Source organism: Kitasatospora sp. NPDC096147 (assembly GCF_044763225.1).
Taxonomy (GTDB): Bacteria; Actinomycetota; Actinomycetes; order Streptomycetales; family Streptomycetaceae; genus Kitasatospora.
The window spans coordinates 515,329-596,695 of sequence record NZ_JBIWFX010000004.1; the positions used below are offsets into that span (position 1 = coordinate 515,329).

Genomic DNA, 81,367 nt, shown 5'->3' on the forward strand with positions numbered 1-81,367 from the left:
TCGGCTTCCACGGTGGCGGGTTCGAGGGCGGGGGTGGTGGTCATCGGGTCTCCTCGGGGAGCAGCGCGGCGGTCAGGGTGGGCCGGATCGCGGCGAGCGGCTCCGGACGGGTCATCAGGGCGTGGGCGGTGTCGATCGCGTGGACGGTGAGCCGGCCGCCGAGGTGCGGCAGCCAGAGCGCCGGGTCGGCCGAGTCCGCGGTGCGGTCGGCGGTGGCGAGGTAGAACAGCAGGTCGCCGTCGAAGTGGCCGGGGGTGTGCCCGGCCAGCAGGTTGAGGTTGGCGGCGAACACCCGGGGCAGTGCCTCGGTCAGCTCGCGCTCCAGCCCGGCCAGCGGGCCGTCCGGCTCCCGGACGGCGGCCCGGTACTCGGCCGGTGTCGGCCGGCCGTCCCGGTACCCGTCCAGCGGGTAGCCGAGGGTGGCGAGCAGGGCGGCCAGCGTGGAGCCGTCCTCGGGTGACCACGCGCGCAGCTGCGCGGGGATCGGCGGGTAGCCGTCCAGCATCGCCAGCAGGGCCACCTCCTCGCCCGCCGAGCGGAGTTGGCAGGCCATCTCGTGGGCCACCGCGCCGCCGTAGGACCAGCCGAGCAGGTGGTACGGGCCCTCGGGCTGCACCCGGCGGAGCTGCTCCAGGTAGTCCTTGGCCATCTGCTCGATCGAGACGGGTGCGGCCGAGGGCTCGGCGAAGGCCCGGGACTGCAGCCCGTAGACCGGCTGCTCGGGGTCGAGGGTGCGGAGCAGACCGGAGAACACCCAGCTGATCCCGGCGGCCGGGTGGACGCAGAACAGCGGGGGCCGGGAGCCGCGCGGCCGGAGCGGCAGCAGCACCGCCAGGGCGTCCGACTCGGCTCCGGAGTCCAGCAGTTCGGCCAGCGCGGCCACGGTCGGCGCCTCGAACAGCGAGCGCAGGTTCAGCCGGACGCCGAGCGCGGTGCGGATCCGGCTGACCAGCCGGGTGGCCAGCAGGGAGTGGCCGCCGAGGGCGAAGAAGTCGTCGTCGACGGTCAGGTCGGGCTGGGTCAGGGCCTCGGCGAACAGGGTGCGGAGCAGCTCTTCGCGCGGGGTCCGGGGGGCGCGTCCTTCGGCGCGGGTGGGGAGCTCGGGGGCGGGCAGGGCGCGGCGGTCGAGCTTGCCGTTCGGGGTGAGCGGCAGGGCGTCCAGCTGGACGTAGGCGGCGGGCACCATGTACTCGGGCAGCTGCCCGGCGGCGTGCCGGCGCAGCTCGGCCCCGTCCACCGGTCCGGTCGCGGTGAGGTAGGCGACCAGTCGGCCGTCCCGGACGTCCAGGGCGGCCTGGAGCACCGCCGGGTGGCGGGTCAACTGGGCTTCGATCTCGCCGAGTTCGATGCGCAGGCCGCGGATCTTGACCTGTTGGTCGGCGCGGCCGGCGAAGGCGAGCCGGCCGTCGGGGCGGCGGCGGACGAGGTCGCCGGTGCGGTACATCCGGGCGCCGTCGGTGCTGTGCGGGTCGGCGACGAAGCGTTCGGCGGTGAGGCCGGGGCGGTTCAGGTAGCCGCGGGTGATGCCGGTGCCGGAGAGGTAGAGCTCGCCGGTGGCGCCGACCGGGACGGGGCGCAGGTGCTGGTCGAGGACGTAGGCGCGGGTGTTGTCGACGGCGGTGCCGATCGGCGGCAGCGCGCCGGGGGAGGGCTCGGGGCCGAGGTCGGCGGCGGTGGCCGCGACGGTGTACTCGGTGGGCCCGTACATGTTGACCATCCGGAACGGCACGCCCGGCTCGGGCCAGCGGCGCAGGGTGTCGCCGCCGAGGTACAGCAGGCGGAGCGCGCCCGGACGGGCCGTCAGGTCGTCGAGGGAGGCCTCCAGACGGGGGGTGGGCATGAAGCAGGCGGTGATCCGGGCCTCGGCGACCCACTCGGTGAGCGCCTCGGCGTCCTCCAGCAGGGCCGGGTCGGGCAGGCAGGCGGTGCCCCCGGCGGTGAGCACCGGCCAGAGCTCCATCACCGAGGCGTCGAAGCCGGGGGTGGCGATCTGGCTGGCCCGGTCGGTGGCGGCCACGCCGTAGGCGCGGCGCATCCAGGCGCACAGGTCGCTCAGCCCGCCGTGCTCGACCACCACGCCCTTGGGACGCCCGGTGGAGCCCGAGGTGTAGATCACGTAGGCGGCGTCCCGCTGACCGACCGTCACCGCCGGGGCGGTGGCCGGAGCGCCGGTCTGCTCGCCGTAGTGCACCAGCTCGGTGCCGGTCAGGCGGTCGGCCAGGGCGGGTTCGGTGACCACCAGGCGGAGCCCGGCGTCCTCGGCCAGGAAGGCGAGGCGGTCGGCGGGATAGGAGGCGTCCAGCGGGACGTAGGCGGCACCGGCCTTGAGGACGGCCAGCAGGGTGACCACCAGCTCCGGGCCCCGGCCCAGGCAGACCCCGACCGGATCGCCCCGGCGGACTCCCCGGGCGGTCAGGTGCTGCGCCAACTCGTTCGCAGCGGTGTCCAGTTGACGGTAGGAGAGGACGCGCTCGCCGCACTCCAGAGCGGGTGCGTCCGGAGTCACCCGGGCGTGCTCGGCGATCAGCTCGTGCACCGGTACGGTGGCCGGCCCGGTGACGGTGCCGGGGGCGAGGGCGGCGGCCTCCTCGGCGGCGGTGAGCAGCGGCAGGGTGCCGATCGGCCGGTCCGGGTCGGCCAGCGCCGCGTCCAGCAGCCGGAGCAGCTGGGCCAGCAGGCGGCTCACCGACGCGCCGTCCAGCAGGTCGGTGGCGTAGTCGGCGGTGAGTCGCAGGCCCTCCTCGGTCTCGGCCACCGCCAGGGTCAGGTCGAACTTGGCGGAGCCGGTGCCGATCGCCACCGGGGTGCTGGTCAGGCCGGGGTAGCCGGCGCCGTGGCCGGAGCCGGGCGGCTGGGTGAGCAGCATGATCTGGAACAGCGGGTGCCGGGAGAGGCTGCGGGCCGGGTTGGCCTCCTCCACCAGGCGCTCGAACGGCACGTCCTGGTGGGCGTAGGCGGCGAGCGCCGTCTCCCGGGCCCGGTGCAGCAGTTGACGGAAGCTCGGGTCGCCGGAGGCGTCGGTGCGCAGTACCAGGGTGTTGACGAAGAAGCCGACCAGGTCGTCGAGGGCTTCGTCGGTGCGGCCGGCCGTGGCGGTGCCGATCGGGACGTCGGTGCCCACCCCGAGCCGGGCCAGCAGGGCGGCCAGCGCGGCCTGCACCACCATGTAGGTGGTGGCCTGCTGGGCCCGGGCGAAGCCGGTCAGCCGGGCCTGGAGCGCGGTGCTGCCGGTGGTGGAGACGGCGGCGCCCCGGAAGGTCGGGCGGGCCGGGCGGGGCCGGTCCAGCGGGACGGTGACCTCGTCCGGCAGGGCGGCCAGCTCGCCGCGCCAGTGGGCGAGTTGGGCGGAGAGCAGGCTCTCCGGGTCCTGGTCGGAGCCGAGCAGCTCCTGCTGCCAGAGGGTGTAGTCGGCGTACTGCACCGGCAGGGGCTGCCAGGCCGGAGCCAGGCCGCCGGCCCGGGCCGCGTAGGCGGCGGCCAGGTCGCGCAGCAGCGGGCCGAGCGACCAGCCGTCGGTGGCGATGTGGTGGGTGACCAGCAGCAGCACGTGGGCGTCCGGCGCGAGCCGGTGCAGCACGGCGCGCAGCGGGAGTTCGGTGGTGAGGTCGAAGACGTGGCCGCAGCCCGCCGCCAGGGCGGTGTCGAGATCGGCCTCGGGGGTGTCGTGCTCCACCCACTCGGGGGTGGTCCCGGTCGGCAGCACCCGCTGGAGCGGCCCGTCCGGGCCCTCCAGGTAGGTGGTGCGCAGGATCTCGTGACGGTCGGTCAGGTCGGTGAGCGCCCGCCGCAGTGCCGCCGTGTCCAACTCCCCGTCCAGGCGCAGCGCGTACGGGAGGTTGTAGGCCGCGCTCGGCCCCTGCACCTGCTCGTGGAACCAGAGCCGGGCCTGTGCCGGGGAGAGCGGCGCGGTGGCGCCGCGCTCGGCCGGGCGGAGGGCGAGCCGGAGCCCGGCGCCGAGTGCCCCGTCGGCGGCCAGCCGCTCGGCCAGGCCGGCCACGGTGGGGGCCTCGAAGACCGCCCGGACGGTGAGTTCGGCGCCCAGCGCGGTGCGGACCCGGCTGATCAGCCGGGTGACCAGCAGGGAGTGGCCGCCGAGGTCGAAGAAGGAGTCGTCGATGGTGACGGCGTCCGCACCGAGCAGCTCGGCGTAGACGCCGCAGAGCAGCTCCTCGGTGCCGGTGCGCGGGGCCCGGCCGGTGCCACGCTCGGGCAGCTCGGGGGCGGGCAGGGCGCGGCGGTCCAGCTTGCCGTTCGGGGTGAGCGGCAGGGCGTCCAGCTGCACGAAGGCGGCGGGCACCATGTAGGCGGGCAGCCAGTGGGCCGCGTAGGCGGCCAACTCGGCCGCCTCCAGCGGGCGGTGGCCGGTCAGGTAGGCCACCAGGCGCCTGTCGCCGGGGCGGTCCTCGCGGACCAGCAGGGCGGTCTGGGCGACGTCGGGGTGCCTGGTCAGCAGGGCCTCGATCTCGCCGAGCTCGATCCGCAGGCCGCGGATCTTCACCTGCTGGTCGGCCCGGCCGAGGAAGGCCAGCTGCCCGTCCGGCCGGAGCCGGACCAGGTCGCCGGTGCGGTACATCCGCTCGCCGTCCGTCCCGTACGGGCAGGCCGGGAAGCGCTCGGCGGTCAGGCCCGGGCGGCCCAGGTAGCCGCGGGTGATGCCGGCGCCGGCCAGGTAGAGCTCGCCGGTGGCGCCGACCGGGACGGGCCGCAGGTACGCGTCCAGCACGTAGGCGCGGTTGTTGGCGGCCGGGCGGCCGATCGGCGGCAGCGCGCCGGGGGTCGGCTCGGGGCCGAGGTCGGCCGAGGTGGTGGTGACGGAGAACTCGGTCGGGCCGTACTGGTTGGACATCCGGAACGGCACGCCCGGCTCGGGCCAGCGGCGCAGGGTGTCGCCGCCCAGGTAGAGCAGGCGCAGGGCGCCCGGACGGGCCGTCAGCTCGTCGAGGGCGGCCTCCATCCGGGGCGTCGGCATGTAGCAGGCGGTGATCCCGGCCTCGGCCACCCAGCGGGTCAGCGCCTCGGCGTCGTCCAGCAGTCGGGGCGTCGGCAGGCAGGCGGTGCCGCCGGCCACCAGGATCGACCAGAGCTCCATCACCGAGGAGTCGAAGCCGGGGGTGGCGATCTGGCTGGCCCGGTCGGTGCTGCTCAGCCCGTACTCGTGCACCATCCACTCGGTCAGGTTGGTCAGCCCGGCGTGCTCGCAGACCACGCCCTTGGGGCGGCCGGTGGAGCCGGAGGTGTAGATCACGTAGGCGGCGTCGCGCGGGTGCACCGGCACCGCCGGGTCGGCCGTCGGGGCGCCCGACTGCTCGCCGTAGTGCACCAGCTCGGTGCCGGTCAGGCGGTCGGCCAGGGCCGGCTCGGTGACCACCAGGCGCAGCCCGGCGTCCTCGGCGATGTAGGCGAGGCGGTCGGCGGGGTAGGAGGCGTCCAGCGGGACGTAGGCGGCACCGGCCTTGAGGACGGCCAGCAGGGTGACCACCTGCTCGGTGCCCCGGCCCAGGCAGACTCCGAGCAGGTCGCCCCGGCGGACTCCCCGGGCGATCAGGTGCTGCGCCAACTCGTTCGCAGCGGTGTCCAGTTGACGGTAGGAGAGGACGCGCTCGCCGCACTCCACGGCGGGTGCGTCCGGGGTCAGCCGGGCGTGCTCGGCGATCACCTCGGGGACCCGGCGGTCGGTGCGGAACGGCACGGCGGTGTCGTTCCAGCCCTCCAGCACGTCGTGCCGCTCCTGCTCGCCGAGCAGCTCCAGCCGGCCGACCGGCAGCGCGGGGTCGTCGAGGGCGGCCTCCAGCAGGCGCAGGAAGCGCTCCAGCAGCCGGGTGACGGTCTGCTCGTCCAGCAGCTCGGCGGCGTAGTCGGCGTTCAGCCGCAGACCCTCCGGGGTCTCGGTGACGGCCAGCGTGAGGTCGAACTTCACCGTGCTGGTGCCGACCGGCACCGGGCCGGCCGTCAGCTCGCCGAAGCCCTCGCCGCCGCCGGTCGCGGAGACCGGGGGCTGGGCGAGCAGCATGATCTGGAACAGCGGGTGCCGGGAGAGGCTGCGGGCCGGGTTGAGCTCCTCGACCAGGCGCTCGAACGGCACGTCCTGGTGGGCGAAGGCGGCCAGGTCGGCCTCCCGGACCCGGGCCACCAGCTCGGCGAAGCCGGGCTCGCCGGACACGTCGGTGCGCAGCACCAGGGTGTTGACGAAGAAGCCGACCAGCTCGTCCAGCGCCTCGTCGGTGCGCCCGGCGGTGGCGGTGCCGATCGGGATGTCGGTGCCCGCGCCGAGCCGGGAGAGCAGCGCGGCCAGCACGGCCTGGGCGGCCATGTAGAGGGTGACGTGCCGCTCCCGGGTGAAGGCGAGCAGCCGGGCCTGGAGCTCGGGCGAGCTGGTCAGGCTGACCGCCGCGCCCTGCTGGGTGGGCACCGCCGGGCGGGGCCGGTCCAGCGGGAGGGTGACCTCGTCCGGCAGCCCGGCCAGCGTCTCGCGCCAGTGCGCGAGTTGACGGCTGAGCAGGCTCTCCGGGTCCTGGTCGGTGCCCAGCAGCTCGCGCTGCCAGCGGGTGTAGTCGGTGTACTGCACCGGCAGCGGCTTCCAGCTCGGCGCCGCGCCGTCCCGGCGGGCCCGGTAGGCGGTGGCCAGGTCCCGGGTGAACGGGCCGAGCGACCAGCCGTCGGTGGCGATGTGGTGCAGCACCAGCAGCAGCACGTGCTCCTGCTCGCCGGTCCGGTAGAGGTGGGGGCGGATCGGCAGGTCGGTGGCCAGGTCGAACGGCAGGTCACCGACCCGGGCCAGCTCGGCCCGCAGCTGCTCGCCGGTCAGCTCGGCGAACGACCATTCCGGCAGCGCGAGTTCGGCCGCCCGGACCACCTGCTGCGGCTCGCCGTCGACCTCCCGGTACCCGGTGCGCAGCACCTCGTGCCGGGCGACCACGTCGGCCAGGGCCGACTCCAGCGCGGCCCGGTCCAGCTCGCCGGCCAGCCGGATCGCGTACGGGAAGTTGTAGGCGGTGCTCCCGGTGCCCTGGGCCTGCTGGTGGAACCAGAGCCGGGCCTGCGCCGGGGAGAGCGGCGCGCTCGGGCCCGGCTCGGGCGAGCGGCGCAGGACCGGGCGGGAGGTGTCGGTGGTGGAGAGGTGGTGCACCAGCTCGGCCACCGTGGGGGCCTCGAAGACCGCCTTGACGGTGAGTTCGGCGCCGAGTGCGGTGCGGACCCGGCTGATCAGGCGGGTGACCAGCAGGGAGTGGCCGCCGAGGTCGAAGAAGGAGTCGTCGATGGTGACGGCGTCCTCGCCGAGCAGCTCGGCGTAGATGCCGCAGAGCAGCTCCTCGGTGGTGCTGCGGGGTGCCCGCCCGCCCTCCCGGCCGGGGAGTTCGGCGACGGGCAGGGCACGGCGGTCGAGCTTGCCGTTCGGGGTGAGCGGCAGGGCGTCCAGCTGGACGTAGGCGGCGGGCACCATGTAGTCCGGCAGCCACTGCGCGGCGTGCCGGCGCAGCTCGGCCGGGTCCAGCGGCTCGCTGCCGGTCAGGTAGGCCACCAGTCGGTCCTGCTGGACGTCCAGCGCGGTCTGCAGCACCGCCGGGTGCCTGGTCAGCAGGGCTTCGATCTCGCCGAGTTCGATGCGCAGGCCGCGGATCTTGACCTGCTGGTCGGCGCGGCCGGCGAAGGCGAGCTGGCCGTCGGGGCGGCGGCGCACCAGGTCGCCGGTGCGGTACATCCGGGAGCCGTCGGCGCTGTGCGGGTCGGCGACGAAGCGTTCGGCGGTGAGGCCGGGGCGGTTCAGGTAGCCCCGGGTGATGCCCGTGCCGGAGAGGTAGAGCTCGCCGGTGGCACCGGTCGGGACGGGCCGCAGGTGCGAATCGAGCACGTAGGCGCGGGTGTTGTCGACGGCGATGCCGATCGGCGGCAGCGCGCCCGGGGAGGGCTCCGGCCCCAGCTCGGCGGCGGTGGCCGCGACGGTGAACTCGGTCGGGCCGTACTGGTTGGACATCCGGAACGGCACGCCCGGCTCGGGCCAGCGGCGCAGGGTGTCGCCGCCCAGGTAGACCAGCCGCAGCGCGCCCGGACGGGCCGTCAGGTCGTCGAGGGAGGCCTCCAGCCGGGGGGTGGGCATGAAGCAGACGGTGATGCCCTGCTCGGCGATCCAGCCGGTCAGCGCCTCGGCGTCCTCCAGCAGCCGCTCGTCCGGCAGGCAGGCGGTGCCGCCGGCCACCAGGACCGGCCAGAGCTCGATCACCGAGGAGTCGAAGCCGGGGGTGGAGACCTGGCTGGCCCGGTCGGCGGGGGAGTGGCCGAACTCGCGCAGCATCCAGGCGCACAGGTCGCTCAGCCCGCCGTGCTCGACCACCACGCCCTTGGGACGCCCGGTGGAGCCCGAGGTGTAGATCACGTAGGCGGCCTCGTGCGGACGGACCGTCACCACCGGGGCGGCGAGCGAGCCGCCGGCCTGCTCGCCGTACAGCACCGCGACGGCGGCGCTCTCCGGCAGGCGCTCCAGCAGCCGGGCGTCGGTCACCACCAGCGGCAGCGCGGCGTCCTCGGCGATGTAGGCCAGCCGGTCGGCCGGGTAGGAGGCGTCCAGCGTGACGTAGGCGGCGCCGGTCTTCAGGATCGCCAGCAGGGTGACGATCCGCTCGACCGAACGCTCCAGGCAGATGCCGACCAGCCGGCCGGGCGCGGCGCCCAGCGGAATCAGGTGGTTGGCCAACTCGTTGGCCCGGGAGTCGAGTTCGGCGTAGCTGAGGCGCTCGCCGGAGCTCTCGACGGCCACCGCGTCCGGCGCGGTGCGAGCCCGCTCGGCGATCAGCTCGTGCACCGGCACGGTGGCCGGGGCGGTGACCAGGGCGGGGGCCAGGGCGGCCCGCTCCTCCTCCTCGGTGAGCAGGGGGAGCCGGCTGACCGGCAGTGCCGGGTCGGCCAGCGCCGCGTCCAGCAGCCGGAGCAGCTGGGCCAGCAGGCGGCGGACGCTGTCGGCGTCCAGCACCTCGGTGGCGAAGTCGGCGTTCAGTTTCAGGCCCTCGGCCGACTCGCCGACCGCCAGGGTCAGGTCGAACTTCACCGCGTCGGTGCCGACCGGCACGACCGTGGTCTCCAGCGGGCCGAACTCCGGTCCTCCGCCGCCCCCTTCGCCCACCGACTGGGCCAGCAGCATCAGCTGGAACAGCGGGTGCCGGGAGAGGCTGCGGGCCGGGTTGAGCTCCTCGACCAGGCGCTCGAACGGCACGTCCTGGTGGGCGAAGGCGGTCAGGTCCGCCTCCTTGACCCGGGCCACCAGCTCGGCGAAGCCCGGGTCGCCGGAGGCGTCGGTGCGCAGCACCAGGGTGTTGACGAAGAAGCCGACCAGGTCGTCCAGCGCCTCGTCCCCGCGCCCGGCGGTGGCGGTGCCGATCGGGATGTCCGTCCCGGCGCCGAGCCGGGTCATCAGCGAGACCAGCGCGGCCTGCACCACCATGAAGACGGTCGCGCCGTGCTCCCGGGCGAAGGCGGTCAGCCGGGAGTGCAGCTCGGGCGAGCCGACCGCCGAGACCGCCGTGCCCTTGTGGGCCGGGACGGCCGGCCGGGGCCGGTCCAGCGGCAGCGCCACCTCGTCCGGCAGACCGGCCAGGGTCTCGCGCCAGTGGGCGAGTTGGGCCGAGATCAGGCTCTCCGGGTCGTCCTCCTCGCCGAGCAGCTCCTGCTGCCAGAGGGTGTAGTCGGCGTACTGCACCGGCAGCGGCTCCCAGACCGGGGCCGCCCCGCCGAGGCGGGCGGTGTAGGCGGCGGCCAGGTCCCGCACCAGCGGGCCGAGCGACCAGCCGTCGGTGGCGATGTGGTGCATCACCAGCAGCAGCACGTGCTCCCGGCCGCCGGGCAGGCGGTGCAGGAAGGGGCGGATCGGCAGCTCGGCGGTCAGGTCGAAGGACAGGTTGCAGGCCCGGTCCAGCTCGGCGGGCAGCTGCTCCTCGGTGGTCTCGGTCACCGTCCAGACCGGCTGGGCGAGTTCGGGGTCCAGCACCCGCTGGTACGGGCGGCCGTCGGCCTCGCCGTAGACGGTGCGCAGCGCCTCGTGCCGGGCCAGTACGTCGGTGAGCGCGAGCTCCAGTGCCGAGGTGTCCAACGCGCCGCGCAGGCGCAGCGCGTGCGGCAGGTTGTAGGCCGAGCTGGTGCCGGTGATCTGCTCGTAGAACCAGAGTCTGGCCTGGGCGTAGGAGAGCGGGATCACGAGCTGACCTCCTTGGACCGGGCCCGCAGGGCCGGACGAGCGCGGACGGCGGTGGTCAGGCGGCCGGTCAGGTCGGCCACCGTCGGCGCCTCGAAGACGGCCTTGATGGTGAGTTCGGCCCCGAGCACCGAGCGGACCCGGCTGATCAGACGGGTGACCAGCAGGGAGTGGCCGCCGAGCTCGAAGAAGTTGTCGTCGATGCCGACCGTCTCCAGGCAGAGGATCTCGGCGAACAGGCCGCAGAGCTTCTCCTCCTTCTCGTCCCGGGGGGCCCGGCCGGCCGGACGCTGGGTCAGGTCGGGCGCCGGCAGGGCGCGGCGGTCGAGCTTGCCGGTGGGCGTCATCGGGAGCACGTCGAGCTGGACGAAGGCGGACGGCACCATGTACTCGGGCAGCCGCTCGGCCACGTGGGCCCGCAGGGCGGCGGTGTCCACCGGGTGATCGGCCGTCAGGTAGGCCACCAGACGCTTGTCACCGGGCTGGTCCTCGCGGACCACCACGGCCGTCTGGCCGATCTCCCCGGCCGCCCCGTACGAGGCGACCGCGGCGCGGACCTCGCCGGGTTCGACCCGGAAGCCGCGGATCTTGACCTGGTCGTCGGCCCGGCCGAGGAACTCCAGCGAGCCGTCGGGGAGCCAGCGCACGAGGTCGCCGGTGCGGTACATCCGGCTCCCGGGGGCGCCGTGGGGGTTGGCGACGAAGCGTTCGGCGGTCAGGCCGGGCTGGCCGGTGTAGCCGTGGGCCAGGCCCAGGCCCGCCATGTGCAGCTCGCCGACGACGCCGGGGGCGACCAGGGCGAGGTGCTGGTCCAGCACCCAGAGCTTCTTGCCGTTCAGGGCCCGGCCGACCGGGATCGAGGGGCGGGCGGCGTCGTCCGGGGTGATGTGGTGGGCGACGGTGAAGATCATCGACTCGGCGGGCGAGTAGCCGTTCACCAGCCGGATCTGCGGGAAGTCGGTCACCAGCCGCATCACGTGCGGGATGGAGGCGGCCTCGCCGCCGGTCATCACCTGGCGCAGACCGGTGAAGGTGCCCGGGTACTCGTCCAGCAGGAAGTTCAGCAGGCTGGCCGAGACGTGCAGGGTGGTCACCGCGTGCTCGGCGGTGAGCTGCGCGATCACGGTCGGCTCCGGGCGCTGGCCGGGCTGGAGCACGCAGGTGCCGCCGGAGAGCAGGGGGGAGAAGAGTTCGAGGGCGAAGGCGTCCCAGGAGACCGGGGAGCACTGGAGCCAGACCTGCTCGGGGTCGAGGGCGGCGAAGTCCTGGCCGAGCAGGGTGCCGACGATGGCCCGGTGCGGGGAGATCACGCCCTTGGGGGTGCCGGTGGAGCCGGAGGTGAACATCACGCAGGCGGCGTCCAGTGGGCCGGCCTGCTCGGGCAGGGCGGTGGTGGGCTGCCCCGCCGCGCCCTCGACCAGCAGCTCGGGGGTGGTGATCCGGCCGCTGCGGGCCGCGTCGGTCAGCGTCCAACGGGTGGTCCGCGCCAGGGCGTTGAGCCGTTCGACGGGGAACTCCGGGTCCAGCACGGTGTAGGCGGCGCCGGCCTTGAGGACGGCGAGCACGGCGGTGACCAGGTCGGGGGTGCGCTCCAGGTGGATGCCGACCACCTCGCCGCGCCGTACGCCGCCGGCCAGCAGGTGGTGTGCCAGGCGGTTCGATGCTTCGTCCAGCTCGCGGTAGCTGACGGTGCGTCCGCCGAAGACCAGGGCGGTGGCGTCGGGCTGCTCGGCGGCCTGGCCGGCGAACACGCCGTGCACGGTGCGCTCCGGGTCCACCGTGGAGGGGCCACCGCTCAGCCGCTCGGTCAGCAGCTCCCGCTCGGCCGGGGCGAGCACGTCCACCCGGCCCACCGGCAGCTCCGGCGCGGCCAGCGCGCCCTCCAGCAGCCGGACCAGACGGTGTGCCAGCTCCTCGACGGTGGCGTGGTCGTAGAGGTCGGAGGCGTAGTCGATGTTGATCTTCAGCCCGGCCGGGGCACCGGCCTCGCGGCGCTCGGTGACGGCCACCGTCAGGTCGAACTTCACGGTGTCCACCCCGGCCGGGACGACGGACGCCTCCAGGCCCGGCACGCGCAGCTCGGCCGAGCTGTTGTTCTGCACCACCAGCATGATCTGGAACAGCGGGTGGCGGGAGAGCGTGCGGACCGGGTTGAGCTCCTCCACCAGGCGCTCGAACGGCACGTCCTGGTGGGCGTAGGCGTCCAGGTCGGACTCCCGGACCCGCTCGACCAGCTGACGGAAGCTCGGGTCACCGGAGAGGTCGGTGCGCAGCAGCAGGGTGTTGACGAAGAAGCCGACCAGGTCGTCGGCCGCCTCGTCCACCCGGCCGGCCACCGGGGTGCCGAGCGGGATGTCGGTGCCGCCGCCGAGCCGGGAGAGCAGGGCGGCCAGGCCGGCCTGGAGCACCATGAACAGCGTCGCCTGGTGCTCCCGGGCGAAGGTCAGCAGCCGGGCGTGCAGCTCGGCGTCGGTGGTCACCCAGACCGCGTCGCCGAGGTGGCTCGGCGCGGCCGGCCGGGGCCGGTCGGTCGGGAGGTTCAGCTCCTCCGGCAGATCGGCCAACGCGCCGCGCCAGTAGGCGAGTTGCTGGGAGAGCAGACTGGCCGGGTCGTCGTCCGCGCCGAGCAGCTCCTGCTGCCAGAGGGTGTAGTCGGCGTACTGCACCGGGAGCGGGGCCCAGTCGGGGGCCGCGCCCGCCGTCGAGCGGGCCGCGTAGGCGGCGCCCAGGTCGCGGATCAGCGGGCCCATCGACCAGCCGTCGCTGGCGATGTGGTGCATCACCAGCATCAGCACGTGCTCCTGGGGGCCGAGGACGAACAGGTGCACCCGCAGCGGCGGGCTGGTGGCCAGGTCGAAGCCCTGGTTGGCGGCCCGGGCGATCGCCCCGGCCAGCCCCTGCTCCGTCACCGGCGCCTCGTCCCACGGGACGTCGGCCTGCTCGGGGGCCAGCACCCGCTGGTACGGGCGGCCGGCGAACTCCTCGAAGACGGTCCGCAGCACCTCGTGCCGGGCGACCACGTCGTCCACCGCGGCGCGCAGCGCACGGGTGTCCAGGGTGCCGCGCAGCCGCACCGTCACCGGCACGTTGTAGGCCGAGCCCTGCTCCTCCATCTGCCCGAGGAACCACAGGCGTTGCTGGGCGAAGGAGAGCGGCAGCCGCTCCGGCCGGGGCAGCGCGCGCAGGGCCGGGCGGGCGTGTTGGGCGCGGTCCACCCGCTGGCCGAGCCGGGCCACCGTCGGGGCCTGGAAGAGGTCGCGGATGCCGATCTCCACGCCGAGCACCGAGCGCAGCCGGCTGACCAGCCGGGTGACCAGCAGCGAGTGGCCGCCCAGGTCGAAGAAGTCGTCGTCGATGCCGACCGTCTCCAGGCCGAGGATCTCGGCGAACAGGCCGCAGAGCAGCTCCTCCCGGGCGTTGCGCGGCTCGCGGCCGAGCTCGCCCCGGTGGTGGTCGGGGGCGGGCAGCGCCCGGCGGTCCAGCTTGCCGGTCGGGGTGATCGGCAGCGCCTCCAGGAAGACCACCGCCGAGGGCACCATGTACTCCGGCAGCAGCGCGGCCACGTGGCCGCGCAGCGCTGCGGCGTCCACCCCGCCGGCCTCCGGCGAGCCGTCGGTGACCACGTAGGCCACCAGGCGCCTGTCACCCGGGCGGTCCTCGCGGACCACCACGGCGGCCTGGCCGACCCCGGGGAAGGCGGCCAGTGCGGACCGGATCTCGCCCGGCTCGACCCGGAAGCCGCGGATCTTCACCTGGTCGTCGGCCCGGCCGAGGAACTCCAGCACCCCGTCGCCGCGCCACCGCACCAGGTCGCCGGTGCGGTACATCCGGGCGCCCGGCTCGCCGAACGGGCAGGCGACGAAGCGCTCCGCGGTCAGCCCGGCCTGGCCGGCGTAGCCGTGCGCCAGGCCGACGCCGGTCATGTAGAGCTCGCCGGTGACGCCGGGGGCGACCAGGCCGAGGGCGTCGTCGAGCACGTAGAGCCGCTTGTTGCCGAGCGGGCGGCCGACCGGGATGGACGGGCGGGAGCCGTCCTCGGCGGTGATCTCGTGCGAGACGGTGAAGATCATCGACTCGGCGGGGGAGTAGCCGTTCACCAGCCGGATCTGCGGGAAGCCGTGCACCAGCTTCATCACGTGCGGGATGGAGGCGGCCTCGCCGCCGGTCATCACCTGCCGGAGGTGGGTGAAGGTGTCCGGGTACTCGTCCAGCAGGAAGTTCAGCAGGCTGGCCGAGACGTGCAGGGTGGTCACCCGGTGACGGGTCACCAGCTCGGCGATGACGGCCGGCTCGGGGCGCTGGCCGGGCTGGAGCACGCAGGTGCCGCCGGAGAGCAGCGGGCCGAACAGCTCCAGTGCGAAGGCGTCCCAGGAGACCGGCGCGCACTGCAGCCAGACCTGGGCCCGGTCGAAGTCCACGAAGCCCTGGCCGACCAGGGTGCCGACGATCGCCCGGTGCGGGGAGACCACGCCCTTGGGCACGCCGGTGGAGCCGGAGGTGAACATCACGCAGGCCGCGTCGCCCGGGTCGACCGGCAGGTCGAGCACGGTGGCCGGGTACTGCGCGACCTGCCCGGCGTCGGTGTCGAGGTACAGCTCGCGCGGGCCGCCGGGCAGCCGGCCGCCGAGGTCGGAGACGGTCAGCAGCAGCGCGGCGTCGGTGTGGCCGAGCACGGCGGCGATCCGGTCGGCCGGGAAGTCCGGGTCCAGCATGGTGTAGGTGGCACCGGCCTTGAGCACCGCCAGCACGGCGGTGATCAGCTCGGTGGTGCGCTCCAGGTAGATGCCGGCCACGTCGCCCCGGCGCAGGCCGCTCGCCACCAGGTGGCGGGCCAGCCGGTTCGCGCGCTCGTCCAACTCCCGGTAGCTGATCGTCCGTTCGCCGAAGACCAGGGCGGTGTCGGCCGGGCGGCGGGCGGCCTGCTGCTCGAACAGCTGGTGCACGCAGGCGTCGGCCGGGTAGTCGGTGGTGGTGTCGTTCCAGTCCACCAGCAGCGCGCGGCGCTCCTCGCCGGAGAGGATCTCCAGTCGGCCCACCGGCACGTCCGGCTCGGCCAGCTGACCCTCCAGCAGCCGGACCAGGCGGTCCAGGATGACCTCCACCGAGGCCCGGTCGAACAGGTCGGTGGCGTACTCGGCCATCGCCCGGATGCCGGCCGGCTCGCGGTCGGTGCCGAAGGTCTCGGTGAAGCCCAGGGTCAGGTCGAACTTGGCGGTGTCGGTGGTGACGGGCGCCATCTCGGTGTCCAGGCCGGGCAGCCGGAGCTTGGCCTCGGCGTTGTTCTGCACCACCAGCATCACCTGGAACAGCGGGTGGCGGGAGAGCGTGCGGACCGGGTTGAGCTCCTCCACCAGGCGCTCGAACGGCACGTCCTGGTGGGCGTAGGCGTCCAGGTCGGCCTCCTTGACCCGGGCCACCAGCTGACGGAAGCTCGGGTCACCGGAGAGGTCGGTGCGCAGCACCAGGGTGTTGACGAAGAACCCGACCAGGTCCTCCAACGCGTCGTCGGTGCGCCCGGCGGTGGGCGTGCCGAGCGGGATGTCGGTGCCGGCGCCCAGCCTGGTCAGCAGCCCGGCCAGGGCGGCCTGCATCACCATGAAGAGGGTGGCGTTGTTCTCCCGGGCGAAGGCCAGCAGGCGGCGGTGCAGGTCCTGGTCCAGGTGGGCGGTGGTCACCTGCCCCTGGTTCGACGGCAGCGCCGGGCGGGAGCGGTCGGCGGGCAGCGCGATCTCCTCCGGGAGATCGGCCAGCGCCTCGCGCCAGAAGGCGAGTTGCTGGGAGAGCAGGCTCTCCGGGTCGTCGGCCGAGCCGAGCAGGTCCTGCTGCCAGAGGGTGTAGTCCACGTACTGCACCGGCAGCGGCTCCCAGTGCGGGGCGGATCCGTCGCAGCGCGCGCCGTAGGCGGTGGCCAGGTCGCGCATCACCGGGCCGAGCGACCAGCCGTCGCTGGCGATGTGGTGCATCACCAGCAGCAGCACGTGCTCCTGCGGTCCGACCGCGAAGATGTGGGCCCGGATGGGGAGTTCGACCATCAGGTCGAAGGCGTGCCGGGAGGCGAAGTCCAGCTCCAGCGGCAGCTCCTCGGCGTCGGTGTCCAGCACCGTCACCATCGGCCGGGCCACGCCCGGGGCCACCACCCGCTGGTAGGGCTCGCCGTCCACCTCCAGGAAGACGGTGCGCAGCGCCTCGTGCCGGCCGACCACGTCGGAGACGGCGGTGTGCAGCGCGTCCACGTCCAGCTCGCCGCGCAGCCGGATGGTGTGCGCCACGTTGTAGGTGCTGTTCGGCCCCTCCAGCTTGTTGAGGAACCAGAGGCGGCGCTGCGCGTACGACAGCGGGATCTCCTCGGGACGCTCTTCCATGACGTAGGACCCCTTTCGCGCCCCTCGGGCGCCACGGATTCGCTCGGCGAGGCGCAGCACGGTGGGCGCCTCGAACAGGTCTCGGACGGTCAGCTCGACGCCTGCGGCGGAGCGGATACGGGCGATCAGCTTGGCGGCCAGCAGGGAGTGGCCGCCGAGTTCGAAGAAGTCGTCGTCGATCCCGGCCCGGTCGTGGCCGAGCAGCTCGGCGTAGAGGTCGCAGAGCACGGCCTCCTGCCGGCTGCGCGGCGGGCGGGACTCCTGACGGGGCGTGAGGTCGGGTGCCGGCAGGGCCCGGTGGTCGAGCTTGCCGGTCGGGGTGAGCGGCAGCGCGTCCAGCGGGACCAGTGCGGCCGGCACCAGGTGCTCGGGCAGCACCGTGGCCAGGTGGGCCCGGAGCGCCGTGGTGTCCACCGGCCGGTCGGTCGTCAGGTAGCCGACCAGGCGCTTGCCGCCCGGCTGGTCCTCGCGGACCACCACGGCCGTCTGCACCACGCCGGGGAAGCCGGCCATCGCGGCGCGGACCTCGCCGGGTTCGACCCGGAAGCCGCGGATCTTGACCTGGTCGTCGGCCCGGCCGAGGAACTCCAGGGAGCCGTCGGGGAGCCAGCGGACCAGGTCGCCGGTGCGGTACATCCGGCTCCCGGGGGCGCCGTGGGGGTTGGCGACGAAGCGTTCGGCGGTCAGGCCGGGCTGGCCGGTGTAGCCGTGGGCCAGGCCCAGGCCCGCCATGTAGAGCTCGCCGGGGGTGCCGGGTGGCAGCAGGGCCAAGTGCGCGTCCAGCACGTGGAGTTGCTTGCCGTTGAGGGCCCGGCCGACCGGGATCGAGGGGCGGGTGGCGTCGTCCGGGGTGATGTGGTGGGCGACGGTGAAGATCATCGACTCGGCGGGGGAGTAGCCGTTCACCAGTCTGATCTGCGGGTGGTCACGGACCAGGCGCATCACGTGCGGGACGGAGGCGGCCTCGCCGCCGGTCATCACCTGGCGCAGACCGGTGAAGGCACCGGGGTGCTCGTCGAGCAGGAAGTTCAGCAGGCTGGCGGAGGCGTGCAGGCTGGTGACGTGGTGACGGGTCACCAGGTCGGCGATCAGGGCCGGTTCGGGGCGTTGGCCGGGCTGGAGCACGCAGGTGCCGCCGGAGAGCAGGGGGGAGAAGAGTTCGAGGGCGAAGGCGTCCCAGGAGACCGGGGAGCACTGGAGCCAGGTCTGCTCGGGGTCGAGGGCGGCGAAGTCCTGGCCGAGCAGGGTGCCGACGATGGCCCGGTGCGGGGAGATCACGCCCTTGGGGGTGCCGGTGGAGCCGGAGGTGAACATCACGCAGGCGGCGTCCAGCGGGCCCGCCTGCTCGGGCAGGGCGGTGGCGGGCTGCCCGGCGGCGCCCTCGACCAGTAGTTGCGGGGCGTCGATCCGGTCGGCCAGTGCGGCCCGGGTGAGGATCCGGTTGGTGCTGCCGGCCAGGGCGTTGAGCCGTTCGACGGGGAACTCCGGGTCCAGCACGGTGTAGGCGGCGCCGGCTTTGAGGACGGCCAGGACGGCGGTGACCAGGTCGGGGGTGCGCTCCAGGTGGATGCCGACCACCTCGCCGCGCCGTACTCCGCCGGCCAGCAGGTGGTGTGCCAGGCGGTTCGATTCCTCGTCCAGCTCGCGGTAGCTGACGGTGCGTCCGCCGAAGACCAGGGCGGTGGCGTCGGGCCGCTCGGCGGCCCGGTCGGCGAAGACTCCGTGCACGGTGCGCTCCGGGTCCACCGTGGACGGGCCACCGCTCCACCCCGTGGTGAGGGTGACGCGCTCCTCGGCCGAGAGCAGGTCCAGCTGCCCGACCGGGAGTTCGGGGTCGCTCAGGGCCGCCTCGACCAGCCGCAGCAGCCGCTCGCCCAGGGTCTCGACGGTGGCGCGGTCCAGCAGGTCGGTGGCGTACTTGAGCAGCACGCCGATGCCCTCGGCGTCCTCGGCCAGCTCCACGATCAGGTCGAACTTGGCCACGTCCAGGTCGATGACCTCGGCCTCGGCGGTCAGACCGGCGAAGTCCGGGCGGGCGTCCGGGCTGTTCTGCAGCACCAGCATGACCTGGAAGAGCGGGTGGCGGGCCAGGCTGCGGGCCGGGTTCAGCTCCTCCACCAGCCGCTCGAACGGGAGGTCCTGGTGGGCGTAGGCGTCCAGGTCGGCGTCCCGGACCCGGGCCAGCAGCTCGCGGAAGCCCGGTTCGCCGGAGAGGTCGGTGCGCAGCACCAGGGTGTTGACGAAGAAGCCGACCAGCTCCTCCAGCTCGCTGTCGGTCCGGCCGGCCACCGGGGTGCCGAGCGGCACGTCGGTGGCACCGGTGAGCCGGGAGAGCAAGGTGGCCAGCGCGGCCTGCACCACCATGAACAGGGTGGCGTCGTGGCGCCGGGCGAAGTCCTTCAGCCGGTCCCGGAGCGCACCGTCGATCCGGGTGGTCAGCACCTGGCCGTGGTGGGACGGCGAGGCCGGGCGGGGCCGGTCGGCCGGGACGGTGAGCTCCTCCGGCAGATCGGCCAGCGCCTCGCGCCAGTGAGCGAGTTGCCGGGAGAGCAGGCTCTCCGGGTCGTCGGCCTCGCCGAGCAGGTCCTGCTGCCAGAGGGTGTAGTCCGCGTACTGCACCGGCAGTGGCTCGAACTCCGGTGCGGCGCCGGCGGTACGGGCCCGGTAGGCGGTGGCCAGGTCCCGCAGCAGCGGGGCCAGTGACCAGCCGTCGGCGGCGATGTGGTGCAGGGTCAGCAGCAGGGTGTGCCGTTCCGGCGCGTGCTGCTCCGGCTGGTCCTGCTCCGCGCCGTGCTCGAACAGGTCGGCGCGGACCGGGAGTTCGGTGGCGAGGTCGAAGCCGTGCGCCGCGGCGGCGCGGACGGCCCCGACCAGCTCGCCGTCGGCGGGGCGGGAGAGCGACCAGGGGATCTCGGGCCGCTCCAGCACCTGCTGGTACGGGATGCCGTCCTGCTCGGTGAAGACCGTGCGCAGGGCCTCGTGGCGCTCGGCCAGATCGGTGACCGCCGCCCGCAGGGCCGCCCGGTCGAGCGGGCCGGTGAGGCGGACGGTCAGGGGGACGTTGTAGGTGGGGCTGGGACCCTCGACCTGGTTGAGGAACCAGAGGCGGGCCTGTGCGAAGGACAGCGGAGTCATCGGGCCTCCCGGAGCCAGGGCATTCGACCTCACGTGGGCCCGCCCCAATGGATGGTGGTCAGGAGGTCTGGGCGACCAGGCTGGCGGGGCGCAGGTCGGTCCAGTGCTCCTCGATGTAGGCGAGGGCGTCGGCCCGGGTGGCACCGGACTTGACGGTCTCCCAGCCGGCCGGGACGTCGATGGTGGCCGGCCAGAGCGAGTGCTGGTTCTCGTGGTTCACCAGCACCAGGAAGGTGCCGTCCTCGTTCTCGAAGGGGTTGCTCATCGGGTCCTCCAGGGGAGTCGTTGTGAGGCTTACGCTAGGCGTCCGTGCGAGACGAACTGGGCAGTCCTGCACGGCAGTTGACCGGCAGTTGAGGTTCTGCCGTCAGGGCCGCAGGGCGGGCGCGCGGTGCACGGCGCAGGCGTCGGCCACCCGCAGCGCGACCGGCAGCAGCCCGGCCAGCGTGGGCGGGCCGAAGACCGAGAGCCCGAGCGGGAGTTCACGGAACTGCCCGACCGGCAGCGAGACGTTCGGGTACCCGGCCAGCGCCGCCGGGGTGGAGCTGCCGGGCGTGCCGGGATCGCCCAGCTCGTAGTCCAGCACCGGGGCCGGCTCGTTGGTCGGCGCCAGCAGGGCCTGCACGCCGTACCGCCGCAGGGTGCGGTCCAGCAGCCTGCGGGCCGCCTCCCGGGAGCGCTGCCGGGCGGGCGCCGCCCGCTCGCGCTCCTCGGGGCCGATCAGCTGGGCCTGCTCGAACAGGTCCTGGTCGAAGAGCGAGAGCTCCACCGGATCGCTCCGGTTCCCCTCGATCAGCTCGGCCAGGGTGCGCGGGCCGCCGGGTCGGCCGGCCAGGTACTCCTCCAGGGCCGGGCGGAATTCGGCGTACATCGCCAGCAGGCCGTCCTCGACGGTCTGCTGGTCCAGCGCCAGGTCCACCGGCACCACCGCGATCCCGGCCGAGCGCAGCGCCTGGGCGGCGGTGTCCAGCATGGCGTCCACCACCCCGGGCATCCGGGGCACCCGCCAGACCCCGACCCGGAGCATCCCCCGGTCGGGCTCGGCCGGTGTCTGCCCGCCGAGCACCGACAGGGCGAGCGCCGCGTCGGAGAGCCGGGCGGCCAGCACGCCGACGCTGTCCAGCTCCGGGGTGATCGGCACCACCCCGTCCAGCGGGAGCAGCCCGGTCTCCGGCTTCACCCCGACCACGCCGCACAGACCGGCCGGGCCGACGATCGAGCCGTCGGTCTCGGTGCCCAGGGCCAGCGGGGCCATCCCGGTGGCCACCGCCACCGCCGAGCCGGCCGAGGAGCCGCCCGGGCTGCGGTCCAGCCGGTGCGGGTTGCGGGTCTGCCCGCCGACCCCGGACCAGCCCTCGGTGGCCTGGGTGGAGCGGAAGTTGGACCACTCGGAGAGGTTGGTCTTGCCGAGCACCACCGCCCCCGCCGCGCGCAGCCCGGCCACCACCCGGGCGTCCCGGGCCGGCGGGTGGCCGGCCAGCAGCCGGGAGCCGGCCGTGCCGGCCAGTCCGGCGGTGTCGATGTTGTCCTTCAGCAGCACCGGGATGCCGTCCAGCGGCCCCCGTTCGGCACCCGCCGCGTACCGGCGGTCGGCCTGGGCGGCCTGCTCCAGCGCAGACTCGTCCACCGCGAGCACCGCGTGCACCAGCGGGTCGACCAGCTCGATCCGCTCCAGGCAGCGCCGGGTGAGCGACACGCTGGTCAGCCGGCCGTCGCGCAACTGCGCCTGGAGTTCCGGGAGTTCCGGGAAGCCCGCCGAGCTGTGGCCCAGCTCGGCGGAGCCCAGGTGAGAGGTGTCAGTCAAGACGCACCCCGCGCATGCCGGGGGTGGCCAGCGTGACCAGGGCGGCGGCCACCGCGAAGACCGCGAACACGGCCATCGCGGCGGTGAAGCCGAGCAGGCTCACCATGGTGCCGACCGCCAGGTTGGCCAGCGGCGCGGCGGCGAAGATCACCAGCGAGAGCACCGACATCACCCGGCCGCGCATCGGTGCCTCGGTCCAGCGCTGGAGCATCGAGACCAGCACCAGGCCGGACTGACCGGTCACCAGGCCGAGCACCGCGTAGCAGCCCAGCGCCAGCGGCAGCGAGTTGCTGAAGGCCAGCCCGGTCAGCGCCAGCGCCGCCGCCCAGACGGTGCCGACCAGCACCCGGCCGCCGTGCTTGCCGGGCGGCCAGGCCATCGTCACCAGCGAGCTGGCCACCGCGCCCACCGTGTAGGCGGTGAGCAGCAGACCGGCGCCGGTGGCACCCGTGCCGAGCCGCTCGGAGAGCAGCACCAGACCGAGGTTGACCGGCGGGGCGCAGGCCAGCTCGGTCAGACCGATCACCAGCAGCACCAGCATGATCCGGCGCTGGCCGCCGACGTAGCGCAGCCCGTCCACCAGCATCTGCTTGAACGGCGGCTTGGGGGGCGCCGGTTGGTCGCTCGGCGCGGGCTCGGCGGGGGCCCGGGTGTAGCGCACCCGGCCGGAGGCGAAGGCGGAGAGCAGGAAGCTGCCCGCGTTGGCCAGTGCCACCAGCGGGACGCCGCCGGCCGCCACCAGCCAGGCGCCGAACGGGCCGCCGGCCGCCTGGCCGCCCCGGATGCCGAAGACGAACAGTGCATTGCCCCGGACCAGGTCCTTGTCCTCCAGGATCAGCGGCTTGACCGCGCCGGAGGCCGGGATGAAGAAGGCGCTGATCAGCGCGAGCAGCAGGGCCGCCCCGAGCAGGATCGGCACCGAGGGGCTGCTCACCGCGATCAGGCCGGCCGCGGCCAGCATCACCGCGCCGCGCAGCAGGTCGGTGACCACCATCACCCGGCGCGGGCCGCTGCGGTCGGCGATCACGCCGCCTCCGAGCAGGCCGATCAGCCGGGGCAGGCTGGCCGCGGTGAGCACCGCACCGGCGGTGGCCGGGCTGAAGTCCCGCACCAGGGTCCAGGTGAGCGCCACGTACCAGGCGGAGTCGCCGAGTTGGGACAGGCTCATGGCCCCGGTGAAGGACAGGTAGTTGAGGCCGAGCGGGCCGTCCCGGCGCGATGACGGCGCCGGGGCGTCCTGCTCGGTCCGGGGCAGGGTGTCAGCCATGGTGCAGCACCTCCGGGACGCGCGGGTCGAAGCCGGGGACGGCGGGCGGCGCGGGGAGCGGCCAGACGTCCTCGAGGGAGAGGGCGGCGGGCGTGTACTTGCCCACCGCGCTGATCAGCAGCCGCAGTTCGAGCGCGAGCGCCTCGACCAGCCTGGTCAGGCCGGCCTCCGGGTCCTCGTCGGTGGCGACCAGTGCGGCCCGGCCGAGCCCGGCTGCGGTGGCACCGAGCGCCAGGCTCTTCACCACCCGGCTGCCCTCCCACATCCGGCCGGAGACCAGCAGGCAGTCCGTGCGCGGCCCGGGGCGGGCGGCCAGCCGGGCCAGGCACTCGCCGAGCGGCAGCCCGACGTGCGCGATCGAGGCCACCGGCGCCCAGCCGGTGCCGCCCTCGGCCCCGTCCACCGTCACCGAATCGGCCCCGGCGGCCCAGGCGGTGGCGGCGGCGTGCGCCACGTCCCGGCCGGGGTGGAGCTTCACCCAGACCTTCGCCCGGGGATAGTTGTTGCGCATCAGCCGGATCTGCTGACGGAGGATCTCCTCGGTGAAGGTGCCCGGGCTGCTGCACCGCAGCACCCGGTCGGCGTCCGGGCCGAACACCTCGTCCAGGGCGAACTGTTCGTCCACCTTCGCCGCCGCCGCCCGGTCCAGCACGGTCATCCCGCCCAGACCCGGCTTGGCGCCCTGACCCACCTTCAGCTCGAAGGCCAGCCGCCCGCTCTCCAGCAGCTCCCGGGTGCCCGGGTCGCTGTAGACCAGGTTCCACACCTCGGCGTCGGCGTCCTCGGTGGACTGCTGGACCACCACCCCGCCCAGCCCGTAGGGGAGTTCCTCCAGGTAGGCGGCGATCCGGGCCAGCGCGGTGCGTCGGGTCTGCTCCCCGGCCCGGCCGTAGCCGGCCATCGGCACGATGTTCTCGCCGATCACCATCGGGATGCCGAGCCGGCCGGCCTGCCGGCTCGCGGCGAACACCTGGTCGGTGCCGGCCGCCTTGGTGGAGCCGAAGGCGGAGAGGTAGAGCGGCAGGGTCGAGCGCAGCCCGCCGACCACGGTGTCGAGCACCACGTCGGTGTGCAGCGGCTCCCGGCCGAGCTCGATCAGCTTCTCCAGCCGCTGCGGCATGAAGACCGGCGGGGTGATCCGGAGCTGCTCCAACGGGTCGGTGGAGAGCGCCTGTTCGGCACCGAACAGGGTGTGGCCGTAGTGCGCCTCGCTGGGGAACGCGGCGGCGGCCCCGAGCCGGGCCCGCTCCCGGACGGCCTGCTCGGGCAGGCCCCGGGCGTGCAGACCGGGTGCGTCCGTCCCGGTCACGGCGAGACCACCCCCGGCAGCTTCGGGAAGGCGTTCGCCTGCCAGGCCGAGTTCAGGCCGGTCACGTAGCGGGTGAAGCGCTCCACCCCGATGCCGAAGCCGGCCGAGGCCGGGATGCCCTCGCGGACCAGCGCGAGGTACCAGCCGTACTTGGCCGGGTTCTCGCCGGTCTCCCGCATCCGGGTGACGATCCGGGCGTAGTCGAACTCCCGCTCGCTGCCGCTGCACAGCTCGCCGTAGCCCTCCGGGGCCAGCAGGTCGAAGTTGCGCAGCACCCCGGCGGTCTCGGCGCTCTCCCGGTCGTAGAAGCCGCGCGAGCCCTTGGGGTAGTCGGTGACGAAGAACGGCTTCGAGGCCCGCTCGGAGATCAGCGCCTCACCGGTCCAGTCGATCTCGGCGTCCGGGCTCTGCGGGTGGCCGCCGTCGCGCAGCTCGGCGACCGCCTCGGCGTGGGTGATCCGGCCGAACGCCTCGCCGAGCAGCGCGGTGAAGGCGCTCACGTCCCGGCCCAGCTCCTCGAACTCGCCCGGCAGCCGGGTGACCGCGCGGGAGACCATGTGCCGCACCAGGCCCTCGACCACGGCGGTGATCTCGTCCCGGGAGGCGCCCGCCATCTCCACGTCGATCTGGTGGAACTCGGCCAGGTGGCGGCTGGTGTTGCAGGTCTCCAGCGGCTCCAGCCGGACGTTCGGCGCGATGCAGAAGATCTTCGGGAAGGCCAGCAGCGAGGCCTGCTTGTAGAGGATCGCACTGGTCATCAGCTTGTACTGGTGGCCGTAGTAGTCCACGTCCACCTGCTTGGCGCCGCGCGCGCCCGGGTCGGTGACCGGCCCGATCACCGGCGGCAGCATCTCGTGGAAGCCCAGCCCGGTCAGGTACTCGCGGGCCCCGGCCAGCAGCTCCTGCTGGATCCGCAGCACCGTGCGGGTGGTGGCGGAGGTCAGGTGGGCGCGCGGGTCGGCGGGCGGAAGCAGCGGCTCCCGGGTGAGCACGGTGGGCTCGACGGTGCTGGTCATCGGACGGACTCCTTGGTCTTGGTGCCCACGGACGGGCGGCGGGAGGGGAGTTGGCGGGTGTGGTCGAGTTCGACGGCCAGCCGGTCGAAGCGCTGCTGGACGTAGGAGAGCGAGCTGATCAGGGTGCCGGAGGTCATCCGGCCGGCCGAGCGGGCGCTGCCGCGCACCGGCATCGCCCCGGTGTCGGACCAGTGCAGGCGGCCGGCCGAGTCCAGGTAGCTGCGGGCCCGCCCGGCGTTGTCCGGGTGCAGGCAGTACGGGACGTCCAGCACCCCGCGCGCGAACGCCCGGGTGAGGGCCCGGCCGAGGTCGGGGTCGAGGTCGAGCACGGCGTGCACCAGGGCCAGCGCCTCGGCGTGGATGCCGCTGTCGCCCGCCTCGGGCGGCGGTCCGGCCGTCTCGGAGGCCCGGGCGGCGGCCTCCAGCGCGGTGACGTTCTCCTCGACGGTGGGGATCCGGTGCGCCTCGGCGGTGGTCTTGACGATCAGCCGGGCCGCGCCGGTGTGCACGGCGAGCCGGGCCGCCTCCTCCAGCAGCAGGGTGGCACCGCCGGGGGTGCGCGGGTAGACGCCCATGTAGGCGTAGATGACGATGTGCCAGTCGGTGTCGCCGAGCAGCTCGCCGGCGATCCGGCCGAGCGCGGTGACCGCCTCGACGTCCTGGCCGGGATGGGTCTGCTGGGCGTAGCTGAGCGAGACGCTGCGCAGCCCGTGCGCGCGGAAGAACAGCGCCTCCAGCACGCTGATCGCCACCAGCAGGCTGGGCGGGGCGAGTTGGCCCATCATGCAGCCGCCGAAGGTCTCCAGGTGCGGCTCCAGGCCCTGGTCCCGAAGCCGGGCCAGCACGGCGACGCTGGCCTCCCAGTTGGCCACCGACTGCTCGATCGGGGTCCGGCTGTAGGGCAGGCAGTAGGAGATCGGACCGCCCTCACTGGCCGTCAGACCGGCCGCCACCGCTGCCTCGAAGATCTCCTGCGGGGCCGCCGAGCCGTGCCGGACCTGCACCGGGAAGGAGGGACCGGCGATGCCCTCGGTGACGCCGAGGGTGGTGGCGGTGGAGTAGGCGACGATCGGGTAGCCGTTCAGCGGCACGCCCTCGGCCAGCGCCCGGCGGGCGGCGTGGTGGTCGCCGACCCGGGTGTAGCTGTCCAGCGTGAGGGTGCCGACCGTGGTGGCGTCGGCCTGCCGGGCGGCCAGCAGACCGGCCCGCATCCGCTCCGGGTCGCTCATGCCCATCCGGGGCTGCACCACCAGGCGGCCGGAGGCGCGGGCGGCGCGGACGTAGCCGCCGAACGAGTCGGCGGGCGGGACGGGGGAGCGGTGGTCCGCACGCGGTGCCGGTCGGGTCGCCTCGGGTCCGCTCTCCGCCAGGCCGGGCCTTGCCGGTGCGCTCGTCCGTGGTGCGCTCGTCGGTGGTGCACTCGTCCTCGGTGTGCTGGTCCGCGGTGCGCTGCTCTGCGGTGCGCTGCTCTGCGGTGCGCTCGCCTCCGGTCTGCCGGTCACCGGGCACCCGCCAGCGGGAGGGCACGCCGGGCGGAGCGGGCCGGGATGGCCTGGACGAAGTCGTTGAATCCGGTGATGGCGGCTCCGTCGGGGAACACGGCGTTGAATCCGGCCTTGGTCAACTCGGCTATCTGATCGCCCTGTTCGGAACCGGCAATGCCGAGCTTGCCGCCGATCACCACCTGGGTGTCCCGCAGCTCGGGGTGCGAGCGCAACTGCTCGATCACCCGGCGGCCGTCGTTCAGGCCGTGTCCGTTGACGGTGGAGACCACCACCAGGTCGGGGCGGCGGGCCAGGCACTCGTCGACCAGCAGCTGGTCCGGCACGCAGGCGCCGAGGTTGGTGACCCGGTGGCCCGACTCCTCCAACAGCAGCTGGAGGTAGATGAGGTTCCAGGTGTGGGCGTCCGAGGCCACGCTGGTGACCAGCACGTCCAGGCCGGTGTGGGCGGCGCGGGGGGTGCGGGTGCGCGGCTGGGCAGGGCGGTGCTTCAACTCCATGGTCGCTCTCACAGGGTGGTCGAGGGCATGCCGAACCACGGGGGTCGGTGCGGCGGAGGGGCCCGGTGGGCTGCGGCGCTGCGGTGATCGGCGCCGACAGCCGAACGCTAGGCGTCCGGGTGGTGCGCGCCCGGCAGTTGGCACCGGCAGGCGGGCGGCGGTTCGGTTGCTGCCGCTCTTCGGCGGTGCGGGGCACGGGGGTACGGGGCACGAGGTGTGACGTGCGGCGCTGCGCGGTACGGCGGTGCGGCGCTGGGCGGTGCGGCGGTACGGCGCGGCGAGGGAGGGACGGTGTGGTGCGGGGTGGGACGGTGTGGCGGGCTCGGCTCAGCCGGTGGCGGCGAGCAGCCGGAGCGGGTGCGTGGAGTTCGTGGTGCGCTGGGCCGTGGCGCGGGTGGCCTGCTGCGTCGCGAGCTGCTCGGCCTCGGCGGCCGTTTCGGCGAGCGAGTGCCGGACCAGGTAGGGCACGGTGAAGCGCTCGGCGGAGTCCACCTCCTCGGCGGTGGCACCGGGCGTGGCCCGGACCAGTCCGCGCAGCAGCAGTGCGTGCACCGCCGTGGCCAGCTCGGCGGCCGGGATGCCGGTGCAGATCAGCAACTGCTCGAAGGAGCGGCCGGCGCCTCGGCCGGGGCCGGCCATGTGGCGCAGCAACTCTGCTTCGGTGTATGTGAGTTCACTGATGCTCCGGTGCAGTGCGGTGCGCAGCAGCGGACCGGCGGCGGGAGAGTCGGCGGGCTCCAGCGGGCTCTGCCGGGCCCAGAGCAGCAGGCGGCGCGGCGGCTGGATCAGGCACCACTCGGCGGCGTGCTCGATGGCGGCCGGCAGGCCGTCCAGCCGGCGGCAGAGCTCGGCGACGGTGGCGGCCTCGGCCGGGTCCAGGCGGTGGCCCGGGCGGACCCGCTGGAGGTGGGCGAGGAAGAGCCGGACGGCGTCCTGGCGCAGCAGGTCGGCCGGGTCGGCGCCGGGGGCGGGCCTGGGTGCGGGGAGCGGGGCCAGTGGCAGGACCCGTTCGCCGGCCAGCCGCAGGGGTGCGGGTGCGGTGACCAGGACGCGCAGTCCGGGGTGCCGGCGCAGGAGTTCGCCGATCGGCGGGCCGTCCTGCGGTCGGTCGGTCAGCAGCAGGGCGTCCCGGTCGGGCAGGCCGCCGTTCACGCTCCAGCCGCTGAGCCGCAGGTGCTCGGCGGCGGCGGTGGCGAGCCGGGTCTTGCCCACCCCGGGCAGGCCGGTGACGGTGACCAGGCGGCGTCCGCCCTCGCGCAGCAGGCCCAGCAGGGCGGTGAGTTCGGCCTCGCGACCGATCAGCGCGGGGTCGGGCGGGGTGGAGCGGCTCTCGGCGTGCTCGGTGGCGGCCCGCTCGAACGCGGCCCGGCGGGCGCCTTCCAGGCGGAGGGTGGCGCCCAGCAGCCGGACGGTCTCCCGGCGGGGGCGGTGCACCCGGCCGGACTCCAGATCACGGACGGCGCGGACGCTGAGTGCGGAGAGGTCGGCCAGTTCCTGCTGGGTCAGTCCGGCGTGCCGGCGGAATTCTCTGAGGAGGCCGGAGAATCGGACAGAATTCAACGCTTCGTCCACGGTCTGATTTCACCACGTCTCTCTGTCCGGAATGGATGTCTGGGTCTTTCGACGGCGTTTGCCGTGGCTTCGGGGTCCGGGGAACCGGCCCCGCGGACCGGTCAGCCCCAGCCGAGGTCCGGGCCGCCGCTCGGGGTCGGCGAGGGCACCACGGTGGTGACGTTGGGCTGCGTGTCGCCGCCGGGGAGGGTGTCGGCGGAGGCCGGGGAGGCGGCGAGGGTGGCCAGCAGCGCGGTGGCGGTGGTGGCGAAGAATACGGCAGCGGTGGTGATGAGCTTGCGGTCCATGGTGAGTTCCCCTCGACTTCATCAAGTCCGCCGGGTTTTTCCCGGCAACGATGAGTCTGCCGGGGGCTCCGAGGGCGGGTAAGTGCCCTCCAGGGGTCGTGAGTACGCCATGACGCAGACACGAGGGGGTCATACCGGACAGCTACGGACATGACGGGCCGTCATGTGGCCGCCCGGTGAAGGAACGGAGGTCGGATCAGGTGCCCTTGGCGGCCGTTCGGCGATAACATGACATACGAATCCACTTCGTATGTACATTCGACCATGACGGGATGTGTGGCCGTGCGCTCCGTCGGACCTGGCGCGACTTCTCTGATGACAGAACTGGGGCCGGAGGAACTGGAGTTGTTCCAGTACGTGGCCGAGCGGCAGCAGGTCGACGGAGACGAATTACGTCTTGACCCGAACCGCGCCCAACTGGTCGACAGACTGCTTGAGTTGAAGCTGCTCAAGCGCTCCGCGACCAGACCCGGGATGCTGCTGGCCGGCCTTCCGGAGGCCGCCGCGGCCGAGCTGCTGGCCCCGGCCGAGCAGGAGATCGAGCGCCGCAGACGGGAGATCGAGACCACCCGGGAGCGGCTGGCCGCCTTCCAGTACGCCTACGAGCAGGCGAAGTTCAACGCCGGCGAGGTCGGCGGCGGCGTGCAGCGGCTGACCGACCTGGACGAGGTCCGGTCCGTCATCACCGAGCTGGCGGACGGCGCCACCCAGGAGATCCTCACCTCGCAGCCGGGCGGCGCCCGCAAGGACGACGTGCTGAAGGAGTCGCTGGCCCGCACCGAGCGGGTGCTCGGCCGGGGGGTGCGGATGCGCACGCTCTACCAGCACACCGCTCAGTTCTCCACCGTGACGGTGGAGTACGTGGACCACGTCTCCAAGCTGGGGGCCGAGATCCGGACCCTGGGCGACGGCTTCATGCGGATGCTGGCCTTCGACCAGACCGCCGCGGTGATCGCCATGCGGGACAGCGACGCGGGCTGCATGCTGCTGCGCGACCCGAGCCTGGTGGACTTCGCCATCGGTGCGTTCGAGCGGGCCTGGACCTCGGCCACGCCGTTCCCGGAGAACTACAGCCAGGAGCGGGTGCTGGCGATCTCGGAGGACATGAAGCTCTCCATCGTCCGGCTGCTGGTACAGGGGCTGGAGGACCGGGCCATCGCCCGCCGGATGGGCATGTCGCTGCGCACCTGCCAGCGCCACGTGTCCGACATCATGGACAAGCTCGGGGCCCGCAGCCGGCTGCACGCGGGCTTCCTGATCAGTGAGCTGGGGCTGGACCTCGGCCCGGCCGTCGGTGCCGTGACGCCCCCACCCGAGCGCCCGGAGGCGTGAACGGCGGTGCCCCGCAGGCCGGTTCGGCCTGCGGGGCACCGCCGCTGCGGGAAGCCGCTCAGTACCGCGTGGTCACGCTGGCGCCCGAGAAGCCCTGCTGGGCGTAGAGGCTGAAGAACACCCAGCCGGAGGGCGGGTTGCTGATGGTCAGCGTCTCGCCGTTGCCGGTGCCGGTGGACTTGGCCAGGTAGGACGAGGTGGTCGCCCAGCTGGAGCCGTTGTAGTAGAGGTCGCCGTTGCCGGTGCCGCCGGAGCTGGTGATGGTCAGCTCGCGCACGCCGGCCGGCAGGTAGACGAACATGTAGTCGTAGTTGCCGGTGGTGGCGGCGACGCCGTCCCGGCGGCAGTCCTTGTCGTACTGCCGGGTGTCCGGCTGGGTGCAGAGCGGGGCCTGCGGGGGCTGGAGGGTGCCGCACCGGCCGGTGCCGCAGGCGGTCAGCCAGGTGGCGAAGTCGGCGTCGTAGCGGGTGCCGATGGTGGAGGTGAGCAGGGTGCGGGCGCCCGCCCAGTCGCCGGCCCGGTACCTGGCGAGCAGCGCGGCCATGTCCTGGGGGTGCGACTGGAGCATGTAACGGACCGCCAGGTAGCCCCAGTTGTAGATCCGGGTGGAGTCCGCGTTGTCGTAGGTGGTGTCGAACAGCTGGCTGAGCTTGTAGGTGCCCTTGGCGGCCTGGGCGATCGCGTCGTCGTAGCGGACGTCGCGGTAGCTGTAGGAGACGTACTCGGCGATGCCCTCGACCCACCAGATGGTCGGGGTGGTCATCCCGGCGTCGAAGTCGCCGGCCATGTCGTAGCGGCCGTCGAGGTAGTGGGTGTACTCGTGGTTCAGGTTCCAGATCTGGAACGCGGGGCGCTCCCAGGTGGCCTCGTGGGCGATGAAGCGGGCCTGGTTGTCGGCCTTGGTCGGGTCGCCCTCCAGGTACATGCCGCCGTTGTCGACCTCGATGTCGTACATCGACCAGGCGTAGAGGCTGTAGTCGTAGTAGGAGTCGAAGACCACGACCTCTAGGCGCTTGTTCCGGTCACCGGCGACCGGGCCGTCGTCCTTGACCACCGAGTGGAAGAAGGCGTCCTGGTCGGCCAGGCTGGTGCAGGTGTCCGCCAGCTCGGTGGCGCTCATGTGCTGGGCCCGGATGCGGAGCGAGGGGCTGCAGGTGTGGTCCACCGTGAGCACCAGCGGGACCAGCCGGGTGGGCAGGTCGCAGATGCCGTAGTAGGAGCAGTTGCCCTTGTCCTTGTTCTCGGCGAACCAGGCCAGGTTCATGGTCAGTGGGCCGGACGCGCCGACCAGCGGGTAGCGGTTGATCAGGTCCTTGACCAGCGGGCGGGCCTGGGCCTTCAGCTCGGGGAAGGAGACCAGCGAGCCGAGCTGGATGCCGATCGAGGTGGCCAGGTCGCCGCCGGTCAGGCCGGAGGAGTTGCGGGTGACCAGGCCGGCCATCGCGGCGGCGAAGGACGGGTCGGCCTGCAGGGCGGCGATGAACCCGGGGTACTCGGTGCCGTTCTCGATGACGGTGCGGGTGCTGTCCACCGCGTTCCACATCGCGCCCCCGGTGCTCGGGGTGAGGCTGTTGAGCAGCCACTTGACGACGCCGGTGTAGCGGGCGTTCTCGTGGGCGCTGTCGATCAGGATGACGGCCTCGGAGAGGGTCTCGCCGTTCGCCTGGGTGACGTCCTTGGAGCGCGGTGCGCCGAAGAAGGCGTCCAGGGCGGCGCGGGTGGCGCCCGCCAGCGCGGCACCGTAGGCGCCGACCTGGTCCGGGAAGCGCCACTGCACGTAGTAGCCGACCCGGAGGAAGAGCACCAGCTGCCCGATCGAGGCGTTGTTGGTGCCGTCGTAGGTGGCCGAAGCGGCGCGCAGCGCGTCCGCGACGGTGGCCATCTGGCCCTCGCGGAAGACCTTGGCCGAGCCGGTGGCGTCCAGGTTGAACAGCGAGTTCATGCAGGCCACGTCGACCGACGTGACCTGCTGGACCAGCGCGGTGCCGGTCTTGGCGAAGTCGTCCGGGGTGCAGCTCGCGGCGGCCAGTGCGTTCGGCGCGGAGCGCTGCGCCTTGCTGCGGGCGGACTGCTGGGCGGGCTGCTGGGTGGCGGTGCCCGCCCTGGGGGCGTCCTGACCGCCCGTCAGTGCCTCGCCCGGCACCGGGCGGGCGTCGTCCGGCACCTTCGGGGACTTGGGCAGCGGGAAGCTGCGCGGGGCCGGCTGGTCGGCGGTGGGCGAGGAGGGGCTCTGCGGGGCGGCTGCACGGCTCTGCGGGGCGAAGAAGCCGAGGGTCAGCAGGAACGCGAACGCCAGGGTGAGCAGACGGCCCAACTGGGCCGTCGGTATCCGGGAGGGTCGCACGGTGGGGGCCTCCGGGCCGAGTAGTGGCCGCGCTGTTGGGGGACGCAGCCGACTCAATGTGTGACATGTAAAATGTCACATGCTTGACGGTGCGCGGAAGAGTCGTCAGATCTCGGATGGGTATCGGAAGGGAAGGTTCCGGGCCCGGCGGGTGTCCGTCCTGGAGAAGCCGCAGGTCCGCCCTCCGGTCGGGGCGGCGGGCTCCGGGGGGTCGGATGGACCGATGCCGGGCGTCGGCGGGACGCGGGTGGGCGCTACGGCAGCGGCGGCCGGTTCGGTCCGGGGCCCAGGGTGGTGGTGCCCGGGGCGGCCCGGTGGCCCAGGCCGGTGCGGTAGACGTCGAGTGCCTGCTCGGTGCGGCCGGTGCGGCGCAGCAGGTCGCCGAGCAGCCGGCAGAGGTCGGCCAAGTCGCCCGCTGCGCCGGTCCGTTCGAGCAGCGAGAGGGCGCTGACGTAGTGCTCCTCGGCGGTCTCGGCGGCGCCCTCCTCCTCGGCCACCAGGCCGAGCAGTCGGTGCGCGCCCGCCGCGTGCACCGCGCCCCGCCCCGGTCCGAGCCGGTCCAGCAGGGCGTGCAGCAGCTCGGCCGCCTCCGCCCGGCGCCCCCGGCGGCGCAGCACGTCGGCCAGCTCCACGTCCACCTGCCGGGTGAACAGCTCGGCCCGCTGGGCCGCCAGCATCGTCCGAGCGGTGCGCAACTCCCGCTCCGCCCGGTCGAGTTCGCCGTCCTGGGCGAGCACGTAGCCGCGCATCCAGTGGCACTTGGCCAGATCGGACCCGAGGCGCAGCCGCTGGTAGAGCTCCTGCGCCTTGGCGAGTGAGGCGTCCGCCTCGGCGGCCCGGCCCTCGGCGATCAGGGTCCGGGCCACACTGCGGTGCATCCCGGCGACCAGGACCGGATCGGTGGCGACGGGGGCCAGAGCCAGGGCGAGCTCGGCCGCCTGGGCGGCCCGGGCGTGCGCGCCCATGTCCATGTACGGGCCGATCACGGCCGTGTGGAGCAGCAGCAGCGCGTCCGGGTCGGGCAGGCCGGCCGCGTTCAGCTGGTCGATCGCGGTCTCCAGCAGGTAGCAGGCGTAGCGGAGTTCACCGGCCAGCAGGTGGGCCACCGCCCGGCCCCGGACGGCGGCGGCCCGGCGCGGCGGCGGTTCGTCGGCCAACAGCCGCTCCGCCGTCTCGAACTGCTCCTGGGCCTGCTCCAACTCCCCGCTCTCCAGGGCGCATTCGCCGAGCCCCAGATGGGCGGGCGGGAGCAGCTCGGCGAGGCCGTGCGCCTGCGCCCGGGCCAGCACCGCCGCGAACCGTCCGGCCGCGGCGGCGTGGTCGCCGGTGGCCAGGACGGCCTGTGCCTCGGTCAGCTCCAGCCGGAGTCCGGTGGCCAGGTGGGCGGGCCGGCCGGTGGCCAGCTCGTCGTGGGTCACCCCGAGCCGCTCGGCGAGGTAGCGCAGCGCTGCCTCGGAGGGACGCACCCGGCCCGCCTCCAGGGTGGAGACGTAGGCCGCCGTGTAGCCGTCGCCGGCCAGTGCGCGCTGGGTCAGGCCCCGGTCGCGGCGCAGCTGTTGGAGGCGCTGTCCGATCACGACCGGTTCGTCCTGCTCCGTCACGCCCGTCCGCCCTCCGGTGGTGGCCACCTCGTCCTGCCCGTTCTGGTCGACCCATTGTGGCGGGCCGGACGGGTGCCCTACATTAACCCATCACTTAAGTGTGATTAACCCTCAACTTATCCCCCTCGGAGGCCCGTTCGTGTCCTCGTCCAGGCTCGTTCCGTCCGTGCTGGCCACCGCCCTGCTGGCCGGCCTCGCCCTCGCGGCCCCCGCCGCCGCGGCTCCCACCCCCGCGCCCGCCGCCCGCCACCAGGTGGAGACCTTCGCCGAGGACGGCACCATCGGCCGGGCCGAGGTCCCCGCCAAGACCACCAAGGCCGCCCCGCAGCGGCTGGCCGCCCCGCTGCGCGGCGACGGCGAGGTCTCCACCATCGTGCAGAACGGCTCCACCGCCACCAAGCTCGACGTGGTCGTCATCGGCGACGGCTACACCGCGGCCGAGCAGGCGAAGTTCCACGCCGACGCGGCGGCCAAGTGGCAGGAGATCTCGGCCGTCCAGCCCTACGCCGACTACCGCGGGCTGTTCAACGTCTGGACGGTGGACACCGTCTCGGCCGAGTCCGGCGTCACCGGCGACCCGGACCGCGCCACCACCCGGCAGACCGCGCTCGGCTCCTACTTCTGGTGCGGCGAGGTCGAGCGCCTGCTCTGCGTCGACACCGACGCCGTCGAGCGCTACGCCGCCAAGGCCCCCGCCGCCGACCTGGTCATCGTGGTCGCCAACAGCGCCAAGTACGGCGGCGCCGGCTACAACGACGTCTCCTCCGAGCTCGGCTACTCGGGCATCGCCACCGTCGCGGGCGGCAACGCGCTCTCCGGCCAGATAGCCGTGCACGAGACCGGCCACTCGCTCGGCAAGCTCGCCGACGAGTACTGGTACGAGGGGCAGGGCGGGTACACCGGCAAGGAGCCGGCCGAGAGCAACATCAGCAAGCAGACCCTCAACGAGATGAAGCGCACCCGCACCAAGTGGTACCGCTGGCTCGGCCAGACCTCGCCCGACGGCGGCAAGGTCGGCGCCTTCCAGGGCGGTGGCTACTACCCGACCGGGCTCTACCGGCCCACCGACAACTCGATCATGCGGTCGCTCGGCCGTGAGTTCAACCTCCCCGGCCGGGAGGCGATGATCGCCGGATTCCACCGCTACGCCACCACCCTGGCCAGCGCCACCCCCACCACCGCCCCGCTGGACTCCCAGGCCGTGGTCACCGTCGAACTCCCCGGCGCCGGAACGAAGGTGCGCTGGTACCTGGACGGCAAGGAGCTCACCGGTCTGCGCGACCGCACCACCGTCCGGACCGCCGACCTCCACCTCGGCAAGGGCCGGACCCGCACCCTCACCGCCCGCGCCACCGACCCCACCCCGTCGGTCGTCGACCCCGACCTCAAGCTGCTGCTGACCGACAGCCTCAGCTGGCAGGTCACCCGCTAGCCACCCGCCGGCGGCCGGGCGGTTGGGCGCCCGGCCGCATCCCGCACCGGGCCGGTGCCGCGTCGTGCCCCCCACCACGATGCGGCGCCGGCCCGGCTGCCCGGTCCGACTTCTGTCCGACCTCTGTCCGGTCGCCGGTCGTCCCGTCGGGTGTGGGAACGTACGGCCCGTACCCCGCCCTCCCTCCGTACTCTGGTCAACTCACCCGATTCCGGGGCTCCCTGAGGGACCGTTAGCGTCGCTCCACGTGACCATCCACGAGGTAGCACCGCAGCGACGGGGGAGCGGGGTGCCCGCCGTCCTCGGCGCCGCCGTGCTCTGGGGAACGGTCGGGCCGGCCCAGGTGCTGGCTGCCTCGGCCGCCGCCCCGGCGGCGATCGGGGCCGGCCGGATGCTGCTCGGCGGCCTGGTGCTGGCGCTCTGCACCGCCCGCCCGCAGGGCCTGCGCACGCTCATCCGCCCCCGGGTCCGCCGCTGGCTGCTGCTCAGCGTGCTGGTGACCGCCGCCTTCCAGCTCTGCTTCCTGGAAGCGGTCAGCCGCACCGGCGCCGCCCTGGCCACTGCCGCCGCCTTCGGCACCACCCCGATCGCCGCCGGTCTCTGCTCCCGTGTCCTCAACGCCGAACGGCCGGGCCCCCGTTGGTGGCGCGCCACCGTCCTCGCCGTCACCGGCCTCGCCCTGCTCCTGGTGCCGGCCGACGGGCGCGGCGCCGACCTCCTCGGCATCCTGCTCGCCGTCGCGGCCGGCACCAGCTTCGCCGTCTACATCGCGGCCACCGGCCCGCTCACCCGGCACGGCGGCGACCCCGCCGCCGCCGCCCCGGTGAGCGTGCTCGGTGCGGGCCTCCTGGTGCTGCCCGCCCTCCTGGTCGCCCCCGAGGGCCTGGCCGCGCCGCGCACCGCTGCCCTGATCTGCTGGCTCGCGTTCGGCACCACGGCGCTCGGCTACCTGCTCTTCACCCGGGGCGTCGGCCGGCTCGGCGCCGCCACCACCGCGACCCTCAGCCTGGCCGAACCACTGGTGGCCGCCCTGCTCGGGCTGCTGCTCGGCGAGCGCCCGGGCCCGCCGGCCGCCCTCGGCCTGGCACTCCTGCTCGGCGGCCTGGTCCTGGCGGCCCTACCCGACCGGAAGGTCCGCTCCGGCCGGCGCACGGGCTCCGGCCGGAACGGCCTGCCCGACCGGAACGGCCTGCCCGACCGGAACGCCCGCCCCTCTCAACGGTCCTGATAGGCCGCCATCGCGGCCTGCACCCGGTCCGAGAAGAACAGCGGACCCACCGCGTCGGCGTGCGCCATCCCCTCCGCGGTGAGGCGCAGTGCCTCCCCGTCCACCTCCCACACCCACCCCCGCTCGGCCAGCAGCGCCAGCTCGGCCGGGAAGTCCCCCGCCACCGCGGTCCCGAACGACCCGCGGTAGCCGGCCAGCGGCAGCCCGTCCGCGTCCAGCAGGCGTTGCAGCACGTACATTCGCCGCCGCTCGTCCCCGTCCATCCGGAACGCCCACTGCGCCCGGCGGAACTCCTCGGTCGGGGTGGCGATGTACTCGTCGATGATCCGCCGCACCTCCGGCACCGCCACCGCGTAGTCCGTCGTGTAGTGCAGCCCGGTGGTGAACGACCGTGCCCCGACGCCGAGTCCGACCATCCCGGCCTGCTGGTTGTACTCGGCGATCCCGGCCTCTCCGGCCCCCTCCACCGCTGCGGTGCCGATCCGCTGGAAGACCCGCATCGAGGTCTGCCGGTACCCGGCCGCGAGCAGGTGGTCCCGCCCGTAGCGGTAGAGCCGCAGCCGCTGCTCGTCCCAGCGCCGGCCGTCCCGGTCGTGCCGGGCCATCAGGCCGGTCAACGGCCTGACGTAGAGCGGGTAGAGGTAGATCTCCTCCGGCTCCCATCCGAGCGCCGCGTCCAGCGAGAGCCGGAACGACTCCTCGGTCTGCCCCTCGATGCCGTAGATCAGGTCGATGTTCAGGATCGGGAACTCCGCCGCCTTCAACCGCTCCAGCGCGGCGTCCACCTCGGCGCGCTTCTGCGGACGCACCGCCGCCCGCGCCTCCTCGTCCAGGAAGCTCTGCACCCCGATGCTCAGCCTGGTCGCACCCCGCTCCCGCAGCACGGCCAGCCGGTCCGCCGTCGCGGTGGCCGGCGAGGTCTCCACCGACCACGGCACCGCCCGCAGGTCCGCCCCCATCACCTGCTCGCAGACGTCCGCCAGCCGGCTCAGCTCACCCGCCGTCAGGTACGTCGGCGTCCCGCCCCCGAAGGCCGCCAGCGCGAACCTCACCTCCTCGCCCTTCGCCTCCAACGCCTCCCGGGTCACCCGGGCCTGACGTTCCAGGGTGCCGAGGAAGGCGGAGGTCACCTCCTCCGGCGCCCCGGTACGGGTGAAGAGGTTGCAGAAGCCGCAGCGCATCTCGCAGAACGGCACGTGGACGTAGAGCGAGAGCGCGTCCAGCCGTTCACCCGCCCACAGCTCGCTCAGCAACGGCCGGTCCGCGGCCGGGCGGTAGGACTTCTGGTGCGGGTAGGCGTAGACGTACTGCTGGTACGGCGAGTCGGGTGCGGGCGGCTGCTCCGCGGAGGGCGGCACGAGCGGCAGTGGGGTCCTGGCATTCGTCATGTCCGCCACGGTATTGACGGACCGTCAGGTCTGATGATCGGGCGATCCTTCAGAATCCACCCGCTGCGGGCGCGCCCCGCTCGGTGCTTTCGCAACCTTGTCCGCCCCGCCCGCGCCGGGATACCCCTCGTACCCATGACCCGACTCCTGATCGCCGCCGGCGGTGGCGGCGACGCCATCGCCACCGCCCTGGTGCACGCCGCCCTGCACGGTCCGGACGCCCCGGCCCTGGTCCTCAGCTACGCCTGGGAGCGGCTGGTGGTCGACCCGCTCCCCGGCCCGCGCCGAGCCGCCGACTTCACCGGCCTCACCCCGGGGCCCGGCACCCTCCGGCTGGTCACCGCGGCCACCGCGCCCCGCCCCCCGGCCGGCTCGCTGCTGCCCCGCCTGTCCGCCCAACTCCGCCCCGCCCTCGGACTGTTGGACCCGTACGACGGGGCGATCGGACTGGCCCGGCAGCTCCACGACGCGGCGCGGTACTGCGGAGCCGACCGGATCGACCTGGTCGACGTCGGCGGCGACGTCCTGGCCGACGGCACCGAACCCACCCTGCGCAGCCCGATCGGCGACGCCCTCGCCCTCGCCGCCTGCGCCGAGAGCGGCCTGCCCACCAGCGTGTACGTGGCCGGCCCCGGCCTGGACAACGAAGTACCACTGCCGACCCTGCTGCCCCGGCTGGGCCCGCCCGCCCTCCGGCTGACGGCCGCTCACACCACCACCGTGGACCGGGTCTTCGCCTGGCACCCCTCCGAGGCCGGTGCCCTGCTGGTCGCCGCCGCCCGGGGCGTGCGCGGCGTCTGCGGCACCCGGGACGCGCCGCAACCGCTGACCCTCACCCCCGAGAGCGCTGATGTGCACCGGCTCACCCTGGCGCGTGCCATGGCGCTCAACCCGCTGGCCCGCGCCCTGCTCGGCTCCACCAGCCTGGAGCGGGCCGAGGAGGCCAGCCTGAGCACCTGCGGCTTCTCCGAGATCGCCCGCGAACGGGCTCGCGCCGCCCGGGGCGAGGGCGCCGTCCCGCCCGCCCTCCCCTTCGACCCGGCCGCCTTCGCCATCTGGGAGGCCGGCACCGCCGCCCTCGGCGTGGAGTACGTCACCACCCGCCGGATCACCGAGGAGCTGGACCTCGCCCCGTCCGCCGTCCGCGCCCTACGCGACTGGCTCGCCACCGACCACCCGGGCCGGGCTGCCGCACCGCTGTGGCGTCTGCGACCCCTGGCCCGACCGGGCCGTTAGGGGTCGTCTCCTCGATGGGGCCGGGCGGTCGCCGCCGGAGCACGCGCCCTCCTCGCCCGTCGACGGGTGAGGAGGGGCCCTTCGACGACGCCCGTCCACGCGGCGCAGGTGCTCGGTGTCACAGCCGACTCCGCCGAGCAGACAGTCGCGAGGGTCTGGCTCGCGGATCACGTCGGGGCACGTCCGGCCGGCGGGCTTCGTCGGGACGGGTGGCTCGGCGCCGGTGAGCCGGGAGAGGGTCCGTGCGGAGCGCCGGCGGCCGACGGGGAGGCGGCGCGACGGGTGCCCCGGCGGCCACCGCCCGGCCTGACTCGGGAGCCGGGCTCCCGGTGCCCGGCATCCCCGCCGCACTCGCCGTACCCGCCGCACCGGGCGGCCCAGGCCGGCCGGGCGACTCCCCTCACCGTCAGGAACGGCGCTTCGGCTTCGCCCGCTTGGCCGGGGCCGCCTTCTTCGCCCCGCCCCGGCCGGCCTGGGTGCCGCCCCGGCCGCCGGCCTTGGCCGCGGGCTTGCCGCCCTGCTGCGGACGCGCCCCACCGGGCTTCTTCCGCGCCTGCTGCTCCTTCTTCTTGTCCTGCTGCTCCTTCGACTGCGCCGCCATGCCGCGCGAACTGTTCACCGTCCGCCCCCGGACGATCCCGATGAACTCCTCCACCAGCTCGGTGGTCAGCGCCTCCGGCCAGGCCAGGGCGAGCTGCGACTGCGGAGCCTCCAGCACCGGACGGTACGTCAGGTCCTTCCGGTGGTGCAGCCGCGCCAGCGACTGCGGCACCAGCAGCACTCCGATCCCAGCCGCCACCAGCTCGATCGCGTCCGCCGTGGTGGCCGGCCGCTCGAAGGCGGGCCGACCGGGCAGCTCGGTCCAGCCCAGGGTGTCGTCCAGCGGGTGCAGCACGATCTCGTCGGCCAGCTCCGTGAGCTCCACCTCGTCGACCGCCGTCAGCACGTGGTCCTTCGGGACCACCACCACCGTGGTCTCGGTGTACAGCGGGATCGCGCTCAGCACGGACCGGTCCACCGGCAGCCGCACCAGCCCGGCGTCCGCCAGCCCGTCCCGCAGGACCGCCGATCCCTCCGGCGCCTCCACCGGCACCAGCGAGAGCGGCACCAGCGGCAGCCGCTCACCCCAGACCCGCACCCACTTGGTCGGAGTCACGCCCGGCACGTACGCCAGCCGGAAGGAGGGAGAAGGGGAGGGAACCACCTGCGAGTCAGTCACCCCGCCAGGCTACCGACCCCTCCGCCGCCCACCGACCACCGCCGTGAGCGGGGCGTGCGTCCGGTTCCCTTACCCTTGTCCCCATGACTTCGCTCAATTCCAAGACCTCCCAGCAGATGAAGCCGGCCACCGCGGCCAAGAAGCTCGGTGTGTACCTTCCGGCCACCCCTGCCGAGTTCCAGGAGGGCGTCGTCACCCGCGACGAGCTGAACGCGCTCCAGACCGACCCGCCCGCCTGGCTCACCGAGCTGCGCCAGAACGGGCCGCACCCCCGCCCGGTGGTCGCCGCCAAGCTCACCGTCTCCATCGCGGGCCTGGCCCGCGGCGGTGTCACCGACGCCCTCACCACCGAGCAGATCGAGGCCATCAAGGCCGAGAACCCGCTCTGGCTCCAGCACGAGCGCGCCTCCCTGGTCGACGTCCGCAAGGAGACCAAGCGCATCAAGGAGAAGAACGAGGAGAAGGCCGCCAAGAAGAGCGACTGACCCTCGCCCCGCGGCAACGGCGGGCCCGGAGCCACCCGGCTCCGGGCCCGTCGCCGCGTCAGACCTTCTTCACCACGCTCGACTTGAGCTGCATCGCCCCGAAGCCGTCCACCTTGCAGTCGATGTCGTGCCCGTCGACCCCGTCGACCAGCCGGATGTTCCGCACCTTGGTCCCGGCCTTGATCCCGGACGGGCTGCCCTTCACCTTGAGCGCCTTCACCACCGCCACGGTGTCCCCGTCGCCCAGCACGTTCCCGACCGCGTCCTTCACCACCCGGGCCCCGTCCCCGGCCACCCCGGTCTCCACCGGGCCGGGCTCCCACTCGTGGCCGCACTCCGGACACACCATCAGGGCGTCCATCGCGTAGGTGTACTCGCCCGAGCACTTCGGACAGGACGGCAGGTTCTCGCTCATCCGGTCACCCTGGCCGGGCCCCGGTCACCCCTAGGCTCGCCCCATGCGCGCACACCTGCACCAGATCGTCGTGGACTGCCACGACCCGCAGAGCCTCGTCCGCTTCTGGGCGACCCTGCTCGGCACCACCCCCGTCGACCGGGCCCGCGGCTGGTCGCACCTCGACCTCCCGACCGGCGGCCGGATCTCCTTCCAACCGGTCCCCGAACCCCGCCCGGGCAAGAACCGGCTGCACCTCGACGTGGCCGTCGACGACCTCCCGGCCGCCGTCGCCCTGGCCACCTCCCTCGGCGCCGTCCCCACCGGGGAGACGGTCACCGACGACCAGGGCTCGTTCCGCACCATGGCCGACCCCGAGGGCAACGAGTTCTGCTTCGTCACCACCTGACCGCGGGGTGCCCGCCCCGGGGCCGGCTCCGACGGGTCAGTTGACCTGGTAGAGGCCGGTCTCCCGGTCGCGGTAGACCGAGTTCGCCTTGCGCAGCTGCTCCAGGTCCCGGCGGACGGTGCGCGGGTCGGGCACGACCACGTAGCTGGCCCGGGCGCGCACCCAGTCCCAGGTCCCGCCCTCCTGCCGCATCGCCTGCAGGAGTTGCTCGCGGCGCTCGATGGCGGAGGTGGGCGCGGTGCGAGTGGCGGGAGTGTTCTCGTTCATGCGGGTCATTCTGACCCGGAAGCACCACGGCTTCCAATTCCCGTCGGTCACGTGAGCCGCTACTCGGTCGCCTTCTCACCTGTGGGCCACTTGCCGAGCAACGTGGTCTCGGGCAGAGCCCCGCCCCCAGGCGCTCGTTCTGCCGGCCTGCCCCCTTGGAGTCATGACGCCAGGTGGATTGGTGGAACGTCTTGCGTCCGCCGCCGGCGGCAAGGGGCCGCAGCGAGGTGACCTTGATTCGGTAGCGGGACGCGGGGTTACGGCCGTTCCCGCTATCACCGCGGCGCGGTGGGTGCCGCATGGTACGGCTGCGCGGACTCATCCGAGCGGACCGTTACGACGAAGTCCAGCCTGCGTTCGGCCGGGCTGTGGCGGAACGCGATGGCCCGGCCAGAGCCGGCGTTGGCGACGATCATCTTCAGCTCCAGGCCCAAGCGATCGTTTCGTCGATCAGGTCCAGGGTCAGGCGCCACGTTCTCGCGGTGCCGGCCTCCTCGGGCATACCGGTCCGCGCCCGGCGCTCGGTGCCCTCCGGCCACTTGCCGGGTATGAACAGGCGTCAGGTGATCGGAACGGACGCGGTGTCCGAGGCCGCATGCAGGCTCACCCCCACCTGGCAGTTCGACTGCTTGTACGGAGCCTCGCGCCACTGCCGGGCGACGCCGTCCGGCAGCCACTCCGCCATTGGCTGGACCGACTTTCTGCGACCGTTCAGCATCAACCCGCGCAGGTAGCAGTCGCCCCACTCTCGTGTGTCTTTCCGCGACACCGAAGCGAACACCTCGGCCACGAACGCGGCCAATTCGCTGCGGAGTTGCTCAATCTCTCCCATCCCACGCCAGCCAGGATGCCCGACGTGCAGTGCAAGATCAAACAATCTGACGAGCTACTGACTCGGCTCCCCGTGCGCGCACACCTGCACCAGATCGTCCTCGACCGCTACGACCCGCAAAGCCTCGTCCGCTTCTGGGCTGCCCTGCCCGGCGCCATCCCTGTCGACGGGGCCGGGGCTGGTCCCACCTCAACCTCCCGGCCGGCGGCCGGCTCGCCTTCCAATCGGCCCCCGAACCCCGTCGGGCCAAGAGTTGGCTGCACCTCGACATGGCTGTCGACGACCTTCCCGCCGCCGTCGCCCCGGCCACCTCGCTCGGCGCCACCCGCTCGACGGTCACCGACGGCCAGGGCTTTTTCCGCACCATGGCCGACCCCGAGGGCAACGAATTCTGCTTCGTGACTGGCCTGATCCCACTGGCCCGGTAGCGCAGAGGGACCTGAGCTCGCGGGGCCGTCGTTCAGGAGGTGGGCACGGATGTCGGCCTGCTTGGGCACCTCAGGAAGTCGCCTTCCTGGGGCTGGGAACTGCGGCCCGATTGGTGCACCGCCTCCACATGTTGACATGTGAACTTAGTCAATGGTTGGGGTAGTCTGAGGGTGCATCTCGACTGCGGATCGCCATGCAGTCGTGGGCAGGAGGTAGCCAGCAGGTACGACTCCTCGCGCCATCGACCGGAGAACAGAATGACCCAGCCCAGTGCAGTTCCCGTCACGCTGGCGGAGATTGCCAGGATCGCTGGTGTCGGGCGGGCGGCCGTCAGCAACTGGCGCCGACGGCACGACACCTTTCCGACTCGAATCGGTGGATCGGATGCAAGTCCTCAATTCTCGTTGGCTGAGGTGGAGTCCTGGCTTCGGGGGCAGGGCAAGTTGCGGGAGGTGGGCGGCCGAGAGCGGTTGTGGCCGCAGTTCGACGTCCTAGGAGACCGCGTCGAATCCGGCCTCGCCATTGCGTTGAGCGCCCTGAGGCAGCCTCGGGACGTAACTGTGGTGACGGCGCCGACGGCCGAACTTTCGCTGCCTGCTAGAGAGTTGGTCAGGCAGGCAGATGCCCTGGCGGAGGAGGAAGGCGCACAGGAGACTTTCGACTTCCTGCTGGGGCGCTGGCTGGACGCGAACGTCCGGCAGATCAGTGCCACCCCGGCCCCGATGGCGGAGCTCATGGCCGCCATAGCGAATCAGGTGATCGGCCGAGATGCCGGCGGATCGCGCATCATTCTTGATCCAGCGTGTGGAACGGGTGGCCTGCTCCAGGCTGCGGCAGAGGCCGGTTCCCTTGACGATGTGGGTGCGACACCGGTGATCTTGGCGGGTGTCGATCAGGAGCCGGTGCTGGCTGCGCTGGCCACAGCTCGGCTCTCCTTCGTTCGTTCGGGCAGTGCGGAGCGCGGCGAGTCGGTGGAGCGGGTCGTGGATGTCCGTGCCGGGGATTCGCTTCGCGCGGACCCTCACGCGGGTCTCCAAGCTGACATCGTCCTGTGCAACCCCCCTTTCAATGAGCGTGACTGGGGTTATGAGGAACTTGCCACCGATCCCCGCTGGACATATGGCCTGCCACCCCGTACTGAGCCTGAACTCGCTTGGATTCAGCACGCGTTGTCCAAGCTGACCCCAGGGGGTGTGGCGGTGCTGGTGCTTCCTCCCGCCGTGGCATCCCGGCGGGCGGGGCGGCGGATACGGGGAGCTCTACTTCGGGCCGGAGTCCTGCGGTCGGTCATTGCCCTGCCTCCTGGCTGCGCGCCGCCGCACAGTGTGTCCCTGCACCTGTGGGTGCTGCGGGCCAGCGGTGTCGCCCACACTCTGGATGCGGGCCGTTCGCTCCAGCTGGTCGATGCGGGGGGCGTCGGTGCGGCCGTGGCGAAGGTCGGGCAGGGCATCGACTGGGCTGTGCTCCATCGTGCTGTGCTGGCCGCGATGGGCATGGACGGAACGACGGTCCAAGGGAAAGGAGTCGATGGACGCTCAGCTGCCCGTAGTGCCATCGTGCCTGTGATCGAGCTGCTTGACGAAGAGATCGACCTGACCCCGGCGCGGCATGTGCCGGCGGCGACCAGAGGTCTCAGTGGGCTGAAGGACTCCTGGGGGCGGTTCTCGGAGGTACTGCGGGACGTAAAGGTGTCGGGCGGGCTGCTGTCCACGATCGAGCTGGATGTGCACGCCGGTTCGTCTTCGGGCACGACGACCGTCGGGGAGCTGGTTCGGGCTGGTGCGCTCGTTCTCAGTACCGGGCAGCTACCGCCGGAGGGCTCCGTGCGGACCGGGGAGGTCGGCGAGGGTGGGGTACCTGTGCTGAGTGTGTCGGATCTGTTGATGAATGGTGATCCGAGTGGATGGCTTCCAGCACGTGAGGTGGCGGGCGCGGGCCTGGTGGTCTCGTCGAAGGACGATGTAGTGGTGGTGGGCGTGACTCGCGCATTCTCCGCATGGGTTGAGGCCGGGGCCGCGACGGTGCTCGGGTCGCAGCTCTACTCACTCCGGGCGGACCCGGAACGGCTGGACCCGTGGTTCCTAGCCGGCTGCCTCCGGGCTCCCGCGAACTGCCGTCAGGCCGGTACCCACACGTCGAGTTCGGCTCGAGTGGATGTCCGCAAACTTCAAGTACTACAACTTCCCATCGAGGAACAGCGTCGTTACGGCGAGGTCTTCCGACGGGTCGCACGTTTCGAGCGGGAGACTGCGGAACTGAGTGACCTGGCCCGCGTGCTGGTGCAGGAGCTCAGTGACGGCCTGTCAGCGGGACAGCTTCCCTCCGCCGGACCGGTGCGCAGATCCGGGCGAGTGACGAGGGCTCTGTGAGTCCCTTCCGTCCTCTACAGGGAGGGACCCACAGTCGTGTCAGCCCAGCTCCCGTTCCAACCGTTCGAGCAACTGCTGGACGTCGGGTCCATACCCCAACTCGTTCAGACGAGTCTCCAACTCCCGACATACGGCGCGGACTTCATCAGCTGCCGTATTGGAGAGGGCGTTCGCTGCCGCCGTCGCTGCCGCGTGCAGTGCTTCGAGGGCGAGTGCGCAGTCGCCGAAGGGCAGTCGACACTCGGCTGCCCTCAGCTGCCAAATCAGTCTGATTACCCGGTCCTCTGGACCGCGGCTGCGCGCCAGGTCGTCGGATAGCTGCTCGTAGAGCCGGGCGGCCCGGCCGTGGTCACCGAGAATGCGCATCCCGTCGGCGGCAAGCCTTCCGGCCTTGCGGACCAGCGGTCTGGCCGGCCCCCACTCCCGTCGAGCATCCATGAGGAGCCCGGACAGACGGGCGACTGCTGGGCCGGGTGTGCCGGTGGCCAGTTCCTGTGCTGCGGCATCGCAGTCGCTCTCCACTCCCCGCACGGTCAGCCAACCGGCGGAGGGCTCATGATCGATCGATGCGGGCTCCTCGTGGGCGGTGCTCCCCTCCTCCTCCTTCCGGTTTGGCTCTCGGAAGGGCAGGGTCGGATCGGGATCCAGTCGGGGCAGAGGCGCCGGCGTTCCAGGGAGCGGCAGGTACCGGCGGAGTGTCGCGGAGATCTCCTCCATCTCCGGCCGCTGGTCAGGATCCTTGGCCAGCATGCGCAGGATGAGGTCATCGAGGTCAGTTGGTACCTGAGGAGCGAAGACCGCCAGGGGCACCGGAAGCGCTTTCAGGTGTTGCCCCTGTAGCCCGCCGTGGCCTTCGCCCTCGACGAAGGGCGTCCGCCCGGTGAGCATCTCGTAGCAGACGCACCCGAGCGCGTAGACATCGGTCTTGGGCGTGACCGGGTCTCCGAGGATCTGCTCAGGCGCCTGATATCCGAGGCTGCCGAGAGTCGCCCCGGGCTTCGTGTAGTTGGTGGCGTCGGGACTGAGGTCTTTGGCGATGCCGAAGTCCAGCAGCTTCACGATTCCGGGCGTCGAGATCATCACGTTCTGTGGCTTCAGATCGCGGTGCACCACTGGGAGGCTGTGGGCACAGGCGAGGGCGTCGGCGATCTGTACAGCGATCGCGACTGCGGGGCCGAGGGTCAGTGGGCGGCGCAGTGCGAGGAGCTCGTTGAGCGCCATGCCGTCGACGTACTCCATGACGAGATAAGGAACGCCCCGGTGCTTCCCCGCGCCATTCAACCTGGGAATGCCCTGGTGGTTGAAGCTGTCGAGCAGTGCCGTCTCCCGCTCGAACCGCTTGACCATGACCGCGATCTCGTCCTGGAGACCCCGGGTGTCGAATTGGTGCTGCAGGTCCTCCGTCGACCGGAGGAACTTCACGGCGACGTGTCGGTCGGCACGCTGGTCGACGGCGCGCCAGACCTCGGCCATGCCGCCCTTGCCGATCGGCTCCAGCAGTTCGTACCGGCGGTCGACCAGCTCCCCGTGCCTGAATTCCCACGCCCTCATCGAACGTCCCCTTCGGCCAGCGCTTCCAGAACCGGCGGGCCCCCACATGACCATGCCGTGCTGAACGAGTCCAGCCGTGAAGGATTCTAGCAGCAGCTCGTGTGTGGACTAAGTTCACAATCTCTGGCACGCTGGGCCTGGTGGAGCGGGCGATGGCGGGGCCATGCGGCTGCGCGGTGCCCGGGGATGGGCCGAGCGGCAGGGAGTACGCCCAATGACTGACTGGCAGCGCCCCTTCAGTACGGCGGGGAGTATTTCGCTCGTACGTGCGAGTAGCGTCGCGACGCGTGAGAATCCCGGGGACTGCCCCACCGCCAAGAGCGTTGCGCTTCGTCCGTTCCTCGCTTCCGATCCCGCCCCGCCGAGGTCTTCGAGGGCCGTTGAGGAATTCGCCCCTGGGCCGCTCATGGACGGGCTGAATCTCATGGAACATCAGAATTGGCCCCTTGCGCAGGTGATCGCGGAACTCTGGCGTACGCGGGGGAGGTTTTCCAGCCATCGGCGCCCGGCGCACGCAGGTCTGCTGGAATGGACGGCTCGGGCCCTGCCGCGCTACCTCGCGGAGCGTGAAGCATGGCAGGGCACCCATGGTGACGACGCAGTTCCACGCACCGTGCCGATGTGCCACGAGTGGGCGGTGGTGCGCAACTCGCCCAGCGGTGAACCTGATTCGCGCGGGGCCACCCGCTACGAGCAGACTGCCTGGGGCCGCCGCTATGCTTCGGCGGACGGTACGGTCCGAGACCTCTGGCTGCCGTCAATCGGTACGGCGAGAAGGAATCGCTCTGAGGCTGAACTCGCTGCGATCGCTTACGTACTGGCCAGGGGTGTCGAGTGCCCCCGGCCGGGCTTCAAGGAGCGTTACCAGCCGCTCGATCTGCAGCCTTCGTCCCCCCCGGAGCGGGTCCGAGTGTTCGGGTACGGCTGCGGTGATGGCCGGGCGGAGATTCTGCTCGACTGGGATCAGCAGGCGGTGGAACAGAATTACCGCGCGCATGCGGCACCCGCCTTCGCCCGCGCTGTGGAGGGCGTCGGTGTCGTGCCTGGCAACGACTGTGTCGGCTGCAAGGCCATCGGCGGCTGTACGGCGCTGGAGCGTACTCCCGGGCTCTGGGGGGGCCGTCCGCTCGCCGTCCGCCGCCCCCGGCGGAGCCTCTCTGCTTGGGATCTCCGTCTCTACAAAGACTGCCCGGCGCAGTACCACCTGACTCGGCAGCTGCACCTCACCGGGTTGAGTGCGGAGCACGAATCCGCCATCCGTGGCCGACTCGTGGACGCCCGGTTGAACGACCAGCACCGCGAGCGGCCGGCTCGGGGTTGCCGGGAGATCCCGGGGCCCGTCGACCCGGCCAACTGGTCGGCCGGCGGGCACAGCCTCAGCGGCAGTCCGGCCCGTGAGGCAGCCGCCATGCTTGCCCGGCATGCGGCGCTGTGCCCGGTGGGGGGGTTGATGCCCGAGGACCGCCTACTGACCCAGCGTCAACTCGCCAGTTACGTGCCCGAACTCGATGTTGTCGTGTTCGCCACCCCCGATCTGCTGTACACCCGCTCCGGCGGTTGGGTCTGGAGGGAGACCAAAACCGCCATCCGCAGACCTTGGGAGGGTCAGTCCCTCATGCGCCACTACCCACAGCTCGCGCTCGGCGTACTGCTGCTCGCGGCAGGCGTCCTGGGCGGCGAACTCCGCCGATCACGTGTCGAGTTGGAGCTTCTGTATGCCGATGACAGTACCTGCGAAGAGCTTGATCCGTCGCGGCCAGTGGTCGTGGAGGAGGCTCGCCAGATCATCGCGGAGATGGCTGAACCCCTGCTGCACGACAGCTCCTACGAGCCCAGGGTCGGACGCCACTGCCACAGTTGTGAGGCCCGTGAGTGGTGCGCGCCGGGTAGTGGGTACGGCGTCGAGGACTCGCTTCCGAGTACGGCTACCCCCATGGTCGATGACCTGAGTCGAGGACACTGATGTCACCCAATCCAGGCACCGATGGCTGGCTCGGCTACGCCGATGTGCCACTGCTGCGCACCATCGCCACCGCAGTCGTCAAACTCGCGGACACGACCGGTTTGCAGTCCTTCACGCTCCCGTACGAGCCGGAGGCGCAGCGTGCCCTGGACCGCACAGTGCTCGCCTGCCTGCTCCAGCAAGCACAGCCACCGACGAGCCTGCCCGATCTGCTGCGCTGGTGCCGTACCCGTGCTCTGGAGAACTGGCCGTTGGACCTCCCGTTCGACGCCTTCGGTCCGGACGACTATCTGATCGACCCTCAGTCAGGTGAACCAACTCAACTGTGCCACGAATGGTGGGTGCAGGGCCGGGACAGCGCTGCCGCGCAGTACGACCGCCGAGTGGTACGGCGGGCCATGCAACTGTGCCGCGAGGCGGCCTCGCCGGAGTCGTACACCGCCTTCCGCCGGCTACTGGTCACTCAGCCCGTCCTGTCCAGTGCGGAGAGATTCGAGATCAGCACCGATCTCTTCCTGGAGCCGGTGCGCTCACTGCTGGACGACATCTATGAACTCGCCCCCACCAGTTATCGTCGCAATGGTGTCTATACCGCCTGCCATCGTTGCCTCACGCTGCTCACCCCGTTGGTCGACGGTGGCTGGTGGTGCGAGCGCGATCAGTGTCGTAGCAGCGGTCCGGCTCCGCGTGGGCGCGCCATGCTTGCAGATGAGGTGGGGGAGGTCTATCAACTGGCGCGCCCACTGAGGCAGTTCGTCACCGGTCCCGGCCGTGCCGAGGTGGAGTTGGAGCAGCGGCTCCGGGCGTTGCGGTTGTCAGTGGAGATGTGGCCGGGCTTCGATGCCTACGACCTGAGGATCACCTTCCCTGACCGGTATGTCTGGGCGATCGACGTCAAGGACTGGGCTCATCCCGGACTGCTGGGTCGGGCGGCCCATCCCGTCCGGCCCGAGCCCGGCTTTGACGAGTCCTGCTGGGTGGTGCCGCAGTACCGCGTTGACGCACGCCACGACTACCTCGGCCGGTACGCCCGCAGTAGGCCACCGAGCGCGGCCGGCCTGCGACTGCTCACCGACAACCAGATCGTTGCTGCGGCGGCCGCCAGGCTGCGGGGCGAGGACGGGCCCGCCGCCCGTATCAATCCGGCTGTCGGCCTTGCCGACCCTGTCCACGGAGACCCCGATGCGTGATCGTCACAGCTGGTACAAGCCGGTCGTCGCAGCGCTTGGTCCGTGGCCGGTGGAGCACGCAGCCACCAAACCGGCCTTGCTGTGCCAGGTCGAGCTGGGTCTGAGGCTGTTGGAGCGGCTCGACCTGCAACTGCCTGCCGACAGCGTATGGCCTCTGCTCGGGGGGTACCCCTTCGGTGCGGCGGCGAATCTCGTCCACGATGGGCAGACACAGCAACTGATCACCAACGCACGGCACTTGCTCTGGACATTGCGCCGGCACCGGATGTGGCAGCAGAGCCTGGAGGCGTATGGCCTGCTGCCCGAGCGCCTGCGCGGCTACCGTGTCCCTGAGGGTGCCGGTCCAGCTCGCCGTGTCGATCCGCCGACGGCTGCCCGCCGCTTCGCCGTCTACGACGAGGCCCTGAGTGAACTGCCCGCACTGGAACGCAACGCTCTGCCACTGGCCGAGGTCGGCCCGCACGTTTTCATCGACGGTCGCCGCCGAGCTCATGTGACACTTCCTGAGGAACTGGTATTTCCACCGGCGCCTGGACACGACCTCGACCGGCCCCCGCTCGGCACCAGTGGCCCACTGGATGTCCCTCTGATCGAACTCGCCGACACCGCCCGGTGGATGGACACGACCGAGGCCGAGCGCGGACTGCCGCGCCGAGGCAACTGGGCGCGACGGCTCGCGGAGCTGGAACTGGACACCCGTACCGCCGACGGTCTGCGTTTCGAGGCAGCGACCGTACTGCGACTGGACCGCATGGTGCATCTGGTCGGAATGGTCGGCGCGGGCAAGAGCACGTTGATGTCGCTGATCGCGGTCTGGGGTGCGCGAAAGCAGCTGCGCACCACTCTGGTTGTGGGAGACGTCGCTGAACAGCTCAACACCACTGCGCTGTTCAGAGCCCTCGGTCTGGCGGCCGCGCCGGTGCTCGGCACCACTACTCGGGAACGCCATGTCCAACGATTGCACCGTCGCATCGCCGGGCGCGGCGGTCTTCCGCTGCTCTTGCACGACGACCCCGGCTTCGCGGATCTGAGCACCGTCTGCGTCGTCGACGCACAGCGTGGCCTGGAAGCCGCCGAACCACTGCGCTACGCCGACGCCCCCTGTACAGCGCTGTACCCGACCGAGGTCCGGGCAGCGGCCCCGAGCGGTCACGCCCCGGAATCCCCCGGGCGCTACCGGAACGCCGGCGGTGCCCCGCAACCCCAGCGCGGTGACGACGACCTCGGCCGGCGTCACGGCTGCCCGGTGTGGAGCGCCTGCCCGCGGCACAGCGCCGCGCGTGAACTCGTTGACGCGCTGATCTGGGTGGCCAACCCCGCGAGTCTGGTACAGACGAGGGTCCCGGGCCATCTGAACGCCGAACGTCTGCGCAACCTTGAACTCGCCTGCTTGCGCAGCGACATTCTGATCATCGACGAGGTGGACCGAGTCCAGATGAACCTGGACGACACCTTCGCCCCCTCGGCGACTCTGGTCGTGCGCGGGCCCGAGTCCTGGCTCGACCGGCTGCACACTCACAAGATTGAGGAGTTGGCCCGGCAGGGGCGGCTTCCCCTGTCGGACCGTGATGTCGAGAACTGGAGCGGCGCACTTGGGTCGGTAAGCTCCGCGACCGACCGGATCTATGCGATGCTGATCGACGATGCGGACCTGCGTGAGTGGGTCGAGATCGACTACTTCAGCGCCTGGACGCTCCAGGAGAAGCTGCTGGAGGAGTGGTACCCGTCCGTCGTCCCCGTGCTGAACAGCAGTGTGGAAGGGGACGGAACTGCGGAGTCGGTGCGGGACGAGGGCGAGCTCTTCGACCAGGAGGCCGAAGCGGACTCCTCGACCCAGGACGATGCCGCTCTCGACGCCACGGGCGCAGGCCGGACTCCGTGGTCAGAGCGGAGGGAAGCGATCACCTACGCGTTCGATGCCTTCCGGGATGACCCTCTGGGGGACCGCGGCCCCTACAACACCGTCACGGATCGGCTCGTCGAAGCGGGCCGGGACTTGCTGCACACGCAGCACGTCGCCAACACCCGACGGCGCGTCAGGGCTCTGCAGGCCGAGCTGCTGGTGGGCGCGCCCGGCCTTGAGAACTCCGACGGGTGGCCCCCCCCGGTATCGCGCAAGGGCCGGGACCTCACTCCGGCGGACTTCCGGGGTGCCGAGGACTGGTACGACCGGAGCGCGAAGCGACTGGAGTTCACCCTGCTGCTTGCCGTGCTGCACCAGCGGCTGAGCCGGGTCACCTTCTTGTGGCCGCAGGTGGAGGCCGCGCTGCACCTGGACGCCACCGACAACGAACTCTCACGCCGCCCACCACTGGACTATGCGCCGATCGTTCCGGAAGCGCCGATGGGAAATGTTCTCGGCTTCCAGTTCCTGTCCGACGAGCCCGAGGACGTACAGGACAAGGACGGACGTCGCAGCGGCACGCTGCGCTTCTTCCGTTGCGCCGGGGTGGGCCGCGAACTGCTGCACGCCCTGCCGGATCTGGGCGTTGACAGGGCTTCAGGCCGGCCGGGGCCGCACGTGCTGCTGATGTCCGGCACCAGCTGGGCCGGCACCTCCACCCGCGCGCATGTCCTGGCACCGGTCCAGGCCGTCCTCAAACCCCGGGCCAAGGCGCTGGCGGCGATCCGCGGCACCACGTTCCGCACCAACTTCCTCTACGACCAGGAGAACCGCCCTATCACCCTCTCCGGGCAAGACCTCCGGATCCGGGGGGACGTGCTCAAACAGCTGGTCGGCAAGCTGGCGAAACCGGGACGGGGCGGCACGCCGAGCCCGTTGGAGGCGGAGCTCGGCCAGATCGCCGACGACCGCCGCCGTCGAGCATTGCTGCTGGTCGGAAGCTACCGGGAGGCGACTGCCGCCGCCGACCTGCTGGAGGGGATTCCGCGCTGGCGCGGTCGGGTCAGGGTGCTCGCCCGGGACGACGCCGACCTCGACGAAGGTACCGACACCATCGCGTCCGGGGTGGAGCACGGTGCGGCGGCGCTGCGACGAGGTGAGCTCTCGACCTTCGCCGAGGACGAGGACGCCGAACTGCTCGTCGCACCGCTGCTGGCGATCGAGCGCGGGCACAACATTCTCAGCACGGTCCGTACTCCCAACGAGGAGCGGGTCGCGGCGTTCGGCACCGTGCTGTTCCTGGTCCGCCCCCACCCCCGTCCTGACGACCTGTCACTCGCCGTCTTTGCCATTAACGACTGGGTGTCCCGGTTCGCCCGCGACCAGATCCGGCACCTCGAGCACGGCACCTTCAGTGACCTGGTCGCCAAGGCCGGCTCCCTCAACCGGGCGGGACTCGCGTTCCGGCACGTCGCCCGGACGGAGTGGCGTCGGCTTCTCACCCGGCGCTACATCTACTCCCGGCTCAGCGACGCCGAGAAGGAGTCCTTCGCCTGGGACCAGTTGGTCACCATCTGGCAGGTCATCGGCCGACTGGTCCGCGGCGGAGTCCCGGCCCGAGTCGTCTTCGTCGACGCGGCGTTCGCCCCCGCTCTGGCGGAAGCGCTGGCGCCCACGGCGGCCGTCAGTCCACTCGTCGATCTGCAGGACGAGCCGAAGAAGCAAGCACGCCGACGCCGCCGGAGCACTGACGACGGACTGCTCGTACGACTCCGCGAAGTGCTCGCACCTTACTTCGATCCGAACGCCGACCCCGGTGCCTTCACCGAGCCTTCCGATCCGGCGCTGGTCCGGATGCTCTACCAGCCGCTGTACGACGCGCTCTGCGTCATGCAGACGCGGCCCGTCCTCGCCAAGCAGTCCTGAGGGAGACCCGTCATGGGATTCAGCTATCGCACCGTCAGCCGCGCCGCGTACCACCTCGCCCCCGACGCGGCCCCCTGGACCACCGACTACCGGGCACTCCCCTTCCCCGAGCACGCCCGGGCGAGTCTGCTAGAGCTCTGCAATCACGGTCGGGAGGAGAAGGGCGGTACGCCCTACCGCACCGTCCCTACCTACCGGATGGACGGCGTACTGCAGAGTCTCGCTCCCGACCTCGTCGTGCGCGGACGCCCCAGCACCCCGGTGGGCCCCGACGAGGACTTCTGGCTGTACGTTCCCGCCGGACTGCCCCATCCGCTGCCCGACCGGACGATGTATCAGTTGCTCGACGTCTGGCTGCGCGACCTCGGCCACCGGGACGTACTCGGCACCGAGGGCTACCGGAAGCTGCTCCTGGAGACCTCCGCCGAGCTGCGGGCGGCTCCGCTGGTCTGGCAGGACGTGCCCCAGGTGGATCTGCTCGGCGGTAGGCCGACCGAGGGCGGCACGGCTGCGCCCACCGGCCGGCAGTACCAGCTGGCCACCGATGCGCTGGCCCGTCGCATCATGGCCCTCGACCCGTATCAGTTCGAGGGCGGCGAGCTGCGGTTCCGCGCGATCCCGCGGGGGCCCCGGGACCAGGGGGCCGAACTGATGTCCCAGCCGTACTCACGCGACGTGAACGGGAAGCCGTGGTGGTTCTCCATCACCATCAACATCTCCCTTCACACGGTGCCCTTCGACCCCAGGCCACGTCTGCACCTGCACACCGGCGTACGCCGTTGGGCCACCTACCCGCGCGCCGACACCGGCTCCCTCCACCTGCCCTACCGCAGGGCCACCACGGTCTACCTCAGTCCCAGTATTCCCTGGCTGCCCGGAGCGCCCACCAGCGAGCGTTACGCAGTGGCCCGGTTGACCCGGGTCCGTGGCAATGGTGATGACAGCGGCATGGTGGACTGGCTGGGCAACGGCCCGGCCGGCATCCTGCGTGGCCTGACTCTGCGTCAGAACTTTCCCGACCCTGCCGAGTTGCTGAGCACACCGATGCGATGGCTGGGTGACGGCCCGGGGGTGCGTGCCGCCGTCGTGCACAGCAACCACATGGGAGCACACGGGATCGGTGCGGGGTTGATGTCCCATCAGCGTTCGCTGGTCACCGAGTGGGCGGAGCAGGCGCTGCCCGAAGGGCTCGTCCGCGCCCCGGAGTTGATTCGCAGCACCACCGGTTCCGACAAGCCCGGCAACGTCCGCCTCAACGTCACGGGTACGGCGAAGAAGGCCGAAGAGGTCAGGGCAGCACATGCCCGCCGAGCGGCCCTGGCCGTCGCCGCGCAGCTGCAGACCGACGGGGCGTCAGTCCCTTCGGCAGGGCTGCCGGTCGTCGAAGCCCGGCTGCTGTGGCAGACCGCGGAACTGCGACAGGCCGCGGTCGGTGCGTTCGCCGAGATCCTCGGCCTAGACGGTGACGGAGGAGCCCCGCAGCCGGATCACAGCAACCCGGACGCCGTGGCGGCCGCGTTCGACAGCGCCAGGCCCGGAAGTCCTGTGCTGCTCCAGTGGCATACGCCCGAACTGACCGTCAGACTGCGCTGCCTCCCGCTGTCCGGAGGGATCGCCGACAGGCTCGACCTCGGGACCAAGACCGGCCCCAAGGGCAAGGTGCTCGCCGAAGCGGTGAAGATCCGACGCAGTGAGCTGGTCGACTTCCTCGCAGCTGATGGCGCCGCCCCCGAGGCGCCGTCCCTCGCCCTGGTCGAGATCGCCCACCCCAGCACTTTCCGGCCCTCGATCACCGATCCCAAGTTCGCGGTCCGCCTCGGTTGTGCGGATGCCGGTGTTCTCACCCAGTTCGCCGTCGTTCCCTCCAACGCCAAGGGCATCAAGACCCAGAAGAACGTGGATCACAGGGTCCGCTCGGGGTGGTTGGACGGACTGCGCCAACTCGGCGTGCGGGTACTGCCCGAGCACACCCTCGGCGGTGAGCTTTCGGAGGGCCTGCGCTATGCGGCGGTCTGGATGGTGAAGCGCCGCAAGGACGGCCCCACCCGGCTCCCGCTCCACCTCCCGGTGGCCGTACTGGTGACTCCGTTGCCACAGGGGGACGGGCTCGCGCAGGTGCAGGGTTGGGACGACGACACGGCCGACTGGATTCCGTACCCGAGCTTCCTGCTCGGGCTGGTCAAGAAGGCGGAGATCCCGGGTACGGAACCCGACCCGGCCATTCCCGACCAGCGGACCGACTCCGAAGCCACCACCCCTGCTCCGCCGAACCGCAGGACCGCCTGGCGCAAGAACATGGACCAGCAGCGGAAGGAGACGGCGAGCTTCCTGCAACGCGTGGTCTTCTCGCTCCGCGGCCGCCCGACCACGTTGATCACGCACTCCCAGAACAGCCGTAACCACTGGCCCTGGCTCCAGGACGGCAAGACCATGGCGGACCTGATCAGAACGGGTCATGCCCCTGCCGCCGGACTCGACATGGACCTGCGGCTGGTGCGGATCAGAGGAGCCGCCGGACGGGAGACGCCTCAGTGGTGGGGGACTGGCAGCCCCGACGGGATCAACGGCCTGCCTGCCGGGTTGTGGACCCAGCAGGACGAACCCGGTGCCGACCAACGGGTCTTCTACAGCACGACGGAGAAGGCAAGCCAGTTCAAGGCATCCGCCACCAGGGCCGATCGGCTGGCGCCCCGGCTGCTCACCAAGGGCAAGAACGTGGGAGAGCTCACCAGCGACGCCGACAAGCCGGCCTGGAATCCCGCGCTGGTCGAGATCGCAGTCCTCGGATGCCATCCGGACGCCGAGGCCGACGGGCCCGGAGACAACCCGGAGGCCATCGCCCTCGCGATGCACCAACTGCGCCAGGCCCCTGACTACTTGGACGCGCTGTCGCTGCCGCTGCCGCTGCACCTCGCAGGGCTGGCCCAGGCCTATGTGTTGCCGATGTTCGCGGACGGCACGGATGGCGGAGCCGAAGACGGAACGGCCGACGCCGACCCCGACCTGGCCGACGCACCCGGCCTGGCACAGGAGCCCGAGCCGGAAGGGCAGTTGGCCCTGTTCGGCTGAGTTGAACGGTGGGTGCCCTCCAAGGGCAGAGGGCACCCACCGACGTCAGCCGAGCCCGACTCTGCCGAGCACCTCGTCCGCGAGTGTGCGGAACTCCCGGTAGCAGGTGGCGACATACTGCTGGGTGCTTCCCAATGCGCCGTCAGCCGGCTTGAGGTCGAACATTGGCTTGCGGGCGTCGTGGGAGAGTGGCATCAGGCTGCGGTAGTTCCGCAGGGTCGCGATGCGGTGTTCGTTCTTGTCCCGGGGCGGAGCGTTCTCGCCAAGCACGGTCACCGCATAGAGCTCGGGGATGCGGTCCAGCCACCTCGCGTATGCCTTGACCGGGCGGTCGAGCCGCATCTCGGGCTGCATGATGACGTAGCCGAGCGGCTGCATGGCCGCCTGTGGTGCGGGGATTCCGCTCGGGACCTTGGGAAGGACAAGGCTCTGCCAGGCGTCGCGCCAGTCCCGGAGGGTGGGGCCGAGGTTACTGAGCCCCTTCAAGGAGAAGAGGTCCGCCGCGAGTGGCATCAGCACATGGTCCGCAGAAATGAGTGCAGCCCGGTTGATCGCGCCCAGGTTCGGGCCCACGTCCATCAGGACCACATCGGCTTCGACAGATCGTGCGGCCTGCTCGATGATGCGGTGGAACGCGGTGGAGGTGCGGATCGCCGCAGGATCACCGCCGTAGGCCCGGGACCACTCCAGCGACAGCTTGTCCTCGAAGCGGCTCAGATCGAGACTACCGGGGAGCAACCACAGGCCGGATTGCAGCTGGGCGGGCTCGACCGAGGCGATGTCACCCGTCCCCTCCAGGATCGGACGTACTGCGTCGGCGATCGTCTGGCCGCCGCGCACCCGGCTGGTGCCGGGCAGTATGGGGAAGGCCGTTCCTTGCAGGATGAGGTCCGAGGGGCTCTCCCACAGTTCCTCGATCTCCGACTCGTCCAGGAACATGGACGTGAGGTTGGCCTGGGGATCGAGGTCGACGGCCAGGACGGTCAGGCCGATCCGCCGGATCATGTGGGCCAGGTGGTAGGTCAGAGTGGTCTTGCCGACTCCGCCCTTGTTGTTGAACAGTGCGATCGACGTCATTCGGCGCTCCGGATGGTGACAGCCCAGGAGGAGTCGTCGACCTGGTACTCGGCGGGTGGGTTGCCGTTGCCGGCCAGGGATGCGCGTACACGTCCGATGCCCCGGCCGAAGCGGTTGACGTAACCGAGGCCCTTCATGGCAGCGGCGAGCGAGGGATTGCGGTAGTCGGTGACCCGCTCGAAGTTGTCCTCCCTGACCTGCCCGTACGGGCCGCCGGGGTTGGTCACCTCGATCCGGTCGTCGAACCAGACGATGCGGGTGGGCGCGTAGGAGGTCTCGTAGTTACGGTGCATCAGGGCGTTCATGCAGATCTCGCGCAGTGCCTCGAACGGGTAGTCCGGCTGTGGCGTCTCCTTGAAGCCGTCCTCCACCAGCCGGGTCCGGAGATTGCTGCGCAGGAGCGGTGCGAGCCGCGCTGCGACGCCGATCAGGTTCTGCCGCAGCTCCTGCTCGTCCGCGATCGGAGCGTCGAGGTCTGTGCCCTGGTAGCGGACGAACTGGACGTAGGCGCCGGGGATGCGGCTGCCGGGGTCGAAGCCGACGGTGAGCAGGCCGAGGGCGGTGGGAGTGGCCTCCGGGGTGCTCAAGTGCAGTGAGGAGAGCTGCTGTTCGAGGGGTCGGCCGTTCTCCTGGATCACCTCGGGATCGACCATGGAGGGAAGGTACGACCGCTGGAACAGGTCGATGTCGAGGTCGTCCACGCCGGCACCGAACACGGGGCGACTGTCGAACGGGCCGTCCTTGGCACGTCGGCGTTCGGAGAGGACACGCTCGTCCTCCCGGTTCGCGCGGCGGGTCGTCGGCCCCGGCCGCACCCAGATCACGCCCTCGAAGCGGACCGGGGGAGCGGCTGACGCTTCGACATGAAGGTGCACAACAGGCTGGCCTCGGTAGACGGCGGCCTGCACGGTGAGCGAAGGGCGGTCCAGGAGGCGGCCGTCGTCCCGCAGATCGGTCAGTGCGAGCAGGGCGCGGTCGCTGGTGTCCACACCTTCGACCGGAGTGCCGTCGTCGGCCACGCCGATGAGGATGTCTCCGTACCCCTTGCCGGTGAGGTCGTTGGCCATCGCACACACGGCATTGCCGATGGCATCGCCACGCTTACCCTCTCGCTTCGCGGTGCTCTTGAATTCCAGGGTCGGCGACTCGCGAGTGCCGAGTACGTCAGCCAAGTCCATGTCGTCTCCACTCACGATGCTCATTGTGCTGGTCCCCGCTGTTCGACAAGGTCGCGGCTCGTCGGTGAAGGCAGGAAGGTGCTGGCCGTGCCGTTCCAGGACACGGACAGCGCCTCACGGGCCCGGGTACAGGCGACGAACAGCAGGCAGCGCTCGGCGAGCAGATCGCTGTCGTGCTGCAGCCGGTCGACCTCGACCGGGGTGACCGCCGGTGGGTAGGGGAACGCTGCCGCACTCACGCCGAGCACCGCGACGCAGCGGAACTCAAGGCCCTTCATGGCATGCATCGAGGCGATGCGCACACCCGGTTCGTCGGATGAGGGGGCGTCCTTCACCAGGACAGCCGCGATACCTTCGGCCGACAGCCGGGCCTGGACCCTGGCGCCCAGGGTGTGGAACCGACTGCAGACCGCGATCTCGGACGGACGGACCCCGGCGTCCAGCCATGCCCTGACCTGTTCCAGCAGCGCTTCGACCTCGCCCTGCTCGGAGCCGAAGCCGCGTGCGGTGGGGCCGGTGCCGTGCAGCGCCGAACGGTAGCCCGCGAGGGTGTCGGCGCCGTCGCCGCTGAGATCGTCGATCTTCTGACGCTCCAGCAGCGCGGCGGACCAGGTCAGGATCTCCTCGGTGCTGCGGTAGTTGACACGCAGTCGGGAGCTTCGCCCGGTGACGCCGATGCCCAGCGAACCGAGCGAGACCCGGGAGTCGTAGATCCGCTGATGCGGATCACCGGTGATGAACAGGTCGTCAGCCCCTGCTGCCACGACCGATCGCAGCACCCGCCACTGGACCGGGTGCAGATCCTGCGCCTCGTCCACCACGACGTGCCGGTAGCGCGGCGCCGACAGGTCGGCGGCCTGGGAGCAGAGTTGCAGATGCGTGCGCTTGCCCTCAGCAGTGAGCTGACGCTCGAACTCGGCGGTGGCTTGCCACAGTCGAGGGCGGACCGCGGGTGGGAGAGAGCTTCCACGGCCTCTGCGGCGGCAGCCGACGTACTCCTCGACCGAGCGCAGATCCTGGGCGAGCACCACGTGGCGGTACTCCTGCGCGAGGAACTGCTCGGTCCAGGGCAGGTCGAACTTCTTCCGCAGGGCTCGCCAGCGTGAGCGTTCCTCGGCGTCGTCGATCAGGTCCGGGACCTTGCCCTTGGCCTCCTTCACGATCCGGTGGGCCACGGCGTTGACGGTGGTGACGTCGACCCGGGCCAGCAGGTCGGCATCGTCGAGGAGATGAGTGAGGTTCTCGCGCAGGGCGGTGGCGAGGGCGGTGGTGTAGGTGGTGAGCAGGATGCGGGACCGGTCGTCGGACGGCAGTTGACTGTGCGTTCGCTCCAGGAGGTGCTTCACCCGGTGCAGTGCGACCACGGTCTTTCCGGTGCCGGGCCCGCCCGTGACCTGAGCCGGCCCACCGTAGGACATGCGGTAGGCCACGCGCCGCTGGGTCGGGTGCAGGAACACCCGCCAGGCGGCAAAGGGCTTCCGGAGGATGTCGTCCAGCTCGGCCGGACCGGAGACCAGGGTGATCCGGTTTGGCGTGTTGGCGATGGCGGTGTCGAGGTCACGGGGGTCCAACTGGCCGGGGGAGGCAGGCCGGCGGACGGCGACCACGTCGCGCCAGACGTCGTCGGTGCCGAAACCCTCGGCGAGGTATTGCAGTACCTCGAACTGGTCCTCGGGGAACAGCCGGGCGAACGCCTCCAGTTGGGGCTTGTCGGTGATCGTCCGGACGGCCGGGAGCAGGCCGTCGTCGATGCCGAGGTGGCGCAGCGCGGTGTCGGAGTGCTCGCCGAACAGACGGGACGGCTCCTGTGCCGCCGCCTGTTCCAGGAGGGGAGTCAGCTGCTCGATCGCCACCACGTTGCGGACTTCGAGCCCGTGCGTGGCGGAGTTGACGGTGTAGAGGCGTTTGGCCGCCCACTCGTACGCCTTGTCGTGGGGCACGACGTTGACGAGGAGGAAGGTCTGTCCGCCGTCGTCCGGCGCGAGGACGACCCCCCGCCAGAAGTCGGTGATCCTGATCGTGCGCATGCGGGGATCACGGGCATGCTCGACCGACTCCAGGTGGAGTCCCTTGTCGGCGTGCAGTCCCGGGACGGTGAGCTGCTGGAACTTCGCCATCGCCTTGCGCACACCCGCGCGCACCGGCTTCTCCAGCTGCTCGTACTCCTCCCAGAAGCCGGTGGCGAACGCGAGTTGGGGCACGGGGCTACTCCGGAGTGGCGGTGCGGGCGGCGTGGCGGGGGCCCTGGCCGGGGGGCGGGCTGAGAACTGTCTCGTAGGGGACGCCGGTACGGGCGGCTTCGGTCATGGCGTCATAGGCCTGGAGGATCAGGTTCTTGGTACGGAAGGTGTCGTGGGAGGCCTCGTCCTTGCGCTTGAGGATGGGGAAGGTGTCCATGATGTAGTCGACGTCCTCGCGGGTGACGCCGTAGAGGTGGAAGAACGCGGCGTCGAGCTCTGCGCGGAGCAGCTCCCGGCGGGACTCGTCCCAGCGGAACGGGGCGCCGGTGTCACCGAGGTCGCGGGCGAAGGGGGTCATGTCGTGGGCGGTGTAGGTGAGTTCGAGGGTGCGGTGCGATAGCCAGCTCGCAAGTTGTCCACCGTCCCACACATAACTCTTGCCGTAGGCGGCGGGAGGCAGAACGGCCAACTGCTCGAACTGGAAGAAGTTCAAGTTCGATCCAGCGAGCTTCTGCCGCAGCACGTAGTCGACCACCAGGGCGGTGGTGTTCGCATAGAGAGCTGATGCATGCTCTCCGAGCTGAGGTACGAGCAGGTTGCCGGAGTCCCCGAGGCCGATGCTAGGGAAGAGAAACGACAGGACTGTTCGTTCATCCGAGGAACGGCAGATTTTGCGAAATCCCATGAGCCAAGGACGATCCCACGCTTTGTCGGCCAGGCGAGTCGCCATACCTGCCGCCCACACCACTCTTCCCTTCGCGTCGCGCTTCTCCGTCGGCACGTCGAACTCCGGTACCCAGTACCGCGGCATCGGCACGAATTCCGGATCGTCGTGCTGCTCCGGAGTGAGCCGCGGGAGAGTGCCCATGTTGGCCTGAGCCTCGGTCTGGCCCTCGTAGGTGCCGAGGCGGTGGTCGAAGTGGTGCAGCATCTTCGCTTCGTACAGCGGCAGCATCCGCTGTTCGCCGCGCGTGAAGATGTTGCCCTCCAATCGCCACCGTTCGCTGTTCTTCGCTGGCTCGGCCTCCAACTGCTCGCGGGTGCGGAACAGGTGTGAGTCGTTGGACATGTGGAACATGGTCCCGAACGACAGCCCCCAAGGGTTCCCCTCCGGATCGTCCTCGCGGAGCAGGACCGGCACCCGCCGGTAGATGCCGAGGGTGATCTCCGCGTCGCGCCGCGAGCGGAACACCGGAAGCGTCCCGGTGTTGGGGTTGACCAGCAGGATCTCCTCCGGCGGCATCGCGAAGCGGCGGTCCGCGAGGTCGGCCATGTAGCGGGTGCCGAAGGCGAAGGAGGCCTCCTGCACCTGTGCGGCGTGGCCGGCCACCGTCAGCAGGCAGAACCGGACCCGGTGGTCCACGTCCCGGCTGAGGATGAACGCCTCGTTCTCGAAGTCCAGGAAGGAGGCCAGCCGACGGCTACGTACCAGGTCGGAGAAGAACGGCGCCGTGGTCGCGTCGGTGGCGATGCCCGTCGGAAGCACCAAACCGAACTGCCCGTGCGGGCCGATGGCTTGAGAAGCTGTCTCGGCGAAGACCGCATAGGTGTTGACGTCTCCTCGGCCCGCGAGGGGGAACCGATCCGAGTTCCGCAGCAGCTGGCTGGTGCCTTCCGCCAGGCGCTTGGCCTCCTCGAACCGCTCCAGCAGGTCCCGCTCGCCGGGCTCGTCACTGCTTGCGAGGCCCTTGATCAGCCGGTCGCGGGCAGCCTTGTTGGGGGCGTTGGCGATGCCCTCGTGCAGCGAGGCGAAGAACTCCTGTTCCTGCAGCTTCACCCGCTCCCACGGCGGGTTTCCCAGCACGCACGAGAACCCACCGCTCCAGCCGGTCCGGCTGTCCACCCCGACCAGTGAGGCGTCCTCGTCCGGTACGGCGAACACCTCGGGGAACTCGATGTGCCAGTGGAAGAACTCGTACTCGGCGGCAAGCCGCACCACCTCATCCGTGACGCTCCGTTCGATTGCCGCAGAGTCGTTCTGCAGGTCCAACAGCGTTCGCGTCGTGATGGCCGGCGGTGCGTCAGGAGTCTTGCGCCATACGAACGCACTGCACCAGGCATCGGCGAGTTCCCGTGCCCGCACATACCCCGGAGACGCGGTCAGCGCGTTGTAGCGGTCCCGCTGGGTGTGCACGTCCACCAGGGTGTTGTTCACCGCTTCGGTGATCCCGGCGGCGGTCCGGGCCAGCCCCTTATTGGACAGCGACAGTCCGGCCTGGGTGAAGAACTCGCCCTGTACCCCACCCTTCGCACGGTCCTCATAGGCGGCCCGTTCCAGCTTGTTCCGCTTTTTGAGTGCGGCCGTCCACTTCTTGTCGTCGCCCTCGATGGCGGTGTACGCGCCGTCCGGAACCCCCGCTGCCAGCAGCTTCGGCGTCGTACCGAGCAGCGAGTTGCCCTGCTTGACGTGGCCGTCGAGGAAGTTGAGGGCCTTGCCCGGCTCTAGGGCCTCCAGCCACAGCGAGACCTTGGCCAGTTCCACGGCCAGCTCGTTGAGGTCGACCCCGTAGATGCACCGCCCGATCACGTCGCGCAGCGCCGTCCGCACCACCTCCACGCTGGGCTCGGGGTCGTCGGTCCGTACCTGGGCGATCCGCTTGGCCAGCCGACGGGCCGCCGCCACCAGGAAGTGGCCGGAGCCGCAGGCGGGGTCACAGATGGTCAGGGCGAGCAGCGCCGCCTCCTGCTCCTCGCGAGTGCGGCCGGACTTGACCGCGTCGTCGAGTACTGGGTCCAGGGCGGAGTCCAGCAGCGACTCGATGAGTGCGGCGGGGGTGTAGTACGAGCCGGTGGTCTTGCGCTCGTTGCCGGCGAGGTTGTGCAGCTCGAAGGTACGGGCCGCCGGGTCGTGACGGGGGATCAGTTCCAGCAGGGACTCGTAGACGGAGCCCAGTTCCTCCGACCCGAGGTGCCGGTAGTCCACCGAGCGCCTGCGGCCGACCTTGGGGTCGAGGATCACCGACAGCGCCCTGATCGCCGAGAACAGGTGCTCGTTCGCCAACTCGCATCCGGCCAGGGCTTGATCGGTGTGGTTGGCCTCGAAGATGCCACCGAGGCCCGGCAGCCCGAGCTGCGGCAGGCCGCCGGTCTGCCCGAGGCCGTCCAACACCAGCCTGAGCGCCTTCCACTGATCGTCGTGCGGGCCGCCGCGCAGCCGCTCCGCGGTGCGCCGGAGCCGGGCCGAGGAGAAGTACTGGTCGTACCGCTTCCGGATGTCATCCTCGACATCGGCGGGGATCAGCACGTCGCGGTCCTCGGCGACGAACAGGAACAGCAGCCGGTAGGCGGTGCGGAGCAGGGCCCGGTGCAGCTGCTCCACCGACAGCTCGGCGGTGCCGAGGCGGTCGCGCAGCTCACGGTTGTCCGGGTGCTGGAGGAAGCCGGTGCCCAGGGTAGTGAGCGCTCGCTGGACGCCGACCCGAAGCTGCTGGAGTGCCCTGGTGCCGCTCTCCAGAGCCTCGCTGCGCCAGCGTTCCAGCCAGCATCCGGCGGGGGTGGCGGTGTCGCCGTCGCCGCGCGGTTCGAAACGGGACTGGTGGGCGAGCCGATAGAGCAGCAGGAACTCGGCGAACTGCTCGCCGTCGAAGATGGCCTGGAGGTCGAACTCCACGTAGGCGGAGCCGACCATCGAGGTCGAGTCGCGCAGCAGGCGCAGCAGCCGCCCGTTGGAGAGCAGACCCCAGAGGGTGCCCGGTCCGCTGCGGTTGAGGTACTCCTGCAGCATCGACTGCGGCGCGGAGGCGGCAACGCCGGGCGTCCGGTGGTCCAGGTCGATGTTCCAGCCGACCAGGTGGACCGGCATCTGCTCGGCGCGGTGGCTGACCGGGAAGGTCTTCTGGCCATCCAAGGAGGCCAGGCCGCCGGCCGGAGTCGCAGGGAGTCGGCCGAACTTCAGCTCCTCGAACAGCGGCAGCAGCCAACGCTCCCGGGTCAGACCAGTGGCGTGGACGGTCGTGCTCTCGATCGCGTTCTCGCGAACGAGCCCGTCCTGGTACGCCTGCCAGACGCCGCGCAGGTAGGCCCAGGAGCGCTCGGCCGCATCGCGGACGCTCTCGTGGGAGCCGTAGAGACGGTAGTCGGCGGGCTTGGCACCTGGGATGTCCTTGCCCGTGGCGATCCGCGCAAGCATGTCAGCGGGCAGCAGACCACCGACCGTGCTGACGCCGTTGAACACCGTGGTCCTGGCGACGCTCATCGGTTGCTGCTCCCGTTCTCGGTGGTGGCGTCGGCCGTGGCGGCCACGGGCCGGTAGACATAGACACCCAGCACGTCGGCCCGGTCCTGGGTGGTGACCTTGAGCCCGGCGAGGCCCGCCCTGGCGGCGCCGCGTACCCGGTAATGGGACTCCCGGAGCTGCTCGGCGAACAGCGCGCCGCGCTCGGCGAGCGCCGGAGCGAGCAGCTCCACACTGCTGACCGCACGTTCGGCCGTTCGGGCGGCGAACTCCAGGGGGATGTTGGCGTCGGCGCGTACGGCGAGGAGCTCCCGCGCCTCCTCCTCGGTGAGCCACTCGGGTGCGGCGGCGCTGCCACGGAAGGCCAGTAGCCGGGCGTCCTCCGCGATCTGGTGCCGTACCCGACGGTCCCTCATGGGGATGGCCAGCTGGAAGCGGTAGCGCACCAGCAGCAGCGTCGTGGGCTTCTCCACTGCTTTGGTGAGGATGACGCCGCAGCGGCGGGCCGGGCGCTGAGCGGCAGGCAGCCGCTGATCCAGTGCCGCGTCGAGGACGAAGCGGGCGAGGGCGGTCACCGCCGGGTCGGTACGGCTGAGTGCTGCCTCACCACGGGGGGCTGTCGGAGCGTCATGGAAGACCACCGGCTCCGGGTGCCGGGCGCCGAGGGCGGCGTCCAGTGCGTCACGCAGCCCGTAGGGCAGGCCGCCGGTCGACACGGTGAACCCGTCGGCAGTCTCCCGGGTCGCGCCGGACAGCCCGGCCGTGGCGGTGGGCATGGGGCCGACCTCACCGCGCAGAGCGGTCAGCGCGGAGCGGACGAAGTCACGGATCTCCGTGCCGGTGCCGAGCGCGGCCCGGACCTCGGCGACCTCGACGGCGACCTCTGCCTCCTTGATGGCGTTCTGGGCGTAGATGCTGCGGGAGGCCTTCTCACGCTCGGCCGCGCTCTGCCACTGCCGGTGCAGGTCGTCGCGCTGTTGGGTGGTGCCGAAGTCCAGCTCCAGGGTCAGCTGGTCGGCCTCCTCACCCCGGAGCAGCAGCCCTTCGAGCACCGCCGCCATCACGTTGTTGGACTCGTCGGGCACCGGGACGGAGACGCCGGTGGCCCGGCGGATCTGCTGGTACTTGCGCAGCAGCACGTCCAACACGATGCCGTCGATCCGGTTGTCGGTGCCGTAGAGGGTGACGACCCGCACCTTGTCGGTGAGCTGCCCGAAGCGGTCGACCCGGCCCTCACGCTGCTCGTGCCGGGTGGGGTTCCAGGCCAGGTCGTAGTGGATGACGGCGTCGAAGCTGTCCTGCAGGTTGACGCCCTCGGACAGGCAGTCGGTGGCGACCAGGACCCGCTGCCTGGCGGCCGGCTCACCCTCCTCGCCCTGTTCGGTGAGCTCCTGGATTCTGACGATCCGTTGGTCGGGCGACAGGGTGCCGGTGACGGCGGCGACGGCCACCGGCGGGTCCTGCGCCGCCCCGCGCTTGGCCCGCTTGGGCTGCAGCGCGGTCCTGAGATGCTCGGCGACGTAGTCGGCGGTGGGGATGAAGCGGCAGAAGACGATGGGGTTGTAGCCCTCGGCCAGAAGTTCTCGCACCACAGTGGTGAGCTTGGCGAGCTTGCTGTCCTTCGGGCCCGCGAGCTGCTCGGCCTCACGGGCCATTGCCAGCAGCCGCCGGCGGGCCGATTTCTCCGTCCCGTCGGCATCGAGGGCGCCGGTGTCATCGTCCGCGCCCTCCTCGCCGGCTTCGGCGCTTGACAACAGCGCACCAGGGACGGCATCGGCGGCTTCCACGGCCTCGTCGTCCGCCAGGTCCAGGACAGCGGCGCGGCCGATCTCGTCGGCCTCCTCGGGGCTGGTCGCAGCGGCGTTCGCGGCCCGGGTACGCAGAGTCTGCGCGGCGGCGGCAGGGGAGGAGGCCAAGGAGCGGAGCAGCGCCAAGGCCGACCACCAGCGCACCCGTTGCTGCAGCGTGCCGTCACTGTCCCGCACCGTCTCACGGGCGTACCGGATCACCCGGTCGACCAGGCGCCGGTAGTCCGGGGCGAGGCTGTAGGCGGCCTCGCTGGAGAGCCGGTCGCTGGGGAAGGGGGTGCCCTCACCGAGGTACTCGCGAATGTCACCCCGCCGACGTTGAACCAGGAATTTGGCCAACTCCCGCCGTCCGGCGTCAGTTTCGAGGCTCACCATGGCCAGTTTGGGGTCGAGCAGTCCGAGCAGGTTCCGGAACGGCTCCTCCTTGCCGCTGTGTGGTGTCGCGGTGACCAGGAGCAGATGGCGGGAGTCGTCCTTGGCCAGCTGCTGCAGCAGCTCGAAGCGCTGCTGCCGCTGGCGCTTCCCGCTGCCTCCCGCACCCAGCGCGGTCTCGGCGACGCAGGTGTGCGCCTCGTCGACGATCACCAGGTCGGGGCAGTTGTCCACGAACTCGCCGCGGTGCCGGGGAGACTTGATGAAGTCGGTCGAGACAATGTAGTTCCGGTCCGGACGGAACACCGACTCACCGAGCTTGAGCCCGCGCTCCAACCGCCCGACGGTGCTGGCCAGCACCAGCTCCGCGTCGATGCCGAACTTCCCGCGTAGCTCCCGTCGCCACTGCTCCGCCAGTGCCGGGCTGCACAGCACCACCAGGCCGCGTGCCTCGCCCTGCTTCAGCAGCTCGGCCGCGATCAGCCCGGCCTCCACGGTCTTGCCGATGCCGACATCGTCCGCGATCAGCAGCCGCACCGTCTCCTGACGCAGTGCCATGAGCAGCGGCACCAGCTGGTACGGCCTCGGCTCGACCGCGAGCGAGGCCAAGGAGCGGAACGGCCCGGCGCTGGAGTGGAAGCCGATCCGCAGCGCGCTGCGCAGCAACCCCGCCGCCGACTGGTTGCCGAGGTCGGTGGGGTCGGGTGGCGGAAAGCTCGCCGACCGGACCTCCTCCAGGGCGGGCAGGACGCCGGCCACGTCGTCCCCGCTGCCGCCGAGCGGTCGCAGCACCAGCAGATCGGGACCGGACTCGGGCAGCACGACCCACTCCCGGCCGCGTGCGTGCACCAGCGTGCCGACGGCGAAGCGCGGCGTGCCGTCCTGGGCGATGCCCGAGGCTTGCGTGGTCATTCGGGGTGACAGCCTTTCAGGATTTCTGTGGCGGATCGGAGCGGGTCAACGTCGGCCGGTGCCGAACACCGAAGGATACTTGCCGACAGCCGCTGCCCAGTCCTCGTCGTAACGGATGCGCACGACCTCCCAGCCGATGTCGAACAGTCGCTCCTCGGCCTCGGCATCCCGCATCGCCACATGCTCCTGGTCGTGGTGCGGGCCGTCGACGAACACGGCGACGGGTGACGGGCCGGACCGGTAGACGAAGTCCGGTCGGGACAGTGCCTCCTTGACCAGTACCTGCTGGTCGCTGGGCAGCTGGTAGCCGTGGGTCTGCAACCAGCTGACGAAGTCTCCCTCCAGACTGCTATCCACTCCCTCCCGCAGGAGATCGGCCTGCTCGGCGCGACTGCGCCCCGACTTGGCACCGGCGACCGACGCTCCGGCAAAGCGCAGCAGCAGCTCCCGCACCGAGTGACGGTCGATCAGCTCGTGCCACCGCTGGTTGCCGAAGGAGAGCAGGCAGTCGTAGCAGCCGAGTTCGCAGCGTTGGCCCGCCGACGGGCCGCCGAGGTCAGCGCCCGTGTCCGGGTCGAAGTGGGCGATTTCCAGGGCCTTGCGTGCTGCCCGCCGCAGTGCGTCCGGTTCGGCCTGGAGCCGACGCAGCACGCCCGCACCGCCCTCGGCGCTCTCGATGAACAGCATGCGGTCACGCTCGCCGGTCTCCGGTGGCAGCTGCTCCGAGTCCAGCTCGGAGTCCTCCAGTTGGAAGACCGCCTCGATGCCGCGTTCCAGGGCGTACTGCAGAGTCACCGCGTCCTTCGCCGGTACCTTGCGGTCCAACTGGAGGACCAGGATGTTGCGGCGGTCCTCGACGTACGGCACCACTCGCATCTTGCGCTGGAAGTCCTCGGCGGACTCCAGGCCGTCCTCCTCATCGCTGCGCTGAGCGCCGGGCAGGTCGGCATCCGAGCGGTCGCCCAGCCACTTGCCCTCGACCACGTCGAGCTGGAAGCCGAAGCCGCCCTTGCGGACGCTGCGCCGGTACCCGAGGTTGGTGAGCCGCACCGTGGCACTGTCGCCGTAGGACAGACCCGCGAGTGCTGTGCCCGCCTGGTCCACCGCCTCTCCGGTGAGCCGTCCGGGTCGCTCCCCGTGGTCGTGGAAGCGGTAGGAGATCTCCACCGCGTAGCCGGCCCGCAGCCGCTCCTCCTCGTCCGAGGAGATCCGGTCGCGCCGCTTGGTGAACACCGTGTGCAGCTGCAGTTGGTTGTTGCGGGCGTCCGGCAGCTCCTGACCGCACACTTCGCAGCGGTCCAGGCCGGGCCGGGGCTCGTGGTGGTAGCCGCAACCCTCGCAACGCTGGGCCGATCCTGTCACCAACTCGCCTGACTCGGTCGGCAGTTGGATGCGGTCCACCTGGTACCGATTGCCCTCGTGGTAGATGAGCGCGCCAGGACCGAACTCCCGGATCGCGATGAACCGCGACCGTTGCAGGTAGTCGCCGTCACGGCCGCCGCGGTTGCGGCGGCCGGTGCCGGGAATGTAGGCGGCCAGCGGCAGCCGGGGGAAGGAGTAGCCGGGCAGGAAGCCTTCGGAGGCGAAGTAGCGGTAGGGCGTGAAGTCGGAGAGGACCGACCCGGACTCCTCGTTCTTGAGCAGCCGCAGCTGGGTCTCGGCCTCGGCCCGGCGTCGCTTCGCCTGCTCCCCGGCATCCCGGGTGAGGGTGTGGTCCAGAATCCGCCGGTGTTGGATGTCCCGCTCTTCAAGGGACTTCCGGTACAGGTCCCGCCAGCGGTCGCAGGCTCGGTTGAACGCCTTCGGGGCGCGCGTCACCACGTGCTCCAACCACTGGTCGTCCCACCAGGACGTGCCCTCCAGCACATCCTTGGAACGGAGCAGGACGCGCTCGGCCCGCCGCCTCGCCCGGACCTGTGCTTCCGCGGATTCGATCTGCCTGCTGACATCCGTGAGCAGTTCCAGTGTTGGATGCTCACCCGCCGCGTCCAGCAGGTGCGGAAGGTTCCGGCCGAGCTCCAGCCCGGTCTCGGCCAGCCACAGGGCGTGGACGTGGGAGCGAACCAGGTCCTCGTTGCCGAGGTCGAGCCGAGGGGCGGCCACCGAGCCCGCGACCATCTCGTGGGAGCGGCGGAAGTAGTACTGGTCGTGGCTGTTGCCGGTGGCGCAGTAGGTGGTGACCAGCGCGGGCTGCCCGGACCGGCCGGCACGTCCGCTGCGCTGGGCGTAGTTCGCAGGGGTGGGTGGGACGTTGCGCAGTCCGACCGCGTTGAGGCTCGCGATGTCGACACCGAGCTCCAGGGTGGGCGAACAGAACAGCAGAGGAAGCGGAACCCCCTTCCGGAAGTCGGCCTCCCGCTCCTCGCGGACAGGCGCCGGTACCTGCGCCGTGTGCTCCCGGGCGATCAGTCCGGCGAGGCTGTCCGCGACTGAGCGGTACAGCTCCTGGAAGAACGGGTTGACCCGTGGACCGTGCCCCTCGTTGAAGCTCCGGCGTAGCAGGTCGGGCACTCCGAACTCGTCGTTCCGGGCAGTCCAGACGATGGCGGAGGCGTTGATCCGGTAACCGGGTACGCCGCCGCCCTCCCGTTCACTCACGACGGCAGTGAGCTGACCGGCCCGCTCCAGCACGGCCAGCAGGTCGATGATGATCTGCTGAGCATCCGCCAGGTTGATCTCATCAGGCCAGTCTGGGAACTGGCCCACCCGGCGCAGGTACCGGCCGAAGGCACCGCGCCCGGTCAGGTTGAGTTCGGCCCGGCTGCGGCCGGGCCGGCCGGAGCGGGCGAAGGCGGTGCCGACCTGTGGCGGGCGCCGCTCGGCGTCGGCCAGACCCCAGGGATCGACGAGGTGCTGCTGAGAGAGCTTGCGCATCTGGTCGAAGCCCTCGTCGGTGAAACAGGGGACGTCGATGGCGCGGACCCGGCGTAGCTCGTCCAGGAGCAGACGGCACAGCTGCGTGCGCTTCTCCGGGGCCGCCGTGCGCAGTGGCCCTGCTGCACCGGCCCAGTACTGCTCTGCGGCGGTGAGCTCGTCCAGGTCGGCGTAGGCGATGCCGAGCAGTCCGGTCTGCTCCAGGTTGGGCATGGTGATTCGCCAGCCGCGTTCCAGGTCGAGGTAGAGCCGGTAGGCGACCACCTCGCGCAACGCGCGTGCGGTACGGGCACGTTGGGAGCTCAGTTCTTCGGGGTGCAGCGAGTAGTCGGCGGGGGCCAGTCCGAGCCGGTCCACGACCTTCTGCGCGACTTCCTCGTGGTGCAGGCCGTCAGGCTCCGCGGACATCGCCTGGTACAGCGCCCCACGGAGCTGGGTGACCTGGACGAAGTCGTTGAAGTGGCCGGCCTGCAGGCTGGCGTCCTGCCGGTTGTCGACGAAAGTGAGGAGCTTGCGGGCGTCCTTGCCGAGCTCGCCTTTGGGTACGGCCTTGAGGCTCCGGACAATGCTGGAGCTGATCACCGAGCTCGCGGACGAGCGCCCTTCCTGATCGAGCGTCATCAGCTTGCCGAAGTCCTTGCCGCGCGCGGACTCGTAGCTGACGCCGCAGTGCAGGCAGAACATGAACGGGGTCGGGATGAACGCGGCGTACAGACCCTGACCGGCGTCCACCGCCCGTCCGTCGGGCGTCACCCAGACCGGCTGCGGCAGGCGCTTGGCACGGCTCGGGAGCAGACCGCTCTCTCCGGTATGGGCGTCGATCGTCAGCCAGGTGTCCGGGAGACGAGGATCGGCGGTCATCTGTTCGCGGGTGGCCGGCCAGGGAGCGCTGTCGCTGACGTAGAGGTAGCCGTTGTCCCCGTCGCCCTCCTGGCGGCGCCGGAAGGAGGTGCCCTGATGGTCGGTCACACGAGCAACGGTCAGATAGTCCTGGCCGCACTCGCGGCAGAAGGAGAGCGGCAGCAGCAGCTTCTCCTTCTCACCGGGCACACGGAGTTGGTAGGCACGGGTCAAGTGACGGGTCGCCTCGGTTTCGAGCGACGCGTGGACGGTGTCTCCCTTGGAGAGGAACTGGTGCAGCCGGAAGGCGAACAGCGGGCGCTCGGTCTCCGGGTCCTTGGCCTGGGCGCCTGCGCCCAGGGTGGCCCGGATCGCCTCGGCGCAGTCGGCCTCGGAGGCGGCGGTCAGGTCGGCGAGCTTGGCTGCCGCGCGTTGCACCGTTGTCGGCTTGGCTCGCACCAGCGTTCCGGCATCGGGGCCGGAGTCGATGGTGGAAAGGCCGAACTCGGACTCGATCCAGCGGGCGAGCGGGTCCGCGACGAGCAGGGCGCGTTCGGCGGGTGGCTCGGACCGCTGGATGGCGGTGAGCAACTCGTCCGGCGCGGGCAGCTGACCCGCCGTGGCTCGGACCAGGGTTTCGCCGACTACGCGGTCGGGCGAGACCGGGGTGTCGAAGAGCGTTTCGGCGGCTTCGGCGACCGCGCGCCGCTGGTCCTCCAGAGTGCCCTGTGAGGTCATGGTGGCAGAGGTGCCCACGCACTGGAGCTGCGGTGAGTCGCAGGCGTCGCGGACCCGGCGCACCAGCATGGCCACGTCGGCGCCCTGGCGCCCGCGGTAGGTGTGAAGCTCATCGAGAACCAGGAACTTCAGGCCGTTGGCGGCCTTGATCAGTCCCTTGCGCTCTCGCGGGCGGGTGAGCATGAGTTCCAGCATCACGTAGTTGGTGAGCAGGATGTCCGGCGGGTCCTCGAGGATGGCAGCGCGCTTGGCCTCGTCCTCCTGGCCGGTGTAGCGGTCGAAGGTCACCGGCTCGCGGCCCGGACCGTAACCGTGCTGCAGAAAACGTTCCAGCTCCAGGAGTTGGCTGTTGGCCAGGGCGTTCATCGGGTACACGATGATGGCCTGGACGCCTCGGCCGGAGCTGCTCTCACGGTCCCGCAGCACACGGTCGACGATGGGGATGATGTAGCTGAGGCTCTTTCCGGAGCCGGTGCCGGTCGTGACGACGTACGAGTGACCTGAGCGCGCGGCCTCTACGGCGTCGAGCTGGTGGCGGTGGAGGGTCAGCGGGCGCCCGTCGAGGGAGTCGGGCCGCTTGTTGGCGCGAAAGATCCGCGCGCACTCGGGGTGGAGCAGCCCGGCGTCCACCAGGCTGGTGACGACGCCGCCGGATTCGAAGCTGGGGTTGAGGGACAGCCATGGGTCCGGCCACTGTTCTCCGTCGGACAGTGCGCGGTCCACCTGGTCCTTGACGCGCTGATCCCGTACGACGACGGAGCCGGAAGTGAAATCCCGGTAGTCCTTGATCAATTGACCGTGCACCTTGAAGACGTCCACAGGTCCCTCGCTTGTTCTGTCCGTTGATCTTCTCCTCACCGTAATGGGTGAGAGCGGTCCTCTGCTGCGGTTCCCGTACATACCGACGTCCGGCGACTGGGGCGGTGAACCTTGGCCCCTCATCCCACCGCATGTTGTGAACTAAGTCAACGTGTAATGCGTGTGCTGGTGGCGGTTGCGCTAGCCTCTTCCGGTGGGCACATGCCACGGATCGCGCGGAGCTGGGGGACGGCATGGATATCGGGTCGCTGATCGCAGAGCGCTACCTGGTCAAAGCGGCCATCGGCCGCGGAGGGATGGGGCAGGTCTGGCTTGCGCAGGACAAGAGTCTTGAGCGGTCGGTGGCGTTGAAGACCATGATTCAGGGCGTAAGCCCCGACCCCGGGAGGGCCGCCCTCGAAGTGAAGCGCTTCGAACGTGAAGCGATGGCGGTGGCCCGGCTGGACCATATTGGGCTCGCAGCCGTGTATGACATGGGTGAGGACGGCGGGGTGCACTTCCTCGCCATGCAGTACGTACAGGGTCTCGACCTGGCAGATCTCATCGCGGAGAACGAGCGGCTGACGGTGCAACAGGCGGCTAGCGTCGCCGTTCAGATCTGCTCGGTGCTGGCGACCGCGCACGCCCAGCAGATCGTCCACCGTGATCTCAAGCCGGGCAATGTCCGAGTGCGTACGGACGGTGTGGTCAAGGTCCTTGACTTCGGCGCGGCCGCACTGCTTGACGCTGCGGAACCAAGGCTGACCAACCCAGGCTCCACCGCGCCGGGCACCTGGCAGTACATGGCCCCTGAGCAGATCGCGGGACAGCGGGTGACGCAGCAGACAGACCTCTATGCCCTGGGGTGCTTGCTGCACGAGATGCTCAGTGGCAAAGCGCCCTTCCGGCACAGTTCGCCGCTCATGATCCCAGAGATGCACCTCTCGGAGGAACCGTCGCCGCTCAGCCTGCTTGAACCGACCGTTCCGAGCCCAGTGGAGGAGCTCGTCCTCGAACTCCTGGCTAAGGATCCGGGGCACCGGCCCGCGCACGCGGGGGAGGTGTACCGGCGGCTGGCTGACTTCCTGCCGAATCCGCTTCCTGCCGAAAGAGCCCTTGCACCCTGGGCCGAAGCCGACCCTTGCCGCCCGTTCACCCACCCCATGGCCCCGGGGGCACGCCCGGTACGCAGCTGGGCCGCAGGGTGAGGTGGTTCTGTTACTGCTTTGGCGCTTCAAGGTGATGGCGGTGGGAGATTGAGGGCGAGTCCCGTGCCAGCGAGGACGTTGGCGCGGTACTGCAGTCGCTTGAGAAGCTTGGGGACAAGGGCTTCGAGCCGGTCGAGGCCAACGCTGGCGAGGTTCGCGAGAATGGGCTCGAGGTGGGCCCATAGGTAGTCGACCGCGTTCAGCGCAGCGGCGCATCCAGTCGATCTGCTCGGCCGTGTTCAACCGCGAGCAGTATCTGGTGGACCTGGTCGAATACGCCGGCCTCCGTCCACCGGCACAGCCGGCGCCGGCACGTCTGCCCTGAGCCGAAGCCCCGCTTCGGCGGCAGCTGCTGCCAGGCGATACCGATGAACGGCACGGACAGGACGCCCCACAGGGGCAACTGGTCGTCCACCGGCTGAGGGTCCGGGGCGCGCTGCGGCCGGGGCCGAAGGAGTGGCTCGATCAAGGACCACGGGTCGTCATTGACTATCCACGGCGCACCTTTGGCGCCGGGTGGGCCGAGAGCGATCTCGTCATCGCTCGCGACGGCTTCAAGCTGTGGAGGAAGGCCGGGTCTGGGGATCGCAGGACCCGGAGTAGGCCTCGGCCCGCTGGCGGACCGTGGGGGTCCGGCATGGCCTGCCGGACGGCTTCCGTATTCACGACCTGCGGCATAGCCGGACCAGCAACGATTTGGAGGCGGGAGAGAACCAGTCGAGGCGTGGGCGAACGCCCGGCATCACTCGCCCGGCTACACGATGACCAAGTACGGGCATCGGAGCAAAGCGGGGGCTGCGAAGCTGGCCGCTGGCAGTGCCCAGCGCATGGGTCCGGCTGCGCTGATCTAGAGCAAGATCATTTATGTGGGTCACGCGGCGGGGTGCACAGCCACCGCGCGGAGCCCGCAAAGCAAGAAGACCCCACTTGAAGTGGGGTCTTACCTGGTGTCCGAGGGGGGACTTGAACCCCCACGCCCGATAAAGGGCACTAGCACCTCAAGCTAGCGCGTCTGCCATTCCGCCACCCGGACCGGGTGTCCGTCTTCGCGGTGTGTTCCCCGCGGCGACATGTGTAACTGTAGCAAAGATCAGCTTGAGGACCCAAAACCGTGCCTACGGGGGCTCGCCGGGCTTCGATCCGGGGGAATGCTCTTGGGACGGAGCGGTGCCTGGGGGAGGATGGCCGGATGGTGCGGCGTGCCGGCCGGCCGGGTGGGCGAGACGACGAGGAGAGACCGTGAGCGAGGCGCGGACGGGGTCGACGGTGACCGGGGAGTCGGAGGTCGCCGACATCTGCCGGGACCTGATCCGGATCGACACCAGTAACTACGGGGACGGTTCGGGGCCGGGGGAGCGGAAGGCGGCGGAGTACGTCGCCGAGCAGCTCGCCGAGTTCGGTCTGGAGCCGAAGATCTACGAGTCGGCCAAGGGCCGGGCGTCCACGGTGGTGCGGATCGAGGGTGAGGACCCGTCGCGGCCGGGGCTGCTGATCCACGGTCACACCGACGTGGTGCCGGCCAACGCGGCCGACTGGACGCACGACCCGTTCTCGGGCGAGATCGCGGACGGCTGCGTCTGGGGTCGTGGCGCGGTGGACATGAAGGACATGGACGCGATGACCCTGGCGGTCGTCCGCGACCGGTTGCGGACCGGGCGCAAGCCTCCGCGCGACCTGGTGCTGGCCTTCGTCGCCGACGAGGAGGCGGGCGGCACCTACGGCGCGCGCTTCCTGGTGGACAAGCACCCGGAGCTGTTCGAGGGCGTGACCGAGGGGATCGGCGAGGTCGGCGGCTTCTCCTTCACCGTCAACGACCAGGTGCGGCTGTACCTGGTGGAGACGGCGCAGAAGGGCATGCACTGGATGCGGCTCACCGTCGAGGGCCGGGCCGGGCACGGCTCGATGGAGAACGACGACAACGCGATCACCGAGCTGTGCGAGGCGGTGGCCCGGCTGGGACGGCACAAGTTCCCGCTGCGGATCACCAAGACGGTGCGCGCGTTCCTGGACGAGCTCTCCGACGCACTGGGCGTGAAGCTCGACCCGGAGAACATGGACGAGACGCTCCGGGTGCTCGGCGGCATCGCCAAGATGATCGGCACCACGCTGCGCAACACCGCCCAGCCGACCATGCTGAACGCCGGCTACAAGGTGAACGTGATCCCCGGTCAGGCCACCGCGCACGTGGACGGCCGCTTCCTGCCCGGCTACGAGGAGGAGTTCCTGGCCGAGTTGGACAGCGTGCTCGGGCCCCGGGTGAAGCGGGAGAGCCTGCACTACGACAAGGCGCTGGAGACCGACTTCGACGGCGCGCTGGTGGACGCGATGCAGTCGGCGCTGCGGGCCGAGGATCCGATCGCCCGGGCGGTGCCGTACTGCCTGTCCGGCGGGACGGACGCCAAGTCCTTCCAGGACCTGGGCATCCGCTGCTTCGGCTTCGCGCCGCTGCAGCTGCCGCCGGAGCTGGACTTCGCCGGGATGTTCCACGGTGTGGACGAGCGGGTGCCGGTGGACGGCCTGAAGTTCGGCGTCCGGGTGCTGGACCGCTTCATCGACGCCTGCTGATCCCCGGCTCGCCCCCCGAGGCCCGCCTCCGGTCCCTCCGGAGGCGGGCCTTCCGTTTGTCGGAGGGGATGACGATGTCCGGGGGTGCAGAAAGGATTCTTCGAGGAGTCAACAGGGCGATTCTCTGTGCGAGTTGTCACCGCTGCGAGTGAATGCATGATCCGCGCCGTACCCCGTTCGGCCCATGCGCCGTTCACCCATTTGCAGGCCGGGAAACGGGCTGTGGAACACAGGAATCGACCAGGAGGAAAGACCCATGAAGGTCAAGAAGATCGTTGCCGTTGCCGCCGCCACCGGTGGTCTGGTGCTCGCCGGTGCGGGTGCCGCCGCCGCCCACGGCGGCGCGGCCGCGAACGGTTTCGCGACCAACTCCCCGGGTGTGCTGTCGGGCAACAACGTCCAGGTTCCGGTGCACGTGCCGGTCAACCTCTGCGGCAACACCGTCAGCGTGATCGGTCTGCTGAACCCCGCGTTCGGCAACAACTGCGCCAACTTCTAGTCGGAGTCCGGCTGTTGGGCCGGAATCCCACTGAGGTGCCGATGTCACGGACGGGCCCTCCGCGTACTGCGCGGAGGGCCCGTCCGCGTGTGCGAGGGACGCTCACTCGATGGGGTGAAGCGGCCCGTTCGGGTCAACCGCGGGGCGGCCGGATTCGTTGTTCGGTGTACCGGCGAAGACCGCATCGGGAATTCCGACAATCACACACCACTCAGGGGAGTACATGCGTCAGGTCGCTAAGAAGGGCATCTTCACGGTGGTCGCCACGGGGAGCGTGCTGGCCTCGGCCTCCGGCTACGCCTACGCCGGCGCGGATGCCCAGGGCGTCACCAGCAACTCGCCCGGGGTCGGCTCCGGCAACAGCCTCCAGGCGCCCGTGGACATCCCCGTGAACGCCTGCGGCAACACCGTCAGCGTGGTGGGCCTGCTCAACCCGGCGATGGGCAACGACTGCGCCAACAGCTCCGGCGGCTCCCGGCCCGGCGGCGGCGCGCACCACGACGGCCCGTCCACCAAGAGCGGCGGCGCGCACTCGGCCGGGACCACCGCCAACTCGCCGGGCATCGCCTCGGGCAACAGCGTGCACGCCCCCGTCTCGATCCCGGTGAACGCCTGCGGCAACTCGGTGGACGTGGTCGGGATCGCCAACCCGGCCTTCGGCAACAACTGCGCCAACGTCGCCACCCCGCCCCCGCCGGCCACCCCGGACGACGAGTGCGAGGAGCACGGCACCCACAACCCGCCGCCGCCCGCCACCACCCAGCCGCCCGGCACCCCCGGCGGCAGCGGCACCGGCGGACACGGCAACGGCCGTGGCGGCCTGCCCGGCGCCGAGCTGCCCGGCACCGGGACGGTGACCGCCAAGCCCGTCTCGTACACCGAGACCCCGCCGCCCGCCCCGGCTCCGGCCGCCGCCCGGACGGCCGCTCCGGCCGCGGTGGCCGCTCCGGCCCGGGCCCAGCTGGCGCAGACCGGCTCGGAGGGTCTCCAGCTGATGACCGTCACCGGGGCGGCGCTGCTGCTCGGCGGCGGTGTGCTCTACCGGCGCTCGCGCGCGGGCGCGCGCTGAGCCGACGGGTGGAGGGCCGGGGACGGTGCGCCCGCCGAGGTGCACCGACCGCTCCTCACCGACCGGCCCCGCGCTGAGGCGGGCCGTCCGCCGTACGCGCCGGAGGGGGCGTGGTGCCGAGTGCACCACGCCCCCTCCGGCGTCACGTTCCGGGTCCGGCCGGATTCACCGGCTTCCGGTCCCTGCGGGATGTCACCAGCTGCGGACCTGACGGATGATCCGTCGACGCAGCCGCACGGTGCGGCTGCCGTCCGGGAAGAGCTTGAGCCGGTCCAGCTCCCAGTGGCCGTACTCCGCGTGCTCCGTGAGCAGCTGCCGGGCCGCGTTGCGACTGGTGCCGCGGGGCATGCGCAGCGACTGGTACTCGTACTCGGGCTGCCGGACCAGCTTGGGTGGGGTCAAGACTCTCCTCCTGCGGACGACGCGTGCAGGCAAGCGTACGACCTGCCTGGGACGGCCGGGGTCGGTCGGAGCCCCGGGCCGCCCGTTCGGTCAGCAGAGCGTGGGCGTTCCGGGGGCTGACAGTCAATCAGTTTCGGTTCCGAGGAAGGGATACCCCGCCCGATCGGCGCCGATGCGCGGTGCGCCGGACGGCTCCGGGGCCGGTCGGTGCGGGGTACAGATCCGTCCGGACCGGACATCCGGGCGGAAGTTGCGGTGAATTCCCGGAAGTAGACGACAACCCCTGTGCGTGTCGAGCCTCCGGGGAGATAGCGTCAGCACCATGTCTGATGCCGCGCAGCTCACCACCGCCGAGGTACGCGCCGCCGCCGAGGCGGTCAAGGCCGCCATCGACCGCCACCTGGCGGCGATCACCAGCTCCGCCGAAGAGGGCGACTCCGGCGTGGTCGCCGCTTACGAGGAGCTCGCTGCGGCGGCGATCGCCTACGACCAGATCCTCTACGAGGTCTACGACGAGGTGACCCCCTTCGAAGTGCCGGGCGACGAGGGCAACGGTGGCTACGTCGGCCCGGACCAGCCCGAGGCGATCAGCGTGCTGATCCGCCGGGACTACCTGATCACCGATGCCAAGCGGCTGCGCGCGCAGGCCGAGCGGGTGGACAGCTCGCTGGTGCCCGGCGGCGGCCAGGACGGCAGCGGGGTGAACGCGGCCATCGGGGTGCTGTTCGGCGAGTACGAGCCGGACGAGATCGCGGCCCGCTGCGAGGAGTTCGGCCTGGAGGAGGGCGACTCCACCCTCTGGGTGGCGGCGGCCGAGCCCGCCGACCCGGGGGAGTGGCTCCCGGAGCCGTTCGACGGGGCCGACCCGCAGCTGCTGATCTGCCGCTTCGACGTCAGCGAGGTCTACGACGACGACCTGGAGGGCCTGGACGAGGAGGAGTAGCGGACTCCGCCCGGACCGCAGGGTGGTTCTGCGGGGTGGCCCCGCCAGTGGGCGCCGGTTGCCGGGCGGCCCGGGGCCGGCCCGGGAGTTCGCTGTCTGCGGCCTCGGGGCCTGAATGCCCCGGGGCCGGGTGTCCGGCGTCCGTCCCGGTGGCGCGACGCACGGCAGCATGACGTGGGGGGGGGGGGGGCCCCCCCGGCCCCCCCCCCCCCCCCGGGGCGGGGGGGCGGGGGGGGGGTGTACCTAGGGCAGCGCCGCCAGCGCCCCCCCGAGCGAGCCCAGCCCGGGG

47 protein-coding genes and 1 tRNA gene (1 of these 48 cut by a window edge) are annotated in these 81,367 nt (G+C 71.5%); 17 read left to right on the forward strand and 31 right to left on the reverse strand.

What is annotated here, in order from left to right; translation table 11 throughout:
- From ACIRBX_RS16520 to ACIRBX_RS16575, 12 genes are all read right to left on the reverse strand, one after another.
- Positions 1–44, reverse strand: the start of a protein-coding gene (locus ACIRBX_RS16520) for a nuclear transport factor 2 family protein (protein ID WP_402297280.1). It extends 352 nt beyond the left edge of the window; 44 of the gene's 396 nt are visible here — the first part of the coding sequence; it begins with the start codon at positions 42–44; its stop codon lies beyond the left edge, outside the window.
- Positions 41–10,183: an amino acid adenylation domain-containing protein gene (locus ACIRBX_RS16525; protein ID WP_402297282.1), complete on the reverse strand. Its 10,143-nt coding sequence runs from the start codon at positions 10,181–10,183 to the stop codon at positions 41–43. The genes ACIRBX_RS16520 and ACIRBX_RS16525 overlap by 4 nt, the downstream gene beginning before the upstream one ends.
- Positions 10,180–19,677 (reverse strand): amino acid adenylation domain-containing protein, encoded by a 9,498-nt coding sequence (locus ACIRBX_RS16530; RefSeq protein ID WP_402297284.1) that lies wholly within the window; start codon positions 19,675–19,677, stop codon positions 10,180–10,182. The genes ACIRBX_RS16525 and ACIRBX_RS16530 overlap by 4 nt, the downstream gene beginning before the upstream one ends.
- A 58-nt stretch (positions 19,678–19,735) precedes the next feature.
- Entirely contained in the window at positions 19,736–19,942 is a 207-nt protein-coding gene (locus ACIRBX_RS16535; protein WP_402297286.1) for an MbtH family protein, read from the reverse strand.
- 102 nt (positions 19,943–20,044) lie between these two features.
- Positions 20,045–21,481, reverse strand: coding sequence for an amidase family protein (locus tag ACIRBX_RS16540; RefSeq protein WP_402297288.1), 1,437 nt, complete (start codon positions 21,479–21,481; stop codon positions 20,045–20,047).
- The gene (locus ACIRBX_RS16545; protein ID WP_402297289.1) at positions 21,474–22,748 is read right to left on the reverse strand and encodes an MFS transporter; all 1,275 of its coding nucleotides are present in this window, start codon (positions 22,746–22,748) and stop codon (positions 21,474–21,476) included. Before ACIRBX_RS16545 ends, ACIRBX_RS16540 begins: the two co-directional genes overlap by 8 nt.
- Positions 22,741–24,057 (reverse strand): glutamate synthase-related protein, encoded by a 1,317-nt coding sequence (locus ACIRBX_RS16550; RefSeq protein ID WP_402297290.1) that lies wholly within the window; start codon positions 24,055–24,057, stop codon positions 22,741–22,743. Before ACIRBX_RS16550 ends, ACIRBX_RS16545 begins: the two co-directional genes overlap by 8 nt.
- The gene (locus tag ACIRBX_RS16555) at positions 24,054–25,073 is read right to left on the reverse strand and encodes an asparagine synthetase A (protein WP_402297292.1); all 1,020 of its coding nucleotides are present in this window, start codon (positions 25,071–25,073) and stop codon (positions 24,054–24,056) included. The genes ACIRBX_RS16550 and ACIRBX_RS16555 overlap by 4 nt, the downstream gene beginning before the upstream one ends.
- Entirely contained in the window at positions 25,070–26,326 is a 1,257-nt protein-coding gene (locus ACIRBX_RS16560; protein ID WP_402297629.1) for a methylaspartate mutase, read from the reverse strand. The genes ACIRBX_RS16555 and ACIRBX_RS16560 overlap by 4 nt, the downstream gene beginning before the upstream one ends.
- A 245-nt stretch (positions 26,327–26,571) precedes the next feature.
- Positions 26,572–27,075, reverse strand: a complete 504-nt coding sequence (locus tag ACIRBX_RS16565) for a cobalamin B12-binding domain-containing protein (RefSeq protein ID WP_402297293.1) — start codon at positions 27,073–27,075, stop codon at positions 26,572–26,574.
- 327 nt (positions 27,076–27,402) lie between these two features.
- Positions 27,403–28,635 (reverse strand): AAA family ATPase, encoded by a 1,233-nt coding sequence (locus tag ACIRBX_RS16570; protein ID WP_402297295.1) that lies wholly within the window; start codon positions 28,633–28,635, stop codon positions 27,403–27,405.
- A gap of 113 nt (positions 28,636–28,748) precedes the next feature.
- Entirely contained in the window at positions 28,749–28,934 is a 186-nt protein-coding gene (locus tag ACIRBX_RS16575; RefSeq protein ID WP_402297296.1) for a hypothetical protein, read from the reverse strand.
- 315 nt (positions 28,935–29,249) lie between these two features.
- Between ACIRBX_RS16575 and ACIRBX_RS16580 the strand changes: the two genes are divergently transcribed.
- A complete protein-coding gene (locus ACIRBX_RS16580; protein ID WP_402297298.1) occupies positions 29,250–30,266 on the forward strand; it encodes a LuxR C-terminal-related transcriptional regulator in 1,017 nt (338 codons plus the stop codon).
- 58 nt (positions 30,267–30,324) lie between these two features.
- Here the strand turns inward: ACIRBX_RS16580 and ACIRBX_RS16585 are convergent, their stop codons facing one another.
- The gene (locus ACIRBX_RS16585) at positions 30,325–32,580 is read right to left on the reverse strand and encodes a collagenase (RefSeq protein ID WP_402297300.1); all 2,256 of its coding nucleotides are present in this window, start codon (positions 32,578–32,580) and stop codon (positions 30,325–30,327) included.
- Between the two features lie 284 nt (positions 32,581–32,864).
- A complete protein-coding gene (locus tag ACIRBX_RS16590) occupies positions 32,865–34,211 on the reverse strand; it encodes a helix-turn-helix domain-containing protein (RefSeq protein ID WP_402297302.1) in 1,347 nt (448 codons plus the stop codon).
- Between the two features lie 139 nt (positions 34,212–34,350).
- On the opposite strand from ACIRBX_RS16590, the gene ACIRBX_RS16595 reads away from it, so the two are divergent.
- Both ACIRBX_RS16595 and ACIRBX_RS16600 read left to right on the forward strand, forming a co-directional pair.
- A complete protein-coding gene (locus tag ACIRBX_RS16595) occupies positions 34,351–35,643 on the forward strand; it encodes a M64 family metallopeptidase (protein WP_402297304.1) in 1,293 nt (430 codons plus the stop codon).
- Positions 35,644–35,890: 247 nt separating this feature from the next.
- A complete protein-coding gene (locus tag ACIRBX_RS16600) occupies positions 35,891–36,871 on the forward strand; it encodes a DMT family transporter (protein ID WP_402297306.1) in 981 nt (326 codons plus the stop codon).
- Here the strand turns inward: ACIRBX_RS16600 and ACIRBX_RS16605 are convergent.
- The gene (locus ACIRBX_RS16605; protein ID WP_402297308.1) at positions 36,859–38,259 is read right to left on the reverse strand and encodes an STM4012 family radical SAM protein; all 1,401 of its coding nucleotides are present in this window, start codon (positions 38,257–38,259) and stop codon (positions 36,859–36,861) included. The two genes, ACIRBX_RS16600 and ACIRBX_RS16605, sit on opposite strands and share 13 nt — an antisense overlap.
- Positions 38,260–38,394: 135 nt before the next feature.
- Here ACIRBX_RS16605 and ACIRBX_RS16610 point away from each other — a divergent pair, with 135 nt between their 5' ends.
- The gene (locus ACIRBX_RS16610) at positions 38,395–39,495 is read left to right on the forward strand and encodes a DUF1152 domain-containing protein (RefSeq protein WP_402297310.1); all 1,101 of its coding nucleotides are present in this window, start codon (positions 38,395–38,397) and stop codon (positions 39,493–39,495) included.
- A 406-nt stretch (positions 39,496–39,901) separates the two neighbouring features.
- Here ACIRBX_RS16610 and ACIRBX_RS16615 read toward each other — a convergent pair whose 3' ends face one another.
- Entirely contained in the window at positions 39,902–40,714 is an 813-nt protein-coding gene (locus tag ACIRBX_RS16615; protein WP_402297312.1) for a LysR family substrate-binding domain-containing protein, read from the reverse strand.
- Positions 40,715–40,797: 83 nt separating this feature from the next.
- Between ACIRBX_RS16615 and ACIRBX_RS16620 the strand changes: the two genes are divergently transcribed.
- On the forward strand, positions 40,798–41,199 hold the full coding sequence (locus tag ACIRBX_RS16620; RefSeq protein ID WP_402297314.1) for a DUF5997 family protein: 402 nt from the start codon (positions 40,798–40,800) through the stop codon (positions 41,197–41,199).
- Positions 41,200–41,257: 58 nt separating this feature from the next.
- Here ACIRBX_RS16620 and ACIRBX_RS16625 read toward each other — a convergent pair whose 3' ends face one another.
- Complete coding sequence (locus ACIRBX_RS16625) at positions 41,258–41,614, reverse strand: zinc ribbon domain-containing protein YjdM (RefSeq protein ID WP_402297316.1); 357 nt, start codon at positions 41,612–41,614, stop codon at positions 41,258–41,260.
- A gap of 43 nt (positions 41,615–41,657) precedes the next feature.
- On the opposite strand from ACIRBX_RS16625, the gene ACIRBX_RS16630 reads away from it, so the two are divergent.
- Positions 41,658–42,002: a VOC family protein gene (locus tag ACIRBX_RS16630; protein WP_402297318.1), complete on the forward strand. Its 345-nt coding sequence runs from the start codon at positions 41,658–41,660 to the stop codon at positions 42,000–42,002.
- A gap of 36 nt (positions 42,003–42,038) precedes the next feature.
- Here the strand turns inward: ACIRBX_RS16630 and ACIRBX_RS16635 are convergent, their stop codons facing one another.
- From ACIRBX_RS16635 to ACIRBX_RS16650, 4 genes are all read right to left on the reverse strand, one after another.
- Positions 42,039–42,269, reverse strand: a complete 231-nt coding sequence (locus tag ACIRBX_RS16635; protein ID WP_402297320.1) for a hypothetical protein — start codon at positions 42,267–42,269, stop codon at positions 42,039–42,041.
- 275 nt (positions 42,270–42,544) lie between these two features.
- Positions 42,545–42,685, reverse strand: coding sequence for a hypothetical protein (locus ACIRBX_RS16640; protein WP_402297321.1), 141 nt, complete (start codon positions 42,683–42,685; stop codon positions 42,545–42,547).
- A gap of 2 nt (positions 42,686–42,687) precedes the next feature.
- Entirely contained in the window at positions 42,688–42,825 is a 138-nt protein-coding gene (locus tag ACIRBX_RS16645; protein WP_402297631.1) for a hypothetical protein, read from the reverse strand.
- Between the two features lie 3 nt (positions 42,826–42,828).
- On the reverse strand, positions 42,829–43,101 hold the full coding sequence (locus ACIRBX_RS16650; RefSeq protein WP_402297323.1) for a transposase: 273 nt from the start codon (positions 43,099–43,101) through the stop codon (positions 42,829–42,831).
- A gap of 134 nt (positions 43,102–43,235) precedes the next feature.
- On the opposite strand from ACIRBX_RS16650, the gene ACIRBX_RS16655 reads away from it, so the two are divergent.
- Positions 43,236–43,529 (forward strand): VOC family protein, encoded by a 294-nt coding sequence (locus tag ACIRBX_RS16655; RefSeq protein ID WP_402297632.1) that lies wholly within the window; start codon positions 43,236–43,238, stop codon positions 43,527–43,529.
- Positions 43,530–43,787: 258 nt separating this feature from the next.
- Complete coding sequence (locus tag ACIRBX_RS16660) at positions 43,788–45,899, forward strand: N-6 DNA methylase (RefSeq protein ID WP_402297325.1); 2,112 nt, start codon at positions 43,788–43,790, stop codon at positions 45,897–45,899.
- 39 nt (positions 45,900–45,938) lie between these two features.
- On the opposite strand, the gene ACIRBX_RS16665 is transcribed toward ACIRBX_RS16660, so the two are convergent.
- Complete coding sequence (locus tag ACIRBX_RS16665) at positions 45,939–47,450, reverse strand: serine/threonine-protein kinase (RefSeq protein WP_402297326.1); 1,512 nt, start codon at positions 47,448–47,450, stop codon at positions 45,939–45,941.
- A 424-nt stretch (positions 47,451–47,874) separates the two neighbouring features.
- Between ACIRBX_RS16665 and ACIRBX_RS16670 the strand changes: the two genes are divergently transcribed.
- From ACIRBX_RS16670 to ACIRBX_RS16685, 4 genes are read left to right on the forward strand one after another with little or no spacing between them, the layout of a single operon-like run.
- The gene (locus tag ACIRBX_RS16670; protein ID WP_402297328.1) at positions 47,875–49,413 is read left to right on the forward strand and encodes a PD-(D/E)XK nuclease family protein; all 1,539 of its coding nucleotides are present in this window, start codon (positions 47,875–47,877) and stop codon (positions 49,411–49,413) included.
- Positions 49,413–50,603, forward strand: coding sequence for a hypothetical protein (locus ACIRBX_RS16675; RefSeq protein WP_402297330.1), 1,191 nt, complete (start codon positions 49,413–49,415; stop codon positions 50,601–50,603). Before ACIRBX_RS16670 ends, ACIRBX_RS16675 begins: the two co-directional genes overlap by 1 nt.
- On the forward strand, positions 50,596–54,372 hold the full coding sequence (locus ACIRBX_RS16680; protein WP_402297332.1) for a hypothetical protein: 3,777 nt from the start codon (positions 50,596–50,598) through the stop codon (positions 54,370–54,372). Before ACIRBX_RS16675 ends, ACIRBX_RS16680 begins: the two co-directional genes overlap by 8 nt.
- Positions 54,373–54,384: 12 nt before the next feature.
- Positions 54,385–57,441 carry a pPIWI_RE module domain-containing protein gene (locus ACIRBX_RS16685; RefSeq protein ID WP_402297334.1) on the forward strand — a complete coding sequence of 1,019 codons (3,057 nt, stop codon included), beginning with the start codon at positions 54,385–54,387 and terminating at the stop codon, positions 57,439–57,441.
- Between the two features lie 45 nt (positions 57,442–57,486).
- Here the strand turns inward: ACIRBX_RS16685 and ACIRBX_RS16690 are convergent, their stop codons facing one another.
- Genes ACIRBX_RS16690 through ACIRBX_RS16715 form a run of 6 tightly spaced genes read right to left on the reverse strand, consistent with a single transcriptional unit; the run spans position 57,487 to position 74,494 of the window.
- Positions 57,487–58,518: a ParA family protein gene (locus tag ACIRBX_RS16690; protein ID WP_402297336.1), complete on the reverse strand. Its 1,032-nt coding sequence runs from the start codon at positions 58,516–58,518 to the stop codon at positions 57,487–57,489.
- Positions 58,515–59,720, reverse strand: coding sequence for an ATP-binding protein (locus ACIRBX_RS16695; protein WP_402297337.1), 1,206 nt, complete (start codon positions 59,718–59,720; stop codon positions 58,515–58,517). The genes ACIRBX_RS16690 and ACIRBX_RS16695 overlap by 4 nt, the downstream gene beginning before the upstream one ends.
- Positions 59,717–61,897, reverse strand: a complete 2,181-nt coding sequence (locus ACIRBX_RS16700; RefSeq protein ID WP_402297339.1) for a UvrD-helicase domain-containing protein — start codon at positions 61,895–61,897, stop codon at positions 59,717–59,719. Before ACIRBX_RS16700 ends, ACIRBX_RS16695 begins: the two co-directional genes overlap by 4 nt.
- Before the next feature lie 4 nt (positions 61,898–61,901).
- Entirely contained in the window at positions 61,902–66,071 is a 4,170-nt protein-coding gene (locus ACIRBX_RS16705; RefSeq protein ID WP_402297340.1) for an Eco57I restriction-modification methylase domain-containing protein, read from the reverse strand.
- A complete protein-coding gene (locus tag ACIRBX_RS16710; protein WP_402297341.1) occupies positions 66,068–69,142 on the reverse strand; it encodes a helicase-related protein in 3,075 nt (1,024 codons plus the stop codon). Before ACIRBX_RS16710 ends, ACIRBX_RS16705 begins: the two co-directional genes overlap by 4 nt.
- A gap of 45 nt (positions 69,143–69,187) precedes the next feature.
- Complete coding sequence (locus ACIRBX_RS16715; RefSeq protein WP_402297343.1) at positions 69,188–74,494, reverse strand: DEAD/DEAH box helicase; 5,307 nt, start codon at positions 74,492–74,494, stop codon at positions 69,188–69,190.
- Positions 74,495–74,646: 152 nt separating this feature from the next.
- Here ACIRBX_RS16715 and ACIRBX_RS16720 point away from each other — a divergent pair, with 152 nt between their 5' ends.
- Entirely contained in the window at positions 74,647–75,600 is a 954-nt protein-coding gene (locus ACIRBX_RS16720) for a serine/threonine-protein kinase (RefSeq protein WP_402297345.1), read from the forward strand.
- A gap of 199 nt (positions 75,601–75,799) precedes the next feature.
- Here ACIRBX_RS16720 and ACIRBX_RS16725 read toward each other — a convergent pair whose 3' ends face one another.
- Together ACIRBX_RS16725 and ACIRBX_RS16730 are read right to left on the reverse strand one after the other, a co-directional pair.
- Complete coding sequence (locus tag ACIRBX_RS16725; RefSeq protein ID WP_402297634.1) at positions 75,800–76,186, reverse strand: transposase; 387 nt, start codon at positions 76,184–76,186, stop codon at positions 75,800–75,802.
- A 359-nt stretch (positions 76,187–76,545) separates the two neighbouring features.
- Positions 76,546–76,633 (reverse strand) — tRNA-Leu (locus ACIRBX_RS16730).
- Positions 76,634–76,839: 206 nt separating this feature from the next.
- On the opposite strand from ACIRBX_RS16730, the gene ACIRBX_RS16735 reads away from it, so the two are divergent.
- The 3 genes from ACIRBX_RS16735 to ACIRBX_RS16745 all read left to right on the forward strand — a co-directional run bounded on the left by ACIRBX_RS16735 (position 76,840) and on the right by ACIRBX_RS16745 (position 79,733).
- Positions 76,840–78,165: a M20/M25/M40 family metallo-hydrolase gene (locus tag ACIRBX_RS16735; protein WP_402297346.1), complete on the forward strand. Its 1,326-nt coding sequence runs from the start codon at positions 76,840–76,842 to the stop codon at positions 78,163–78,165.
- Positions 78,166–78,421: 256 nt separating this feature from the next.
- Positions 78,422–78,664: a chaplin gene (locus ACIRBX_RS16740; protein ID WP_057234560.1), complete on the forward strand. Its 243-nt coding sequence runs from the start codon at positions 78,422–78,424 to the stop codon at positions 78,662–78,664.
- A gap of 223 nt (positions 78,665–78,887) precedes the next feature.
- Positions 78,888–79,733, forward strand: a complete 846-nt coding sequence (locus tag ACIRBX_RS16745; RefSeq protein ID WP_402297348.1) for a chaplin family protein — start codon at positions 78,888–78,890, stop codon at positions 79,731–79,733.
- Between the two features lie 192 nt (positions 79,734–79,925).
- On the opposite strand, the gene ACIRBX_RS16750 is transcribed toward ACIRBX_RS16745, so the two are convergent.
- Positions 79,926–80,120: a DUF5703 family protein gene (locus ACIRBX_RS16750; RefSeq protein ID WP_402297635.1), complete on the reverse strand. Its 195-nt coding sequence runs from the start codon at positions 80,118–80,120 to the stop codon at positions 79,926–79,928.
- A 337-nt stretch (positions 80,121–80,457) separates the two neighbouring features.
- On the opposite strand from ACIRBX_RS16750, the gene ACIRBX_RS16755 reads away from it, so the two are divergent.
- Positions 80,458–81,078 (forward strand): hypothetical protein, encoded by a 621-nt coding sequence (locus ACIRBX_RS16755; RefSeq protein WP_402297350.1) that lies wholly within the window; start codon positions 80,458–80,460, stop codon positions 81,076–81,078.
- The last annotated feature ends 289 nt before the right edge of the window (positions 81,079–81,367 follow it).

Bases quoted from the DNA above. Each gene is read 5' to 3' on its own strand.
- ACIRBX_RS16720 (WP_402297345.1), top strand. From the start codon at position 74,647: ATGGATATCGGGTCGCTGATCGCAGAGCGCTACCTGGTCAAAGCGGCC.
- ACIRBX_RS16545 (WP_402297289.1), bottom strand. From the start codon at position 22,748: ATGGCTGACACCCTGCCCCGGACCGAGCAGGACGCCCCGGCGCCGTCA.
- ACIRBX_RS16640 (WP_402297321.1), bottom strand. From the start codon at position 42,685: ATGATCGTCGCCAACGCCGGCTCTGGCCGGGCCATCGCGTTCCGCCAC.
- ACIRBX_RS16635 (WP_402297320.1), bottom strand. From the start codon at position 42,269: ATGAACGAGAACACTCCCGCCACTCGCACCGCGCCCACCTCCGCCATC.
- ACIRBX_RS16625 (WP_402297316.1), bottom strand. From the start codon at position 41,614: ATGAGCGAGAACCTGCCGTCCTGTCCGAAGTGCTCGGGCGAGTACACC.
- ACIRBX_RS16555 (WP_402297292.1), bottom strand. From the start codon at position 25,073: ATGACCAGCACCGTCGAGCCCACCGTGCTCACCCGGGAGCCGCTGCTT.
- ACIRBX_RS16675 (WP_402297330.1), top strand. From the start codon at position 49,413: ATGTCACCCAATCCAGGCACCGATGGCTGGCTCGGCTACGCCGATGTG.
- ACIRBX_RS16690 (WP_402297336.1), bottom strand. From the start codon at position 58,518: ATGACGTCGATCGCACTGTTCAACAACAAGGGCGGAGTCGGCAAGACC.
- ACIRBX_RS16650 (WP_402297323.1), bottom strand. From the start codon at position 43,101: ATGGGAGAGATTGAGCAACTCCGCAGCGAATTGGCCGCGTTCGTGGCC.
- ACIRBX_RS16660 (WP_402297325.1), top strand. From the start codon at position 43,788: ATGACCCAGCCCAGTGCAGTTCCCGTCACGCTGGCGGAGATTGCCAGG.
- ACIRBX_RS16620 (WP_402297314.1), top strand. From the start codon at position 40,798: ATGACTTCGCTCAATTCCAAGACCTCCCAGCAGATGAAGCCGGCCACC.
- ACIRBX_RS16740 (WP_057234560.1), top strand. From the start codon at position 78,422: ATGAAGGTCAAGAAGATCGTTGCCGTTGCCGCCGCCACCGGTGGTCTG.
- ACIRBX_RS16710 (WP_402297341.1), bottom strand. From the start codon at position 69,142: ATGACCACGCAAGCCTCGGGCATCGCCCAGGACGGCACGCCGCGCTTC.
- ACIRBX_RS16695 (WP_402297337.1), bottom strand. From the start codon at position 59,720: ATGAGCATCGTGAGTGGAGACGACATGGACTTGGCTGACGTACTCGGC.
- ACIRBX_RS16580 (WP_402297298.1), top strand. From the start codon at position 29,250: ATGACAGAACTGGGGCCGGAGGAACTGGAGTTGTTCCAGTACGTGGCC.
- ACIRBX_RS16610 (WP_402297310.1), top strand. From the start codon at position 38,395: ATGACCCGACTCCTGATCGCCGCCGGCGGTGGCGGCGACGCCATCGCC.
- ACIRBX_RS16575 (WP_402297296.1), bottom strand. From the start codon at position 28,934: ATGGACCGCAAGCTCATCACCACCGCTGCCGTATTCTTCGCCACCACC.
- ACIRBX_RS16670 (WP_402297328.1), top strand. From the start codon at position 47,875: ATGGAACATCAGAATTGGCCCCTTGCGCAGGTGATCGCGGAACTCTGG.
- ACIRBX_RS16630 (WP_402297318.1), top strand. From the start codon at position 41,658: ATGCGCGCACACCTGCACCAGATCGTCGTGGACTGCCACGACCCGCAG.
- ACIRBX_RS16755 (WP_402297350.1), top strand. From the start codon at position 80,458: ATGTCTGATGCCGCGCAGCTCACCACCGCCGAGGTACGCGCCGCCGCC.
- ACIRBX_RS16665 (WP_402297326.1), bottom strand. From the start codon at position 47,450: ATGAGGGCGTGGGAATTCAGGCACGGGGAGCTGGTCGACCGCCGGTAC.
- ACIRBX_RS16535 (WP_402297286.1), bottom strand. From the start codon at position 19,942: ATGAGCAACCCCTTCGAGAACGAGGACGGCACCTTCCTGGTGCTGGTG.
- ACIRBX_RS16745 (WP_402297348.1), top strand. From the start codon at position 78,888: ATGCGTCAGGTCGCTAAGAAGGGCATCTTCACGGTGGTCGCCACGGGG.
- ACIRBX_RS16705 (WP_402297340.1), bottom strand. From the start codon at position 66,071: ATGAGCGTCGCCAGGACCACGGTGTTCAACGGCGTCAGCACGGTCGGT.
- ACIRBX_RS16605 (WP_402297308.1), bottom strand. From the start codon at position 38,259: ATGACGAATGCCAGGACCCCACTGCCGCTCGTGCCGCCCTCCGCGGAG.
- ACIRBX_RS16530 (WP_402297284.1), bottom strand. From the start codon at position 19,677: ATGACTCCGCTGTCCTTCGCACAGGCCCGCCTCTGGTTCCTCAACCAG.
- ACIRBX_RS16680 (WP_402297332.1), top strand. From the start codon at position 50,596: ATGCGTGATCGTCACAGCTGGTACAAGCCGGTCGTCGCAGCGCTTGGT.
- ACIRBX_RS16685 (WP_402297334.1), top strand. From the start codon at position 54,385: ATGGGATTCAGCTATCGCACCGTCAGCCGCGCCGCGTACCACCTCGCC.
- ACIRBX_RS16565 (WP_402297293.1), bottom strand. From the start codon at position 27,075: ATGGAGTTGAAGCACCGCCCTGCCCAGCCGCGCACCCGCACCCCCCGC.
- ACIRBX_RS16715 (WP_402297343.1), bottom strand. From the start codon at position 74,494: ATGTACGGGAACCGCAGCAGAGGACCGCTCTCACCCATTACGGTGAGG.